We start from the raw sequence: 115,343 nt of genomic DNA on the forward strand, positions 1-115,343 counted from the left end.
CGCGCCCAGGCCGCCAACAAGCGCATCGTTCTGCCCGAAGGCAGCGAGCCGCTGACCGTGCAAGCCGCGGCGATCTGTCAGGCGCGCGGGATCGCTCGCTGCGTGTTGCTGGCGAAACCGGCAGACGTCGAAGCCGTGGCCCGCGCCCAAGGCATCGAGTTGCCGCCGGGGCTGGAAATCCTCGACCCGGACCTGATTCGCGAGCGCTACGTCGAGCCGATGGTCGCCCTGCGCAAAACCAAAAGCCTCAACGCGCCGATGGCCGAGCAGCAACTGGAAGACACCGTGGTGATCGGCACCATGATGCTGGCGCTGGATGAGGTCGACGGATTGGTGTCCGGGGTCATTCACTCCACTGCCAACACCATCCGCCCGGCCTTGCAATTGATCAAGACCGCGCCGGGCTGCACGTTGGTGTCGTCGGTGTTCTTCATGCTCTTCCCCGAGGAAGTGCTGGTCTACGGCGACTGCGTGATGAACCCGCACCCGAGCGCCAGCGAACTGGCCGAGATCGCGCTGCAAAGCGCCGACTCGGCAGCCGCTTTCGGCATCACCCCGCGCGTGGCGATGATCAGCTATTCCAGCGGTGAGTCGGCCAGCGGCGAAGAAGTCGAGAAGGTGCGCGAAGCGACGTTGCTCGCCCATGAACAACAGAACTCGCTGCTGATCGACGGCCCATTGCAATACGACGCCGCCGCCAACGAAACCGTTGCCCGGCAATTGGCGCCGAACAGCCAGGTCGCCGGTCGCGCCACCGTGTTCGTGTTCCCCGACCTGAACACCGGCAACACCACCCACAAAGCCGTGCAGCGCAGCGCCGACTGCGTCAGCCTCGGGCCGATGCTGCAAGGCCTGCGCAAACCGGTGAACGACCTGCCGCGCGGCGCGCAAGTCGATGACATCGTCTACACCATCGCGTTGACCGCGATTCAAGCTGCCAACCGACCTTTGGATCTTTAAATGCTGGATTCCCTACCCGCACCGTTGCGAGGCGTCATTGCCTCGCTGCTGTTGGCGCTGAACACGATTGCCTGCTGCACACCGCTGTTCATCGTGGCGATTTTCAAACTGCTATTGCCCTTCCCCGCCGCCCAGCGTTTTACCGATTGGCTGATGAGCCATATTCACGAAGCCTGGATCAGCAACAACAAGGCCTGGATGGACTTGCTCGGACACACGCGCTGGACACTCAGCGGCCTGGAAGGCCTGGACTATCAGCACTCGTATCTGATCACCAGCAACCACCAGAGTTGGGTCGACATCATGGTGTTGCAATACGTGCTGAACCGGAAGATTCGCCCGCTGAAGTTCTTCCTCAAACAGCAACTGATCTGGGTGCCGGTGATTGGCCTGGCGTGGTGGGCGCTCGGCTTTCCGTTCATGAAGCGCTACTCCAAGGCCTACCTGGAAAAGCACCCGGAGAAGAAAGGCAAAGACCTGGAGACCACCCGCAAGACCTGCGACAAGTTCCGCCATAACCCGGTGGGGATTTTCAACTTCGTCGAAGGCACGCGCTTCACCGAAGGCAAGCATGCCCAGCAGAAATCGCCGTTCAAGCATTTGCTCAAGCCCAAGGCTGGCGGCATTGCGTTTGTGCTGGATGCCATGGGTGAGCAGCTGGAAGCCATCGTCAACGTGACCATTCACTATCCGGCCGGCCGTCCTGGTTACTGGGATTTGCTCTGTGGGAACGTGAAGGATGTGGTGGTGCATTTTCAGGAGCTGAAGATTCCGCCGCAGTTCATCGGCAAGAACTACGACCAGGACGGCGAGTATCGCTTGCAGTTTCAGGGCTGGATCAACCAGCTATGGGAAGACAAGGATGCGCTGCTGGGGCAGATGCATCGCGAGTATCCAGCCAAGTCTTGAGGTGCCTGTACTGGCCTCTTCGCGAGCAAGCCCGCTCCCACATTGGATCTTCATGAGACACAAGTTTTGTGTACGACAGAAATCCACTGTGGGAGCGGGCTTGCTCGCGAAGGCGTTCTCCCAGACACAAAAAACCCGCCGATGATCACTCATCGGCGGGTTTTTATTAGCGGCTAACGCTTAGATCGCGCCACGCTTGCGCAGCAGATCCAGCACTTGCTTGACGCTTTCTTCCAGCGACAGCGACTGGGTATCGACCACGAGGTCGGCGTCCAGCGGCACGTCGTACGGGAAGGAATCGCCCGGGATGTTATCCCCGGCCGCCGCGTACAGGCCTTGTGGGTCACGCTCGGCACAGACTGTCGGCGAGGCCTGGACGTAGACCGTCAGCAGACGCTCCTTGCCGATCAGCTCGCGAGCCTGCTCACGACCTTCGGCACTCGGCGCAACGAAGGCTGCCAAAGTCAACAAACCGGCTTCGTTGAACTGACGCGCAACGTGCGCCGCACGACGCCAGTTCTCGGTACGCCCGGCACGATCCTGCGGCAGACCTTTGTTCAGGTCGTGACGCAGGTTCTGGCCATCGAGTACAAACACCGCGCGGCCCATATCGAACAGCTTGCGTTCAACGGCATAAGCCAGGGTGCTTTTGCCCGCGCCCGACAAGCCGCTGAACAACACGGTAGCCGGTTGCTGGCCGAAGCGCTGGGCGCGTTCTTCGGTGGCGACGTGCGCCAGTTTGCCGTGATGGGTGCTGGTGCCATGGCTCAACGGCTGAGCGATGATCATGCCGGCAGCGACGGTGCCATTGGTCAGTCGATCGATGACGATGAACGAACCGGTGGTGCGGTTGCTCGCGTAACCGTCCAGCGCAATGGCCGCGTCGAGGCTGATCTTCACCCGACCGATTTCGTTCAGGTGCAACGAACTGGCCGGACCTTCTTCCAGGGTGTTCACGTCAACGCGATTGACGATGCTGGTGATCGAACCCGGCACGTAAGTGGTGGCGCGCTTGATGTCGTATTTCTTGCCCGGCAGCATCGGCTCTTCGGCCATCCACACCAGCATGGCGTCGAAGGCATCGGTCACTTGCGGCTGATTGTCGGCGTGCACCAGCAAGTCACCGCGGGAGATGTCGATTTCGTCTTCCATGGTCAGCGTCACCGCTTGACCAGGACCGGCGTGCTCCAGTTCACCTTCGAAGGTGACGATGGACTTCACACGGCTGCTCTTGCCCGATGGCAACACCACGACTTCGTCGCCCTTGTGCACGACGCCGCTGGCCAGCGTACCGGCGAAACCACGGAAGTTCAGGTTCGGACGGTTGACGTACTGCACCGGGAAACGCAGGTCGGTGTAGTTGCGGTCGCTGGCGATCTCGACGGTTTCAAGGATTTCCATCAGCGACTGGCCGGTGTACCACGGCGAGCGCTCGGACTTGTTCACCACGTTGTCGCCCTTGAGCGCCGACATCGGCACGAAGGCCATGGTGGTCGGTTTGAACGCGATGCCTTCGGCGAACTTCAGGTAATCGGCCTTGATCGACTCGAAGACTGTTTCGTCGAAACCGTTGAGGTCCATCTTGTTGATGGCGACAACGATGTGCTTGATGCCCAGCAACGAGGCAATGAAGCTGTGGCGACGGGTCTGGGTCTGCACGCCGTAACGGGCGTCGACCAGGATGATCGCCAGGTCACAGGTGGACGCACCGGTGGCCATGTTGCGGGTGTACTGCTCATGGCCAGGGGTATCGGCGATGATGAATTTGCGCTTGGCGGTGGAGAAGTAGCGGTAAGCGACATCGATGGTGATGCCCTGCTCACGCTCGGCCTGCAGGCCGTCGACCAGCAATGCCAGGTCGATGTCATCGCCAGTGGTGCCGACTTTTTTCGAGTCGCGGGTGATGGCTTCCAGGTGATCTTCGTAGATCATCTTGGAGTCGTGCAGCAGACGCCCGATCAGGGTGCTCTTGCCGTCGTCGACGTTGCCACAGGTCAGAAAGCGCAGCATTTCCTTGCGTTCGTGCTGGCCCAGGTAGGCGAGGATGTCCTCGCTGATCAAATCAGATGCGTGCGACATGACAACCCCTTAGAAATAACCCTGACGTTTCTTTTCTTCCATCGAGCCTGCGCCATCGTGATCGATGACCCGGCCCTGGCGTTCGGAAGTTCGCGTCAGGAGCATTTCCTGAATGATGTCGGTCAGGCTGGTGGCCTCGGACTCGACCGCACCGGTCAACGGGTAGTCGCCCAGCGTACGGAAGCGGACCTTCTTCTTGACGATGCGCGCCTTGTCTTCATCGCTCAGGTGATTGAGCAGGCGTTCGTCGTCGATCATGATCCAGGTGCCGTTCATCTCGATGACGTCGCGCTCGGCGGCGAAATACAGCGGCACAATCGGGATGCCTTCGAGGTAGATGTACTGCCAGATGTCCAGTTCGGTCCAGTTCGACAACGGGAAAACACGGATCGATTCGCCCTTGTTGACCTTGCCGTTGTAGACGTTCCACAACTCTGGACGCTGGTTTTTCGGGTCCCAGCGGTGCTTGGTATCGCGGAAGGAATACACGCGCTCTTTGGCACGGGATTTCTCTTCGTCACGACGGGCACCACCGAAAGCGGCGTCGAAACCGTACTTGTCGAGGGCCTGCTTGAGGCCTTCGGTTTTCATGATATCGGTGTGCTTGGCGCTGCCGTGGGTGAGCGGGTTGATGCCCTGCGCAACACCCTCGGGATTCACGTGTACCAGCAGGTCAAGGCCGAGCTCTTCGACCATGCGGTCGCGGAACGCGTACATTTCCTTGAACTTCCACCGGGTGTCGACGTGCATCACCGGGAACGGCAGCTTGCCCGGGAAGAATGCCTTGCGCGCAAGGTGCAGCATCACGGCGGAGTCTTTACCGACGGAGTACAGCATCACCGGGTTATCGAACTCGGCGGCGACCTCGCGGATGATGTGGATGCTTTCGGCCTCCAGCTGTTTCAGATGCGTCAGTTTGTCGACCATGGCTACTCACGAAAACGATCTTATGGACGGCCAGCGGGCCGTGTTCGAGCGAGGAATCCTAGCACAGCGTCCTCTTCTAATCAGGACGCCGACTAGATCGAAAGGGTATATGAATATACCTGCCCGTTCGGGTGTACCGGGTCCTGTGGGAGTGAGCCTGCTCGCGATAGCGGTGTGTCAGTTGCATCAATGTCGAATGTGACGCAGCCATCGCGAGCAGGCTCGCTCCTACAGTGGGTATGGGTGATTCAGATAGGATTCGGGCAATCGATGAAGATGTGCTCAAGGGCAAAGCGTCGGGCCAGATAATCGCCCAACGCCTGCACGCCATAGCGCTCGGTGGCGTGATGGCCGGCGGCGATGAAACTGATGTCATTTTCCCGAGCGCTGTGGAAGGTCTGCTCGGACGCCTCGCCGCTGAGGTACAAGTCGACGCCAGCCAGCACGGCCTGATCGATGTAACCCTGGCCGCCACCGGTACACCAGCCAACGCGGCGAATCATCTCGCTGCCTTCGATCAGCAACGGTTCGCGGCCCATGGCTTCTTGTACGCGACGGGCAAAATCACGGGCCGTCACCGGTTCGTTCAATGAACCGACCAGGCCGACAACTTTGAGGTTGTCCGGATCCAATGGGCCTTCCACAGTGATATCGAGCTGACGTGCCAGCTGAACGTTATTGCCGACTTCCGGGTGCAGATCCAGCGGCAAGTGATAAGACAACAGGCTGATATCGTGCTTGAGCAGGGTTTTCAACCGACGCTGCTTCATGCCGGTGATGCACGGATTCTCGCCCTTCCAGAAATAGCCGTGATGCACCAGTATCAGGTCGGCGCGGACTTCCACAGCGGCGTCGAGCAATGCCTGGCTGGCGGTGACGCCACTGACGATGCGCATGACCTGCGGCCGGCCTTCGACCTGCAACCCATTGGGGCAGTAATCGGCAATCTTTGCACTGTTAAGGTAACGGTCGGCTTCTTCGACCAGGGTGCTCAGGGCGACGGCCATAAAAGACTCCTAAATATCCCGTTCAGAGGCACGTTTCGCCTCGTATAATGCGCGACATTATGGGCGGTCTCATACCGCCTGCAACCTCTCAGGACGTGCTTAATGCTCAAGGCGCTGCGTTTTTCCGGCTGGCCGCTGTTGGCCGGCGTGCTTATCGCTCTGTTAATCATCCAGCGTTACCCGGAGTGGGTCGGGCTCCCAAGCCTTGACGTCAATATGCAACAAGCCCCGCAAACCACCACCATGCAACAGGGTCCGGTGTCCTATGCCGACGCGGTGACCACGGCTGCGCCCTCGGTGGTCAACCTGTACACCACCAAAGTCGTCAACAAACCGAACCATCCGCTGTTCGAGGACCCACAGTTTCGCCGCTTCTTCGGCGACAACTCGCCCAAACAGAAGCGCATGGAGTCGAGCCTTGGCTCCGGCGTGATCATGAGCCCGGAAGGTTACCTGCTGACCAACAACCACGTGACCAGCGGCGCCGACCAGATTGTGGTGGCGCTCAAGGACGGGCGTGAGACCCTGGCCCGAGTGATCGGCAGCGACCCGGAAACCGACCTCGCGGTCCTGAAGATCGACTTGAAGAATCTTCCATCGATCACTGTCGGTCGTTCCGACAATATCCGCATCGGCGACGTGGCGTTGGCCATCGGCAACCCGTTCGGCGTCGGCCAGACCGTGACCATGGGCATCATCAGCGCCACCGGGCGCAATCAGCTGGGCCTGAACAACTACGAAGACTTCATCCAGACCGACGCGGCGATCAACCCCGGCAACTCCGGCGGTGCGCTGGTGGATGCCAACGGCAACCTGACTGGCATCAACACGGCGATTTTCTCCAAGTCCGGCGGTTCGCAGGGCATCGGTTTCGCCATCCCGGTGAAACTGGCCATGGAAGTGATGAAGTCGATCATCGAGCACGGCCAGGTGATTCGCGGCTGGCTCGGTATCGAAGTGCAGCCGTTGAGCCAGGAACTGGCGGAATCGTTTGGCCTGTCGGGGCGCCCGGGCATTGTGGTCGCGGGAATTTTCCGTGACGGCCCGGCACAGAAGGCCGGACTGCAACTGGGTGACGTGATCCTCAGCATCGACGGCGAACCGGCCGGCGATGGTCGTCGTTCGATGAACCAGGTCGCGCGGATCAAACCGACCGACAAGGTCACGATCCAGGTGATGCGCAACGGCAAAGAGCTCAAGCTCACCGCCGAGATCGGTCTGCGTCCGCCACCTGCTCCCATCAAGGAAAAAGAACAAGAGTAAGCCGAGAGGAGCTGCGGCCTCAGCAGCTCCATAACTGCAAAGCTGTTAACAGCAGACATTCTCATTAGGCATGTTATATTGTTTCAATATCACTATTGGAACAACATAACATGTCGTCTCGAACAATGGTTTCCCTCGCAGGCCTGGCCCTCGGTTTGCTGGGGGATCCGGTCTTCGCCGAAGAAACGCAAACCGTTGAGCTGGACGCCATCAGCGTCACCTCCGACTACGAATCCCCCACTGGCCCGGTCCAGGGTTACCGCGCCACGCGCTCCTCCAGCGCAACCAAAACCGACACCGCCCTTCGCGATATCCCGCAATCGATCAGTGTGATTCCCGTCAGCGTGCTCAAGGACCTGGGTAGCACCAGCGTCGAACGCGCGCTGGATTTTGCCGGTGGCGTGTCGAAACAGAACAACTTCGGCGGCCTGACACTCTACGAATACAGCGTGCGCGGCTTCACCACGTCGGAGTTCTACAAGGATGGTTTCAGCGCCAACCGCGGCTATCCAAGCGCCCCGGACGTGGCCAACGTCGAACGCATCGAAGTGCTCAAAGGCCCGGCCGCCAGCCTCTATGGTCGTGGCGATCCGGGCGGCACGGTGAACATCGTCACCAAAAAACCCCAGCCCGAAGCCTTCACCACACTGCAAACCAGCGCCGGCAGTTGGGATCGTTATCGCACCGCCGTGGACGTCAACACACCGCTGGATGCTGACGGCAATGTTCTGTCCCGGGTAAATCTGGCCGTCGAAGACAACCACAGCTTCCGCGATCACATCGACAGTCAGCGCGTGTTCGTTGCGCCTTCGTTCAGCTGGCAACTGAACCCGGACACCAGCCTGTTGGTGGAGAGCGAGTTCGTGCGCCACAGCTCGACCTTCGATCGCGGTATCGTCGCGCCGAACAATAAATGGAGCGGTGTCTCCCGTTCCACCTTCCTTGGTGAACCCAACGACGGCGACATCGACAACCACAACAATCTGCTGCAAGCCGCCCTCGAACATCATCTCAACGACCGCTGGAAACTACGCCTCGCCAGCCATTACAAGGAAGGCAAGCTCTGGGGCTTCGCCTCCGAAACTCGTCCCTTGAACGCCGACGGCCACACCGTCAACCGCCGCTATCGCGAGCGCGACACCAACTGGCACGACAGCATCACCCAGCTCGAACTGCGCGGTATGTTCGACATCGGCAGCTGGCAACACGAACTGCTGATCGGCAGCGAATACGAGAATTTCCGCAAGAACGAACGGGTCACAACCATTGCCGGCGGTCCTTACGCCATCGATATCTACCGGCCGATTTATGGCCAGCCGAAACCCAATGGCGCACGCTCCGGGACCGACTTCTTCGAGCACGTCGAAAGCCAGGCGTTGAACCTTCAAGACCAGATCGTCTTCACCGACAAACTGCGCGGCATGCTCGGTGCGCGCTTCGAACATTTCGAACAACGCATCGACGATCACAGCCGCAATGCGACCAGCCGCCAGCGCCACGACGCACTGACCCAACGGGCCGGGCTGCTCTACCAATTGACGCCCGAAGTGGGGTTATTCACCAACGTCTCCACCTCCTTCAAACCGAACAACGGCCTGGATGCCGCCGGCAAATCTTTCGACCCGGAAGAAGGCGTCGGTTATGAAGTCGGGCTCAAGAGCGAACTGTTCGACGACCGCTTGAGCAGCACCCTCGCCGCCTTCCATATCGAAAAGGAAAACGTCCTGGCGCTCGATCCGGCGACCGACTCCAGCCGCGCCATGGGCAAGGCTCGCAGCCAGGGTGTCGACCTGCAAGTCACCGGGCAAGTCACCGACGCGGTGCGAGTGATCGGTGCCTTCGCTTACATCGACGCCGAAGTCACCCAAGGCGACAAGGTGATTCCCACCGGCAGCCGAATTCTCGGTGTGGCCAAACGCAGCGGCAGTGTGCTGGGCGTTTATGAATTTCAGAATGGTCATTTGCGCGGCTCGGACCTTGGCGCAGCGTTCACCTATGTCGGTGATCGGTCGGGCGAAGCCGGCAGCGATTTCGAACTGCCGGCCTACCACACCGTCGACCTGCTGGCCCATTACAAGGCCAGCGAAAACGTCACCGTGGGCCTGAACCTGAACAACCTTTTCGACGAAAAATACTTCGAGCGCTCTTACAGCAACTACTGGGTCAACCCCGGCGAGCCGCGCAATTTCACCGTCAGCCTGACACTCAATCTGTAAAAGGAAATCACCATGCAAAACCTCAAACCCCTGGCGCTGCTTGGACTGCTGTTCGCCACTGAAGTCTCGGCCCATGGCCTGTGGACCGAAGAACGTCGCGGCAACATTGAAGTCATCTACGGCCACGGCGCCGAAGATAACGCCTTCAAGGCGCAGAAAATCAGTGGCGCGTGGGCTTATGACGTCGCCGGAAAAATGATCCCGGTGAGCGTGCAACGGCTGGCCGACCACGCCCGCCTGCAGCCGTTGAAACCGCCGGCGGTGATGGCCGTGGCGCTGGACAATGGCATGTGGTCGCAGACGCCGGATAAAAAATGGATCAACGAAGGACGCAGCAAAGTACCGGGGGCCATTGAGTCGACCCAGACCTTCAAGTACAGCCTGGCGATCTACCAGCCGGGGGCGAAACTGCCGAAGCTTGATCAGATGAAACTGCTGATTCTGCCGGAGGTTGATCCGTTGACTGTCGGGCCGGGTAAATCGTTACCGGTTCGAGTGCTATTGGATGGTAAGCCGGCGGCGGGCGTGAAGTTGGTAGGCGACTATCGTAGCGCGCCGAATACCTTGAGCACCGAGACCGACGCAGAGGGCCGGGCGCAAGTATTGGTGCGTAATGAAGGGTTGAATGTGATTTCGGCGCAGATGGAGATTTCGCTGAAGGACAACCCGGATGTGGCCACGCGTGGGCTGTTCACGTCGCTGACCTTCCTCGGCGAAGCGCATCACGAGTAACCCCCACACCTTTGTGGGAGCGAGCCTGCTCGCGATAGCGGCATTGCATTCAACATCAATGCTGAATGTTATGGCCTCATCGCGAGCAGGCTCGCTCCTACAGGATCGGGGAAGTCTTACAGGTAGCCGAGGCCGTCGATCAGCGCCTGATTCTGTTCTGGCGTACCGATGGAAATCCGCAGGAACTGGGCAATCCGTTCCTGCTTGAAGTGCCGAACGATCACCCCTTGCTCACGCAACTTCGCCGCCAGCCCTGCCGCATCGTGTTTCGGATGACGGGCGAAGATGAAGTTCGCCGCCGACGGCAACACTTCAAAGCCTTTCGCTTGCAGTTGCGCAACGACCTTTTCACGATGCTCGATGACCAACCGGCAGGTCTTGTCGAAGTACTCGCGATCTTCGAACGCTGCGGCTGCACCGACATTTGCCAGACGATCCAGCGGATAGGAGTTGAAGCTGTTCTTGATCCGCTCCAGCGCCTCGATCAGGTCCGGGTGCCCCACCGCCAGCCCCACCCTCAGGCCGGCCAGCGAACGGGACTTGGACAGGGTCTGGGTCACCAGCAGGTTTGGATAACGATCCACCAGACTGATCGCCGTCTCACCACCGAAATCGATGTAAGCCTCATCCACCACGACTACTGAATCCGGGCTCGCCTTGAGGATTTGCTCAACAGCGTCCAGCGCCAACAGGCAGCCCGTCGGTGCGTTCGGATTCGGGAAGATGATCCCGCCGTTCGGCTTGGCATAGTCCACCGGGTTGATCTGGAACTGCTCGTCCAGCGGCACCGCGTCGAAGGCAATGCCGTACAACCCGCAGTAAACCGGATAGAAGCTGTAGCTGATGTCCGGGAACAGCACTGGATGATCGTGTTGCAGCAAGCCGTGGAAAATGTGCGCCAGTACTTCGTCGGAACCGTTGCCGAGAAATACCTGATTGCTCTGCACGCCGTAATAACTGGCCACCGCGTTTTTCAGCAGATCGCTGTTCGGGTCCGGGTACAGACGCAAGTTGTCATTCAGTTCGGTCTGCATCGCCGCCAAGGCTTTTGGCGATGGACCGTACGGGTTTTCGTTGGTGTTGAGCTTCACCAGTTTCGCCAGTTTCGGCTGCTCGCCCGGCACGTAAGGCACCAGATTCTTGACGAAGGGACTCCAGAATTTACTCATGCTTAGCTGTCCTTCTTATCGTCAACGATGCGGTATTCGGCACTGCGCGCGTGAGCGGTCAACGACTCGCCACGGGCCAGCACGGAAGCGGTTTTGCCCAGTTCCGACGCACCCTGCTCGGAGCAGAAGATGATCGACGAACGCTTCTGGAAGTCGTACACACCCAGCGGCGAGGAGAATCGCGCGGTGCCGGAGGTCGGCAGCACGTGGTTGGGGCCGGCGCAGTAGTCGCCCAAGGCCTCGGAGGTGTGACGACCCATGAAGATCGCACCCGCGTGGCGAATCTTCGGCAGCCAGGCCTGCGGATCTGCAACGGACAACTCAAGGTGTTCCGGTGCGATGCGGTTGGCCACTTCCATGGCCTGGTCCATGTCGCGGACCTTGATCAGCGCACCACGGCCATTGATCGACGTCTCAATGATCTCGGCGCGTTCCATGGTCGGTAGCAGTTTGGCGATGCTGGCGGCGACCTTGTCGAGGAACTCGGCGTCCGGGCTGACCAGGATCGCCTGGGCGTCTTCGTCGTGCTCGGCCTGGGAGAACAGGTCCATGGCGATCCAGTCCGGATCCGTCTGGCCGTCGCAGACCACGAGGATTTCGGAGGGGCCGGCGATCATGTCGATGCCGACCTGACCGAACACGTGGCGCTTGGCGGTGGCAACATAGATGTTGCCCGGACCGACCACCTTGTCGACCTTCGGCACACTTTCGGTGCCGTAAGCCAGCGCGGCGACCGCTTGGGCGCCGCCGATGGTGAACACGCGGTCGACGCCGGCGATGCAAGCGGCGGCCAGCACCAGCTCGTTGATTTCGCCACGCGGCGTCGGCACTACCATGACCACTTCGGTCACGCCGGCCACCTTGGCCGGAATCGCGTTCATCAGTACCGAGGACGGGTACGACGCCTTGCCGCCGGGTACGTACAGACCGGCGCGATCCAGCGGCGTGACCTTCTGGCCGAGCACGGTGCCGTCGGCTTCGGTGTAGGTCCAGGAATCCTGCTTCTGTTTCTCGTGGTAGCTGCGTACTCGGGACGCGGCTTTTTCCAGCGCTTCACGCTGCGGCACGGTGATTCGGGTCAGGGCCAGTTCCAGGCGCTCACGAGGCAGGATCAGGTCCGCCATGGACGCGACCTGCAGGCCGTCGAACTTCTGGGTGAACTCCACCAGCGCCGCATCGCCACGCTCACGCACGGCCTTGATGATGTCCAGCACCCGCTGATTGACCGAGTCGTCAGACACACTTTCCCAGCTCAGCAGATGATCCAGATGATGTGCAAAATCCGGGTCAGCAGCGTTGAGTCGGCGAATTGCAGTCGGTGCGGTCATAGCGAGAGCCTCATAGGAATGGCAAAAAACTCAGGTACCCGAAGCTACCATCGATCCGCTTGGGCACCTGAGAATTCTGGCTATGAGGCGGATAGACGGGCGCGACTTAACGTCGCGCAGGTAAATCAGCCGCGGTGTCGAGACTCCACTGCCTTGCGCAGGGTGTCGATCAACGCCTGGATACGGGCATGCTGCATTTTCATCGAAGCTTTGTTCACGATCAGCCGGGAGCTGATGTCGGCAATGAAATCCTGGGGTTCCAGGCCATTGGCGCGCAGGGTGTTGCCGGTGTCGACCACGTCGATGATCTTGTCTGCCAGACCGATCAGCGGCGCCAGTTCCATCGAGCCATAGAGCTTGATGATGTCGACCTGACGGCCCTGTTCGGCGTAGTAGCGCTTGGCAACGTTGACGAATTTGGTCGCCACACGCAGGCGGCCCTTGGGCTCGACATCACCGACACGGCCGGCGGTCATCAGCTTGCAGAGGGCAATTCGCAGGTCCAACGGCTCGTACAAACCCTGGCCGCCATACTCCATCAGCACATCTTTACCGGCGACGCCCAGGTCAGCGGCACCATGTTCGACGTAAGTCGGCACATCGGTGGCGCGCACGATCAGCAGACGTACATCGGCCTGGGTCGTGGGGATGATCAGCTTGCGGCTCTTGTCCGGATTCTCGGTCGGCACGATGCCCGCTTCAGCCAGAAGCGGCAGGGTGTCGTCAAGGATGCGGCCCTTGGACAGTGCGATGGTCAACATGGGAAACGTCAATCCTTATCAAGGTACTCATGCCCGGTCGCAAATGGCGCCGGACACACATCGAGCCGGAAACGGCTCGACTTGAAACGAATTCAACGGGCGCGTCCCTGCGCCCATGCAGCAGAAACTAGCCCGGTACGCGGCGGATCTTGGCGCCGAGCATCTGCAGTTTCTCTTCGATGCACTCGTAACCACGGTCGATGTGGTAGATGCGGTCGATCAAGGTGTCACCTTCAGCGATCAATGCCGAGATCACCAGGCTGGCCGAAGCGCGCAGGTCGGTGGCCATGACTGGCGCGCCCTTGAGCTTTTCGATGCCGGTAACGATGGCAGTGTTGCCTTCGACCTGGATGTGAGCGCCCATGCGATGCAGTTCGTAAACGTGCATGAAGCGGTTTTCGAAGATCGTCTCGATCACAGCGCCAGTGCCTTCGGCAATGGCGTTGAGGGAGATGAACTGCGCCTGCATGTCGGTCGGGAACGCCGGGTACGGAGCGGTACGCACGTTAACGGCTTTTGGCCGCTTGCCGTGCATGTTCAGCTCGATCCAGTCTTCGCCGCAGGTGATTTCGGCACCCGATTCCTTGAGTTTCTCAAGCACGGCTTCGAGGATGGTCGGATCGGTGTCCTTGACCTTCACACGACCGCCAGTCACAGCAGCTGCGACCAGGTAGGTGCCGGTCTCGATACGGTCAGGCATCACCTTGTAAGTGGTCGGGTGCAGACGCTCGACGCCATCGATGGTGATGGTGTCGGTGCCGGCGCCAGTGATCTTGGCGCCCATGGCGATCAGGAAGTTCGCCAGGTCGATGACTTCAGGCTCGCGAGCGGCGTTTGCCAGAACGCTGCGGCCCTTGGCCAGAGCGGCCGCCATCATGATGTTTTCGGTACCGGTCACACTGACGGTGTCGAAGAAGAAGTGCGCACCGCGCAGGCCACCTTCAGGCGCCTTGGCCTTGATGTAGCCGCCTTCGACGTCGATGACCGCGCCCATGGCTTCAAGGCCACGAATGTGCAGGTCAACCGGACGCGAACCAATGGCGCAACCGCCAGGCAGTGCGACTTCGGCTTCACCGAAACGTGCAACCATCGGGCCCAACACCAAAATCGACGCACGCATGGTTTTCACCAGTTCGTACGGGGCGATCAGGGTCTTGATGGTTCGCGGGTCGATTTCGACGCTGAGTTTCTCGTCGATCACCGGCTCGATGCCCATACGACCGAACAGCTCGATCATGGTGGTGATGTCGTGCAGGTGCGGCAGGTTGGCAACAGTCACCGGGCCATCGCACAGCAAGGTTGCAGCCAGGATCGGCAGGGCAGAGTTCTTTGCCCCGGAGATGCGGATTTCGCCATCAAGACGAACGCCACCGGTAATTATCAATTTATCCATAAGAATCTCGACGCCCTTGGGCTCAGGTGCGCTCGGCCCAGGCCGCGCTGCTGAAAAATTTCATAGTGACCGCATGGATGCTGCCATCGGTGATCCATGGGTTCAAATGGGCATAGATCTGCTGCTGACGCTTCACCGGGCTCAACGCCGCCAGTTCATCGCTAATCACGTTCAGCTGAAAGTTGCAGCCTTCGCCTTCAACTTCCACCTTGGTATCCGGCAGCTTTCCTTCAAGGAAGCTCTTCACTTCTACGGCCTGCATGCTCAACCTCAATCGGCGCCCTGTGCGCGCGGGTCGGACATCATACAAAAAAGCCCCGCGCCTGCGAACCCCGCGAAGCAGGACTCTGACGGGGGGCTTCTTTATAGATGTGGTTAGGGATGCGCCAACAGCTCGGTCAATTCACTGACCTGAGCGATTTCACGCATGTCTTCTGGCATCCCGCGGATGCTCAGCGCCTTGCCGGCCGCCTCTGCATCACGCATGAAGCACAGCAGCAGCGACAAGCCGACACTGCTGGACTTCAACACTGCCGAGCAATCGACCACCAGTGCAGCGGCTTTGCTGGATTTGATCAGCGCCTGCCCCTGCTTGCGCAAACCGGGGCCAGTGCGGTAATCCAGCATGCCGCTGAGCGCCAGCTCACCGGATTCGCTCATGCGAATCGCCGACACACTCATTGAGCTTGCGTCTCGGGTGTTTGCTTCTGGCTGGCTTCCTTGGCTTTGGCGACTTCCCCGGCCCAACCATTGATGGTCTTGTCCAGATCGTTGCCATTGCGCTGCATCGCATCAGCGAACTGATCACGGAACAGCTTGCCGATGTTGATACCGTTGATGATCACGTTGCGCAACTTCCACTCGCCATTGATCTTTTCGAGTGTGTAGGACACAGGATAGATCGCGCCGTTGGTGCCCTTGACCGTCATGGCAACACTTGTACGGTTTCCCGACTCATCCTTGGCAGGATCGACGACGATCCCCTGATTGTTGTACTCAAGCAAAGCGTTGCCATAGAACTGGAACAGACCCTTTTTGAAGTTTTCTTCAAAGGTCTTCATTTGCGCAGGCGTGGCTTTGCGCGAATATTTGACCGTCATGATGCTCTTGGAAATGCCCTCGGCATCCACAACAGGTCCGACGATGGTGTTCAGCGCCGCATAGAAGTCTTGCGGGTCTTGCTTGTACTTCTCTTTATTGGCCGACAGATCGGCAAGTAGCCGATTAGTGGTGTCCTGCACGATATCGTGCGCTGAGGGCGCTGCCACGGCGTTAGCCATCAACGGCAGGGCCGCGAGTAATACCAACAGGCCACGTCGCAAGGTAGAGATCATTCAAAGGCTCCTCATTTGGCGTCTTTACTAACGGTATTGAGCAGAAATTTACCGATCAGGTCTTCGAGTACCAGCGACGACTGTGTGTCGTGGATGGTTGAGCCATCCTTGAGCAAGCCTTCTTCGCCGCCCACGCTGAGACCAATATACTTCTCGCCCAACAGGCCAGCGGTCAGGATAGATGCAGTGGAATCAGTCGGCAGGTTATCTACGCGTTTTTCCAGCTGCATGGTCACTCGACCAGTGAAACTGTCGCGGTCCAGATCGATCGCCGTGACCTTGCCGATGGTCACACCGGCCATGGTCACTTTAGCTCTGACAGTCAAACCGGCGATATTGTCGAAATACGCATAAAGTTTATAAGTGTCGGTGGTTGCGCTCGGGGACAGGCCACTTACCCGCAGCGCCAGCAACAGCAAAGCCAGGATGCCAGCCAGCAAGAAAAGGCCGACACCGATTTCCAGGGTGCGGTTTTGCATCAGAAATCTCCAAACATCAAGGCGGTCAGAATAAAGTCCAGGCCGAGTACAGCCAAAGAGGCATACACCACGGTCTTGGTAGTGGCACGACTGATCCCCTCGGAAGTGGGCTCGCAGTCATAGCCTTGGAATACGGCAATCCAGGTCACGACAAAGGCGAAAACGATGCTTTTGATGATGCCGTTGAGCACATCGTCAGCAAAGGTCACGCTGTTCTGCATGTTGGACCAGTAGGAACCTTCATAGACCCCCAGCCAGTCGACGGCCACCCACGAACCACCCCAGATGCCCACCACGCTGAAGATCATCGCCAGCACCGGCAGGGAAATGAAGCCGGCCCACAGGCGCGGGGCAATGATGTACTTGAGCGGGTCGACACCAATCATTTCCAGACTGGACAACTGCTCGGTGGACTTCATGTTGCCGATTTCGGCAGTCAAAGCCGAACCGGCGCGCCCGGCGAACAGCAATGCCGTGACCACAGGCCCCAGTTCGCGCAACAGCGTCAGCGCAACCATCTGGCCGACCGCCTGCTCCGAACCATAGCTGGACAGAATATTGAAGCCTTGCAGCGCCAGCACCATGCCGATGAATACCCCGGAGACCACAATGATCACCAGGGACATTACGCCCACCGAATGCAGTTGCTTGATCAGCAAGCCAAAACCGCCGCCAATGCCGCCACGGCCAAGCAAGGCATGAAACAGGAATATCGCCGAACGGCCGAACACTCCCAGCACGTCAATGCCTGAGTGGCCGAACCGGCGAACCCGTTCTATCAGTGAAATCTTGCGCATCAACGCTTCCCCAGAAGATCTGCGCGGTAATCCGTCGCTGGAAAGTGATAGGCGACCGGACCGTCAGGCTCGCCTGTCATGAATTGACGGATGCGTGGCTCCTGCGAGTTCATCAGTTCCTCGGGAGTGCCCTGCCCCAATACCTGGCCTTCGCCGACGACATAGATGTAATCAGCGATGCTCGCGGTCTCGGCCAGGTCGTGGGAGACCACGATACTGGTGATGCCCAGCGCATCGTTGAGCAGGCGGATCAGGCGCACCAGCACACCCATGGCGATGGGGTCCTGGCCGACAAAGGGCTCGTCATACATGAGGATTTGCGGATCGAGGGCAATCGCCCGGGCCAGAGCGACACGACGCTTCATGCCGCCGGACAACTCGTCAGGCATCAGGTCGATGGCGCCACGCAAACCCACGGCCTGCAATTTGAGCAGGACGATGTCCCGGATCATTTCTTCCGGCAACTCGGTATGAACGCGTAGCGGAAAGGCGACGTTCTCGAACACATCGAGATCGGTGAACAGTGCACCACTCTGAAACAGCACGCCCATGTGCTTTCGCGCATCGAACAGGTCACTGCGAGACAGTTTCGGCAGGTTCTGCCCATTGACCCAGACTTCGCCTTTGGTAGGCCGCAACTGTGCGCCCATCAGCCGCAGCAGCGTAGTCTTGCCACACCCGGAAGGGCCCATGATGCCGGTGACCTTGCCGCGCGGGATACGTATATCGACGTTATTGAAAATGCTGCGCGTTCCGCGCTTGAAGGTCAGTCCCTTCAGCTCGACCGCGTAGGCTTTATCGGCACTCATCTAAACTCCTTGCGATGCAGCCTCTCACTCGGACGCCTGGCTTTCTGGCGAAAGCACATACCTCCCGGGCAGGCCGAACTGGCGGCGAACTATATCACTGCAAAGGCCAAGCGCCCAAGGCCCAAGCCGGGCCATGTTGTGCAACATGACGGGGTAAAAGCTTCTATTTAGGCGTATTCGGTAACAGGGAATGACAAAGCGCGACGAACTTGCGTGAGGGTTTCGATCATTACCGTTATAATCGCCGCCTTTTCATCAGGCTATACGATTTCTGACATGAGCCAATCCAGCGACCTGATTCAATCAGCACAACGCACCGTCCGCCTCGAACTGGAAGCCGTACAAGGCTTGTTACCCCGTATCGACGCAGATTTCGTACGCGCTTGCGAGATGATTCTGGCCAGCAAAGGGCGCGTGGTCGTGGTCGGCATGGGCAAATCGGGGCACATCGGCAACAAGATCGCCGCCACCCTGGCCAGCACCGGCACCACGGCCTTTTTCGTGCACCCGGCCGAAGCCAGCCACGGCGACATGGGCATGATCACCCGCGACGACATCATCCTGGCCCTGTCGAACTCCGGCTCTACCAATGAAATCGTCACCCTGCTGCCGCTGATCAAACGCCTGGGCATTCAATTGATCAGCATGACCGGCAATCCTGATTCACCGCTGGCGAAGGCTGCCGAGGTCAACCTTAACGTGCATGTCGAGCACGAAGCCTGCCCGCTCAACCTGGCACCGACCTCGTCGACCACTGCCGCGCTGGTCATGGGCGACGCCCTGGCCGTTGCGCTGCTGGAAGCCCGAGGTTTTACCGCCGAAGATTTCGCCTTTTCCCACCCCGGCGGCGCGCTTGGCCGACGCCTGCTGCTGAAAGTGGAAACCGTCATGCACGCCGGCGCAGAACTGCCCCAGGTGCAACGTGGCACGCTACTCAAGGACGCCTTGATGGAAATGACCCGCAAGGGCCTGGGCATGACCGCGATCGTGGAGGCCGACGGCAAACTGGCCGGGATCTTCACCGACGGCGACTTGCGCCGCACCCTTGACCGGACCATCGACATCCACCATACGACCATCGACGAAGTCATGACCGTCCACGGCAAGACCGCCCGGGCCGACATGCTCGCGGCCGAGGCTCTGAAAATCATGGAAGACCATCGAATCAACGCGCTGGTAGTGGTGGACAAGGAGGACCGTCCGATCGGCGCCTTCAACCTGTCCGATCTGCTGCGCGCAGGAGTAATGTGATGAGCACCGACCTGCTGCAACGCGGCAAGAACATCAAACTGGCGGTTTTTGACGTCGATGGCGTACTGACCGACGGACGCCTGTACTTCCTCGAAGACGGCAGCGAATTCAAGACGTTCAACACCCTCGACGGCCAAGGCATCAAGATGTTGATGGCAGCCGGCGTGCAGACCGCTATCATCAGCGGCCGCAAGACCCCGGTGGTCGAGCGACGCGCGAAGAACCTCGGTATTCCACACGTGTACCAGGGGCGCGAAGACAAACTGGTGGTGCTGGACGAGCTTCTTGCCCAACTCAACCTAAGCTATGAGCAAGTCGCCTATCTTGGTGACGACCTGCCGGACCTGCCGGTGATTCGCCGCGTCGGCCTGGGCATGGCGGTGGCAAGCGCTGCCAGTTTCGTCCGTGAACATGCCCACGGCATCACCCAGGCCCGCGGTGGCGAGGGTGCCGCTCGCGAATTCTGCGAATTGATCCTGCGCGCGCAGGGCCGCCTCGATGCGGCAAACGCCGCGTACCTGTGAGCCAACTATGCTGAGCAAAAAGATCCGCAAATTCCTGGTGTTCGGTTGCATCGCAGCGATATTCGCCGCGGTCGGCTACTGGAACATCAGCCCGGAACGCTTCCTCGACAAGCCGGTGGCAAAGATCGATGAAACCGCGATCGACTATTACGCGATCAACGCCCACAGCGTGCAATATCTGCCGGACGGCAAACTGCAATACGAAATGACGTCCGACAAGGTTGAACACCTGAAAGCCACCGAAGTGACGCTGTTGACCAATCCCGACCTGAACATGTTCCGCGGCACCGAGTTCCCGTGGCATGTGCAGAGCGAGCACGGCGAAGTGAACCCCGACGGCACCCAGGTCGAACTGATTGACTCGGTGCGCATCACGCGCTTCGACGAGAAAAACCGCAAGACCCTGATTACCACCACCCGCATGACAGTGTTCCCGCAGCAGCAATATGCGCAGACCGAGCAACCCGTTAGAATCGACGGCGCTGGTGGTGTGTCGACTGGCAAGGGAATGAAAGCGTATTTGAAAGAAAGCAGGATACACCTGCTATCGAACGTAAGAGGACAGTATGAGGCTCGTTAAAACCCTCCCTATTTTGCTCGGTCTGAGCGCAGCACTGGGAAGCGTGAGCGCCTGGGCTCTGCCGAACGATCAAGAGCAGCCTATCCGCATCCAGGCCGACGATGCCCAGCTGGACGACAAGAATGGTGTTGCCACCTATAAAGGTGACGTGATCATTACCCAGGGCTCGATGATCGTTAAAGGCAATACTGTGACCATCACCCGCACTCCGGCCGGCGACATCGACGTGGTGACATCGGTGGGCAATCTGGCCTACTTCGAGCAGATGCAGACGGCTGGCGACACCAAGCCGGTTCAGGGCTACGGAGTGACCATCCAGTACCACGCCTCGCAAAACCGCGTCGTATTGATCGATCGCGCCAAAGTCATCGACAAGGACAACAACGTCACCCAAGGCGAGAAAATCGTCTACGACACGGTGAAAAAGCTTGCCAGCGCCGGTCGCGCGACGGGCAACAAGGTTACCGAGTCGCGTCCGCGCATCGACATGGTGATCCAGCCGAAGAAGAAAACCGACGAGCAAAAGGCCCAGTAATGGCAACTCTGAAAGCTCAGCATCTGGCCAAGAGCTACAAGAGCCGCCAGGTCGTGCGTGACGTCAGCCTGTCGATCGACAGCGGTCAGATCGTTGGCCTGCTGGGTCCCAACGGCGCCGGCAAGACCACCTGTTTTTACATGATTGTCGGCCTGGTACAGGCCGATCAGGGCCGCGTACTGATTGACGACCTGGATGTCAGCCACCAGCCTATGCACGGTCGTGCGAAGGCCGGCATCGGCTATCTTCCGCAAGAAGCATCGATCTTCCGCAAACTCTCGGTAGCCGACAACATCATGGCGATCCTCGAGACCCGCAAGGAACTCGACAAGGCCGGTCGTCGCCAGGAGCTGGAAAGCCTGCTGCAGGAATTCCACATCAGCCACATCCGCGACAACCTCGGGATGAGCCTGTCCGGCGGTGAACGCCGCCGCGTGGAGATCGCCCGGGCACTGGCTACCAACCCGAAATTCATCCTCCTCGACGAACCGTTCGCCGGCGTGGACCCGATTTCGGTGGGCGACATCAAGCAGATCATCTATCACCTCAAGGCCAAGGGCATTGGTGTGCTGATCACTGACCACAACGTCCGTGAAACCCTGGATATCTGCGAAACCGCCTACATCGTCAACGATGGCCAGCTGATCGCCGAAGGTGACTCTGCCACCATTCTGGCCAACGACCTGGTCAAGGAAGTGTATCTGGGCCATGAGTTCCGCCTGTAAGCACCAAGGTGTCTGGCTGGTTGCTCGGGCGCTTGCCTCAATAAAAAATCAACATTTTTTTATTGTTACAGCGCTCTAGGCAAACGCTGCAGTTTCGGGCATATAATTTGCTTATGTTTGGCGCTTCGGCGCCCTGTAGTGGATGGCGCATGTGCGCCGGCGAATAAGGTGTTAAGCCCCTGCCATGAAACCATCGCTAGTCTTGAGAATGGGCCAGCAGCTGACGATGACACCGCAGCTGCAACAGGCCATCCGCCTGCTCCAATTGTCGACCCTGGACCTGCAACAGGAAATCCAGGAGGCCCTGGAGTCCAATCCGATGCTCGAACGCCAGGAAGAAGGCGACGACTTCGATAACGCCGACCCCTTGGCCGACAAAGCCGAACAGCTACCCAACGCCGATGTTTCGGAACCCTCCTACCAGGAAACCGCCCCGACGGTTGATAACCTCGAGGAAGGCGACTGGAACGAGCGCATCCCCAACGAACTGCCCGTCGATACCGCATGGGAAGACGTCTACCAGACCAGCGCCAGTAGCCTGCCGAGCAACGATGACGACGAGTGGGACTTCACCACCCGGACATCGGCCGGCGAAAGCCTGCAAAGCCACCTGCTATGGCAACTGAACCTGGCCCCGATGTCCGACACCGATCGCCTGATCGCCGTGACCCTGATCGATTGCATCAACAATCAGGGCTACCTGGACGAAACCCTCGAGGAGATTCTCGAAGCCTTCGACCCGGAACTGGACATCGAACTGGACGAAATCGAAGCCGTCCTGCACCGCATCCAGCAATTCGAACCTGCCGGTATCGGCGCCCGTAACCTGGGCGAATGCCTGCTGCTGCAATTGCGCCAATTGCCCGCCAAGACACCTTGGCTGGTCGAGGCCAAACGCCTGGTCACCGACTACATCGACCTGCTCGGCAGTCGCGATTACAGCCAGCTGATGCGTCGCATGAAGCTCAAGGAAGACGAACTGCGCCAGGTGATTGAACTGGTGCAGAGCCTCAACCCGCGCCCAGGCTCGCAAATCGAGTCCAGCGAAGCCGAATACGTCGTTCCCGACGTGATCGTACGCAAGGACAACGAGCGCTGGCTGGTGGAGCTGAACCAGGAATCCGTGCCACGACTGCGGGTCAACGCCCAATACGCCGGCTTCGTGCGCCGCGCCGACACCAGCGCCGACAACACCTTCATGCGCAATCAGTTGCAAGAGGCCCGCTGGTTCATCAAGAGCCTGCAAAGCCGCAACGAAACCCTGATGAAAGTGGCCACGCAAATCGTCGAGCATCAGCGCGGTTTTCTTGAATACGGCGACGAAGCCATGAAACCGCTGGTCCTGCATGACATTGCCGAAGCGGTAGGGATGCACGAGTCGACGATTTCACGGGTAACCACGCAAAAATTCATGCATACCCCTCGGGGCATATATGAACTGAAATACTTTTTTTCCAGCCACGTCAGCACCTCCGAGGGCGGTGAATGCTCGTCCACGGCGATCCGCGCGATCATCAAAAAACTGGTTGCCGCGGAAAATCAGAAAAAGCCGTTGAGTGACAGCAAGATCGCTGGTTTACTGGAGGCACAAGGCATTCAGGTGGCTCGCCGCACCGTCGCCAAGTACCGCGAATCCCTCGGGATCGCGCCTTCGAGCGAACGCAAGCGGTTGATGTAGAGCCACGCCACAGCGTTCCAGTGGCAGGTATTTCTGCCTGCCGCTTTATGCACTGGCAACGAAGGAGAAGCTGTATGCAAGTCAACATCAGTGGACACCAACTGGAAGTGACCGAACCTCTTCGCACCTACATCGGCGAAAAACTCGAACGATTAGAGAGGCATTTCGACAAGATCACCAACGTGCAGGTCACGATGACGGTCGAAAAGCTCAAGCAGAAAATCGAAGCCACACTGCATATTCCCGGCAATGAAGTGGTCGCAAACGCGGAGCATACCGATATGTACGCGGCGATCGACGCACTGACCGACAAGCTGGATAAACAACTCAAAAAGCATAAGGAAAAGACCCAAAGCCTCCTCCAGGGCGCGACCGGTCGTTAACACTCCCTACCCATGATCCGACTTGAAAGCATCCTGACCCCCGGCCGTTCCCTCGTGAACGTGCCGGGCGGCAGTAAAAAGAAAGCCCTCGAGCAAATTGCCAACCTTATCCATAAAGAAGTACCGGATCTGGAGATGCAAGATGTCTTCGAGGCTCTGATTGCCCGTGAAAAACTCGGCTCAACCGGCTTTGGCAACGGCATTGCCATTCCCCACTGCCGCCTGAAGGGCTGTACCTCGCCCATCAGCGCCCTGATGCACCTTGATGCACCCATCGATTTCGACGCCATCGACGGCGCCCCGGTTGACCTGCTGTTCGTTCTGCTGGTCCCGGAAGCCGCTACCGATGCGCACCTGGAGTTGCTGCGCCAGATCGCCAGCATGCTCGACCGCAAGGAAGTGCGCGAAAAGCTGCGCAGCGCCCCGAGCAATGAAGCCTTGTATCAGGTTGTCCTGGACGAGCAAAACGGTCATTAATCATGCGCTTGATCATCGTCAGTGGCCGTTCCGGCTCAGGTAAAAGTACCGCACTCGATGTTCTCGAGGACAACGGCTTCTACTGCATCGACAACCTGCCCGCCGGCCTGCTGCCGGAACTGGCCGAACGTGCGCTGATCCATACTGAGCTGGCGCAACCGCTGGTGGCCGTATCGATCGATGCGCGCAACTTGCCGAGTCACTTGTCGCGTTTTCCCGAACTGCTGGAAGAAGTGCGCAGCCGGCATATCCAGTGTGATGTGCTTTATCTGGACGCCGACGAAGAAACCTTGCTCAAGCGTTTCTCGGAAACCCGCCGTCGTCACCCGCTGAGCAACTCCAATCGTTCGCTGGCCGAGGCCATCAACGATGAGACCGCCCTGCTCGGGCCGATTGCCGATCTCGCCGATCTCAAGGTAAACACCACCAACCTGAACCTGTATCAACTGCGAGATACCATCAAGCTGCGCCTGTTGAACCAGCCGGAATCCGGTACGGCGTTCCTGGTGGAATCTTTCGGCTTCAAGCGTGGAATGCCGGTGGACGCTGATCTGGTGTTCGACGTGCGCTGCCTGCCGAACCCTTACTGGAAGCCAGAGTTACGCGATCAATCGGGTCTCGACCAACCGGTTGCCGATTACCTGGCGGCACAGCCGGACGTCGAAGAGATGTTCCAGGACATCTCCACCTACTTGTTAAAGTGGCTACCCCGCTTTGCCGCCAGCAACCGCGCTTATGTCACCATTGCCATTGGCTGCACCGGCGGCCATCACCGCTCCGTCTACCTGACCGAACGTCTGGGCCAGGCCCTGCAAAAATCCCTGAAGAACGTCCAGGTTCGCCACCGCGACCTCAGCTAAAGGATTCACACCGCGATGCCTGCTCTGGAAATTGAAATCATCAACAAGCTGGGCCTGCATGCCCGCGCTTCTGCAAAATTCGTTGGCGTCGCCGGTGAGTTCAAGGATTGCACGATCAGAGTAGGACGCACGCCGGAATCCACGGTCGACGGAAAAAGCATCATGGCAATGATGATGCTCGCTGCGGGCAAGGGCACCAGAATCCACCTGAGCACCGAAGGCGAACAGGCTGATGAGGCGCTGCAGGCATTGGTGAATTTGATCAATGACTACTTCGGCGAAGGCGAATAACACCTCGCCCTGTAGCAGCCGGCGAAGCCTGCTGCTACATATCCGCGCTAAGCCAACGCCGTATCCATCACCATCATCAAGCAAAACCCGATCAGCAACCCGAGACTTGCAAGCTTGTCGTGACCATTGCGGCGCGACTCGGGAATGACTTCATGGGTGACCACCAGCAACATTGCCCCGGCCGCCAGCGCCAACCCCAAGGGCAACAACAATTCGGCCAGGCTCACCAGCCAGGCGCACAACAACGCAAAGACCGGCTCGACCAGACCTGACGCAGCTCCGATCAGGAACGCCTTGACCCGCGACATCCCTGCCCCGGCCAGTACCAACGCGATCACCAGACCTTCCGGCACATCCTGCAAGGCGATGCCCATGGCCAGGCTATCGGCATCGGGCATGCCCCCTCCCGCCGACACACCGACCGCCATGCCTTCGGGGATGTTGTGGGCAATGATCGCAAACACAAACAACCAGATTCGCGGCGGGATGACCGGTCGTTCCAGCGTGCCTACGAGCATTTCCGGCGATGCACCCGACACCTTGCGATCCACCAGGAACAATCCAAACGCCCCCAGCATGATGCCGAAACTGATCAGTCCGCTGGCCGCCCAAGGCGTCAGCCCCAGGCTTTCAGCGGCAGAGATCCCCGGAACGATCAACGAAAACGCTGTCGCTGCGAGCATCACCCCGGCCCCAAAGCCGAGCAGCATATCGCTGAGCACTTGAGGCATCCGTCGAATGACCAGCACGGGCACCGCGCCCAAGGCAGTGCCCAAGGCGCAGATCGCCCCGCCTTGCAGCGCGCGCAGCAGTTTCGGCTCAAGGTCCAGCCACGCCAGGCCTTGAGCCACCAACAACGTCACGCCTGCCAGCAGTAACAGCGATCCGAACGCGTAACGAAACATTCGTCCACTACCGATCGCCAGTGTTTCAGTGCTCATAGCCAGCCCTGGATTGCTTTTGCAGAAGTCTTAAACCAGTGCAGCCTGATAGCGCGCAGTGACTTCAGGCCAATTGATCACGTTGTAGAACGCGTTGATGTATTCCGGGCGACGGTTCTGGTATTGCAGGTAATACGCGTGCTCCCAGACATCCAGGCCGAGGATGGGCGTATTGCCGTTCATCAATGGACTGTCCTGATTGCCGCTGCTTTCAACGACCAGCGTCTTTTGCGGCGTCACACTGAGCCACGCCCAGCCGCTGCCAAAACGAGTCAGCGCGGCTTTGGTGAAGGCTTCCTTGAAACTGCTCAAGCCGCCCAGTTGCTCGTCGATCGCCGCCGCCAGTGAGCCTTCGGGCTGGCCGCCGCCGTTGGGCGCCATTACTTTCCAGAACAGCGAATGGTTCGCGTGCCCGCCGCCCTGATTAATCACCGCCGCGCGCAGCTTCTCCGGCAGCTGCTGGACCGCAGACACCAGTTTCTCCACCGGCCATTCGGCAAACTCGGTGCCTTCAACCGCAGCGTTGAGGTTGTTGATGTAGGTCTGGTGGTGCCTGGTGTAGTGGATTTCCATGGTCTGCGCATCGATGTGCGGTTCCAGGGCATCGTAGGCGTAGGGCAAGGCAGGCAAGGTAAAAGCCATTTCAATGAACTCCGTGATGTAGGGGCGCAGGCGAGGCGGCATCGATGTGCAGCAGTCGATGCGTACGCGGGTATTCGCCGTGTTCGCTGATGAAATTCAGCAGCTCGACGTAGGTTTTGCTGCTCTGGCGCAACGCTGCTTCACGCAGGGCGGGCGCCAGTCGTGGGTCCTGCATGGTCTGCAACAATCGCTGATGGATGGCGCACAGGTACTCGGCGCTCTCCTCCGGCTGGTTCAGACGCAAATGCAGGTCCGCCAGGTTGTGGTGGGAAATCACGCAGGCTGCCACCGCTTCGTCGGCATCCGCCCAGCGCTCGAACAACACCTGGGCCAGGGCCAATGCTTGCAAGTAAGCCTCGCGGGCATCGACCAGTTCGCCCAGCATGAAACAACGATTAGCCCTTTCGATCGTGCGTTTCCAGTGCTCCATGGTGAGCCTCCAAAGCGGTAGCGGTGATTACACGCCGCCTGCGGTGAGCTTCTCTGGATTGAGTAACTCTTCCAGTTGGCTGCGCGTCAGGTCGGTGTGTTCCAGAGCGACATCGATCACCGGCCGGCCTTGTTGATAGGCCTTCTTGGCGATCTCCGCGGCTTTTTGGTAACCAATGATCGGGTTGAGTGCGGTGACCAAAATCGGGTTACGCGACAACGCTTCCTTGAGCCTGGCTTCGTTGACCTTGAAGCTGGCGATGGCTTTTTCACCCAGCAAATGGCTGGAGTTGGCCAGCAACTCGATGCTGCTCAGCAGGTTCTGGGCGATGATCGGCAGCATCACGTTCAGCTCGAAATTGCCCGATTGACCGGCGATGGTGATAACCGTGTCGTTACCGATGACCTGTGCGGCGACCATGGCGGTCGCTTCCGGGATCACCGGGTTGACCTTGCCAGGCATGATCGAAGAACCCGGCTGCAAGGCTTCGAGCTCGATTTCACCAAGACCGGCCAACGGGCCGGAGTTCATCCAGCGCAGGTCGTTGGCGATTTTCATCAGCGAAACGGCCGTGGCCTTGAGCTGGCCGGAAACACTGACCGCCGTGTCCTGAGAGCCGATCAGCGCAAACAGATCCTCACCCGGTTTGAATTGCACCTGGGTCAGCTTGCTCAGTTGCTCACTGAAACGCGCTGCGAATTGTGGGTGAGCGTTGATCCCGGTGCCGACCGCCGTGCCGCCCTGAGCCAGGGATTGCAGACTCGGCAGCAGATCGTTCAGATGACCGATGTTGGCCTTGAGCTGCTGCGCCCAACCGTTGAGCACCTGGCTCATGCGCACCGGCATGGCGTCCATCAGGTGAGTGCGGCCGGTTTTGACGTGGTGATGAACCTCATCGGCCTTGCGCTCGATCACCTGAACCAGACCCACCAGTGCCGGCAACAATTGCTCATGCAAAGCCAACGCGGCACTGACGTGGATGGTGGTTGGGATGATGTCGTTGCTGCTTTGGCCGCAATTCACGTGATCGTTGGGGTTCACCGGCTCACCGAGCAGGCGGCTGGCCAGGGTGGCGATCACTTCGTTGGCGTTCATGTTCGAACTGGTGCCGGAACCGGTCTGGAAAATATCCACCGGGAAGTGCTGCATGAAGTCGTCCTGAAGCAGGCCCAGTGCCGCATCGACGATGGCTTTGCCTTGGGACTCGCTGATTTGCTTGAGCTCGACGTTGGCCCGGGCAGCGGCGGCTTTCGCCAGGATCAGCGCGCGAATGAACTGCACGGGCATCGGTTTGCCGCTGATGGGAAAGTTATCCACCGCACGTTGGGTTTGCGCGCCATAGAGGGCGTCCACCGGGACTTGAAGCTCGCCCATGCTGTCGCGCTCAATACGTGTCTTGGTCATCAGAAAATCCTTGCACCAGTTCTATGAGAGGAATCGAGGGGTGCAACTCGCAGGTCGCCAGTTGCCAGGTGTAGCTCTGCCAGCGCTTGAGGCGGCATTTGCACAGAGACAGGCGTTCGAGTTCGCGCAATGGGCGCCAGGCCTGATCCAGGCAGTAGGTTCGCCAGTGCCAAGGCAGCGCGACATCGGCGGCGGTGTCGAGCAACAGACGGAAAGAAGTTTCGGCGATGGTCCAGGACGAGGTTGCCGTGCAGCAGGCGAGATACCGACCTTCGGCCAGGTAATGTTCGATCAGGCGAGGCTCGTCAGGGTCCATCGCGCAACGGATCTGGCGACTCATCCAGCGCCAGCTTTCGAGGTAAGGCTGCTCGTGCAAGGCAGAACTCATGATCCGGGCTCATTCGATAATGAGATTTATTATTAGATGATAATGAGAACCAAAACAAGAGTAGCAAAACGCTCAGTGCTTATTGTGGGAGCGGGCTTGCTCGCGAAAGCGGTTTACCATCCAACAAAAATGTTGGATGTGAAGTCCCCTTCGCGAGCAAGCCCGCTCCCACAGGGGATCGTGCAGCAACAATAAAAAAGGCGCGCCACCCATGGGTGGCGCGCCTTTTTGTGTAACGGCTAAGCGTTAGCTTCCGGCTACCGTCATCCGCTCGATCAACACCGACCCGGTGCGAATGTTGCTGCGCAACTCCAGGTCATTACCGACCGCAACGATCTGCTTGAACATGTCACGCATGTTGCCGGCGATGGTCACTTCCTGGACCGCAAACTGGATTTCGCCGTTCTCGACCCAGTAACCCGCCGCGCCACGGGAGTAATCGCCAGTAACCATGTTCAGGCCCTGGCCCATCAATTCAGTCACCAGCAGGCCGCGTCCCATGCGGCGCAGCAAGGCTGCCTGGTCTTCGTCGCCATGGGTGACGAACAGGTTGTGCACGCCGCCAGCGTTGGCGGTGCTCGGCATTCCAAGCTTACGGCCGGAGTACGTGCCGAGAATGTAGGAAACCAACTCGCCTTTTTCGACGAACGGCTTGGCGTAAGTGGCCAGCCCATCACCATCGAATGCAGAACTGCCCATGGCTCGCATCAGGTGCGGACGCTCATCGATGGTCAGCCATTCCGGGAACAGTTTCTGCCCCAGCGTCCCTTCAAGGAATGAGGATTTGCGATACAGACTGCCGCCGGAAATCGCCGAGAGGAAACTGCCGAACAAGCCACCGGCCAACTCCGCGGAAAACAGCACCGGCACTTCGCAGGTCGGAACCGGACGTGCGCCCAGACGGCTCGCCGCCCGTTGCGCGGCACGCTGGCCGATGCTCTCTGGAGAGGCCAGCAAATTGCCCTGACGGTTCACGTCGTACCAGTAATCGCGCTGCATCTGGCCGTCGGCCTCGGCGATCATTACGCAGCTCAGGCTGTGCCGGGTCGACGCGTAACCGCCAATAAAACCGTGGCTGTTGCCGTAGACACGGCAGCCCTGATGGGTGCTGAGGGTGGTGCCGTCGGCGTTCTTGATCCGGCTGTCGGTGGCAAACGCCGCCGCTTCACAGGCCAGCGCCTGCTCGATGGCTTGTTCCGGAGTGATGTCCCATTGGTGGAACAGGTCGAAATCCTGCAGATCCTTGGCCATCAGGGCGGCGTCTGCCAGGCCCGAAGCTTCATCTTCCGACGTGTGCCTGGCGATGGCCAGGGCGGCGGCGACGGTTTCGCGAATCGCCTCCGGACCGCTGGCGGACGTGCTGGCCGAGCCTTTGCGCTGACCGACGTACAAGGTGATGCCAAAGCCCTGATCGCGGTTGAATTCGACGGTTTCGACTTCACGCTGACGCACGGAGGTGGAAAGGCCCTGCTCCAGGGACACCGCCACTTCACAGGCACTGGCGCCCTGGCGCTTGGCTTCAGCGATGATCTGCTCGACTTGTTCTTGCAGTGCCGGCAACGCTTGTGGGCCGACGCTTTCAACTGCACTCATGCTGTTCTCCACTCAAATTCTGCTTTCGGCTGGGGCCTTCGAGCGACCGGGCCGGACAAGCGGCCCCCGACTGGTTATCATGGCGGCGTTTCTTTGCGGACGGCCACCATGGTTGATTCTTACGACGACTCCCTCGATACGGGAGAAAAAAGCAAATCCCAGGTTAAACGCGAGCTTCATGCTCTGGTTGACCTCGGCGAGCGCCTTACAACGCTCAAGCCTGACTTGCTGGCAAAACTGCCGTTGACCGACGCTATGCGCCGGGCACTGGCTGATGCGCCCAAGCACACCGCGAATATCGCGCGTAAACGGCACCTTATGTTCATCGGCAAACTGATGCGCGATCAGGACACTGACGCCATTCTGACGCTGCTCGATCAACTCGATGCCTCCACTCGGCAGTACAACGAACGTTTCCATGGCCTGGAACGCTGGCGCGATCGCTTGATCGCGGGCGACGATGCGGTCCTGGAGAAGTTCGTGGTCGACTTCCCGGAGGCTGATCGTCAACAATTGCGCTCCCTGATCCGTCAGGCCCAGCACGAACTGGCGACCAACAAGCCACCGGCATCGAGCCGTAAAATCTTCAAGTACATCCGTGAGCTGGACGAGACTCAACGCGGTCTGCGTTAAGTCCCTTCTCGGGTGAGCCGCCAAGCGGTTCACCCAAAGCTCCATCCCTCAAGATCCTGTGCCACCCACAGTGATCGCATCGATTTTCAGCGTTGGCTGGCCGACACCCACCGGCACCGACTGCCCATCCTTGCCACACGTCCCCACGCCGCTGTCCAGCGCCAGATCGTTACCGACCATCGACACCTTGCTCATGGCTTCCGGGCCGTTACCGATCAATGTCGCGCCCTTGACCGGGGCCGTGATCTTGCCGTCTTCGATTAGGTACGCCTCGCTGGTGGAGAACACGAATTTGCCGCTGGTGATGTCCACCTGCCCGCCGCCGAGGTTGGCGCAATAGATGCCGCGTTTCACCGAGGCGATGATTTCTGCCGGGTCGCTTTCGCCCGCCAGCATGTAGGTGTTGGTCATGCGCGGCATTGGCAGGTGTGCGTAGGATTCGCGACGACCGTTGCCGGTACGGGCTACACCCATCAGGCGGGCGTTGAGTTTGTCCTGCATATAGCCTTTGAGTACGCCGTTTTCGATCAACGTCGTGCACTCGGTCGGGGTGCCTTCATCATCGACGCTCAGGGAACCGCGACGACCGGCCAGCGTGCCATCATCGACGATGGTGCAGAGCTTGGACGCAACCATCTCGCCCATGCGCCCGCTGTAGGCCGAACTGCCCTTGCGGTTGAAATCGCCTTCCAGACCATGGCCGACCGCTTCGTGCAGCAGCACGCCGGACCAGCCCGAACCCAATACCACCGGCAACGTACCGGCCGGCGCAGGGATGGCTTCCAGATTCACCAACGCCTGACGCAGCGCTTCGCGGGCATAGCTCATGGCGCGGTCATCGCTGAGGAAATAACGGTAATCGGTACGACCGCCACCGCCATGACCGCCGCGCTCACGGCGACCGTTCTGCTCGACGATCACGCTGACGTTAAAACGTACCAGCGGCCGTACATCGGCAGCCAGGCCGCCGTCGGTCGAGGCCACTAGGATTCGTTCCCAGACGCCGGCCATGCTCACGGTGACTTGCTGGATACGCGGGTCGAGGGCGCGAGTCGCCACATCGATACGCTTGAGCAGTTCGACCTTCTCGGCACGGCTCATCACTTCCAGTGGATTGTCCGGCCCGTACAACTGGGCGACATCCTGAGTGGTGAAGGCTTGCACCGCGCCGTTCTGTCCGGCGCGGGAGATCGAACGTGCAGCACGGGCCGCGGCGCCGAGGGCTTCGAGGGTAATGGCATTGCTGTAGGCAAAACCGGTTTTTTCACCCGATTGCGCACGCACACCGACACCTTGGTCGAGATTGAAGCTGCCTTCCTTGACGATCCCGTCTTCCAGCGCCCACGACTCGGAAATCTGCCCCTGGAAATACAGGTCGGCCGCATCGATGCCCGGGCCGGCCAGATCGCCAAGCACACCTTGCAGGCTCTCGATGGTTACGCCGCCGGGCGCCAGGAGGTGTTCACTGACTGAGGACAACAACTCGCTCATATGCTTTACGCCTTAAATTCATCGTTCTGAGGCAGGTCGCCGGGCGCCCTGCGAGAAAAAGCGCCGGTGACTGGACACCGGCATCCGCGCCCTGATGGACGCCTGTTCGCTGCTATCGCGTTCGGCCAGCAGCACGGCCTCGCCTTGATCCTGTTGCGCCAGCACACGTCCCCACGGGTCGATAATCGCGGCATGACCAAAGGTTTCTCGTGGCCCCGGATGCGTCCCACCCTGGGCGGCCGCGAGCACATAACATTGGGTTTCGATGGCCCGCGCGCGAATCAGTATTTCCCAATGCGCTGCGCCGGTCACCGCGGTAAAGGCCGACGGCGCGGTAATCAACTCTGCACCGGCGGCGCGTAATTCGCTGTACAGCTCCGGGAAGCGCAGGTCGTAACACACCGTCAGCCCGACTCGACCGACGGGCGTGTCCGCCACGACTACCCCGCTGCCATAAGCATAGTCATCGGATTCGCGATAACGCCCGCGATTGTCCGCCACATCGACATCGAAAAGGTGCACTTTGTCATACCGTGCAACGGTTTCGCCGTGATCATCCACCAGCAGCGAGCAGGCATGCACTTTGGCCGTCGGCTGATCCACCGGCGGCAACGGCAATGTGCCGGCCACTATCCATAACTTGAGGTCGCGGGCGGTCTGTTTCAACCATGGCAGGATCGGGCCTTCGCCCAACGCCTCGGCGCGGCCGATGTCGGCAATGTCGCGACGGCCCATGGCGGCGAAATTTTCCGGAAGCACAGCCAGCTGCGCACCACCGGCTGCCGCTTGCTCGAGCAGCCGACGGGCCTGGGCCAGATTGGCCAGCACATCGCTCTGGCTGACCATTTGAATCACCGCTACAGACATGGCCTTATCCTGATCTGGAATCAACGCATACAGAGGACTTACGGCCATGCTACTCCATCGGCCTGAGGCGTGGCGTTGTCAAAAAGGCTTGTCGAAGGTGATCTTCGGCTCTTTCCACGGCCCCTTGACGGTGTATTGGACGCTGGCGAAACGCGCCACACGGTCACCGATCAGCTTATCGATCAGGAACAGCGCACCGCCAATAGCTGGCGCGCCGACGATCAGGGCGGCAATCGGCAGGTTGTTGGTCACAGGCAACGTCACCAGCAACTTGGCATCGATCTGGTCACCCACCAGGTTCAAAGTGCCGTTGAGTTCAACATTACTCGACGGACCGGTCATCTGGATCGGCTCCTTGGTCACGTAAACGCCGTTGGTCGCGACGAGCAGGCCTTTGACCCGGTCATAACTCAAGCCTTTGCCGAACAGATCGGAGAAGTCCAGACGCAGCCGGCGACCAATGGAGTTGAAGTTCAGCAGGCCAAATACCCGCAAGGCCTGGGCGCTGCCCTCGACTTCAACGAACTGGCCTTTATTGAGCGACGCATCAAGGGTGCCGGAGAACCGCTTGCTGGCCAGCCAGGCCGGAGAACCTGGCCAGCGACCATCGACATCCATATGAAATTCTTCACTGGTGACACTTGGCGCATAGCCCCAGCCCTTCAACACATCGGCGAGATTCTTGCCGCTGATCCGGCCCTTGTACCAACTGCTGCTGGAACCGGGCACACCTTCCCAACCGCCGCTGCCCTGCAGGAGAATGCCCTTGAGGCCCAGATCCAGCGTGTTAAGCGCAATGCCCTTGGCGGTCGGACGGACTTTCAGATACCACGCTCCGACGAGGTCCTTGCCCTGGAACAGCTGATTGATGGTGATATCCAGTGCCGGGATCTTCGTCGGATCCACCGAGGCCAGTGGATCCGGCGAGTTTTCGTCGGCCAGGACCGTGGGGTCTGGTGCCGGCAAACGCACGTATTGCAGATTGATCGCAATTGGCGCCGCTTTCGCATCGGGGATGCTGGCACTGCCCTTGACCTGCTGACTGTCAAGTTGCAAGGCCCACGCGGCAGGTTTGCGGCTCAACTGCACCGACGCCTGATCGAGCGTGGTGCCGACACCGCTGAGTTTGCCGACCTTGAAGTCCGCGCTGCTCAGCAACTGCTTGGCGTTGCCGCCCGGATCCTGGCCGGCGTATTTATCGACCAGGTCCTTCCAGGGGCGGACATCCAGTTCCGACAGCACACCGCGCACTCGCAAGCCTTTGGCGCCGGGTAGCACGGCGTTGCCGCCCCCCAGGAACAACTCGCCGCGCCCATCGGCAAAATTGCCGGGCGGTGCCGCAAACGTAAAGTTAGCCAGATCACCGTAGTTGACCCAGTAGCGCCGCTCCGCCCCCTGCAAGGTCATTCGGAATGTGGTGTCGCGGCCGACATCGGCCGTCATGCCGAAAGGCGCCGGCAAATCGACTGCTACCCCCTTCAGGTTGGAGCTGACCATCAATTGACTGTCGGCCCCGTCAAGGTTCAGTTGCAGCTGATAAGGGATCACACCGGACACTGGCAACGGCTGAGTAACACTCAGCCACTCAGTCAGTTTCTTGACCTCGACCTGCCCCGAGCCGACGACGCGAGTCTTGAGGTTGCCGGGGGTGCCCTCGGCGAAAATCTGTGCGCTAACCGGTTTATCAAAGGCTCGCGCGGTGATGTTTTGCCCGCTCAAACCCTTGGTGCTGTCGAAACGGAAATCGCCCTTGAGCTGAGTCAGCTCCAGGGTTGGCTCAGCCATTTTCAGGCGAGCCTTGGCGGTCTTGAAGTCGACGAGGATCTTTGGCTGTTCGCCTTTGACCAATGGAATGTCCAGTTTCAGTTTGCCTCGCAGATCGCCCTCGCCTTCCCAGCCGGCAAAGGTGGCGGCGGTGCCGATCGGCGCTTCCTGGAGAATCTTCAAGCCATCGCCCAACCCGCCGGCAAATCCGCCATCGAGGAACAGATGGACGCTTTGCCCCGCTGGCACATGGGGAATATTGACGTAAATGTCGCTGACCTGGGTATTGAGTAACTGACCCTGGCTGGCCAGGATCCGCACACCGCTGTCTTCAACAAACACGTCACCCGTGACGTTGCTGACATGTGGCCAGCCTGGCTGGAAGGCCAGTTCGGCATCGTGAACCTTGAAGAACAGGCTGATGCTGCGGGCTGTGTCGGCGGCCCCATGGTTCAGCGAACCCTGGTACTGGAAGAAGCCTTCGTCCACCGCACCTTTGAGAATCGCCGTACGCAGCCATTCGTCCAGCCCGGGGCTGAGCATTGTCGGCAAGTACTTGGCGGTGTAACGACCGTCGCCGTCCACCAGACCGACCCGCAGGTCCATGTAGTCTTCCTGGGTGTGGTCGAAATGCAGGCGGATCAGGAAGTCGCCAGCAATCTTGCCCTCCTCGCCCAGCACCTTCAGGTATGGCGCGATCAAGGTGAAGGCTTCTTTATCGAGTTTCCAGGTCAGACGGGCATTGGCCTGAATGTACTGCCATGGTTTGGCAAAGATCGGGTCCAGGTGCAGGGAAAAGTCCTTGCTGTCCATACGCAGTTCACCACTGCCCAGATCACCGCTGATGCTGCCACTGACATTTCGCGCCGCCGGAGCGCCGTGGTAGGCATCGAAGCCGACCCGATCCAGGTTGGCGGCAAAGCTGAATTTGCTGTCGTCGGTGGCATTGGGTCGGAAGTCGATCAGCACATTACGCAGGCCACCGGTCACTTTGAGTCGCTCGACGGCCGTAGCAACGCCTTCGGGCAGCGGTCCCAAAGCATTCAATATCGGGGTGATCGGGGTGAGGTCGAGGCGGTCGGCTTGCAGGTGCCAAAGCTCTTCAGACTTTTCTGTGGCCTTGGTCTGTTTGAGTTGCAGATGCGATTCCCAACGGGTCTCGCCAAGGTTCATGGCCAGCGAATCCAGGGTGATCAGTGCGCCTTCGGAACTGCGCTGGAAATAGCCGTTGAGCGCCAGGTTGTTGATCTGGATCGGCTTGCGCTCGGCGTACGCGCCCTTGAGTTGCGGCGCGTTCAAGCGAATCGCCGCACTCTGCAGGGCGCCCTTGTTCCAGTTCACCCAAAGCTCGCCGCCGGCCTTGAACTCGGAAAAATTCCATTGTTGGGTCAAGCGCTCAGGCAACCATTTCGACCAGTCGCTTTGCGGCAGGCTCAAATAGGCTTCAGCCTCGCCGTCTTTCCATTCGCTGGCGCGCAGACGGGTACGCAGGCTGATGGCCACCGGTTGCCCGTCAGGCAAGGTCAAACGGGCGTCGAGTCGCTGGCGCGAGACACCGGTTTTCAGATTCAGTCCGACGTAAGTCAGGGTCAGCGGCTGCTCTTGCAGTGGCTGCAAAGTGACTTGGCTATCGAGTACCGACAGTTGCTGAACCATCTGCATGCGATTGAGCAATTGCTCAGGATCCAGCGGCTGATCCTGTTGCACCGGTAAACCTTCCAGCGCCCAATGGCCGTCCTCGCCTTCCTTGAGGCTGATCTTCAGGCCGCTGAGTTCCAGATGAGCGACGCGCACTTCACGAGCCATCAGACTGGCCCACAGATCCGGCACCACGCGCACCTGATCCAGACGCAGGGCATTGGCACCCTCGCCGACCATCACGTCGTGAGCCAGCATGATCGGAGCAAAACCGCTCCAGCTACCTTCCAGCTCGCCGATGTTCAGCGGCATGCCCAAGGCCGCGCTGGCTTTGGCTTCGACTTCGGCACGGTACTCGGCCACCAGCGGGGTCAGCTCTCGGCCGAGGCTGACATATAACGCCAACGACACCAGAACCAACGCACACAGCCCCAGCCCCCAGCGGGTCAGTGCGGCTAAAATGCGTGTCAGACGCTCCATGTCAGTTGGCTCCCATGGCAAAAAAACTGCAAAAAGCTGAGGCCAGCCGTTCTGTCAGGGTTGAAAGACAGCGATTCAGAGCAGCACCACGTCGTATTGTTCCTGGGAATACATGGTTTCCACCTGGAACCGGATAGTGCGCCCGATAAAACCTTCGAGTTCGGCGACATTGCCCGATTCTTCATCGAGCAAACGGTCGACCACTTTCTGGTTTGCCAATACACGATAGCCTTCCGCCTGATAGGCGCGAGCTTCTCGGAGGATTTCGCGGAAAATCTCGTAGCAAACGGTTTCCGGCGTCTTCAGCTTGCCGCGTCCCTGACAGCTGCTGCACGGTTCGCACAGTACTTGTTCAAGACTTTCGCGGGTGCGCTTGCGAGTCATCTGCACCAAGCCCAACTCGGTGATGCCGATGATGTTGGTCTTGGCGTGATCACGCTCCAGTTGCTTCTCGAGGGTGCGCAGCACCTGACGCTGGTGTTCTTCATCTTCCATGTCGATGAAATCGATGATGATGATCCCGCCCAGGTTGCGCAGGCGCAGCTGGCGAGCAATGGCGGTCGCAGCTTCGAGGTTGGTCTTGAAGATGGTTTCTTCGAGATTGCGATGACCGACGAACGCCCCGGTGTTGACGTCGATGGTGCTCATGGCTTCCGCCGGATCGACCACCAGGTAACCGCCGGACTTCAGCGGGACTTTGCGCTCCAGGGCCTTCTGGATTTCGTCTTCGACGCCGTACAGGTCGAAGATCGGCCGCTCGCCCGGGTAATGCTCAAGACGATCGGCGATTTCCGGCATCAGCTCGGCGACGAACTGTGTGGTTTTCTGGAAGGTTTCCCGGGAGTCGATCCGGATCTTCTCGATCTTCGGGCTCACCAGGTCGCGCAGGGTGCGCAGCGCCAGGCCGAGGTCTTCGTAGATCACACTTGGCGCGCCGATGGTTTTGATCTGCTCGTTGATCTGATCCCAGAGACGACGCAGGTAACGAATGTCCATGAGGATTTCATCTGCACCGGCACCTTCGGCAGCGGTACGCAGGATGAAACCACCGACTTCTTGAATACCTTCTGTGGCCACGCAATCGGTGACCACTTGTTTGAGACGTTCGCGCTCGGCTTCGTCTTCGATCTTCAACGAAATGCCAACGTGTGCGGTGCGCGGCATGTACACCAGATAACGCGATGGAATCGACAACTGAGTCGTCAGGCGTGCGCCTTTTGAGCCGATCGGGTCCTTGGTGACTTGCACCACCAGGCTCTGGCCTTCGTGAACCAGAGCGCTGATGCTCTCGACCGCCGGGCCTTCGCGCAGGGAGATTTCCGAGGCATGAATGAAAGCGGCGCGGTCCAGGCCGATGTCGACGAAGGCCGCCTGCATGCCCGGCAATACCCGCACGACCTTGCCTTTATAGATGTTGCCGACGATCCCGCGCTTTTGCGTGCGCTCGACGTGGACCTCTTGCAGAACACCGTTTTCAACCACCGCCACGCGCGATTCCATCGGCGTGATGTTGATCAGGATCTCTTCACTCATGGCAGGGTCTCGTTCAGGCATGTTCACGATAATGGCCGCATCTTGTCAGTACGACGCTCAACGCGCGTTAAGGGTTTGCCAACAGGGTATGCCGAAATGGCCGAGCAGCTCAGCGGTTTCGCACAGCGGTAACCCGACCACCGCCGAGTAACTGCCATTGAGGCCGGCAACAAACACCGCGCCGAGCCCTTGAATGCCGTAGCCGCCGGCCTTGTCCTGCGGCTCGCCGCTGGCCCAGTAGGCCACCGCTTCGGCGCGACTGATGCTACGAAAGCGCACCAGACTGCGCACCACCCGAGACTCGCAACGCTCACCGTCGAGTACCGCAATCGCCGTCAGGACTTCATGTTCACACCCGGACAACATCATAAGCATGGCGCACGCCTCGGCTTCGTCCACCGGTTTGCCGAGAATTTTCCCGTCCAGCACCACAGCGGTATCGGCGCCCAGCACACAAGAATCTGCGTCGGACACGAGCGCGCCGCGTCCGGCCTCGGCCTTGCCGCGCGCCAGGCGCTCGACATAGGCCGACGGGGTCTCATTTTCCAAAGGGGTTTCATCGATGTCCGCACTGACGGCGGAGAACGGCACGCCGATCTGCGTAAGCAGCTCACGTCGACGCGGTGAGCCTGAGGCAAGGTAAAGCTGTTTCATCCAGACATCTCCCTGTCGAGGTGCGGGCAAATGCCTGACCGAATTAATTGATTTTGTAGCGTCGAAGCAAACCGCGCAAACCGTAGCTGATCCAGGGCCAGAGCAATGCGCTGACCAGTGCCGGCAAGACCAGCGCCAGCGTCGGCTGACGATTGCCGGTCAGGGCGCTGAGCCACAGTTGAACAAGCTGCGCGAGGCCGAAGATCACCAGGATCACCAGGCTCTGTTGCCACATCGGGAACATGCGCAGGCGCTGTTGCAGCGCCAGCACCAGGTACGTGATCAGCGTCAGGATCAACGCGTTCTGGCCCAGCAGCGTGCCATAAAGCACGTCTTCGGCCAGGCCCAGGCACCACGCGGTGACCATCCCGACTTTCTGCGGCATGGCCAACGCCCAGAATGCCAGCAGCAAGGCCAGCCACAGTGGACGGAGGATTTCCATGAATTGCGGCAGCGGCGAAACGCTGAGCAGCAGGCCTATGGCGAATGTCAGCCAGACTATCCAGCCGTTTCGGGAGGCAGTAGCACCAACCATTATTCTCGTCCCCCAGTGGTAGCCGGCGCAGAAACAGGCGGTTTGGCAGCAGGCCTCACAGCAGCGGCTGGCGTGGCCGGCGGTTTAGCCGCCGCAGGTTGCGCCGCGGGCGGCTTGCTGGCAGCAGGTTTCACAGCGACAGGATGAGTTGCCGCAGGTTTGGGCGGGGTTGTGGCAGCAGGGGCAGCCGTCGGCGCCACAGGAGTCACGGGCGCAGCAACAGCAGCCGGGACGATGGCAGGTTTCGGTATGGTCGCTGGAATGATCGGGCCACCACCGTGCCGGTCCAAGGCTTCTTGAGCCTGGGCAGCTTCGTTGGCGCGCTCTTCGGCTGTGCGGCCGTCGGTGAACACCAGCAACAGATAACGGCTGCGGTTCAAGGCCGCGGTCGGCACGGCGCGCACGATTGCGAACGGCTGACCGGAATCGTGAATCACTTCCTTGACCGTCGCCACCGGGTAACCCGCCGGAAACCGCTGACCCAGACCGGAGCTGACCAGCAGATCGCCTTCCTTGATATCGGCGGTATCGGCCACGTGACGCAGCTCCAGGCGTTCCGGGTTGCCGGTGCCGCTGGCAATCGCCCGCAGACCGTTGCGGTTCACCTGCACCGGAATGCTGTGAGTGGTGTCAGTCAGCAACAGCACACGAGAGGTGTATGGCATCAACTCGACCACCTGGCCCATCAGGCCACGGGCATCGAGCACCGGCTGACCGAGGACCACACCGTCGCGCTCACCTTTGTTGATGATGATGCGGTGGGTGAAGGGGTTGGGGTCCATGCCGATCAGTTCGGCCACTTCGACCTTCTCGTTGACCAGCGCGGAGGAGTTGAGCAACTCGCGCAGCCGAACGTTCTGCTCGGTGAGGGCGGCAAGCTTTTGCATGCGGCCCTGCAACAGCAGGTTTTCGGTTTTGAGTTTTTCGTTTTCGGCGACGAGCTCGGTCCGGCTGCCAAATTGGCTGGCCACACCCTGCCATAGCCGCTGCGGCAGGTCAGTGATCCAGTAAGACTGCATCAGTGCCAGCGACATTTGGCTACGCACTGGCTTGAGCAGTGTGAAGCGGGCATCGACCACCATCAGTGCGACCGATAGCACGACCAGCACCAACAAGCGCACGCCCAGTGAAGGCCCTTTGGTGAAAAGCGGTTTAATAAGCCGCTCCTCCCAGGCAAATGTTCTCTTTATTCATACGGCATCAAACCGGCCTGGATGCAGACTGACAGAAGATAAACGCCAACAGGCAGCACTGCAAAGTGCTGCCTGCGCGCCAACAGCATAGAGGCGATCCGGCGACTTATTCGCTGGAAAGCAGATCCATGGTGTGTTTATCCATCATTTCCAACGCACGGCCACCGCCGCGAGCAACGCAGGTCAGCGGGTCTTCGGCAACGATCACCGGCAGACCGGTTTCCTGGGCGAGCAACTTGTCGAGGTCACGCAGCAAGGCGCCACCACCGGTCAGTACCAGACCACGCTCGGCGATATCGGAAGCCAGTTCCGGAGGCGATTGCTCCAGCGCACTTTTCACGGCCTGAACGATGGTGGCCAGGGACTCTTGCAGAGCTTCCAGCACTTCATTGGAGTTCAGGGTGAAAGCGCGTGGAACGCCTTCGGCCAGGTTACGGCCGCGAACGTCGACTTCGCGAACTTCGCCGCCCGGATAGGCAGTACCGATTTCCTGTTTGATGCGCTCGGCAGTGGATTCGCCGATCAGGCTGCCGTAGTTGCGACGCACGTAAGTGATGATCGCTTCGTCGAAGCGGTCGCCGCCAACCCGTACGGATTCAGCGTAAACCACACCGTTCAGGGAGATCAGTGCGATTTCAGTGGTACCGCCACCGATATCGACAACCATCGAACCGCGAGCTTCTTCAACCGGAAGGCCGGCACCGATCGCAGCCGCCATTGGCTCTTCGATCAGGAACACTTCACGGGCACCGGCACCGAGGGCCGACTCACGGATGGCACGACGCTCAACCTGGGTGGACTTGCATGGAACGCAGATCAGCACACGAGGGCTAGGCTGCAGGAAACTGTTTTCGTGAACCTTGTTGATAAAGTACTGCAGCATCTTTTCGCAAACGCTGAAGTCGGCGATCACGCCATCCTTCATCGGACGAATGGCAGCAATGTTGCCCGGCGTACGGCCGAGCATGCGCTTGGCCTCGGTGCCGACAGCAACGACACTTTTCTGGTTACCGTGTGTCCGAATAGCCACAACCGATGGCTCATTCAGAACGATTCCGCGCTCGCGCACGTAAATAAGGGTGTTGGCAGTGCCCAGGTCAATGGAAAGATCGCTGGAAAACATGCCACGCAGTTTCTTGAACATGGGGAAAGGACCCTAGGCAACGCGTGGGTAAAAAAGTGCGGCAAACTCTAACAACGACAGGGATTTTGGGCAAGGCGCCAATATGTTAAATTGGCCGCTTTTCTGTGCACCAACCCCCACAATCGCGGCCTTATGACCGTAGAAATGCGGTAGTGTTCCGACAATCTAACACACGGATAGCATCCGTTCTGTTTTCCTTCCACTGGAGAATCCCATGACGCTTGAACGCTCCGACGTGGAAAAAATCGCTCATTTGGCCTGTCTTGGCCTAGATGATGCCGATCTTCCACACATCACTTCGGCCCTGAACAGCATTCTGGGGCTGGTCGACGAAATGCAGGCGGTCAATACCGACGGTATCGAGCCGCTCGCCCACCCACTGGAAGCCAGCCAGCGCCTGCGTGCAGACGTCGTGACCGAGACCAATCATCGCGAGGCTTATCAGTCCATCGCACCAGCGGTCGAAAACGGCCTGTACCTGGTTCCGAAAGTCATCGACTAAAGGGAAAGAGCCTGCAATGCATCAATTGACTCTGGCCGAGATCGCCCGCGGTCTCGCCGATAAAAAGTTTTCTTCCGAAGAGCTGACCAAAACCCTGCTGGCGCGTATCGCCCAGCTCGATCCGCAGCTCAACAGTTTCATCAGCCTCACCGAAGACCTGGCGCTCCAGCAGGCGAAAGCCGCTGATGCACGCCGGGCCAATGGTGAGAGCGGTGCCCTGCTCGGTGCGCCGATTGCCCACAAAGACCTGTTCTGCACCCAGGGCATCCGCACCAGCTGCGGCTCGAAGATGCTCGACAACTTCAAAGCACCGTACGACGCCACTGTCGTTGCCAAGTTGGCCGCCGCGGGTGCCGTGACGCTGGGCAAGACCAACATGGACGAATTCGCCATGGGTTCGGCCAACGAGTCGAGCTACTACGGCGCAGTGAAAAACCCGTGGAACCTGGAACACGTGCCCGGCGGTTCGTCCGGTGGCTCGGCCGCGGCCGTGGCCGCTCGCCTGTTGCCGGCCGCCACGGCGACCGACACCGGCGGCTCGATCCGCCAGCCCGCCGCGTTTACCAACCTGACCGGTCTGAAACCGACATACGGTCGCGTTTCGCGCTGGGGCATGATCGCCTACGCGTCCAGTCTCGATCAGGGCGGCCCGTTGGCACGCACGGCCGAAGACTGCGCGATCCTGCTGCAAGGCATGGCCGGTTTCGACCCGCAAGACTCCACCAGCATCGATGAGCCCGTGCCGGATTACAGCGCCGGCCTCAACGGTTCGCTGCAAGGCCTGCGCATCGGCGTTCCTAAAGAGTATTTCAGCGCAGGACTCGACCCGCGCATTGCCGACCTGGTCATGGCCAGTGTCGAAGAGCTGAAAAAGCTCGGTGCCGTGGTCAAGGAAATCAGCCTGCCGAACATGCAACACGCGATCCCTGCGTACTACGTGATCGCCCCGGCGGAAGCATCTTCCAACCTGTCGCGTTTCGACGGTGTGCGTTTCGGTTATCGCTGCGAAGACCCGAAAAATCTGGAAGACCTGTACAAGCGTTCCCGTGGCGAAGGTTTCGGCCCGGAAGTGCAGCGCCGGATCATGGTCGGCGCCTACGCGTTGTCCGCTGGCTACTACGATGCTTACTACCTGAAGGCGCAGAAGATTCGCCGCCTGGTGAAGAACGACTTCATGGCGGCCTTCAACGAGGTCGACATCATCCTCGGCCCAACCACGCCAAACCCGGCCTGGAAGCTTGGCGCCAAAAGCAGCGACCCGGTTGCTGCGTACCTGGAAGACGTCTACACCATCACCGCCAACCTCGCCGGCCTGCCGGGCTTGTCCATGCCAGCCGGTTTTGTCGATGGTCTGCCGGTCGGCGTGCAATTGCTCGCCCCGTACTTCCAGGAAGGCCGTTTGCTCAACGTTGCGCACCAGTATCAGTTGAACACTGACTGGCACACCCGCACCCCAACCGGCTTCTGAGGAGAAACACATGCAATGGGAAGTCGTGATCGGGCTGGAGATTCATACCCAGCTCACTACCCGGTCGAAAATCTTTTCCGGTAGCTCCACCACCTTCGGTTCCGAGCCGAACACCCAGGCCAGCCTGGTTGACCTCGGCATGCCCGGCGTATTGCCGGTGCTGAACCAGGAAGCGGTGCGCATGGCGGTGATGTTCGGTCTGGCGATCGATGCCGAGATCGGCCAGCACAACGTGTTCGCCCGTAAAAACTATTTCTACCCGGACCTGCCCAAGGGCTACCAGATCAGCCAGATGGAATTGCCGATCGTTGGCAAAGGCCACCTGGACATCGCAATGGAAGACGGCACGGTCAAGCGTGTCGGCATCACCCGTGCGCACCTGGAAGAAGACGCCGGTAAAAGCCTGCACGAAGAATTCAGCGGCGCCACCGGCATCGACCTGAACCGTGCCGGCACGCCGCTGCTGGAAATCGTCTCCGAGCCGGACATGCGCAGCGCCAAGGAAGCCGTGGCTTACGTCAAGGCGGTCCACGCGCTGGTCCGTTACCTGGGCATCTGCGACGGCAACATGGCCGAAGGCTCGCTGCGCTGCGACTGCAACGTGTCGATCCGCCCGAAAGGCCAGGTTGAGTTCGGCACGCGCTGCGAGATCAAGAACGTCAACTCGTTCCGCTTCATCGAGAAGGCGATCAACACCGAAGTGCAACGTCAGATCGAGTTGATCGAAGACGGCGGCCGGGTGATCCAGCAGACTCGCCTGTACGATCCGAACAAGGACGAGACCCGTCCGATGCGCAGCAAAGAGGAAGCCAACGACTACCGTTACTTCCCCGATCCGGACCTGCTGCCTGTGGTCATCGAGAACTCGTTCCTCGACGACGTGCGCGCCACCCTGCCGGAATTGCCACCACAGAAACGCGAGCGCTTCCAGGCGCAGTTCGGTCTGTCGGTCTACGACGCCAGCGTCCTGGCCACCAGCCGCGAGCAAGCCGATTACTTCGAGAAAGTCGCGAGCATCGGCGGCGACGCCAAACTGGCGGCCAACTGGGTGATGGTTGAACTGGGCAGCCTGTTGAACAAACAGGGCCTGGACATCGACCAGTCGCCGGTCTCGGCCGAACAACTGGGCGGCATGCTGCTGCGCATCACCGACAACACCATCTCCGGCAAAATCGCCAAAGTGGTGTTTGAGGCCATGGCCAACGGCGAAGGCAGCGCGGACGAGATCATCGAAAAGCGCGGCTTGAAGCAAGTGACCGACACCGGCGCGATCTCGGCGGTGCTGGACGAGATGCTCGCGGCCAACGCCGAACAGGTTGAACAATACCGCGCGGCAGACGAAGCCAAACGCGGCAAGATGTTCGGCTTCTTCGTCGGCCAGGCCATGAAAGCGTCCAAAGGCAAGGCCAACCCGCAACAGGTCAACGAACTGCTGAAAAGCAAGCTCGAAGGCTGATGAGCATGGAGCCAGTTTTAAAGCCTGGCTCTATTCCCTGTGGGAGCGAGCCTGCTCGCGATGACGGCGGCACATCCATCATTGATGTGACTGACAGTCCGCCATCGCGAGCAGGCTCGCTCCCACATTTGTTTTTGGGAGCCTTCCAAATGAAGCGTCTGCTCAGTGCCTGCGCCCTGCTCTCTCTGCTGGCCGGTTGCGCCAGCACGGATATTGTTGATCCACACGGCTACGACAAGACCGGCGTAGCTTCGTATTACGGCGCCAAACACCATGGCAAACGCACCGCCAGCGGCGAGCGTTTCAACCAGCACGGCCTGACCGCCGCTCATCGCCAGTTGCCGTTCGGCACCCGGGTGAAGATTACCAACCTCAATAACGACAGATCCTGCGTGGTGCGCGTCAACGACCGAGGGCCATACTCACGTGGGCGCCTGATCGATGTTTCACGCGAAGCGGCCGAACAGTTGGGCATGCTGCGCAGTGGCACCGCGAAGGTTCGCGTGCAAGCCCTCGACGACTGATAGACGGAGCGCTGACCATTTTCGGACTTGCCGATATACCCCTGATCAGCGTGATTGAATTGCTCAGCGGCCTGCTATTGCTGATCGCCGGCGCCGAGCTGATGGTGCGCGCCGCTGTGCGCCTGGCCGCACGTTTGCATGTACGACCGCTGATTATCGGCCTGACCATCGTCGCTCTCGGCAGCAGCGCACCGCAGATGGCGGTCAGCCTGCAAGCCACCCTGGCGCAGAACGCCGACATTGCCGTCGGCAGCGTGATCGGCAGCAGCATCTTCAACATCCTCGTCACCCTCGGGCTCTCGGCGCTGATCATCCCGCTGCGGGTTTCACGGCAGCTGGTGCGCCTGGATATTCCGCTGATGATCGGCGCCAGTCTTTTGGTGTTCGTCTTGGCGTGGAACGAAGAACTGACCCGCGCCGATGGCGTGATGCTGCTGGCGGCGATGGCGCTGTATCTAGGCCTGTTGCTGCGCCAGTCGCGGCACTCGACCCGCCCGCAATCGACCCGCCACGAAGTCCCGCAAGCACCATGGATCAGCAGTCTGCTGATGATCGTCGCGGGATTGGCGATGCTGGTCTATGCCGGGCACTTGCTGCTGGGCGCGGCGGTTTCGGTCGCGACTGATCTGGGGTTGTCGGAACGGATCATCGGCCTGACCATCGTCGCTGTCAGCACCTCCCTGCCCGAACTGGCGACCTCGTTGATCGCCGCCTTGCGTGGTGAGCGCGACATCGCCGTGGGCAACGTGATCGGCAGCAACCTGTTCAACCTCTTGGGCGTGCTCGGGCTTACCGCCTTGATCGCGCCGTCGCCGCTGTCGGTATCGCCCAACGCCCTGGATTTCGACTTGCCGGTGATGCTCGGCGTCGCGGTGTTGTGCCTGCCGGTGTTCTATTCCGGTTATCGGGTGACTCGCGCCGAAGGATTGCTGTTCTTGGGTTTGTACCTGGCCTATGGGCTGCACGTGGTGTCGTTCACCACCGGCATGCCGCTGGCCGGCAAGCTTGAACACCTGATGCTGTTTTTCGTCCTGCCGGCGCTGGGGGCGTTTTTGCTGTTCACCTCGCTGCGCGCCTGGCGTCGCCAACACCACAAGAGGGAATTGCCATGAGCACTGATAAAAAGCCTGGGATTGAAGTCCGACGCCAAGTGATGGGCGACGCCTTCGTCGACCGCGCCTTGGGCAACGCCACCGAGTTCACCCAGCCGCTGCAGGATTTCGTCAACGAGCACGCCTGGGGCGGGGTCTGGAACCGTGAAGGTCTGCCGTTGAAAACCCGCAGCCTGATCACCCTCGCCGCGCTGACCGCGTTGAAGTGCCCGCAGGAATTGAAAGGCCACGTGCGCGGCGCGCTGAACAATGGCTGCACGGTGGAAGAGATTCGCGAAGCGTTGCTGCATTGTGCGGTGTATGCCGGTGTGCCGGCGGCGATCGATGCGTTTCGCGCGGCGCAGGAAGTGATTGATAGCTACCAGAAGCCGGAGTAATCGGCTGGCGTTTGTGGTGTTGGAAAAATTGCTATCGCGAGCAGGCTCACTCCCACATTGGGAATGCATTCCCCTGTGGGAGTGAGCCTGCTCGCGATGAGGCCCTGAAGAACACCGCAAATCCCGGGGCTAAATCCACCCACCCCACTGCAACAAAAAGATCCCGATGTTGGTGGTGACCGCCGCCATCAACGTGGTGATTACGATGATCGCTGCCGCCAGTTCATGATTGCCATCGGCCTGACGGGCCATGACAAAACTGGCCGCGGCGGTCGGGCTGCCGAAGTACAAGAACAGAATCCCCAGCTCCGCCCCCCGAAAGCCCCACAGCCACGCCCCCAGCGTCGCCAGAATCGGCAGGCCGATCATCTTCACCAAGCTTGAGCTCAGCGCCATGTTGCCGCTTTTGCGCAGCGCTGCCAGCGACAGCGTGCCGCCGATGCAGATCAACGCCAACGGCAAGGTGGTTTGCGCCAGGTACTGGCCGGACTTTTCCAGCCATCCCGGCAAACCGATTTCGAAATAGGCAAACGGCGCCGCGGCAAACACGCTGATGATCAGCGGATTGACCATCACGCTTTTGCAGATACTCCACGGGTCGGACTTGATTACCGGACTGTAAACCGCCAGCACAATGGTCGAAAGCGTGTTGTAAAACAGGATCACCAACGCCGCAAGAATCGCCCCGAGGGAAATCCCGTAGTCACCGTACATGCTCGCCGCCAACGCGAGCCCGATGACCCCGTTGTTACCGCGAAACGCGCCTTGGGTGTAGATGCCTCGGTCTTCGCGGGGGCACTTCCAGATCGCCCAGCCCCAGGCAATCGCAAAACACAGCAGCGTCGCGATCGAGAAATAGATCAGCAGCGCCGGTTGCAGCGCGGCGTGCAGGTCGGCATGCAGGATGCCCAGAAACAGCAACGCCGGCATGGTGACGTTAAACACCAGGGCCGACGCAGTGTGGATGAAGTTGTCGTTGATCCAGTCGATGCGCTTGAGCAACACCCCCAGAAACAGCATGGCAAACACCGGCGCGGTGATGTTCAGGGTTTCGAGGAAGATAGCCAGCATGCCGGGGGTAACCTTGGGTGAGCGTCGTTAGGGGGCTAATGATAAGCCAGCAAGTCCCCCGGCGTCTGGTAGACCGTCTTCGCGAGCAAGCCCGCTCCCACATGGGATCTTCTTTGTTGCACAAATTGCGTGAACACTAAAGATCACTGTGGGAGCGGGCTTGCTCGCGAAACAGGCGACGCGGTCTCAGGTGATCGGCGCAGGGTTGAACAAGGTGATGTCGTTGTGCAGCTTATGCTGCTCCGCCCACGTCTGTTTCTTGCCGCTGGCCACATCCAGGTAGTAGTGGAACAACTCCCAGCCCAGGTCCTCAATCGAGGCCCGCCCGGTGGCAATCCGCCCGGCATCGATGTCGATCAGGTCTGGCCAACGCTGCGCCAGCTCGGTGCGGGTCGACACCTTCACCACCGGCGCCATCGCCAAACCATACGGCGTGCCACGCCCGGTGGTGAACACGTGCAGGTTCATCCCCGCCGCCAATTGCAACGTCCCGCAGACAAAATCACTGGCCGGGGTCGCGCAGAAAATCAGCCCTTTGCGCTTGAACCGCTCGCCTGGGCCCAGCACCCCGTTGATCGCGCTGCTGCCGGATTTGACGATCGAGCCCAGAGACTTCTCGACAATGTTCGACAACCCGCCCTTCTTGTTCCCCGGCGTGGTGTTGGCACTGCGGTCCGCTTCGCCCTTGGCCAGGTAACGGTCGTACCAGTCCATCTCGCGCACCAGTTCCTTGGCGACTTCCTCGGTTTCGGCGCGGGACGTCAGCAAGTAAATCGCGTCGCGAACCTCGGTGACTTCGGAAAACATCACCGTCGCACCGGCCCGCAACAACAGGTCCGAGGCATAACCCAACGCCGGGTTGGCGGTGATCCCGGAAAACGCATCGCTGCCGCCACACTGCATGCCGAGGATCAGCTCGGACGCCGGCACGGTTTCCCGGCGACGTTGATCGAGCTTCTTCAAACGGGTCTCGGCCAGCGCCATGATCTGCTCGATCATCTCGGTGAAACCGTGACTCGAATCCTGCAAGCGGTACAGCCACGGATCGCTCAAATCCACCGAGCTGTCGTTCTCGTGCATCACCTGCCCGGCCTGCAATTTCTCGCAGCCCAGGCTGATGACCAAGGCTTCGCCACCCAGGTTCGGGTTACGCGCCAGGTTGCGCACGGTACGGATCGGGATGTACGCGTCAGTCGCGGTAATCGCCACGCCACAACCGTAACTGTGGGTCAGCGCGACCACGTCATCGACGTGCGGATACTTGGGCAGCAACTCGTCCTTGATGCGCTTGACCGCATGGTCCAGCACCCCGGTGACGCACTGAACCGTGGTGGTGATCCCGAGAATATTGCGCGTGCCGACCGTGCCGTCGGCATTGCGATAACCCTCGAACGTGAAGCCTTCCAGCGGTGCCTGCGCCGCCGGGACTTCGGTGGACAGCGGCAAGCTGTCCAGCGGTGGCGCGGTGGGCATGCGCAGTTGATCTTCCTTGACCCAGCTGCCGCGCGGAATCGGCTGCAAGGCGTAGCCGATGGTCTGCCCGTAACGAATCACCTGGCCACCTTCGGGAATGTCTTCCAGGGTGACCTTATGGCTCTGTGGCACGAAATCCACGGTGACCAGGCCGTCCGGAAATTCGGTGCCGGCCAGCACGCCTTGGTCATTGACCACGATCACGACGTTGTCCCGCTCGTGCAGGCGGATGTAGCGCGGCGAGTCGGAATGTTCAATCAACTGCATGACGCCGCTCCTCAGGAATGCGCTTCAGATAATTTGCTGTTGGTTTCAGGACCGCTGACGGGCGGCTCTTTCAACACCACACGTTTGATCGGACCGACGATTACCAGGTAGCTGAACACCGCGACCAGCGCGTTGCAACCGACAAACACCAGCGCCCATTTGAACGAACCGGTGGAGCTGATGATGTAGCCGATGACAATCGGGGTGGTGATCGAAGCGATGTTGCCGAAGGTGTTGAACAGGCCACCGCTGAGACCGGCGATCTGTTTTGGCGAGGTGTCAGAGACCACGGCCCAACCCAGCGCACCCACGCCTTTGCCAAAGAATGCCAGGGCCATGAAGCCGACGACCATCCATTCAACGTCAACGTAGTTGCAGGCCACGATGCTGCTGGAGACCAGCAAGCCAGCAATGATCGGCGCCTTGCGGGCGAAGGTCAGTGAATGACCTTTGCGCAGCAGGTAGTCGGAAATCACCCCGCCGAGCACACCACCGATGAAGCCGCAGATCGCCGGCAACGAGGCAATGAAACCGGCCTTGAGGATGGTCATGCCGCGTTCTTGCACCAGGTACACCGGGAACCAGGTCAGGAAGAAGTAGGTGATGCCGTTGATGCAGTACTGGCCCAGATACACGCCAAGCATCATGCGGTTGGTCAGCAACTGGCGGATGTAGTCCCACTTCGGACCGTCGCCTTTTTTGCCTTTGCCTTTGTCCTGGTCCATGTCGACCATGCCGCCGTTGTCGGCGATGTGCTTGAACTCGGCGTCGTTGATCATCGGGTGCTGGCGCGGGCTGTAGATCACCTTCAGCCAGATCCCCGAGAAGATGATGCCGATCACGCCCATGACGATGAACACGTGCTGCCAGCCGAAGCTATAGACGATCCAGCCCATCAGCGGCGCAAACAACACGGTGGCGAAGTACTGCGCCGAGTTGAAAATCGCCGACGCCGTACCGCGTTCAGCGGTCGGGAACCAGGCCGCCACAATGCGTGCATTACCGGGGAAGGATGGCGCTTCGGCCAGGCCCACCAGGAAGCGCAGCATAAACAGCGCAACCACCGCCGTGGACATGCCGAACTCACCGACATAGCCCTGCAGCACGGTGAACAGCGACCAGGTGAAGATGCTGAGCGCGTAGATTTTTTTCGAGCCGAAACGGTCCAGCAACCAGCCACCGGGAATTTGCCCGGCCACGTAGGCCCAACCGAATGCAGAGAAGATGTAACCGAGGGTGACCGCGTCGATGCCGAGGTCTTTTTGCAGGCTGGAGCCTGCGATGGCGATGGTAGCCCGGTCGGCGTAGTTGATCGTGGTCACCAGAAAAAGCATGAGCAAAATCAAATAGCGGACGTGGGTCGGCTTGGTCGCTTGCATGTAGATGTACTCCCACTGATTATTTTTATGCGCGGGTGAATCTTTGGTTTTTCTGTGGGAGCGAGCCTGCTCGCGATAGTGGTCAACGATGACGCGGGGGCATCAGGTTTACCGCCGCGACCTCAAGACCATCGCGAGCAGGCTCGCTCCTACAAGGGTGTTGCGTTACGAACCGATATAAGAGGTCTTCACCACGGTGTAGAACTCTTGCGCGTAGCGACCTTGCTCACGTGATCCATAGGATGAACCTTTCCGCCCACCGAATGGAACGTGGTAATCCACGCCCGCCGTCGGCAGGTTGACCATCACCATCCCGGCCTGGGAGTGGCGCTTGAAGTGGTTGGCGTACTTCAACGACGTGGTGGCGATGCCCGCCGACAGACCGAACTCGGTGTCGTTGGCCATGGCCAGCGCAGCCTCGTAATCCGCTACGCGAACCACGTTGGCCACCGGGCCGAAGATCTCTTCGCGGCTGATACGCATCGCCGCTGTGCTGTCGGCAAACAGGGTTGGCGCAAGGTAGTAGCCTTCGGTGTCGCAGGTCACCAGACCACCGCCGCTGACCAGACGCGCACCCTCGGACTGGCCGATGTCGATGTACTTCAGGTCTTGTTCAAGCTGCGCTTGCGAGACGACCGGACCGATGTCGGTGCCGGTTTTCAACGCGTGACCGACCTTGATCGACTTCATGCGCTCGGCCACGGCTTCAACGAATTTGTCGTGAATCCCGGCGGTGACAATGAAGCGGCTCGAAGCAGTGCAACGCTGGCCGGTGGAGTAGAACGCGCTCTGTACTGACAGCTCGACCGCTTGCTTGAGATCGGCGTCGTCGAGAATGATCTGCGGGTTCTTGCCGCCCATTTCCAACTGAACCTTGGCCTGGCGCGACACGCAGCTGACCGCGATCTGACGACCGACGCCCACGGAACCGGTGAAGCTGATGCCGTCGACTTTCGGGCTCTGCACCAGCGCATCGCCCACCACACGACCGCTGCCCATCATCAGGTTGAACACGCCGGCCGGGAAGCCTGCACGGGAGATGATTTCGGCCAGCGCCCAGGCGCAACCCGGCACCAGATCGGCCGGTTTCAGCACGACGCAGTTGCCATAAGCCAGCGCCGGCGCGATTTTCCACGCAGGGATCGCGATCGGGAAGTTCCACGGCGTGATCAGACCGACCACACCCAGCGCTTCGCGAGTCACTTCGACGTTCACACCCGGACGCACCGACGGCAGATAGTCGCCGGACAGGCGCAGGCATTCGCCGGCGAAGAACTTGAAGATGTTGCCGGCGCGGGTCACCTCGCCGATGGCTTCAGGCAGTGTCTTGCCCTCTTCCCGGGCCAGCAAGGTGCCGAGCTCTTCGCGACGGGCGAGGATTTCGCTGCCGACTTTATCCAGCGAATCGTGACGAGCCTGAATGCCCGACGTGGACCAGGCCGGGAACGCGGCGCGAGCGGCGTCGATGGCGGCGTGAACCTGAGTCAGATCAGCCTTGGCGTATTCACCGATGGTGTCGGTCAATTCGGAGGGGTTGATGTTGTTGCAGTATTCGCTACCCGCAACCCATTCACCGTTGATGTAGTTATCAAAACGCTTTGCATTTGCCACGAGATGTTCTCCTCACGCAAAAGGCCGCTGAATACTCAGCGGCCTTGTTAATCGGGTGTGTTACTGCGCACCTTGCTTGTCGATCAGCGCAGCCAGAGCTTCGTACTCTTCTGGCAGCAGATCGGTCAGCGGTGCACGCACAGGACCTGCGTCATAGCCGACAATTTTTGCCCCGGCCTTGACGATGCTCACCGCGTAGCCGGCTTTGCGGTTACGGATGTCCAGGTATGGCAGGAAGAAGTCGTCGATGATCTTGCCGACGGTGGCGTGATCTTCGCGGGCGATGGCGTGGTAGAAATCCATCGCGGTTTTCGGGATGAAGTTGAACACCGCCGAGGAGTAAACCGGTACGCCCAGTGCCTTGTAGGCTGCGGCGTAGACTTCGGCGGTCGGCAAACCGCCCAGGTAGCTGAAGCGATCACCGAGGCGGCGACGGATCGACACCATCAACTCGATATCGCCCAGGCCATCCTTGTAGCCGATCAGGTTCGGGCAGCGCTCGGCCAGACGTTCCAGCAACGGCGCGGTCAGGCGGCAGACGTTACGGTTGTAAACCACCACGCCGATTTTCACCGATTTGCACACGGCTTCAACGTGGGCGGCAACGCCGTCCTGGCTTGCTTCGGTCAGGTAGTGCGGCAGCAGCAGCAGGCCTTTGGCGCCCAGACGCTCGGCTTCCTGTGCGTATTCGATGGCTTGACGAGTCGAACCGCCAACGCCGGCCAGAATCGGCACGCTGGTTTCGCAGGTGTCGACGGCGGTCTTGATGATTTCCGAATATTCGCTGGCCGCCAGAGAGAAGAACTCACCGGTGCCGCCCGCGGCGAACAATGCCGAGGCGCCGTATGGGGCCAGCCATTCGAGACGTTTGATGTAGCCCGCGCGATGGAAGTCGCCCTGAGCATTGAAATCGGTAACCGGGAAAGACAGCAGACCGGAAGAGAGGATGGACTTCAGTTCTTGTGGATTCATTATTCGAACACCCTGGATAGCGACGTATGTGTGTGAGAAACCGTTCAGCCTTCGCCGAAGTTGTAGGTCATCGTACAACTTAAATAATTACCGTCAACTGCATTTCATCGCCAACCACAAAATTTGAGTCGGAAAGGTATTTTCTTGACGTAGGAAATTTCTCACCTATGATCCAGATGACTGTATATGCATACAGTCATATTTTGATCGTACCGACGACATATCAAGGAGATAGAAATGTCAGGTCTACACGCACAACAGAAAGGAAAACCGAAACAGGTCATTGCCGAACTGGATGATCTTTTTACCGAACATGGCATCTCTCTCATCGGGGATAACCAGCACCTGGTCTTGCAGATTGCTGATCATCACAACTCTGCGCCTGCCCTTCCCGCACCTCTGCCCACAGCCTCCGGCAATGCCCTGAAAGGCAGGCCACAGCTAAGGTTCGAGGGTGGCGAACACACCGCCATCGGCGACAGTACGCTGCTGCGTTTCATCAAGGACGCACCGGCGATCCCCGCTTCGCAGGTGGAACTGCATCTACCCAATGGGCTGGCGCTGACCTATGGCCAGGTCATTGCGCTGGGGGGTGATTTCTATGGCATTCCCGATCAACCGATCAGCGAAGGCGCGACGGCCGCCGACCGAATCCAGCGCTTTTCTAACGCCTTTAACTCGCTGGCCGTGCTGCCGGCTTCTAACGCTGAGGCCAAGTTGATCCTCGCCGTGATGCAAAAGGAAATCGCCGCGATCAAGCAAGCGATCAAAGACGGAAAACAACCCCACGAGGCCTATGACGCCCTCGGTGATACGTTGTCGGAAGAGTGGAACAAGATTACCGGCGGCGGCAGTTTCGTCTCGGCGCTGTTCCCGTTGGGGCGTTATCTGAAACTGGCCGCCAACAATGCTGACCACTTTGCCGAATGGGCATTGGCGGCCTACATCGCCGGGCACACCGCAGCGGTGCAACAAGCGGTGCGGGCCCACGCCAGCGGCGATGAAAAGCAGCTGGAACTGGCCTATGCGATGAACGCTTTTGCCGATCACTACCTGACCGACCTCTTTTCCGCCGGCCACCTGCGCGTGCCGCGCAAACAATTGGCGGCGGTGGTCACACCGAGCGATCTGGGTTCGTTGATCACGCGATTCATGCACGACGAAGACAGCAAATTCGGCCTCAACGTGCGCAATGGCAACGGCGATCAATGGCGTGCGTATGGGGACAAGCGCTACTTCGACGCGATCGACAGCGCCAATCGCGCCCAGGTGAATCAGGCGGTGCAGCTGTCTGCGGATGAAGTGTTCGCGGCTTATCTCAGCGGAATCGCTCCGTCGGCCACCCATTTCGGCGCCTTGAAAAAGCTGCCTGATCTGCAAGCCGTACTGGACCTGGCGTCCAACTTCTCGCCGCTGTTCAGGGTCGAGGGCAACAAGGTGCTGCGACGCAAGGACGTCAACAACCTGAACGACACCGCCACCGTGGATGACTGGTGGGGCTGGAGCACTTACTTGCTGCTCAAGGATTACCAACCCACTGGCAACGTTGCCTGATAAGGAGATCGATGATGACTATCAAATTGAAACTGGAACTGGCTTCGGGGCAATCGCTGAAGGGAGCGCCGTTGGAGTTGTTGGCCAAGGGAATGCCGATTGCTCGGGCGGTGGTGGATGAGCATGGGCATGTGGTGTTCGATGCCAAGGCTGGGGTGGCTGGATTGGCGGTGAGGGTGGACCGTTCGATCCTGCGTTCAGTCTGTTAATTCAGCATCAAGGCTGACGGCCCTGTCGCGAGCAGGCTAGCTCCCACATTTGATCGTGTGTGCACTGTAGATCCCCTGTGGGAGCCTGCTCCGGGCGGCGTTCCGACGAGGCATTTTTCGGGCGCAGCGGAAGGTGTAGAGAGACACTGACCGTTCATCGAAACTGGTATTTCTTACAGTTTTGAGTAATCGCTGAAAGACGCTAAATCGGTTACTCCATTACTGCTCGGGTGAACGTCCATGAGAACAAAACACCGCTTTACATTTCCGGCCGAAACTAATGATGTCGCTCTAGAGATGCCCATGGAGTTTGACCTCCATGTGAACGTCGGAGACTTCGTTGAATTTGAAATGATTCCCGGAAAGGATTGGGTGATCACCCGCAAAAAATTCAAAGTGTTGATTGATAACACAGTCGAGTACGTCGACTACGCAACGGCCCCGGCGTGATATCTGAAAACACCTGCCCCCGCAGTTCCTGAGCCCTGCTGCGGCACTTGCGAGGAAGGCGTGGTGCGTCGATGGGTTTTCCATGATGAACGTCTTTCTCGAAAGTTGCGGCTGAAACCGCAAAAGGCTCAACACAGTTGCACGATCACCGTCGGCGAACATCAGTCCCTGTGGGAGCGAGCCTGCTCGCGATGGCAATCTATCAGCCAACAAATTACTCAGCCCATTTCACCCACCACTCGTCGGCACTGTCATTTGTGACAGTAGCCAAAAGACTGTCGCTGCGGCCTAAATGTTTTCGGGGTCAACAGACCGGCTCCGCCAACGCAGCGCTGCATTCGCGCCTATTCAAACGGTTTGATAAAACGTTAAAAGGATTTTTGATCATGACAGCACAACAGAAAGCCCTCGCAGCACCGGCACTTAAAGAAGCCGTCGAAGGAGTGCTCTACGTTCATAACCTGATTGACGCGGCACATGGTGAGGTGGGGCCATATCCGTATGCAGCAGCAGGCGACAAGGTTGAATTCACTGTACAAACTTCAACCGACAATACTTGGGTCTACTCGATCATAGTGACGCCAGGCTCGGTGGGAAAACCCATCACCTTCGCTATTCCAAAAGAAACTTTTGCGAAGGGTTTGGTTCCAGACGCCACTGCTAAACTGCGATACAGCGTAACCACTGACTCTGGTAATCCGGCTGTCTCTGTTGATCTCGTTGTTCAACTGAAACCATAAACCGCAATCAGCGCTGCGCCTCTGCCTCTTCATGAGCATGGCGCAGCCGCTCGCGACTATTCGTCAGATGCAACCGCATCGCCGCCCGCGCCGCATCCGAATCCTGACGCGCAATCGCATCGTAAATTTCTTCGTGCTCACGACTCAGGCGATTCATGTAGTGCTGCTGGTCGTCATGGGCCAGGCGTGCCGAGTTCAGGCGTGTACGCGGAATGATGCTGGTACCCAGGTGGGTCATGATGTCGGTGAAGTAGCGGTTGCCCGTCGCCAGGGCGATTTGCAGGTGGAACTGGAAGTCGGACGCCACGGCATCGCTGGCATGGGAAACACTTTCATTCAACGCATCCAGCGCAGCTCGCATCAAGGCCAGCTGCTCGGGGCTGCGGCGCTGTGCGGCGAGGCCCGCGGATTCCACTTCAAGGCTGATGCGCAGTTCCAGAATCGCCAGCACATCCCGCAGCGTGACCACGGTCGCCGGGTCGATACGGAAACCGCTCGGGCTTGGGGTATCGAGCACGAAAGTGCCGATGCCGTGGCGGGTTTCAACCTGGCCGGCCGCCTGCAAACGGGAAATCGCTTCGCGCACCACGGTGCGGCTGACGCCATGGGCATCCATGATCGCCGACTCGGTGGGCAATTTGTCGCCACGCTTGAGGTGACCGTCGCGGATCTGCTCGGACAGCACCGTCACCAGCTCCTGAGCGAGGCTGCGGCGCTTGCGAGGGAGGCGGGGTGCGTCGATCGGCTTTTCCATGGTGAACGTCTTTCTCGAAAGTTGCGGCTGAAACCGCATCATAGCTCAACGCGGTTGTACGATCACCGTCGGGGTGAACACCATTCCCCTTGTGGGAGCGGGCTTGCTCGCGAAGGCGGGGTGTCGGACACCATCAATGCTAGATGTCAGACCGCTTTCGTCGGAACGCCGCCCGGACCAAGCCCGCTCCCACAGGGTTGTTGGTATTCAGGCGGTCACGGTCTGGTCCACCAAATGGCCATTCTCGATACGCACATGGCGTGGATGGAAGCGCTTCAGGCTGCTGCGGTGCCCGACGCTGACGATGCTCAATCCCGGAATCTCATCGATCAAGGTCTGATACAGCGACGCTTCGTCCTCCTCGTCCATCGCCGAGGTCGCTTCGTCCATGTACAGCCATTGCGGCGCGTAAAGCAGCGCACGAGCGAAGGCCAGACGTTGCTGCTCACCCGGCGACAACATGCGCTGCCAGTGATTGGCTTCGTCCAGACGGGCAACGAGGTGCGGCAAACGGCACGCCTCCAGCACATGAACGTAGCGTTCCTGCGGATACGTATCGCCAGCCTGTGGATAACTCAACGCCTCGCGCAGCGTGCCAATCGGCAGATACGGTTTTTGCGGCAGGAACAGATAACGCCCCGTCGGCAGACGAATGCTGCCATGGCCAGCCGGCCACAGATGCCCCATCGCCCGCAGCAAGGTCGACTTGCCGCTGCCGGAACGGCCACTGAGCATGACCCGCTCGCCCTCCTCCACGGTCATCTCGGCGTTGGTCAGCAGGTGACGACCATCCGCCAGATCGAGGCCGAGGTTGTGCACCTTCAAAGCCGAGCCCGAATTCTGCACATCAATCGTCGGTGCGCGATTTTCGTTGTCAGTCATGGCCTGGCGGAAACTCAGCAGACGATCACAGGTAGCCCGCCATTCGGCGAGGTCCTGGTACGCCGTAATGAACCAGCTGAAGTTGTCCTGGACGTTAGCGAACGCCGAGTTGATTTGCATCAGCTCACCCAGCTCGATCTTGCCAGCGAAGTAACGCGGTGAGGCGACGATGAACGGGAAGATGACGGCAATCTGCTCATAACCGGAAGTAAAGAAGGTCAGACGCTTGGACACCTTCATGATGTCCCAGAAGTTGTGCCAGACCATTCCAAAACGGCTGCTCAAGCGACGATTTTCATTCGGCTCGCCGTTGTACAGCGCAATGCTTTCGGCATTCTCGCGAACCCGCACCATCGAGAAACGCAGGTCGGCTTCGAAGCGTTGCTGGTTATTGTTGAGGCCGATCAGGCGACGGCCAATCAAATGCGCCAGCCAACTGGCGACGGCGGCGTAGACCAGCGCGCACCAGAACATGTAACCGGGAATCGTGAAACCAAATACTTCGATACTGCCGGACACGCCCCACAGAATGATCGAGAACGAGACGAGGCTGACGATGTTGCGGATCAAACCAAGGCCCAGGAGCAAGGTGTTGGTGGTGAATTTATTGAGGTCTTCGGAAATGCGCTGGTCCGGGTTATCGGTGTAACCGCCCTGCTCCAGCTGGTAGTAATTCTTGTTGTCGAGCCAGCGGGTGAAGTGCTTCTCGGTGAGCCAGGCCCGCCAGCGGATGGTGAGCATCTGGGTCAGGTAGAGCCGATACACCGCGCCAAGAACCGCCACCGCCGCAATGCCGCAGAAATACAGGATCAACTGCCAGAACGCAGCATCGTCCTTCCTTTGCAGGGCATTGTAAAAATCCTTGTACCAGCTGTTGACCCACACCGAAATCGCCACGCTGAACAACGACAGCGCGATCACGGCGATCAGCAACGTCCAGGCCTTGCCCTTCTCTTCGCTGCGCCAGTAAGGCGTAGTCATTGCCCAGACTTTGCGAAAAAACTGCCCGCGCACAGCATCGTTGACCGCGGAATATTCAGCGTTCTGATTCATGGATAAGGCTCGTTAGATAAAAGAACACGCACAAACCGATCATAGATGAATGACCGTAGCTGTAATCCAGTGTGACAACAATTGTTCAGCCCCGGTTCAGTGACGAACCCGATCGTGGCAGTGCCGGAGCTAACAGACGCTTCCCTTCAGCGAACCGTCTACCGCTAGTCAGAACTGTCACATTTGACAGTAGCCGCGATGTATCGGATTGCATTCAATGCGCTCACACCGCCAGTGCCGCAATTAGTGGGTGTCAGGGCAACAACGCGCTGAAAATCAATGAATGAAAGGAGTTATTCGAATGAACAATGAAACCAAGGCTGCTATCGGAACCCCGATTGCCAAAGATGCAAAACGTGAAGGAGCGTTTTACGTCAGCACATTAGGCGAATGGACAGAAATTAGTACACCACAATCGGTATGGCCAGTCGGTGCCAACGTTATATTCAAAGCTACGATTCTAAAAGCTGACCCTCCGGCTAGTTGGGAATCTTCTCCTGTGCTCCCCTCTGCACATACAAGTGCCCAGATGTCCGTAGAAAAATATTTGAAGCCCCACCTACATAGAGAAATCGAATTCCAGTACTACGTGCTAGATCTGGGAACAGAAACCCCCTCTCATACCTTGAAAGTCCGTATTTTGCCGTAAAAGCTATATGAGATTAAAAAGCGACACTCAATCGAGTGTCACTTTTTTGCCTTAACCTCAACCAAAATTAGCTCAACGACGCACCGGCCTTTTCTGCAACTTGCGCTGCAGCGTGCGGCGGTGCATGCCCAGGGCCCGGGCAGTGGCGGAGATGTTGCCTTCGTGTTCGGTCAGCACGCGCTGGATGTGTTCCCACTGCAGGCGATCCACCGACATCGGGTTTTCCGGTACCAGTGTGTCGAGGTCGGCATGTTCGGAGAGCAGCGCGGCCAGCACGTCATCGGCGTCCGCCGGTTTGCACAGGTAATTGCAGGCGCCGCGCTTGATCGCCTCGACGGCGGTGGCGATGCTCGAGTAACCGGTGAGGATCACCACGCGCATTTCCGGGTCCAGCTCAAGCAGCTTGGGCAACAGCACCAGGCCGGAATCGCCGTCCATTTTCAGGTCCAGCGCGGCGTAGTCCGGCAGGTCGGCCTGAGCGATGGTCAGGCCTTCTTCGGCGGAACCGGCGGTGCTGACGCGAAAGCCGCGGCGGGCCATGGCACGGGCCATCACCCGGGTAAAAGTTGCGTCGTCGTCTACCAGCAGCAAATGCGGCAGTTCTTCGCCTTCGCCTTCGACTTGGATCTCGTCACTCATGTTCGTCTCCTCGGGCGACACGGGGCAGGCGCAGCTCGGTGAGCGTGCCGCCTTCCTCATGACTGTAGAGTTTCACTGAGCCGCCGGCGCGTGTCACGCTGGCCTTGCTCAAAAACAGGCCCAGGCCAAAACCTTTGCCCTTGGTGGTAAAAAACGGCTTGCCGATCTGCTCGGCGATAGCCAGCGGCACACCGGCACCGTGGTCGCGGATGCTGATGGTCAGGTCTTCGGCATTCCAGTCCAGCGTCACTTGCAGCCCTTCGGGGCAAGCGTCGGCGGCATTGTTGAGCAAATTCAGCAGCGCCTGGGTCAGGTCCGGCGGCGGCGCCATGCGCGGCACGGGGCCTTGGCCCAGGCGCTGGAAGCGATAACTGGCTTCCGGGCGCATCAGGTGCCAGCGGTTCAGGGCTTCGTCGAGCCAATCGGTGACGTCCTGCATCTCCACGGCCAATCGACGATTGGCTTCGGCGGCGCGCACCAATTGCTGCAAGGTTTCCTTGCAGAGTTTGACCTGATCCTGGAGCACGCTCAGGTCCTCCTGCAACATCGGGTCGTGATGGTCCTGGCGCATTTCCTTGAGCAATACACTCATGGTCGCCAGCGGCGTGCCCAGCTCATGGGCGGCACCCGCTGCCTGGGTCGCGACGGCCAGCAGTTGTTGATCGCGCAGGCCTTCCTCGCGACGAATGGCGCGCAATTCTTCCTGACGACGCAGCTCTTCAGCCATGCGTGCGGCGAAGAAAGTGATGACCGCCGCCGCCAGGGCAAAGCTCAGCCACATCCCGTAAACCTGCAGGTTTTCCCGAGCGATCGGGAAGGTTTGCAGCGGATAGAAGCGCGCCAGCAGCAGGGTGTACATCGTCAACGCGATGCCGGACAGAATCACCGAATAACGCCACGGCAACGTCACCGCGGCGATGGTCAGCGGCACCAGGTAATAAGAGACGAAGGGATTGGTCGAGCCGCCGGAGAAGTACAGCAAGGCACTGTGGATAAACAGGTCGCAGGCCAGTTGCACGGCGTATTCGAGTTCGGTAACCGGCCATGAGGTGCGCAGGCGAATGGCCGTGAATGCACACAGCAGCATCGAACAGCCGAGGGTCGCAGCCAGTTGGAACCAGGGCAGCGGCAGCAAGTCGAGCCAGTAGGCCAGGCCCACGGAACCCGCCTGAGCGGCCAACACCAATGTGCGGATGAACGTCAGCCGCCAAAGGTTCTGGCGAGTTGCGGAAGTGATTTGAACGGGGGCGAGCATGAGCTCTCCTGATGAGCGCTCCAGGCGGATCGCACGGAGTATAACCAAGCACGGGGGCTGGCAGGCAAAAGTGCGGCAAACGGCCACATGGCAGAAAGGATTGTGGCGTCTATAAGACCGCTATCGCGAGCAGGCTCGCTCCCACATTGAAATGCCTTCCCCTGTGGGAGCGAGCCTGCTCGCGATTGACCGCGCAGCGGTCATCTTCGATCTGTATAGAAGTTGTAACTGTGCGAACCGGATCATAAAAGCTAGAGTCTGATGGTTTCACGCAGGCCCGGACATTACCCCTGCGCATCGCCCAAGGAGCTTTCATGCACACATTCCGCCGCAGCGCCGCCCTTCTTGCCCTTAGCGCTGGCACTCTCGCCATCCTGCCAGCTCTCGCCGCCGACGAGCTGCACTACAACCAGATCGCCCTGCGCGCCGAAGTCAGCCAGGAAGTGGCCCGCGACCTGATGATCGTGACCCTCTACACCGAAGAGCAAAACACCGACCCGGCCAAACTCGCCGCCGACGTCAGCACCACCATGAACAAAGCACTGGCCCAGGCCAAGCAGGTCAAAGACATCACCCTGCGCCAGGGCAGCCGCAACAGCTACCCGATCTACGACACCAAGGGTCAGAAAATCACCGGTTGGCGCGAACGCGCCGAACTGCGCCTGGAAAGCTCCGACTTCGCTGCGCTGTCGAAGCTGACCGGCGAACTCCTTACCGACTTGAAAATGGGCGGCATGGACTTCGCCATCGCTAACCCAACCCGCAAGGCCAGCGAAGATGCGCTGCTTAAAGAAGCCGTGACGGCCTTCAAGGCCCGTGCGCAATTGGCAACCGACGCGTTGGGCGGCAGCGGTTACAAAATCGTCAACCTGAACCTGAACAGCAACGGTTATCCACAACCGTACATGCGTGGGCCGATGATGATGAAAGCGGCGAGCATGGATTCGGCACCGGTGACGCCTGAGGTTGAGGCGGGCACCAGCCAGGTCAGCATGACGGCGGATGGTTCGATTGAAGTGTTGATGCCTTGATTCGATAACCCGTAAACAGAAACGGCGATCACTGAAGTGATCGCCGTTTTTTTGTCCCAGACCAAAACCCACGTAGTCCCCCTGTAGGCGTTTGCTCAAGGCTTAAAGGCGGAACGCGGAGCGTCCCCGGCGGCATTCCCACGCGGAGCGTGGGAACGATCAATTGGGGGCAGCAGAAAGAGATTGGTCGGCTGTCAGGACGCCATCGCGAGCAGGCTCGCTCCCACAGGAGATCGCGTACGCCTTTCGCTCCTGACCACTCAACAGGCCGAGCGTTAGCTCCCCGCAGCTCTTGATCTTGATCCACCCGCCCCTTCACGCCGAGCCTAAGCGAGGGGCCGGACGCTGGGGCGAGACTTTTTGGTTACTTTTGAGGCGTTTGTCAAAAGTGACTCGCCGTAAGGGCAAAACCGTAAGTGGCCGTTACCGCAGAAATGGATATGTACACCAGAAAGAAACTGGTCGCAGCAGCAAAGGTTGCACCCCCGGTACTGCCAACCCCCCCAGGCAGCCCCCACCAAATCCAAAAAAAGCCAGGCATCACCTACAGATGTCCACTGACAAACAGTAACGCAACAATCTGCCCCCAAAGACACAACAACCCTTTAAACAACAAATACCTGGCCACCAAACCAGAACTCAATCTCATTCACGCTCGCCCTCCCCATCCCCCCCTCAATGATGGGTATAAATAAGTAACACCGCGCTCCAATCGAGTGCGCAAGACGCCCCGATCGCCCCGCCGAGGTGCGCCATATGCACCGTAAAAAACCTGCGCAAACGGTCAAATGCGCGTGAATTTATACAAATGCGACATTAAGGTACGTTCGTGCCACTGTTTAAGGCCCGTGGCCGCTCTGGATCTTGCATTGGGTATGGCCCCTGCATAAGTATCCGCAGGCACGACTCACGAGGTCGTCCTCTAATTCCAAAAATGACAACAAATCATGAGGCCACCATGCTTAAACACGCGGTCATTCCGTTTTTAGTCGGCGCAAGCTTATTAGCCAGCGCACCTTTCGCCCAAGCGGCGACTAACCTGGTGTTTTGCTCCGAAGGGAGCCCGGCCGGTTTTGATCCTGGTCAGTACACCACCGGAACCGACTTCGACGCCTCTGCAGAAACCATGTTCAACCGTCTGACTCAGTTCGAGCGCGGCGGCACCGCCGTTATTCCTGGTCTGGCGACCAAATGGGACATCTCCGATGATGGCCTGACTTACACCTTCCACCTGCGTGAAGGCGTCAAGTTCCACACCACCCCGTATTTCAAGCCGACTCGTGAGTTCAACGCCGACGACGTGCTGTTCACCTTTAATCGCATGATTAACAAGGATGATCCGTTCCGTAAGGCGTACCCAACCGAATTCCCGTACTTCACCGACATGGGGATGGACACCAACATCGCCAAGATCGATAAAGTCGACGACAAAACTGTCAAGTTCACCCTGAAGGAAGTCGACGCCGCGTTCATCCAGAACATGGCCATGAGTTTCGCGTCCGTCCAGTCCGCCGAATATGCCGCCCAACTGCTGAAAGAAGGCAAAGCCGCCGACATCAACCAGAAACCGGTTGGCACTGGCCCGTTCGTGTTCAAGAGCTACCAGAAAGACTCCAACATCCGCTACACCGGGAACAAGGACTACTGGCAGCCTGACGACGTCAAGATCGACAACCTGATCTTCGCCATTACCACCGACCCCTCGGTACGCATCCAGAAGCTGAAGAAGAACGAGTGCCAGATCACTCTGTTCCCACGTCCAGCCGACCTGAAAGCACTGAAGGAAGACAAAACCCTGAAGGTGCCTGATCAGGCTGGTTTCAACCTGGGTTACATCGCCTACAACGTGATGCCAGTGCTCAAGGGCCGCACCGACGCCAACCCGCTGGCCGAGCTGAAGGTTCGTCAGGCGCTGGACATGGCAGTGAACAAGCAGCAGATCATCGACTCGGTTTACCAGGGTGCAGGTCAACTGGCGGTCAACGCCATGCCACCGACCCAGTGGTCCTACGACACCACCATCAAGGATGCCAAGTACGATCCTGAGAAAGCCAAGGAACTGCTCAAGGAAGCGGGCGTCAAGGAAGGTACCCAGATCACTCTGTGGGCCATGCCGGTTCAGCGTCCGTACAACCCGAACGCTAAATTGATGGCTGAAATGCTGCAATCCGACTGGGCGAAGATCGGCCTCAAGGTCAACATCGTCAGCTACGAATGGGGCGAGTACATCAAGCGTTCCAAGGGCGGTGAGAACCAGGCGATGCTGATCGGCTGGAGCGGCGACAATGGTGATCCGGACAACTGGCTGAACGTGCTGTTCGGCTGCGATTCGCTGCAAGGCAACAACTTCTCCAAGTGGTGCGACAAGAAGTTCGACGGCATCGTGAAAGAAGCCAAGCGCACGACCGATCAGTCCAAGCGCACCGAACTGTACAAACAGGCGCAACACGTCCTCAAAGATGCCGTTCCAATGACACCTATCGCTCACTCGACGGTGTTCCAACCCATGCGCGACAACGTGCAGGACTTCAAGATCAGCCCGTTTGGCTTGAACTCCTTCTACGGCGTCAGCATCAGCAAATAAGGATTTGCAACGGCGACGTTTTTGACGTCGCCGTTGTTTTATCTGCCGAGAAAGTAGGAAACAACCTACATCCAGTTCCGCTGAGTATTACAGCAGCGGAGTCGGACGCGTCGCCATTTCCTACGAGTCTTTAGGACTCTACGCATTTACTGCCAGACCCGCGGCTCATACCGTCGGGCTCTGACCAGTTCATGCGTGGCCTCTCGGTTATTGCTGGATGTCATGGCTTGAGATCAGTGATACCTCCACCTCCCTGGACGAGGCGGCGGACCATTGAAAACACTTAGAGAAAGAGAAAAGGGAGCGTCATGCGCCATACCTTGGTTTTATCCGCATTGCTGGGCACCGGCCTGCTGGCCGTCACTTCCATCAGCCAGGCCGCCAATAACAGCCTGGTGTTCTGCTCCGAAGGCAGCCCCGCTGGCTTCGACACTGCGCAGTACACGACCGCGACCGATAACGACGCCGCCGAACCGTTGTACAACCGACTGGCAGAGTTCGAAAAAGGCGCCACCAACGTCGTACCTGGCCTGGCCACCCGCTGGGATATTTCCGAGGACGGCCTCAAGTACACTTTTCACCTGCGCGAAGGGGTGAAGTTTCATACAACCAAATACTTCACGCCGACCCGTGATTTCAACGCCGACGACGTGCTGTTCACGTTCAATCGCATGCTCGATCCGCAGCAACCTTTCCGTAAGGCTTATCCGACCGAGTTCCCGTATTTCAACGGAATGAGCCTGAACAAGAACATCGCCAAGGTCGAGAAGACCGGGCCGCTGACCGTGGTCATGACGCTCAACAGTGTGGACGCCGCGTTCATCCAGAACATCGCCATGAGCTTCGCCGCCATCCTGTCCGCCGAATACGCCGACAAACTGCTGGCCGACGGCAAGCCGAGCGACATCAACCAGAAGCCGATCGGCACCGGGCCGTTCGTGTTCAAGAGCTACCAGAAAGATTCCAACATCCGTTACACCGGCAACAAGCAGTACTGGGACCCGAGCCGGGTCAAACTCGAAAACCTGATTTTCGCCATCAACACCGACGCCTCGGTGCGGGTGCAGAAGCTCAAGGCCAACGAGTGCCAGATCACCCTGCACCCGCGCCCTGCCGACGTGACTGCGCTGAAGAACGACCCGGCACTCAAGCTCATCGAGAAGCCCGGTTTCAACCTCGGTTACATCGCCTACAACGTGCGCCACAAACCTTTCGACCAGCTCGAAGTGCGCCAGGCGCTGGACATGGCGGTGAACAAGCAAGGGATTCTCAACGCCGTCTATCAAGGTGCCGGTCAACTGGCGGTCAACGCCATGCCACCAACCCAATGGTCCTACGACGAGACCATTAAAGACGCCGCCTACAACCCGGAAAAAGCCAAGGAACTGCTCAAGGCTGCCGGCGTGAAGGAAGGCACGGAAATCACTTTATGGGCGATGCCCGTTCAGCGCCCTTACAACCCGAACGCCAAATTGATGGCCGAAATGCTCCAGGCTGACTGGGCGAAGATCGGTCTCAAAGTGAAGATCGTCAGCTACGAATGGGGCGAGTACATCAAGCGCACCAAGAATGGCGAGCACGACGTCAGCCTGATCGGCTGGACCGGTGACAACGGGGACCCGGACAACTGGCTCGGCACGCTTTACAGCTGCGACGCCATTGGCGGCAACAACTACTCCATGTGGTGTGATCCGGCTTACGACAAGCTGATCAAGCAGGCCAAGGTCGTCACCGACCGCGACCAGCGCACCGTGCTCTACAAACAGGCGCAACAGTACCTCAAGCAGCAGGTGCCGATTACGCCAGTCGCCCACTCGACGGTCAACCAGCCGTTGAGCGCCAAAATCGACGGATTCAAGGTGAGTCCGTTCGGTCGTAACGTGTTCTCGGGCGTCAGCATAGAAAAATAACCGATTAGCCAGAAACGCTGGGGGCGGATTCCGCCCTCACGCAAGCGTATTGCCGTAATTCGTCAATCCGGCCTACAGCAAACGTTTGCGACGCCTTGAATGAGTTCCAAACCAAATAGCCGGATCACCAAAAAAGACCGGCATTAAAAAAAAGAAAGAAAGGAGCTTCACCCCATGAAACTGAGCAGCACCGCGTTACTGGCCTTGGCCATCAGCAGCGTAACCGCTACGGCGTACGCAGAAACCCAGAGCCAGGCGTTCACCCCGGTTACCGTGAAAGAGAAAAGTGCCCAGAGTGAAGCCACTGGCTTTGTTGAAGGCCAATCGATCACCGGGAGCACGCGTAACTGGTATGCGAACGAGCAACTGAAGCGTGGTAGCAAGTTCAGCTACAACAAAAACGGTGCATTGGTCGACACCGACCGCCGCATCAACTGGGTCCAGGGCACAATCGTCAAGTACAACTCGGGCTTTACACAAGGCACTGTCGGTTTCAACACCGAAGTCGCGGCTTACAATGCCATCGCCCTGGATCGTGATCGCGAAGACTTGGCCTCGCGTTTCGGTGGTGTACCGGGTGACCGTGCAAAGCCTGGCTACAACCGTACTCTGACTAAAGAAGGTGGCGACGCCGTTGGCCAGTGGAGCAAACTGGGTCTGGCCAACGTCAAGGCCCGTTTCTCCAACACCACCCTGACCGCCGGTCGTCAGAACTTCAGCAGCCCGCAAGTGGACGTCATCGGTAACCGTCCACTGCCTTCGAGCTTCCAGGGTGTTTCCCTGCACAGCGAAGAGCTGGAAAACCTGACTTTTGACTTGGCCACCTTCGACCGCAACTCTCCACGAACTGAACAAAGCCAGCGTAAATTTCGCTCCGAATACGCTGACGAAATCATTGAAATCGATCACGTGAACACCGCTGGTATCACCTACCAGCCATTCGCCAGCCTGACCACTAGCCTGTGGGGCACCCAGGCCGAAGACATGTGGAACCAGTACTACTTCGGCGCCAGCCATGTATTGGGTGACAGCTCGGTACTGAGCCTGACCACCGGCCTGAACTACTACAAAACCGTCGACGAAGGCAAAGCCGTACTGGGCGAAATCGACAACGACACCTACTCCCTGTCGCTCGGCCTGACTCACCAGGCCCACAGCCTGACCTTCTCCTACCAGGAAGTGAACGGTAACGAGTACTTCGACTACCTGCACGAAACCAACGGCATCTACCTGGCCAACTCCCTGCTGTCGGACTTCAACGGCCCGAACGAGAAGTCCTTCCAGATCGCCTACGGCCTGAACATGGCTGAATACGGCGTACCAGGCTTGAAATTCAACATTTACCAGGCTCGCGGCTGGGGCATCGACGGCACTCACAACAAAGGCGGCGCTTACGCCAGCGTGCAGACGATGGATGGCGAACACCATTACGAGTACGGCATCGGTAGTTCGTACGCCATTCAAAGTGGCCCACTCAAGGCCACTACTGTGCGTGCGACCTACACCGCTCACCGCGCCAGCGAAAACCAGTCTGATGGCAGCATCAACGAGTTCCGTCTCGTGACCACCATCCCGTTCAACATTCTGTAAATGCACCTGCCGAACGGCTGATTCAGTGACGAATCGGCCGTTCGGCTTTGTCCTTTTAACCGATTGCAGAGGGTTCTTTGATGAAAATGCTTCCCCTACGTGCGGCCATCGCAGCCGCGTTGCTGAGTGTCGCCGTTGGCGTCTCGGCCAAACCCCTGGTGGTCTGCACCGAAGCCAGTCCGGAAGGCTTCGACATGGTCCAGTACACGACTGCAGTCACCGCCGATGCGGTGGCCGAAACCATCTTCAATCGTCTGGCGGACTTCAAGCCCGGCACCACAGAAGTGATTCCGGCACTGGCCGATTCCTGGGACATCAGTGAAGACGGTCTGACCTACACGTTCCACCTGCGCAAAGGCGTCAAGTTCCACACCACCGACTACTTCAAGCCGACCCGCGACATGAATGCCGACGACGTGGTCTGGAGCTTCCAGCGTCAGCTGGACCCGAATCACCCGTGGCACAAACTGTCGAGCGTGGGCTTCCCGTACTTTGAAAGCATGGGCTTCAAGGAACTGCTCAAAAGTGTCGAGAAGATCGACGACAACACGGTCACCTTCACCCTGACCCGCCGCGAAGCGCCGTTCCTGGCCGACATCGCCATGGCCTTCTCCTCGATCTACTCTGCCGAATATGCTGACCAACTGCTCAAGGCCAACAAGACCGGCGACCTGAACAACAAGCCTGTCGGCACCGGCCCGTTCGTTTTCCAGCGTTACGCCAAGGACGCTCAAGTCCGCTTCAAGGCCAACGCGGACTACTTCCGTGGCAAGCCACCGGCTGATTCGCTGATCCTGGCCATCGCCACCGACAACAACGTGCGCCTGCAAAAACTGAAAGCCAACGAATGTCAGATTGCGCTGTATCCCAAGCCAGATGACATTCCGAGCATCAAGAAAGACGCCAAACTGAGTGTCGATGAACTGAACGCGATGACCGTCTCGTACATCGCCATGAACACCTCGCACAAATACATGAGCGATGTGCGCGTACGCAAAGCCATCGACATCGCCTTCGACAAGGCCGCCTACGTCAACGCGCTGTTCGGCAAAGGCAATGCGACCGTGGCGGTCAATCCGTACCCGGACACCTTGCTGGGCTACAACCACGACCTGAAGAACCCGCCGCGTGATCTGGACAAGGCCCGCGCCTTGCTCAAGGAAGCCGGCGTGCCGGATGGCACTACGTTTACCCTGTTCACCCGTAACGGCGGCGGTCCAACCAACCCGAACCCGATGCTCGGCGCACAAATGATGCAGGCCGACCTGGCCAAGGTCGGGATCAAGATTGATATTCGCGTCATGGAGTGGGGCGAAATGCTCAAGCGCGCCAAAAATGGCGAACATGACATGGTGTCTGCCGGATGGGCGGGTGATAACGGCGACCCGGATAACTTCCTGACGCCTATGCTCAGTTGCGAGGCCGCCAAAAACGGCGAAAACTACGCACGCTGGTGTAACGAGAAGTTCCAGGCGCTGATCGATGAAGCCAGGGCTAAAGTTAACCCGGCCGAACGCGCAGCGCTCTATGAGCAAGCCCAGGTGATTTTCAATCAGGACCAGCCATGGATCAGCATGGCGCACACCCGTATGTTCACCGCAATGCGTAACAACGTAGAGGGCTATCACATTAGCCCGCTCACCACTAATAACTTCGCCACCACCCAGGTGAAGTAGGTAAGAAAACTCCCGGCGCCCCTGATCCCAGGGGCGCCAGGCACGCCTAACCGGCTGATGAGGTACACCACACGATGTTTAGTTTTATTGCCCGCCGACTGGGGTTATTGATCCCCACGTTCTTCGGCATCACCTTGCTGACTTTCGCGTTGATTCGCATGATTCCAGGCGACCCCGTGGAAGTGATGATGGGCGAACGTCGGGTCGACCCCGAAATGCATGCCCAGGCAATGGAACGCCTTGGTCTGAACAAACCGCTGTATGCCCAATACCTGGACTACATCGGCAAGTTGGCCCACGGCGACCTTGGCGAATCCCTGCGTACTCGCGAAAGCGTCTGGACCGAGTTCAGCTCTCTATTCCCCGCGACCCTGGAACTGTCCATGGCCGCGCTGTTGTTCGCCGGCATCCTGGGCCTTCTGGCCGGGGTGATTGCGGCACTCAAGCGAGGATCCCTTTTCGACCATGGGGTGATGGGCATCTCCCTGGCGGGATACTCGATGCCGATCTTCTGGTGGGGCCTGATCCTGATCATGTTCTTCTCGGTATCCCTTGGCTGGACCCCGGTTTCCGGGCGGATCGACCTGCTCTACGACATCGAGCCGCGCACCGGTTTCATGCTGATCGATACGCTGCTGGCCGATGACGTCGGGGCGTTCTTCGATGCCCTGCATCACCTGATCCTGCCGGCCATCGTGCTCGGCACCATCCCGCTGGCGGTGATCGCGCGGATGACCCGTTCTTCGATGCTCGAAGTGCTGCGTGAAGACTACATCCGTACCGCCCGCGCCAAAGGCCTGTCGCCATCGCGTGTGGTATTCGTTCACGGTTTGCGTAACGCGCTGATTCCGGTGCTGACCGTGGTCGGCCTGCAAGTCGGCACTCTGCTGGCCGGTGCGGTCCTGACCGAAACCATTTTCTCCTGGCCCGGCATCGGCAAATGGCTGATCGAAGCCATTGGCGCACGGGATTATCCCGTGGTGCAAAACGGCATCCTGTTAATCGCCTGCCTGGTGATTGTGGTCAACTTCGTGGTGGACATCCTCTACGGCTTTGCCAACCCACGCATCCGTCATCAGCGCTGAGATCAAGACCATGACCACTCTCACTACACCGGTAGCAGTCGATCAAAGCCTGCTGTATCCGTCGCCCTACAAAGAATTCTGGCACGCGTTCTCCAGGAACAAAGGCGCCGTCGCCGGCCTGATGTTCATGCTGCTGGTGATCTTCTGCGCGATCTTCGCGCCGTGGGTTGCACCGCATGACCCGAGCGAGCAATACCGCGACTTCCTGCTGACCCCGCCGTCCTGGCTGGAAGGCGGGCAAATCCAGTTCCTGCTCGGCACCGACGAACTGGGTCGCGACCTGCTGTCGCGGCTGATCAACGGTTCGCGCCTGTCCCTGCTGATCGGCTTGTCGTCGGTGGTGATGTCGCTGATTCCGGGCATCCTCTTGGGTCTGTTCGCCGGGTTCTTCCCGCGCTTGCTCGGCCCGACCATCATGCGTCTGATGGACATCATGCTGGCCCTGCCGTCCCTGCTGCTGGCCGTGGCGATTGTCGCCATCCTCGGCCCTGGCCTGATCAACACCATTATTGCCATCGCCGTGGTTTCGTTGCCGTCCTATGTTCGCTTGACCCGCGCCGCGGTGATGGGCGAATTGAACCGCGACTACGTAACCGCCGCGCGCCTGGCCGGTGCCGGTCTGCCACGCCTGATGTTCGTCACCGTGCTGCCCAACTGCATGGCGCCGCTGATCGTTCAGGCTACCTTGAGTTTCTCCTCGGCGATTCTCGATGCCGCGGCACTGGGCTTCCTCGGCCTTGGCGTACAACCGCCAACCCCTGAGTGGGGCACCATGCTGGCTTCGGCTCGCGACTACATCGAACGCGCCTGGTGGGTCGTCAGTCTGCCTGGTTTGACCATTTTGCTCAGCGTGCTGGCAATCAACTTGATGGGCGACGGCCTGCGCGATGCGCTGGACCCGAAACTCAAGAACGCCGCCTGAGGAGATTCAAATGTCACTGTTAGAAATCAAGAATCTCAACGTTCGCTTCGGCGACGCCAACGCCGTTCCGGTGGTCGACGGCCTCGACATTACCGTGGACAAGGGCGAAGTGCTGGCCATCGTTGGCGAATCGGGTTCCGGCAAGTCCGTGACCATGATGGCGCTGATGGGCCTGATCGAACATCCGGGGATCGTCACCGCCGACGCCCTGAATTTCGACGGCAAGAACATGCTTAAGCTGAGCAACCGTCAGCGCCGGCAAATCGTCGGCAAAGACCTGGCCATGGTGTTCCAGGACCCGATGACCGCGCTGAACCCGAGCTACACCGTCGGTTTCCAGATCGAAGAAGTGCTGCGCCTGCACCTGAAAATGTCCCGCAAGGACGCCCGCAAGCGCGCCATCGAACTGCTGGAAAAAGTGGAGATCCCAGGCGCCGCCAGCCGTATGGATGCTTACCCGCATCAACTGTCCGGCGGTATGAGCCAGCGTGTTGCCATCGCCATGGCGATTGCCGGCGAACCGAAACTGCTGATTGCCGACGAGCCGACCACCGCGCTGGACGTAACGATTCAGGCGCAGATCATGGACCTGCTGCTGGCGTTGCAGAAAGAACAGAACATGGGCCTGGTGCTGATCACCCACGACCTCGCGGTCGTGGCCGAAACCGCTCAGCGCGTGTGCGTGATGTACGCCGGCCAAGCGGTCGAAGTGGGTCAGGTGCCTCAGCTGTTCGACATTCCGGCGCACCCGTACAGCGAAGCGCTGCTCAAGGCGATTCCGGAACACAGCCTGGGCGCCACCCGCCTGGCGACGTTGCCGGGCATCGTTCCCGGTCGTTATGACCGCCCGCAAGGTTGCCTGCTGTCGCCGCGTTGCCCGTACGTGCAGGACAACTGCCGCCAGCAACGTCCAACCCTTGACCCGAAAAGCAACAGCCTCGCCCGCTGCTTCTACCCGCTGAATCAGGAGGTGGCGTAATGGCCGTCGTACTTACCGCCCGCGACCTGACCCGTCACTACGAAGTGTCCCGTGGCCTGTTCAAAGGCCATGCAACCGTACGCGCCTTGAACGGTGTGTCGTTTGAGCTGGAAGCCGGCAAGACCCTCGCTGTCGTCGGCGAATCGGGCTGTGGCAAATCCACCCTCGCCCGCGCCCTGACGCTGATCGAAGAGCCATCCTCCGGCTCCTTGAAAATCGCCGGGCAGGAAGTCGCCGGCGCTGACAAGGCTCAACGCAAACAACTGCGCAAAGACGTGCAGATGGTGTTCCAGAGCCCGTACGCGTCGCTGAACCCACGGCAAAAGGTCGGTGACCAACTGGCCGAGCCATTGCTGATCAACACCAACCTGAGCGCCGCCGAACGTCGCGAGAAAGTGCAGGCGATGATGAAGCAGGTGGGCTTGCGACCTGAGCACTACCAGCGTTATCCGCACATGTTCTCCGGCGGTCAGCGCCAGCGGATCGCCCTGGCCCGCGCGATGATGCTGCAACCCAAAGTGCTGGTCGCGGATGAACCGACCTCGGCGCTGGACGTGTCCATTCAGGCACAGGTGCTGAACCTGTTCATGGACTTGCAGCAAGAGTTCAACACCGCCTACGTGTTCATCTCCCACAACCTGGCGGTGGTGCAGCACGTCGCCGATGACGTGATGGTGATGTACCTCGGTCGCCCGGTGGAAATGGGCCCGAAGAACGACATCTACGAGCGTCCTCTGCACCCGTACACCCAGGCGCTGCTGTCGGCCACCCCGACCATTCACCCGGACCCGAACAAGCCGAAAATCAAGATCGTCGGCGAGTTGCCTAATCCGTTGAACCCGCCGTCCGGCTGTGCTTTCCACAAGCGCTGCCCGTACGCGACCGAGCGTTGCAGCACTGAAGAGCCGGCCCTGCGCCTGCTCGATGGCCGTCAGGTGGCTTGCCACTACGCCGAGCAGTTTGTGGTCTGACCTGCAAAAAAATGCTCTGGAGGGTGAGTCCAGAGCATTGCTTGTGTTCAACAGCCGTTCTAGTCGGATAGCACGTCTGTCCGGCGAGAGGGGTTTTATATGTTTTATAGGAGGTCGACCACCCTAAGGTGAAAGCCTCAACTTCAGCACCTCTCACGTCAACCAATCCGTTCACTGTACCAAGCAGCCCCCAAACTACCACCCAACCACCTTGAACGTGACATCAACCTTATACTGGCGCTGATTTCCAACATGAGTGACAAAACTAAGCTCGCCCTCTAAAGTAGTGACACTCTCAAAATTCAACAACCTCAACTCTCCCGACTCCGCAAAAAAATATTGCTCGTCAGGCCAGCGAGAATACGAACATCCTTTCCAATTATCACCACCTACTGTGTAGGTTCCGGAAGGAGGGTCGTTCTCAAGAAAATGCATGTTAATTTCGTAACCGTTCCCATCTCCCTCAGGGTCGGCACCCGATATAGCTACTCTGGGATAATCCCCAGTAAATCGATAAAAAATACCAGACGTCACCTCATACTTTATGCCAGTGATAAGATTTGTGATTTCGCCTGCCAGTGTTCCGCTACTCTTGCTTGAATTATCCTTGACGCCAGACAAAATATGACTTCTCAGCTTGTCCTGTGATGACATGATGTTGCTCCTGCATAATTAGTGAATACTGCACATGGGCAAATACCTGACCGCTCACTGATAAAACACTAAAAACACAGGAACGTAACCTGTAAAAAATGACAGTTAATTAGTTGATTTTGCTATATGAATCCTAAACTTTATATTCTTATATAAGTAACCGTATCTGCTCGCCGTCTTGCACACTCTACTTTGTTTGCACTTGAGCGTGACTAATATCAAGAACAGAAAATGACCGACATGGGCGAAGCAATCGTCAAGATGCCACTGCGCTAGTTGAAACGATGCACATGGGAGCAGAACTGTCATTGAAGCAACTGCGGATAGGCCCGAAAAGTCTAGTTCAATAGTTATCAGCCATAAAAAAGGGCAGATTCATCACAGCTTCATCCTTTCTATTACCGCCGGACCTTAATGATGCTCACGGGTCACGCATACGCCGAGCATTTCCTCGACGGCGCGGCATAAAAATGTGGGAGCGGATTTGCTCCGGGCGGCGTTCCGGACGAAGGCGTTATGCCAGTCATCTTTAAAATCGACTGACAGACCGCTTTCGCGAGCAAGTCGAATCGCCACACCGCCGTTCCCACAGGGACTTGTCGGCTGCGCGTCAGTCGGGTAGCAGGGGTTTTCTTTTGTCTATCACTCAAGCCCCTTCAGCCTCATCGCTGTCCGGCTCGTCAGTGGTCGAGTCATCATCGTCCGCGCTGCCACCCTGCCCCTGATCCCCCGGCTCGGATTCGGACTTGGCGAGCATCAACTCACCCTGCCCGGCCTGCCCACTCGAAGCCTGGGCATCGTGTTCCTCGCACTCGGCCCAGACCGCCGAACTGCCGAGGGCCAGCATTACCAATACTTTCAACATCAATACAACGCGTAGCAATCTGTTCATAGCCGAATCCATCCATTTACAGGTGAAACCGCGGTGCCTCTCTGGCGCTGAGTCAAATCTAGTTCCGATTGATTCCGTGGACGCTAACTAATGGACGGAATACCCGTTGCCGGGGAGATTGGTTGTGAATAACGCCTATAACCAGATCAGCTAAGTGCAGCAGGCTCGCCGCGTAATGCTGGACGAACCTTTGGCGCCCCTGACAAGCGGGTCGCTTGATAAATCAGCGGTATGGACAGGACCGCCAGAGCCGCACTGGCCAGCCAGACGCTATGCCCACCGAAATGACCATAGAGCTGCCCTCCAAGCGCAGGCGAAAGCAGCGCACTCGCACTCCAGCACATGAAGAAAAGACCGAAGTAATGCCCGCTTTTCCCACCTTGCGCATGCTGCATGACCAGCACGTTCAGGGGCGGCATGAACAGAGCTTCGCCCAGAGTCCAGATCACCGTCGACAGGCAGACATAAAGCACCCCGGAACCCAAGGGCAACATCCCGAGCCCGCAGGCCAATAACAGGCTCCCCGCCACCAGTTGCCGACGTACGCCCCATTGCTCACTCCAATGTGATAACGGTATTTGCAGCAGCACCACCAGCATCGCATTGAGTGCAAATTGCCACCCAATGACCTCGGTGCTCAACCGGTAATACTCGAGTAAATAGTTGCCCAACATGCTGTAGACCGGGTCAAAGGCCAGGCCGAGCACCACAGCAGCCGCCAACAACCACAGGAACGGTTTGTTTCGATACGGTACGCATGAACCTGAAGCAATTTCAGGCACCTCATCCGGTATCAAGACCGGTCGATGAAACGTCGTCCGGACAAACCACAAAAAAGCCACTAGCGTCAGGGCCGCACTGACAAAAAACACCCAGCGAAAATCAGTCTGCGCCAGGATCCCACCCACCACTCCGGCGACAGCCATACCCAGGTTTCTGGCTACACGACTCAATGACTGCGCACGAGCACGCTGCGCAACCTGGCAATACTCCATGATCAACCGCTGATGAAGGGTACGAATCGCCCCATCGAGTACACCGCTGAACAGCAATAACCCAGCCAGCAAAGGCACGTCAGTCACCAGCCCCAGCAAGACCAAAACCCATACTGAGACAAAAAACAACGCGGCGGTGAGGCGCGCCGTGGAGAAATGATCACTCAATAGTCCGCCGACCATTGAGCCAATCAGCAAACCGGCACCGTATCCGGACAACAACCAGCCAACGGTTTCAATCGCGAGCCCCAGTTCCTGGCGCAGGTACAACGCCATGAACAGCTTGACCATGGTGCTCAAGCGATTGATGAACAACAGCGCCGCCAGCACCCAGGCCATTACGCAGAAATAGCCGTCCAGCCGCAGCAGGTGAGTAAGCCGACTGGTCATTCCATTGATCCCTTGTGCTCCTTTTCCGTGGAAAATCGCTGTTTGCGAAAGGTCCTCCGAACACTAGACCCCAACAATTGCGTTGTCACGGGTAAAAACCCTGGTCACGAAAAAACAGAGGCAAGCTACAAAGTCAGGAAAAAAGACCTACAGAAAAACCTCACACCGATCACCTGGAGCTGACAAAAAATCAAAAAAAACCCGCAGCTTTCGCCACGGGCTTTCGGGTGCGCCACACATCCTGTAGGAGCAAAGCTTGCTCGCGATGGCAATCTCAAAACCGCCATCGCCAGCAAGGGCTAGACGCCCCCTGCTCCTACAAATTAATGATGCTCACGCGTCGCACGGAATTTCACATCCGGCCAGCGCTCTTCCATCAACGCCAGGTTGACCCGCGTCGGAGCCAGGTAGGTCAGGTGACCACCGCCGTCGATGGCAAGGTTTTCCACAGCCTTGACGCTGAACTCTTCGAGCTTCTTCTTATCGTCGCAATCGATCCAGCGCGCGGAATACACAGTGATCGGCTCGTAAGAGCACTCGACCTTGTATTCCTCTTTCAAGCGGCTGGCGACCACATCGAACTGCAGCACACCGACGGCGCCGAGGATGATGTCGTTGCTGCGCGTCGGGAAGAACACCTGAGTGGCGCCCTCTTCTGCCAATTGCTGCAGGCCCTGACGCAGTTGCTTGGATTTCAGCGGATCACGCAGGCGCACGCGACGGAACAGTTCCGGGGCGAAGTGCGGGATACCGGTGAAGCCCAGAACTTCGCCTTCGGTGAAGGTGTCGCCGATCTGGATGGTGCCGTGGTTGTGCAAACCGATGATGTCGCCGGCAAACGCTTCTTCCAGTTGCTCACGCTCGGAGGAGAAGAAGGTCAGCGCATCGCCGATCCGCACGTCTTTGCCGGTGCGCACGTGGCGCATCTTCATGCCTTTTTCGTACTTGCCGGAGCAGATCCGCATGAAGGCGATACGGTCGCGGTGTTTCGGGTCCATGTTCGCCTGGATCTTGAACACGAAGCCGGCGAATTTTTCTTCGACTGGCTCAACAGTTCGCTCGTTGGCGACACGGGCCAGCGGTTTCGGCGCCCAGTTGACCACGGCGTCGAGCACGTGATCGACACCGAAGTTGCCCAATGCAGTCCCGAAGAACACCGGGGTCAGTTGGCCGTCGAGGAATTCCTGTTGATTGAATTCGTGACAGGCGCCCTGCACCAGTTCCAGCTGATCGACGAAGCGATCGTACTCGTCGCCCAAGTGCGCGCGAGCCTCATCGGAGTCGAGCTTTTCGATGATTTTCACATCGGTGCGCTCGTGGCCGTGCCCGGCGGTGTACACGATGATGTAGTCGTCGGCAAGGTGATAGACGCCCTTGAAGTCGCGGTAGCAACCGATCGGCCAGGTGATCGGCGCGGCCTTGATCTTCAGGACCGCTTCGATTTCGTCGAGCAGTTCGATCGGGTCGCGGATGTCACGGTCGAGTTTGTTGATGAAGCTGACGATCGGCGTGTCACGCAGACGGCAGACGTCCATCAGCGCGATGGTCCGTGGCTCTACACCCTTACCGCCATCGAGGACCATCAATGCCGAGTCAACCGCTGTCAGGGTGCGGTAGGTATCTTCGGAGAAGTCTTCGTGGCCCGGGGTGTCGAGCAGGTTGATCATGTGGTCGCGATACGGGAACTGCATGACCGACGTGGTAATGGAAATACCCCGTTGTTTTTCCATTTCCATCCAGTCGGAGGTGGCATGGCGGTCGGATTTTCGAGATTTCACCGTGCCCGCAATCGCAATCGCCTTGCCCATCAGCAAGAGCTTCTCGGTGATGGTGGTTTTACCGGCATCGGGGTGGGAAATAATGGCGAAAGTGCGGCGTTTCGCGACTTCGGCGGCCTGTTTGGTCATGGGAAATCGCCTGGCAGGTGATTCAAAAAAGGGCGGCGAGTATAGCGCAAACCGACCTCTACGGACCACCGTTCGCCCTGTCGCCAATGGCGAGCGATGGGCCGGAAGGGAGATCATGGGTGGCTAATTGCTGCTAATTATGGAACCTTTTAAAAGGTGCAGACGTCCACTCCCCTGTTACGGCACTCGTATCAGGGGCTGAAAAATCAGCAAGTTGGCCTGACGAGGCTGCGCTTATGGCTCGATCTCATGCGGTTTTATCAGCATGAAGAGCTGCTTCTCGCGAACGTTGTTTTCCCGGCAGCCAGGAATGGCATTGCCACACGGGACTGCGTTCGCCGACAAAGAAAAAAGGAGTCCGCCTGTGGCTATTCGCTATGGCAAGGGGCTGATAGGAGGTGCGGTTGTCGTCGCCCTCCTGGCCCTGCTGGTCCACTGGATTGGCATCAACACGATCGAACAGTACCGCGACGATTTGTTGTTTTACCTGCAAGCCCATTTGATTCTCGTCCTCGCTTCCATGCTGGCCGCCCTTGTTGTGGGCATACCCGCCGGTATCTTTCTCAGCCGCCCGACCATGGTGGGCCGCGCTGAACGCTTCATGCAGATCTTCAACATCGGCAACACCGTGCCGCCTCTCGCCGTACTGGCCATCGCCCTGGGCATTCTCGGCATCGGCAGCGGCCCTGCGATTTTCGCCCTGTTCCTCGCCTCGCTGTTGCCGATTGTGCGCAACACCTATGAAGGCTTGAAAAACGTTCAGGGTTCGCTCAAGGAAGCAGCCGTCGGTATCGGCATGACACCGACTCAGGTGCTATGGCGGGTCGAACTGCCGAACGCCGTGCCGATCATCATCGGTGGCGTGCGTGTGGCGCTGGCGATCAACGTCGGTACCGCACCGCTGGCGTTCCTGATTGGCGCCAACAGTCTGGGCAGCCTGATTTTCCCTGGCATCGCCCTGAATAATCAGCCGCAACTGCTGCTCGGCGCGGCCTGCACCGCCCTGCTGGCCTTGCTGCTCGACGGTTTGGTGACACTCGCCAGCCGCCTCTGGCTCGAACGCGGCTTGCGCCCGTCTTAAGCCTCGGCAAAGGAATCCACATGAAAAAAACAAGCTTAATACTAGGCTGCATCCTGCTGTTCGCAGGGTTTGCCCAAGCCGCTGAAAAACCGGTGATCCGCATCGGCGCCCGGGTGTTCACCGAACAAACCCTGCTGGCGGAAATCACCTCCCAGTACCTGCGCACCAAGGGTTACGACACCCAGGTGACTGGCGGTCTGGGCAGCAACCTGGCCCGCAGCGCCCACGAAAGTGGTCAGCTGGATCTGATGTGGGAATACACCGGCGTGTCGCTGGTGGCTTACAACCATGTCACCGACAAGCTCGACAGCGCTCAGTCCTACGCCAAGGTGAAAGAACTCGACGCGAAAAAAGGCCTGGTCTGGCTCACCCCGTCGAAGTTCAGCAACACCTACGCCCTGGCCCTGCCGGAAAACACCGCGAAGGCTTACCCGCAGATCAACACCATCAGCGAGCTGAACACAGTGCTGCAGGCTGAGGCGAAGACCAACCACCTCGTCGCCCTGGACACCGAGTTCGCCAACCGTTCCGACGGTCTGGACGGCATGGTCGACCTCTATGGCATGAACCTGACCCGCAAAAGCATCCGCCAAATGGATGCCGGGCTGGTCTACACCGCCCTGCGCAACGGTCAGGTGTTTGCCGGTCTGGTCTACACCACGGACGGTCGCTTGAACGCCTTCAAGCTGAAACTGCTGGAAGACGATAAGCATTACTTCCCGGACTACACCGCTGCGCCGGTAGTGCGTCAGGTCTACCTCGACGCCCACCCGAAACTCGCCGAAGAGCTCAAGCCGCTGGCCGAACTGTTCGACGACGCCACCATGCGTCAGCTCAACGCGCGGGTCGATGTCGATCACGAAAGCCCTTCATCCGTTGCTGCAGATTTCCTGCGCCAACATCCATTGAACTAAGGAGGAAAAGACATGGAATTTCTTAACGCCTTTTCCCATCTCGACTGGCCGCAGGTTTTGCAACTGACCGGACAGCACATCACCCTGGTCGGCATTGCCGTGACCCTGGCGATCTTGGTCGGCGTGCCGCTGGGCATCCTGATGACCCGCTTCCCGACACTGGCCGGCCCGTTGCAAGCCAGCGCCACGGTGTTGCTGACCGTGCCATCGATTGCCCTGTTCGGCCTGCTGCTGCCGTTCTACTCGAAATTCGGCCAGGGCCTGGGCCCGATGCCGGCGATCACCGCAGTGTTTCTGTACTCGCTGCTGCCGATCATGCGTAACACCTATTTGGCCCTGACCGGCGTCGAACCGGGTATTCGCGAAGCCGCCCGCGGCATCGGCATGACCTTCGGCCAGCGCCTGCGCATGGTCGAACTGCCGATTGCGGTGCCGGTGATCCTCGCCGGTGTGCGCACCGCCGTGGTCATGAACATCGGTGTGATGACCATCGCCGCGACCATCGGCGCCGGTGGCCTCGGTGTACTTATCCTCGCTTCAATCAGCCGCAGCGACATGTCGATGCTGATCGTCGGCGCCGTGCTGGTCAGTCTCCTGGCCATCTTCGCCGACCTGCTTCTGCAATGGCTGCAACGCACGCTGACTCCAAAAGGACTGCTCAAATGATCGAACTTCAAAACCTCAGCAAGACATTCCAAAGCAACGGCAAAGATGTGAAAGCCGTGGACTCGGTAAGCCTGACCGTCAATGAAGGCGAAATCTGTGTGTTCCTCGGGCCATCGGGCTGCGGCAAAAGCACCACGCTGAAGATGATCAACCGCTTGATCAAGCCGACCTCCGGCAAGATCCTGATTAACGGCGAAGACACCACTGACCTCGACGCCGTGACCCTGCGTCGCAACATCGGTTATGTGATCCAGCAGATAGGTCTGTTCCCGAACATGACCATCGAGGAAAACATCACCATCGTTCCGCGCCTGCTGGGCTGGGACAAACAGAAATGCCACGACCGCGCCCGCGAGTTGATGAGCATGATCAAGCTCGAACCCAAGCAGTACCTGAATCGCTACCCGCGTGAATTGTCCGGTGGCCAGCAGCAGCGGATCGGCGTGATTCGTGCCTTGGCAGCGGATGCGCCGCTGTTGTTGATGGACGAACCGTTCGGCGCGGTCGACCCGATCAACCGCGAGATGATCCAGAACGAATTCTTCGAAATGCAGCGTGCGCTGAACAAGACCGTGATCATGGTCAGCCACGACATCGATGAAGCGATCAAGCTGGGCGACAAGATCGCAATCTTCCGCGCCGGCAAGCTGTTGCAGATCGATCACCCGGATACGCTGCTGGCGCATCCTGCTGATGACTTTGTCAGTAACTTCGTCGGCCAGGACAGCACCCTCAAGCGCCTGTTGCTGGTGAAAGCCGAAGACGCGGCGGACAACGCGCCGTCGGTGAGCCCGGAAACGCCAGTGGCTGAAGCCCTGGAGTTAATGGACGAACTTGACCGTCGCTATGTGGTGGTCACTTGCGCCGACAATAAAGCATTGGGCTACGTGCGCCGTCGCGACCTGCACCGTCAGACCGGTACTTGCGCGCAGTACTTGCGCGAATTCAACGCCACCGCCGCGTTCGACGAACATTTGCGCATCCTGCTGTCGCGCATGTACGAGTTCAACCGCTCGTGGCTGCCGGTGATGGACGCCGAGCGGGTGTTCCTCGGGGAAGTGACTCAGGAATCGATTGCCGAGTACTTGAGCTCCGGTAAATCCCGTGGTGGCAAGACCAGCATTGTTTCGCCGGCCGAGACTGCGGTGGCCTGATCTGTCTGAGGTACTAGTGCTTTTGTGGCGAGGGAGCTTGCTCCCTCGCCACAAGGGCCATCCAATCCCCCTCAAATATCCCTCCTACGGGAACATCACACTGTCATGCAGGTCGGTTACATCAGTAGCTGTCCGGGACCGCACGACGGAAGCGTGCAAAAACGCGACATTTTTTGTTGATCTCAAGCCCCTCACGCCCTAAAGTTCGCGCCGAACGTCCATGCTGGAAACGATCCATCCGGCTCAAGTACTGACGACGAGACAGCAAGGCCAAGGGAAAGCACCGCTTCCCATGGCCTTTTTGCTTTCGGCGACATGCCTTGGGAAGTAGGCGAACCAAAGTGGGGATACGGAGGACGTTCATTTGCGCCCATTTATTTTTTTGTTTGCCCAGTAGGAGTTCCAAGCATGTCGATCAACGTCGAAGACTATTTCGCGCGCGATACCTTCAACAAAATGAAGGCTTTTGCCGACAAACAAGAAACCCCGTTCGTGGTGATCGACACCGCGATGATCAGCCAGGCCTATGACGACCTGCGCGCCGGTTTCGAATTCGCCAAGGTCTACTACGCAGTCAAGGCCAACCCGGCCGTTGAAATCATCGACCTGCTCAAAGAGAAAGGCTCGAACTTCGACATCGCTTCGATCTACGAGCTCGACAAAGTGATGAACCAGGGCGTCGGCCCGGATCGCATCAGCTACGGCAACACCATCAAGAAATCCAAAGACATCCGCTACTTCTACGAGAAGGGCGTGCGTCTGTATGCCACCGACTCCGAAGCCGACCTGCGCAACATCGCCAAGGCTGCACCGGGTTCGAAAGTCTATGTGCGCATCCTCACCGAAGGCTCGACCACCGCTGACTGGCCTCTGTCGCGCAAATTCGGCTGCCAGACCGACATGGCCATGGACCTGCTGATCCTCGCTCGCGACCTGGGCCTGGTGCCTTACGGCATCTCGTTCCACGTCGGTTCGCAACAGCGCGACATCAGCGTCTGGGACGCCGCGATCGCCAAGGTCAAAGTGATCTTCGAGCGTTTGAAAGAAGAAGACGGCATCGTTCTCAAGCTGATCAACATGGGCGGTGGCTTCCCGGCCAACTACATCACCCGCACCAACAGCCTGGAAACCTACGCCGAAGAAATCATCCGTTTCCTCAAGGAAGACTTCGGTGACGACCTGCCGGAAATCATCCTGGAGCCGGGCCGTTCGTTGATCGCCAACGCCGGTATCCTGGTCAGCGAAGTGGTGCTGGTCGCGCGTAAATCCCGTACCGCGGTAGAGCGATGGGTGTACACGGATGTGGGCAAATTCTCCGGCCTGATCGAAACCATGGACGAAGCCATCAAGTTCCCGATCTGGACCGAGAAGAAAGGCGAGATGGAAGAAGTGGTCATCGCCGGCCCGACCTGCGACAGCGCCGACATCATGTACGAGAACTACAAGTACGGCTTGCCGCTGAACCTGGCGATCGGTGATCGTTTGTACTGGTTGTCGACCGGCGCGTACACCACCAGCTACAGCGCCGTTGAGTTCAATGGCTTCCCGCCGCTGAAGTCGTTTTACGTGTAAGCGCCTGACGAAAAAAAAGAATGCCCATGCTTCAACAGCATGGGCATTTTTTATGGGTTGAGTTTACGGGAAATCAGTATTAAATCTTCAGACATGTCTCTGACTTCAGAGAGACCTACTTCGGCAATACTGAATAACCCGTGACAGCGATCCACTGAGGAGCGAGGATGATTCGCTTGTAACTGACGTCGTGCGTGCTCAATCAACTGTACAAGTCGATAGCAAAAGTCGTTCAGATTGTCCACAGCGCTGGCAGTATTTCTTCTCATGCTCCGCAAGTTACTCAGATGAGTCCGAGCATATTCCACACGCTGCTCATGGGAATAACTTCCCCCAGGATTGTATTGCATACCTGGCAAGCCGATTCGCCCCAAAGTGTAGTACGCTTCTATTTTGGAAATAGGCCCATCACAACTACACAAATCAATACTCAAGGATTCAATAAATCGGACAAAAATGCTGTGCAATGTTCCGCCGACTGTATTCACAGCCTGTTTGAATTGGGCTATTCCAGCCGCACATTGAGAAAGCCGTCGGTCCAACTCTCGCAGCAAACTAATCACATCGGCAGCCGGCACGACACTCCACGGAAGAGACTTGAAAATACTGAAGCGTGCGGGATCAATACTGCTAACCAACGTCCGTCCATTTATCAGTTTTGTCGTGTCTCGAAACTCGTCGATAAATCCCTGTGCATCCGCCAAAGCCTTGGCGCACGATTGACCCAAAGAAGGAACGGCCACCTTTAAAGATTGCCATGCCAAATCGTTAGTCCTAGCCGCTTGCGCGAGCATGACGGCATTTGGCGGTGTAATCATACGGTGCCCTTGCCGCTGGAATGACTCGGAAAAACGCTGAATCTCCGTCAGTGTTGCCGGCAGACTGCTTAAGAAACTGATATAACTCTTCAATGCTATGAAGTTTTTCTCGTCTAACAAATAACCGTGCATTTGCAAGCACCTTAGTAATTTCAATGATACCGACGGAGTTGTCCTCCGGCATCATTAATTCATACAAATAGAATCTAGATCTGTTCGGGTAAAAATTATTTGAGGGGAATAGATAACGGCTTGAGAAACTCAATAAACTTATCGGCCTCTGCAAAAAACGTATCAACTGGCACTACTGTAGACCCATGACCAATGCTAGAACCAAACAGTGCAAAAGCATCGACAGCCGGCTCGTAGTGAGTCTTGTAAACGCCGCAGTGCGCATCAATGTTATGGATCGCACCAATAAGCTTGATTTTACCCTCACACTGTATGACCAGTTTTACTTGCTCTGCAATGGAAACCCGCAAGACATCGATTTTCTCACGCAGCAATTTACTTTGCGCCAGCAGAAACAAAAAGGAAACATCCCTCACAATACCTTCAATTGTTTTCTTCAGTTGATCGATTGCCATCATGACGAGCTCAATTTCCGGCATGGTCATGTTGATAGACTTAAGTTTATCGATCGTCAAATTAACATCATTGCCAATGAGCTCAATGCCTTTGCTTTCGATCAGCTTGATAGCTTTATCTACGTTGTTTTGAATCTCCTGCAACTCGCTCATCTGCAACATGAAGTCAGATTCCCGAGCCTTGGCATATTTTATATCTTCTTCGAGCTTTACGCCAAATCCGATTGTTTGCGTCTTATCAAAGAAAACATCGATATTATTTAGAGAACGCTGAATATTATCCTGTGCTTTTTTTTACATCATCTGCGGTATCTGTCAGTAGCTTCATACGATCAGCATTGATAGATTCAATGGCGTCTTCATTGCCGCGAGCGATTTCCCTCGCTAGCGTTTTATCGAGCAAGGTCATTTCATCAAAAGTGTCGTTGAGCACGCGCAAGGCTGAATCAGAAGAACCTTGCAACTTCCGAGAAGCATCGAACACGTTGTCCACTCGCAGCGCGAATCGGCTAACGAGATCAGGGAGATAGTCAAATTGCTCGGACAACGCAACCGCACGAGCGCTGTCCGCTCGCATCAGTTTTCTGGCGGATGACATCGCGTCAAGATCCAACGACGGATAGATTGAAAAAACCATGCTCCGCGTTGCCATACGCGAGCTTACGGCTTCGCCTTGATACTCCCTGTCTGCTTCCGCAAAGACTCGGGCCAATTCACCGGCACGCTCTTCAATTTTTACCCACGATGCAACGACTAGCTGAAACTTAACCATGAATTCATACAACTTCAGCGCATCAGTGATGGCTCCTACATTAGTAGCAGATTTTTTGACATAGTCGGCAATTACATTCCAGTTGTAACGTAAGTTATTCGTCGCCACCTCAGCATCGAGCGCTGCCACTTTGCAGTTCTGCAAATCATGCTCAACTCGCTTCAACGATCCAAGGGTTACGTTTTTGCTATTCAAGCTTTGAATATCCTGCTCCTGAAGTTTATTCAGTTGTTTTCTTTCCGCTCGGATATTTTCGGCCTCTACGCCCAGATAGATTGCCATCCCGAGACCAAAAAAATTCATCTTCGCTGCAGCCCCCAGCGATTTCTCCACCAACGCCTTGTACTCAAGATTCATTCGCTCGATATCGGCTGCACGGTCAGTGATTCGCTTGTTAAGCGCATCAATCTCCCCAGGGTATTTATTGTTACTTATAAACTCCAGACGACGGCCGATTGCCGGGATCACGTCTTGTTCAAGAGTATTGCCGAAGGTATCAAGTTTCGTTTTTATCTCGCTGGTTGCCTTCAGATATTGACCAATATCACCAGTAATGGTGTGAAGTACAGACTGTAGATTAAGCACGGTATCAGGATCCAACTTAATACCAGGAAACACCCCTTCCCATTCATATTCGACTTGCTTTAGATCTTCATACGTCTTGATCTTATACTTCTTTATCAGATCGGTGGCTTCGTCGCTGTCATAGAAGCGCTCCATCTGACGACCCCAGATACGCATCACAGCACCAAACATTTCAAGATCGGTAGAAGTCATCATAATTTTCTCACGTAGATCGCTCCATGTTTCTGCGTGAGCACGAATCATCTGAAAAGTGCTTAAAAAATCATTAGGCCTTAGACCTGTACCACCATCTTCTCCAACCCCATAGCGTAGGTAATCAGTAACAGTGGGGAGCGTAGTCGGAAAACTAAACGCGATTGATACGTATTTTTTTATACTGATGATTTCGTTTTTTGTCAGCACAAGACCGGTACTGCGCACTACGTTATCCGAGTCTGCAACCGAAGACACTAGCAACAGCCTCGGAACTTCAGCCGCAAACTCTGCCAGCTGTTCATAACCCGCACCCTCCAGTGCCTCTTCCCACAACCATTATTCATAATTCATTCCATTGAGTAGTATTTCGCACCCAGCTTCATTGCCGAGACGGGATCATTAATGCCTAACTTCGCCAGGCAGAACCTAGACTAGATGCACCGCTGCCAAACTGTCAAAAAAAATACAAATCCATGTATTAAAAAACAATAACAACATCCCCTTACAACACTTCATAAAAATGCAAGAAGCCTTGTCGCTTTCACTTCAAGAGCAATCGATCAACAATAAAAGACCAAAACTACCGGTCATTACTCAGACCCGCTACTTCATGCTGTTAGTTTTTCAGCTTGCTGTAGATAAGCTTCCCCAAGGGAGGACATTCCTGCTTCATACAAGATTTTCGCCGCCGTGTGCAGGAAGTTGCAGTGCCCCGAATACATGGCTTCATGCAACCAAGCCAATCCGCTATCCAACTGCCCTCGTTCTGTCAGGCAAGTGCCGTAACTGAACTGCCCACGAAAATCACCGCCCAGCGCCGAACGTCGATACCAATCAAACGCCGCCACAGGATCAGCAGGACAATAATGGCCTTGCTCCAGATATCGTCCCAGCAAGTTCATCGATTTCGCATGGCCCAGTTCCGCCGCCCGGCGATACAGACTCAGCGCTTGCTCCTGATCTTCGATGACACCCCGCCCGGTCGCCAGCAGATTTGCATAGTTGTACATCGCCCAATCCAGCCCTGCTTCGGCAGCCTGGCGATAATGCCCCGCAGCAACCGAAGCATTGGCCACGCAACCCCAACCATGCTCATGACAACGACCCAGCATGTTGCGCGCCATCAAGTGCCCGCCTTGGGCGGCGATCTCGAACCAGCGCAAGGCCAGCGGTTGATCCTGCTCGATGCCCTGCCCATCCAGCAGAATCTGCCCGAGCAAGGCCTGGGCGTCGAGTACACCTTCGCGGGCGGCGATCAGAATCGCCTGCGCAGCGCGCGCCGGGCTTTCCTCGAGCATGGCTTTGAGACGATCACCGTCGAGCACTTCCTCGCGGCGCAGTTGATAACTCATACCTCGACCCAGCGACGCAACAGGTTGTGATACGTGCCGGTGAGGCGAATCAGCGAAGGGTGGTCGGGCATGTCTTGGGTCAGTTGCTGGATCGCCCCATCCATCTCGAACAGCAAGGCACGCTGGCTGTCTTCGCGGATCAGGCTTTGGGTCCAGAAGAACGAAGCGTAGCGAGTGCCGCGTGTCACGGCGTTGACTTTGTGCAGGCTGGTGCCGGGGTACAGAACCATGTCGCCGGCCGGCAACTTCACCCGTTGGGTGCCGTAGGTGTCCTGGATTTCCAGTTCGCCGCCGTCGTAGTCGTCCGGTTCGCTGAAGAACAGGGTGGCCGACAAATCGGTGCGCACCCGCTCGATGCTGCCCTTGGGCTGGCGCACGGCGTTGTCGATGTGAAAGTCAAAACTGCCGCCCGCCGTGTAACAGTTCAGCAACGGAGGAAAGACCTTGTGCGGTAACGCGGCTGACATGAACAGCGGATTTTTCCACAGCCGTTCCAGCATCGCCGCGCCGACTTCCTTGGCCAGCGGATGACCTTCCGGCAGTTGCAGATTGTGCTTGGCCTTGGCCGACTGGTAGCCGGCGGTGATCTTGCCGTCAGCCCAATCCGCCTGCTCCAGAGCCTCGCGGATGCGCTGCACTTCTTCTTTCGCGAACACGCCGGGAATGTGCAGCAGCATGGGATGACACCTGAAGGCAAAGGGGTGCCAATGGTATTGATTCTTATTGCCCGTGTAAAACACCGCGACGAACGAGACAGCAAAAACCGTAAGGGTAAATTGTAAAGAATGTAAATTTGTCGCGAATAGTAACGTTTCGCAATTGATACAAATAACTGTTTACCCTATATTCCGCGGCCTCAAATCCTTGGGGAGGGGAATTCTCATGTCACGCCAACAATCACAATTACCGGTCAGTTCACCGCGTTTGCTCGCGTCTGCAATTGGCGTGGCGATCACTGCCGGCTCTGCGGGCCATATGGCTTTCGCGGCTGAAAAGACTGACGAAAAAGCACCGGGCAACGTGATTTCCCTGGGCGCTACCGCTATCAACGGTGAAGCCCAGGACGAGACCTCCTACAAGACCGATACCTCGGCCAACAAGAAATACACCGCGCCGCTGCGTGAAACGCCGAAAACCGTCACCGTGATTCCGCAACAAGTGATTCGCGACACGGGCGCCACCAGTTTGGTCGATGCGCTGCGTACCACACCGGGTATCACCTTCGGTGCCGGTGAAGGCGGCAACCCGGCCGGCGATCGCCCGATCATTCGCGGCTTCAACGCAGAAAGCGATGTGTTCATCGACGGCATGCGCGACCCGGCCTCCCAGAGCCGTGAGATCTTCAACGTAGAATCGATCGAAGTCAGCAAGGGCCCGGGATCAGCCTTCACCGGCGCCGGTTCCACCGGTGGCAGCCTGAACCTGGTGAGCAAGACCGCCAAACTCGGTAATGCCTACAACGGCGGCTTCACCTGGGGCTCGGACCAGACCAAGCGCACCACCCTCGACCTGAACCAGCAGATGACCGACACCTCGGCCTTTCGTCTGAACCTGATGAAACACGAAGCCAACGTCGCCGGCCGTGATGCCGTGGACGTCAGCCGTTGGGGCGTAGCACCGTCCTTCGCGTTCGGCCTGGGGACCGACACCCGCCTGACCGTCGGTTACTACCACGTCGAAACCGACGACATGCCCGACTACGGCCTGCCGTTGTCCTTGAGCCCCAACCGCAGCAAGTACAACGTCGATAAACCTGTGCATGTCGATCGTGACAACTTCTACGGCCTCACCGGTCGCGACTATCGCCAGACCAGCAATGATAGCGGCACCATCGAGATCGAACACGATCTGAACGATAACCTGACCGTGTCGAACAGCTTCCGCATGTCCCGTTCCACGCTCGATTACATCGTCACCAACCCGGACGACAGCAAGGGCAACGCGGCACTCGGCAGCGTGTATCGCGGCGCGAAAAGTCGTAACTCGACGTCCAGCGGCTGGATCAACCAGACCGACCTGAGTGCAAAATTCAACACCGGCGCCATCGAGCACAGTCTGGTGACCGGCCTTGAGTTTTCCTATCAGGACACCCACAACCGCCCGTACATCCTGACCTCGACCGCCAGCGGCACCCGCTGCAACCGTGCCCTGTTCAACTCCGGCGACTGCACCAGCCTGCAGAACCCGACGCCAGGGGATCACTGGAACGGCTCGATCACCGACAGCGCCGCGTTCACCGACACCGACACCAAAACCGCTGCGGCCTACGTGTTCGACACGCTGAAGTTCAACGAACAATGGTCCCTGAACCTGGGCCTGCGTTACGACAACTATCAGGTCAAATCCAGCGGCCACGCCAACGCCAGCAGCACCGTGCCAGCGAACGATTTCTCCCGTGAAAACACCAGCGACCTGGTCAACTACCAGATCGGCGTGGTCTACAACCCGTTGCCTAACGGCAGCATCTACGCGGCCTACTCCACCTCCAGCAACCCGTCCGGTGAAACCAGCGGCAACGGGGGCCTGGAACTGGCGGCGAACAACAGTGATCTGGACCCGGAAAAGAACCGCAACTACGAGATCGGTACCAAGTGGGACTTCTTTGGTGACGACCTGTCGCTGACCGCCGCACTGTTCCGCACCGAGAAAACCAATGCGCGGATGAACGATCCGGATGGCGCCACCACGCAAGTGCTGGACGGCGAGCAGCGGGTAAATGGCGTGGAGCTGAGCTACAGCGGCAAACTGACCCGTAACTGGAGAGTCTTCGGCGGCTACACCTACATGGAAAGCGAAGTGGTCAAAACCACCCTCGCTGCCGATGAAGGCAACCACATGCCAAGCACTCCACGGAACAACTTCACGTTCTGGTCGACCTATGACCTGGTGCCGGACAAGTTGACCGTCGGCGCCGGTGCCACGTTCGTCGACTCGCAGTTCGGCAACATCGCCAACTCGGTGGAGATCCCGTCCTACTGGCGCTACGACGCAATGGCCAGCTATGCGCTGACCAAGAACGTCGACCTGCAACTCAACGTGCAGAACCTGACCGACGAGCGTTACTTCGACCAGATACTGCAGACCCACTACGCCCACGTGGCGGCGGGTCGCACTGCCCTGCTGAGCGCCAACTTCCACTTCTGATCCTGTGGGAGCGAGCCTGCTCGCGATGACGCCGGCACATTCAACATTGATGTTGGCTGACACACCGTCATCGCGAGCAAGCTGTGCTCCTACATGCGTGCGGATGGAAGCTGAAATCAGGGAAGGCCCCGTTCATCCAGGTGAACGGGGCTTTTGTGCGCAAGAAAGAATCTTTCTCGACAACCCACGGCATAATGCGCGCCGTGATCATATTTTCGAACGAACAAGGCGAGTGACGTGTTGAAGAAAACCCTGTTCCAGTTGCACTGGTTTTTCGGCATCAGCGCCGGACTGGTCCTGGCCCTGATGGGCATCACCGGGGCGACGGTATCGTTTCAGGATGAAATCCTGCGCGCGCTGAACCCTTCTGTGTTGCAGGTCGAAAAGCAGGTCGCTGGCGTCCTGCCGCCCGCCGAACTGGTGGAAAAAATCGAAGGCGCCTCGGGCAAGAAAGTCTCGATGCTCTGGGTCGAGACCGACAGCGGCAACGCCGCGCGCGTGATCTTTACCCCGCCACCGGGCGAACGACGTGGGCAGATGCGCTACTTCGACCCGTACACCGCCGAGTTCATGGGCGACGCCACTGGCCAGGATTTCTTCGGCCTGATGCTGCAACTGCACCGCTTCCTCGCCATGGGCGATACCGGTCGGCAAATCACCGGCGCATGCACGCTGATTCTCGTGTTCTTCTGCCTGTCCGGTCTGTACCTGCGCTGGCCGCGTCAGTGGAAAAGCTGGCGTGCCTGGCTGACCCTCGACTGGAAGAAAAAAGGCCGCAGCTTCAACTGGGATCTGCACTCGGTGGCCGGTACCTGGTGCCTGGTGTTTTACCTCCTGGCCGCACTCACCGGTTTGTCCTGGTCCTATGAGTGGTACAACAAGGGTCTGACCCGACTGCTTTCCGACTCGCCGCAGAACGAGCGCGCCCGCAGCGGTCGCGGTCCTGCGCCAAGCGGCCCGGCGCCTACCGCCGATTACGCCGCGATGTGGAGCAGCATCTACAGCGCTGCCGGCCCGGCACTAAGCGCCTACAACATCCGCATGCCGCCCGTGGCCGGAAAACCCGCCACCGTGTTCTACCTGTTGAACACCTCGCCCCACGATCGCGCGCTGAACCAGATCACGCTGGACCCGGCGACCGGTATCGTCGCGCGGCATGATCGCTACAGTGACAAGAGCCTCAAGGCGCAACTGCTGACCAGCATTTACGCGCTGCACGTCGGCAGTTATTTCGGAATCATCGGGCGGATCATCCTGACGATCAGCTCGCTGACGATGCCGCTGTTTTTCATCACGGGCTGGTTGTTGTACCTCGATCGCCGGCGCAAGAAAAAACAGATCAAGGATGCCCGCAACGGCCTCGCGCAACCGGGTAGCGACACGCCGGCATGGCTGATCGGCTTCGCCAGCCAGAGCGGCTTTGCCGAGCAACTGGCGTGGCAGACCGCCGGGCAATTGCAGGCTGCGGGCCTGCCGGTGAAGGTTCAGCCGCTGGCGGACGTCAGCGAGCAAGACTTGCGTGATTCCAGCAATGCGTTGTTCGTCGTCAGCACCTTCGGCGACGGTGAAGCGCCGGACAGCGCCCGGGGGTTCGAGCGCAAAGTGCTGCGGCGGACATTGAGCCTGGAAAGCCTGAACTACGCCGTCCTCGGTCTCGGTGATCGGCAGTATCAGCACTTCTGCGGTTTCGCCCGACGCTTGCACACCTGGCTGGGCGAGCACGGCGGCAAGACCCTGTTCGCGCCGGTGGAGGTCGACAGCGGCGACCCTTACGCCTTGCGTCACTGGCAGCAGCAACTGGGCTTGCTGACCGGACAGGCCCCCGTGGACACCTGGCAAGCGCCAAGCTATGACAACTGGAACCTGACCCGCCGTGATTTGCTCAACCCTGACAGCAGCGGTTCGGGCGTTTATCTTCTCGGCCTCACTGCACCCAGCACCAGCAGCTGGCTGGCCGGTGACCTGGTGGAAGTGTTGCCGCGCAATTGTCCGTGGGCGATCGAACACTTCCTCGATGGCCTGGGCATTGACGGTCGCGCCACGGTTGCGCTCGACGGCTTGTCGCAATCGCTGGAACAAGCCCTCGCCAGTCGACAACTGCCCGAAAACAGGGCTCACCTGGTCGGCCTGCATGCGCAGGCGCTGGTGGACGCGCTGGTGCCCCTGGCCATGCGCGAATATTCCATCGCCTCGATCGCCGCCGATGGCATCCTCGAACTGATCGTGCGCCAGGAACTGCATCCTGACGGCAGCCTGGGTGTCGGCTCCGGCTGGCTGACCGAACACGCCCCGGTGGGCGGCACCATCAGCCTGCGCGTACGGCGCAACAGCGGTTTCCACCTGCCGGTCGAACCGGTGCCGATGATCCTGCTGGGCAACGGCACCGGCCTGGCCGGGCTGCGCAGTTTGCTCAAGGCGCGGATCGCCGATGGCCAGCAACGTCATTGGCTGTTGTTCGGCGAACGCAATCGCGAGCATGACTATCTGTGTCGCGATGAGCTTGAGGAGTGGTTGATTTCGGGGGATCTGGAGCGGCTGGACCTGGCGTTCTCGCGGGATCAGGCCGAGAAGATCTACGTGCAGGATCGACTGCGCGAGTCGGCGGGCGAGTTGAAAAAATGGCTGGCCGAGGGTGCGGTGATCTACATCTGCGGCAGCCTGCAAGGGATGGCTTCAGGCGTGGATCACGTACTCAACGAAATACTCGGAATTGCAGAGGTCGACCGGTTGATCGAGCAAGGTCGCTACCGCCGCGACGTCTACTGATCCACCATGCCTGATCGTTCCCACGCTCTGCGTGGGAATGCCTCAACGGACGCTCCGCGTTCGGCTCTGGATGGGACGCGGAGCGTCTCGGGCTGCATTCCCACGCAGAGCGTGGGAACGATCATGCGCTGATATCTCAGACCGGTTGTAACCGTTGTTCAAACACCCCAACCCCATCCAAATCCCGCAACACCACGCTCATCTCCCCCGTCTGCCCATCAATATTCACCTCACCAAAAAACTGAAACCCGGCAAACGGCGAGGTGTTCTGTGCCGGTGGTGCTTTCTCGAACACCACCTGCGGACCAAAGGTCTTATCCAGCGAATCAGGCCCGAAACTCCCCGCATTCAAAGGCCCGGCGACAAACTCCCAGAACGGTTCGAAATCCTGAAATGCCGCTCGATCCGGGTGGTAATGGTGCGCGGCGCAGTAATGCACATCCGCCGTCAGCCAGACAAAATTGCGCACCTGCTGCGCCCTCAGAAAACCGAGCAATTCGGCGATTTCCATTTCACGCCCCTGGGCCGGTCCCGGCTCGCCATTGGCCACAGCTTCCCAACGCGTCACGCCAGGGATGACTTCACCGTCCGGTACGCCGAGGCCAATCGGCATATCAGCAGCGATGACTTTCCACTGGGCCTTGGAGGCCTTCAACTCACGTTTGAGCCAGTCCAGTTGTTCACGACCCAGGAACGGTTTGGCGGCGCCCAGATTGTCGTCATTGGCCCCGCGATAACTGCGCATGTCGAGCACGAACACATCGAGCAACGGACCGTAACCGAGCTTGCGATAAATCCGCCCACCGCCATCGGCGCTCTGCAACCGCATCGGTGCATATTCGAGCCAGGCCTGACGCGCGCGACCGACCAGGCTGTGGATATCTTTACTCTTGTAGCGCTCATCCAGTTGCTTGCCCGGCGACCAGTTGTTGACCACTTCATGGTCGTCCCACTGCCAGATCTGCGGAACCTCGGCATTGAAGCGGCGGATGTTTTCGTCCATCAGGTTGTAGCGGTAATTGCCGCGATAATCGTCGAGGGTTTCGGCGACTTTGCTCTTGGCTTCAGAGGTGATGTTGCGCCACACGCGGCCGCTCTCTGTGGTGAGCTGCGCAGGTATCGGACCGTCGGCGTAGATGGTGTCGCCGCTGTGGATAAAGAAGTCTGGCAGGCGCAAACGCATGGCTTCGTAGATGCGCATGCCGCCGATGTCCGGGTTAATGCCGAAGCCCTGGCCGGCGGTGTCGCCGCTCCAGACGAAACGGAGGTCGCGACGGGTTTGCGGCACGCTGCGCAGATGGCCGAACCACGGTTCGCTGGCGACGCCGCTCTGGGCGTCTTCGAAGTGCACGCGGTAGAAAATCGCCTGGCCCGCGGGCAGGCCGGTGAGTTCGACACGGGCCGTGAAATCGGTATCGGACACGGCCAACGGCGAGACAAAACGACGGGGATTGCTGAACAGGCTGCGGGTGTCCCATTCCACCACCATGCGCGCAGGGCGATCGCAGCGGCTCCAGATCATCGCCCGGTCACCCAGCACGTCGCCGGACTGCACGCCATCGGTGAGTTGCGGCCGATCCTTGACCGAGGCAATGACGGCCGGCGCCAGGCCCGGCAACAACAGCCCGGCACCCACGGCTTGTATGACACGACGGCGGCCGAGGTCGAATTCGCTCATGGTGCTCTCCCTGAAAAAGGAAAACTAAAGCATGGCTGGATGACTCAGGCATGACACAGAAATCAGCCAACACCACAAATCCCTTGTGGGAGCGGGCTTGCTCGCGAAAGCGGTGCAACAGTCACTATTTTCGTTGAATGTTAAACCCTGTGGGAGCATGGCTTGCCCGCGATGAAGAATAACGCGGTCATGCTGACTCGCCACCAAAGCCCCTGCAATACCATGAAATAGGAAATTTCAGCGCCGCTTTTAGGAAACGTCCTAACGCCAATACCCGAGCGCCCTGGATAAGTTCGAGGCTGCTCCGGACACACGCGAAAAAGGACGCCTATGGCACGCGACAAGGACATCCCGCAAGTCTGGGAACACAGCACTGGTGGCGGCGGCTCGGGCATTGGATACCGTTACCTGCGAGACATGACCCCAACTGAGTTAGCCGAGCGTGAGGCGAGGCAAAAGACCTACGACGACATGCTCGCCCGGCAACAGGTTTATGAAGATCGCATTTTCAAAGAAGTCGAACAGAGCAAACAGTTCGCCACACGAGGCTGCGTATTCGCCAAAAACTGCAACCTCCCCGACGGCGTCATCAATCACGACAACCCCGCCGGGTTTGTCCCCGTCGAGAAACTGGCTGACTACGGGTTGTGGGCCGTGCTTGGCACCGGCGCATCGATTACCGCCGAAGGTGCACCGCTCAAATGGGCAGCCGGCTCAGCAACGGGCAACATCTTGGCGCAACGTCTTAGCGGTTCGCTCGCCCTTGCCTTGACTGGTTCGGCGGTGACGGCGGGTGCCGCGACAGGAACCGTGGCGCTACTGATGCCGAACACCCTTTCGCCCGACAGTGCTTTCTACAAAAACGAGCAATACGCGCTGTTGGAGAAGGGACGAACTCGCGTCCGTGTGAACGTGAAGACGTTGCCCGACGGTTCCGTCAGCGCTTGCGGTTTCTACACTGGAGGGAAGAAGGACTGGGAATTCGTCCCGGTCATCAAGGCCAAACAGGAAGGTGAAAAGTTCGTCGCCGACCTCGGCAACGGCATTGGCCTGATCTGGACGCCCGCGGCAGATCCTGACGACGCCCCGAAGATCCCTGCCCTGGAAGGCGCCCCGCCGCTGCCGACGAACTGGGTGTACCCGCCCACCGAACAGGCCGACAAGATCCTGGTAAACCCGGAGCATCCGCCCGAGTATCAGGATGCGATCGTCTGGTTTCCTGCGGATGCCGGGCTTGAGCCGATTTACATCGTGCTCAACGCCCGGTATGAGCCGGGTGGCGTTACGGGGGTGGGTGAGGATGTGTCAGGGATTTGGCTTGCTGGGGCTGGCACCGGGCTAGGTGCCCCCATTCCAACGCGGATTGCGGATCAGTTAAGAGGACAAACGTTTAGAGACTTCGACGCTTTCAGGGCCGCGTTTTGGACCGCCGTTGGAAATGATCCCGAACTACTCAGCCAGTTCAAACCGACTAACAGAGGCAAGCTCTTGAATGGCAAAGCACCATTTGCCCAAAGGCCGGAACACAACGGAGAAAACGCTCGCTACGAAATACATCATATTGAGCACATCAAGAATGGAGGTGCAGTTTATGACGTGGACAATCTCTCAGTAGTTACACCGAAGTGGCACGTCGAAATTCACCGGGAGGACAGGCAATGACCATAAAAAGCAGTGTTTCAGATTACACAGAAGAAGAATTCATTGGGATGCTTCAACGCATCCTGGGGAACGATGAAAGCGAAGAGGAAGAGAACAAGCTTGTGCATCACTTCAACACCATATGTGGGCATCCAGCAGGCTCTGATTTGATCTTCTACCCGGAAGACGATGCTGATGATTCGGCAGAAAGCATCACACGCAAGATCAAGGAATGGCGTGCAGCTCAGGGCTTGCCGGGATTCAAAGAAAAATGAAGCATGGCGACGTTACCGGGACATGACACAGAAATCTGCCAACACAGCAGACCCCTTGTGGGAGCGGCGGTGCGGCGATCCGACTTGCTCGCGAAATCGGTCTAACAGCCAACATAATTGCTGAATGTAAGTCCGTCATCGCGAGCAAGCTCGCTCCCACAGGGTTCGGTGTCAGGCGCTGACTGGCTCTATTGCCAGTTCAACGACTTCCGGCCGCTTGACCACCGCATACACCACCGCCGTCAGCAAACTCCCGGCCACGATCGCCAGCAAATACAGCAGCGCATGGTTGATCGCATTCGGGATCGCCAGTACGAACAACCCGCCGTGCGGCGCCATCAGTTTGCAGCCGAAATACATCGACAACGCACCGGTCAGCGCACCACCGGCGATGCTCGCCGGGATCACCCGCAGCGGGTCTTTCGCGGCAAACGGAATCGCGCCTTCGGAGATGAAGCACAGCCCCAACACCAACGCCGCTTTACCGGCTTCGCGTTCGGTCTGGGCAAACTTGCGTCGCGCAATAAACGTGGCGATGCCGAGCCCAATCGGCGGCACCATGCCCGCCGCCATGGTCGCGGCCATCGGTGCATAACTTTGCGACGCCAGCAGCCCCACCGAGAACGCATACGCGGCTTTGTTGATCGGCCCGCCAAGGTCGACGCACATCATCGATCCCAACAACACACCGAGCAGAATCGCATTGGTGGTGCCCATGCTGTCGAGGAAGTGCGTGAGGCCTTCGAGCATCCCGGCCACCGGTTTGCCGACCACGTAGATCATCACCAGACCGGTGAACAGACTCGCCAGCAACGGGATGATCAGGATCGGTTTGAGCGCCTCAAGACTTTGCGGCAAGCGCGCATAACGGTTGATCGCCTGCGCCGCGTAACCGGCGATGAAACCGGCAATGATCCCGCCGATAAAACCGGCGCCCAGGGTGCTTGCCAGCATGCCGCCAATCATCCCCGGCGCCAGGCCCGGACGGTCGGCGATCGAGTAGGCGATGTACCCCGCCAGCAGCGGCACCATCAACTTGAACGCCGTCTCGCCGCCGATCTGCATCAGCGCCGCCGCGAGGGTACCTTCCTCCTTGAATGCGGTGATGCCGAACACGAACGACAAGGCGATCATCAAACCGCCTGCCACCACCATCGGCAGCATGAACGACACGCCGGTCAGCAGGTGTTTGTAGACGCCGGTTTTCTCTTTCTTGGCCGGGCCTTTGGCACCGCTTGCAGCGGTTTCCTGCGTGCCTTCGGCCAGCGCTTTATTCAGCGTCGCTTCGGCTTGTTTGAGGGCGATGCCGGTGCCGCAACGGTAAATCTTCTTGCCGGCAAAACGCTCGGTGGCGACTTCGATATCGCAGGCCAGCAGCACCACGTCCGCATCGGCAATTGCCGCGGAGCTCAACGGATTGCGCGCACCGACCGAGCCCTGGGTTTCCACTTGCAGGTCGTAGCCCAGACGCTTGGCCGCTTGCTGCAAGGCTTCAGCGGCCATGAAGGTGTGAGCGACGCCGGTCGGGCACGCGGTAATCGCGACCAGACGCGGAACGTTTTTCACGACGGCAGCAGGTTCGGCCACGGCTTCGGGAGCGACGTAAACCTGAGCCTCTTCAGCACCGCGACGCAGCACCGCTTCAACATCTTGCAGGGCTTGCGCCGGGGTACTCTGGAACACCCGCTTGCCGACGAATCGCGACATATCCACCGGTGTGCTGGTCACCAGCAATACCCACTCGGCCGCCTCGATCGTGGCCGCCGACAATTGGCGTTCAGGGTGCGCGGCATCGTTGACTTCGACGCTGGTGCTCCAGCCCTGACGCTGGGCCGCCGCGTCGAGCAAGCGGGCGCACAGCACACTGGTAACCATGCCGTTCGGGCAGGCCGTAACAATGGCTAACTTCATGACAAACCCTCTTATTGTTCTGTCAGGGGGCGCACGCGCACACCCTGTTCGAGCCGCGCCAACTGCGTGGCGTCGCCAATACCGAAACCGATCTGGGTGACCGCCATCGCGGCAATCGCCGTGGCGGTGCGCAACGTCTGCTCAGGCGTATCGGCGCTGAGCAAACCGTGGAGCATGCCGGCCAGTAACGAATCGCCCGCGCCCACGGTGCTGACGACACTGACCTTGGGCGGCGTGGCATGCATGGCCGAGCCGATACTGAACCAGTTCACGCCATCGGCACCGTCGGAGATCACCACGTGCTCGATGCCTTGAGCATGCAAGCGGCTCGCGGCTTCAGCCTGTGCCGCGACCGAAACCATCTCGCAGCCCATCACGTCGGCCAGCTCTTCGGTGTTCGGTTTTATCAACCACGGAGCGGCATTGAGCGCGGCCCGCAAGGCTTCGCCACTGCTGTCCAGCGCCACGTTCAGACCGAGATTTTTCAAACGCACAATCAACGCCTGCAACCACTGCGCACTGATGCCTTGGGGCAAGCTGCCGGCAACGACGACCGCGTCATGATCGGGTGCAATCTGATCAAGTCGATCAAGCAATGCCTGCTGCGCGGCTTCACTCACCAAGGGGCCGGGACCGTTGATGTCGGTGATGCGCCCATCGCTTTCCGCCAGTTTGATATTGCTGCGCGTCTCACCCGGAACACGGATGAACGCGTCGACAAAGCCGCGTTTGGCGAACAGGGTTTCGAACGCTTGAAGGTTGTCCTCCCCGAGGAAACCGCTGACCGTGAGCTGATGCCCGAGGTCCGCCAGCACCTGTGCCACGTTCACGCCTTTACCGGCGGCATGCGTGTGCATCTCGTCGCTACGGTTGACTTGGCCGGGGGTAAGCAGCGGCAACTGGACCGTGAGGTCCAGCGCCGGGTTGAGGGTCAAGGTCAGGATCTTGGCCATTTACAGGGCCTCCACTAGTGCGCGCACTTCATTGGCGCTGCCCACGGCCAGGGCCTGTTGGGCAAGAATTTGAGTCTGGGCCAGGCTGAGCTCGCGAACCCGCGCCTTGACCTCGGCGATGCTGCGACCCGACACGCTGAGTTCGTCCACGCCTAGGCCGACCAGCACTGGCACCGCCAGCGGATCGGCCGCCAACTCGCCGCACACGCCGACCCACTTGCCGTGGGCATGGGCCGCGCGCACGGTGATGTCGATCAGTTGCAGCACCGCCGGGTGCAAGCCGTCAGCCTGGGCCGACAAGGTCGGATGACCACGGTCGATGGCCAGGGTGTATTGGGTCAGGTCATTGGTGCCGACGCTGAAGAAGTCGACCTCTTTGGCCAGCACCGGCGCCAGCAATGCAGCCGACGGCACTTCAATCATGATCCCCAGTTGCAGGTCGGCAACCGGAATTTCCAGACGCAGACGTTCGGTCATGTCCCGGGCCTGACGCCATTCGTCGACGCTGCCGACCATGGGGAACATGATCCGCAGTGGACGGTTGTCCGCCGCACGCAGCAACGCGCGCAATTGCGCTTCCATGATCTGCGGACGTTGCAGGGTCAGGCGAATACCGCGCACGCCGAGGAACGGGTTTTCTTCTTTGGCGATCGGCCAATACGGCAGCGGTTTGTCACCGCCAACGTCGAGGGTGCGCACCACCAGCGGCCGACCGGCCAGGCCATCGAGGACGCGACGGTATTCGACTTCCTGGGTGGCCTCGTCCGGCGCTTGCGAGTGGGCCATGAAAATCAATTCGGTGCGCAGCAGGCCAATGCCTTCGGCACCCTGCTCCACCGCGCTGGTCACGCCCGCGCTTTCGCCAATGTTGGCGAACACTTCGACCGCATGACCGTCAGTGGTCAGTGCCGGTTGATGACGTTGTTCGGCGGCCGCTTTCAAACGTTGCTCGCGGGTGTCGCGCTCTTCGGTGGCGCGCTGCAAGGTCGCCGCGTCGGCGTCCACGTGCAGGCGACCGCGTTGACCATCAATCAGTAACGGCGTGCCCGGCGCCAGCAGCAACACGGCCGGGCCGGCGCCGACCAGCGCCGGAATACCGAGGGCTCGGGCGACAATCGCACTGTGCGCGGTAGCACCGCCACGGGCGGTGAGGATGCCGGCGACACGGGCCGGATCAAGGCGGGCGACATCGGACGGGCCGACTTCATCCATCACCAGAATGTACGGTTGCTCAGGTTCGCTCGGGGTTTCGACGCCACTGAGTTGCGCGAGCACTCGACGGCCGATATCACGCAAGTCGGCGGCGCGTTCGGCGAGCAAGGCGTCCTGCAGCGATTCCTGTTGTTTGGCCGCTGCTTCAATCACCGCCATCCACGCCGCTTCAGCGCTTTCGCCCTGCTTGAGACGGGTGTCGACTTCATCGGTCAATTCCGGGTCGTCGAGCATTTCCTGGTGAGTGATGAAAATCTCGCGAATGGCCTTGGATTTGCTGCGTTCGATCAGGCCTTCGATGTCGCGACGTACGTCCGCCAACGCCTGCTGGAGACGCTCGCGCTCAATCGCAGCAGACTCGCCGCGCAGCGGGTAATCAATGGTTTGCAGCACTTGAATGTGCGCCGGGCCGATGGCGATGCCCGGTGCGGCGGCGATGGCCTGGATCAGGCTGCCGGAGGCTGGCGCGAGGATTACCTCGGCTATATCGGCGATCACTTCGCGCTGCTGGCTGACGGCTGGCAACGGCTCGACTTCTTCACCGAGGCCTTCTTCGATGGCGGCCAGCAAGGCTGGCAAGGCATCGGCGGCGATGCTCGGCTCGGCAACAAATTCCAGCACCTGACCGCGACGGGCGCCGAGGCTGAGCAGTTTGCTCAAGCTCTTCACCGACACCGCGCTATCCTGGCCATCGACGATGCGTACGCGGATTTCACCTTCAAAGCTTTTCGCCAGTTGCGCGAGGATCTTCGCCGGACGCGCGTGCAAGCCGTGGGCGTTGGCCAGGGCGATGCGAGCGCTCGGCCAATCGGCTGGCAGTTCACCGCCCAGGACTTCAAGGACTTTACGGCTGCTGGTGGCGCGGCCCAGTTCGTGGCCGCGACCTTCGATCAGCAACGCACACAGGCGTTCGAGCAAGGCTTGGTGGGCTTCACCGAGGCTGGCCAGGCAGAACAGACCGCTGAGCGGCTGACCAAGGTAACGCATCGGTTTGTCCGGCGTGACGAAGGCCAGGCCCGGACGCTTGACCGTTTGCTCGCTGTGCAACCACCACAAGCCATCGCCCAGCGGCAACGCATCGACCTGCTGCAACACGGCGGAGAAACCGTTGCTTACACAATCGGCCTGACGCAGCAAACGTGCACCGCGCCAGACCAGCTCTTCGAAGTCGTCGGCGGACACACCGAGGCCGATCATCTGGGCATCCAGCGCCAGTTCTTGCGGCGCGCCTTGCAGCAGTTTCAACAAGGCTTCGGCGGAACTGGCGCGGCGTAGCGCCTGGCCCAGGTCGGTTTCGCCGAGGGCGCGGGTCAGCAGTTGCAGCAAGCGCAGGTGTTCATCGGATTTGGCCGCAATACCGATCGCCAGGTAGACGATCTGACCGTCGCCCCAGTCCACGCCTTCAGGGAACTGCATCAGCCGCACGCCGGTGGAAAACACCAGATCGCGGGTTTCCGGCGTACCGTGAGGGATGGCAATACCTTGACCGAGAAAGGTCGAGCCCTGGGCCTCGCGCGCCTGCAACCCGGCGAGGTAACCCTCGGCCACCAGACCATCGGTGACCAGATGCTGCGCCAGCAGGTGCAACGCTGCGGACTTATCCACAGCCGATTGGCCCATGGATATCTGCTCTATAGTGAGCTCGAGCATGCTTTCTCCTTTTTGGCGTCTTGTGACGCCAGGTATTGTTTTGAATGATTCAGCTTAGGCTCTTGGTCATCACTTTTGGCGGTTTCGCGGCAGAACCGGCAAAGAAGCCCATAACGTAGAAAATACGCTTGCTGAAACGTTTAATCTAGAATGATTGGCACGTTACTCGATTATGTCTCATCCTTGAAGTCCAATTGTCGGATGCGTCGCGACGATGGTCGTCTGCCTTAATCGGGTAGGATTGGCGAAAATGTCGAGGCAAGCTCGAAAAAACAAGGAAAAACCGGGTTGAAACTCAGTGATATCGCCCAGTTGGCCGGTGTGTCCGTAACCACCGCCAGCTACGTCATCAATGGCAAGGCAGAACAACAACGTATCAGCAGTGCCACCGTCGAACGCGTACGCGCGGTCGTTGAAGAACATGGCTTTACGCCCAATCCGCAGGCCGCCGGGTTGCGCAGTCGGCACACCCGCACCTTGGGTTTCATTCTGCCGGACCTGGAAAACCCCAGTTACGCGCGCATCGCCAAACTGCTGGAACAAGGCGCCCGGGCTCGCGGCTATCAGCTGCTGATCGCCAGTTCCGACGATGCGCCGGACAGCGAACGACAATTGCTCAAACTGTTCCGGGCCCGGCGCTGCGATGCATTGATCGTTGCCAGTTGCCTGCCGGCCGGCGATGACAGCTACCGCCAGTTGCAGGCCAAGGGCATTCCGATCATCGCGATCGACCGGGTCATGGAACCTGAGCATTTCTGCTCGGTGATCAGTGATGACCGCGAGGCCAGCCTGCAACTGACCCGCAGTCTACTGGCCCCGTTGCCCAAGCAGATCGCACTGATTGGCGCACGCCCCGAACTGAGCATCAGCCAGGAGCGGGCGGCCGGTTTCAAAGGAGCGTTGAACGGGTTCAAAGGCGAGGTGCTGATCGAGCACGGCGAGTCGTTCAGCCGTGAGTGCGGCAAACAGTTGATGGAAGAACTGCTACAGCGTCTGGGCCATTTGCCGGATGCGCTGGTGACCACGTCCTACGTGCTGCTTCAGGGCGTATTCGATGCCTTGCACGACTTCCCGCTCAAAACCCGCCCGTTGCGCCTCGGCACCTTCGGCGACACGCAGTTGCTGGATTTCCTGCCGCTGCCGGTCAACGCCATGGCCCAGCAACATCAGCTCATCGCCGACAAGGCGCTGGAACTGGCCCTGGCCGCCATCGAGCAATCGGATTACCAACCCGGCGTGCAGGCCATCGCGCGGACCTTCAAGCAGCGTATTCGCCAGGACTGAACCGTGGAGCTGATCGACAGCCACACTCATCTGGACTTTCCGGACTTCGACGAGGATCGCGCGGCGGTGTTGGCCGAGAGCCGCGCCCTCGGAGTGCGGCGGATGGTGGTGCTGGGGGTTTATCAGGGCAATTGGCAGCGGGTCTGGGACCTGGTGCAAAGCGATCCCGACCTGTATGCGGCGTTCGGTTTGCATCCGGTGTATCTGGATGATCATCGCCCTGAAGACTTACACGAACTGGGTGGTTGGCTGACCCGGTTGGCGGGTCATCGGCAGTTGTGCGCGGTGGGCGAGATCGGTCTGGATTACTTTATCGAAACCCTGGACCGTGAACGCCAACAGGTACTGTTCGATGCGCAGCTGCAACTGGCGGCGGACTTCAATCTTCCCGCGCTGATTCATGTGCGACGCAGCCACGCGGCGGTGATTGCCACGCTCAAGCGGTTTCGCTTGAAACGCGCGGGGATCATTCATGCCTTCGCCGGCAGCAAGGAAGAGGCCCGCGAGTACATCAAGCTTGGTTTCAAACTGGGTCTGGGTGGTGCCGCGACTTGGCCTCAGGCCTTGCGCATGCATCGTGTGCTGGCCGAACTGCCGCTTGAATCAGTGGTCCTGGAAACCGACTCGCCGGACATGGCGCCCGCCATGTTCCCCGGTCAACGGAATAGTCCGGCTCATCTGCCGGCGATCTGTACGGCACTGGCCGGGATCATGGCGATCACGCCTGAACAACTGGCTGTCGCCAGCACTGCAAATGCCTGTGAACTGTTCAACTGGCGTTAGTCACCGATCGTTCCCACGCTCTGCGTGGTAACGCCTCCTGTGACGCTCTGCGTCACGACTTTTGGGACGCGGAGCGTCCCGGGCTGCATTCCCACGCAGAGCGTGGGAACGATCCTGCTTAAACCCGGAACGCACTGATCAGCTGTTTCAATTCCACCACCTGAGCCGACAATGCGCGACTGGCATCCTCGGTCTGGTGTGCGCCTTCGGCAGTACGCTCACCGGCGCGGTTGATTTCGACAATATTCTGGTCGATGTCATGAGCCACGGCGGTCTGCTGCTCTACCGCGGCGGCGATCTGCTGGTTCTGATCGACGATCATGCCGACCGCACCGAGGATGTTTTCCAGCGCTTGCTGAACCTTTTCCGACTGCCCCACCGTGCCGTTGGCCATCTGATGACTGGTCCCCATCGCCTTCACCGCCGCGCCGACTCCGCTGTGCAGCTTGGCGATCATCTGCTCGATTTCCTCGGTCGATTGCTGGGTGCGCTTGGCCAGGGTCCGGACCTCATCCGCCACCACCGCAAAACCACGACCCTGCTCACCAGCCCGAGCGGCTTCGATGGCCGCGTTGAGCGCCAATAGATTGGTCTGTTCGGCGATGCTCTTGATCACCTCCAGCACGCGGCTGATGGACTGGCTATCGCTGGCCAGTTGATTGATCACCAGCACCGACTGGTCGATCTCGCTGGCCAGTGCCGCGATGCTGCCCTGCTGGGACTCCACCAGCCCACGCCCGCTGATGGTCTCATCGTTGACGCTATGAGCGCTGCTGACCGCTGCCGCGGCACTGCGTGCAACCTCCAGGGAGGTGGCGGACATCTGGTTCATGGCCGTGGCGACCTGCTCGATCTGCGTGCGCTGCCCCGCCACCGCCTGGTTGCTCTGGGCAGAAACGTTCTCCACCTGCCCGGCCTGGCGCTCGACCTCACTGACGGTCTGGCCAACTCGCTCGATCAGGTCATGGATTTTCTTCACGGTGCCGTTGAACACCTCGCCCAGCTCGCCCAGTTCATCGCGGCTGTTGGCGCTGAAGGTCACCGTCATGTCGCCGGCCGCGACTTTGTCCATCACCGCGCCAAGACGCTTGAGGGTGGTGCGGGTCGAGGCGTAGAAGCCGCCGTAAAGGTAAAAAATCAGCACAAACACCACCGACAAGGCCACGGTCTGCAAGACCATGTGAGTGCGGTTCTGCTCCAGTCGCTGTTGCAACTGGGTGCCGAGAAACTTCAGGGTGGCTTCATTGAGTTGGTAGGTCTGGTCCATCAGGCCCGTGACCTGATCGTAAAAGCCCTGCCACGGCGCATCCAGCGTGTCGGCCATCACTACCTGTTCTTCGAACAGTTCACTGGCCTTTTTCAGCGATGCCTTGCTGTTTTCGGCCTGAGCCGCCAGGGTTTCGCGTGCCGCTTTGCTGGAGCCCAGCGCGTCCTGCAACTTCAGGGCATATTCGGCCTGCAGTTTTTCGATCTGCGCCAGTAACTCATCAAAACGGGTACTCGATGCCGAGTTGAGAAACCCCTGCCCCAGCGAAAAAGAGCCCATCGCCCGGCCTTCGCCGAGAATCTGGGTGATCGGTGGCGTGACATTGGTAATGAGTTCGCTGAGCTGGCGCATGTCGCTCTGGGTGTCGCGGCTGAGGCCGGCCTGACTGGCGATGACCTGGCTGAAAATTTGGGCGTTGCCGAGCAACTTGCCGATCATCGCACTTTTGCTTTGCAGGGAGCTTTCCGCTTGCTGGGCCTTGAACGCGGCGATCATCTCATCGCGCTTGCCATCGAAAACCGTGATCTGCTCGGGGTCCGTGGTCATCGCCGTCAGCCCTTGCAAACGGGTCAGGACATTTTGTCCCAGGGTACTGATCTGCGACTCGACATTGCCGGCCTTGCCGGACTGACCAAGGGTGACGTTGATCTGCACCAGGTTGTTCAGGGTTTCCAGATCGCGCCGCAACGTCAGGCTGCTGCCCAACAGGTCAAGGCTCTGCAGCTCGACCCGGGTGCCCTGGAATTCTCGATAAGAATCGCGCACCAGATAGAAGTTGGTCACCAGCATCGGCACAAGGAACAGCACGCTGATCAGGCTGAACTTCATGCCAAAGCTCAGGCGGTTCATCAGCGCGACGGCGGGATAGAGCAAGCTCTTCACTATGAAGTCTCCCTTCGATTTCTTATTTTTATTGGCAGGCGCAGGTCGAGAGCAGATAGCCACTATTCGGCGCTGTCTCTGTATAGCTTAAATCGGCGGGATGTTTTGTAACTTAAGGTTAACGGCGAGATGCACACTTAGGACGATAGATACCCCTGTGGCGAGGGGGCTTGCCCCCGTTCGGCTGCGAAGCAGTCGCAGAACCTGATTGCACAGTTTGACTGGAAAAATGCTAGGGGCCGCTTCGCGACCCAACGGGGGCAAGCCCCCTCACCACAACGGAGTCCACTCCAGAACTAAGCAAGAACGGTCCACAGCGCGAAACCGGCGTACCAGAGCACTGCCGCGCGCAGCAGCAGTTCCCAGATCCGGTCGAGGCTGTTGATGCCGTCAGGCCCGACCATTGGCGCCGGAATTTCACCGGCCACCAAGCCGACCTTCTCGATCAATTGGGCGGCGCTGATGTTCCAATTCAGCAGCTCGTTCAACATTACCCGGCCGACTGCGACAAAGTTGCCGACCAACGCAAAACTCGCCGCCAACAGACGCACCGGCACCCAGTCGAACGCATGACGCAGTTTTGCGGCGCGCTCGAACACGGCCGGGGTCTGCCCATGTTCTTCGGCCAGGGCCAGCAGTCGATAGCTCAGGGCTGCGACCGGTCCCAGCAGGAAGTACCAGAAAATCACCGCGAAAAAGCTCTGATAAGCCTCCCACAGCAAATGCCCTTCGACCCGTTCCAGCAATTGTTCGCCGCTATCGGCGCAGATACCCACATCACGGTCCGCTACATGAGCGGCCGCTTGCAGGTCTTCCCGGCGCCAGGCATCGCGAAACGGCCCCAGACCGGCCAGCAGATCACCCCGGCCCAGACTGTAAATCACCACCAGCAGGTGCACCGGCAACGCCAGCAGACCGTAAGCCACCGGGTCCAGAACCAGTAGCAGCAAACCCAGCAATGCCACTGGCAACAACACCAGTATCACCAGGATCAGCCACGGACTTTTCGCCAGACGCGGACTGACCTCAAGCTTGTTCAGCTCGCGAACCCATCCACCATCGCGCTGAATCCGATGACGCAGGGCCGAGAATTTCTCGATCCAGACCGCCAACAGCAACACCAGAAAACTCATTGTTGTTCCTCTTTTGCCAGGGCGGCGCGATAGCGTGCCCAGTCGAATGCAGGCCCGGGATCGGTTTTACGCCCCGGTGCAATGTCGCTATGCCCGCAAATGCGCTCTGCGGTGATGGCCGTGAACGTGCTTTGCAGCTGCCGGGTCAGGGTCGTCAACGCTTGATACTGGGCATCGGTGAACGGCAGATCATCCGTGCCTTCAAGTTCAATGCCCACGGAAAAATCGTTACAGGTTTCCCGTCCTTCGAAACTCGAGACGCCGGCATGCCAGGCACGCTCAAGACAAGAGACAAACTGAGTGACGGTGCCGTCACGTTCGATCAGAAAGTGCGCAGATACACGCAGGTCGGCGATCCCTTCAAAGTAGGGATGTTCCGTGACATCCAGACGATTCTGGAAAAACGCCTGCACCTTGCCGGTGGCGAATTGCGCAGGCGGCAGGCTGATGTTGTGGATCACCAGCAGGGAAATTTCGTCCGAGGGGCGCGCATTGAAGTTGGGCGAGGGGCAAATATCTACGCCCTGACACCAACCGCTCGCGGGGTCCAACTGCATACAGGTTCCTTCAACGACGACTGTGTAGGCGCCCAGTATGCCGCGATAGAACCTCCGGGCGCGATCACTTGCCGTGATTGAGGCGCCGCAGGTTGCCGATCACCGACTCCAGCGCCCGGTCGAACAGCAAAGTGTCGTCCAGTGCGCGCACCGCGCCACGGCGGAATTCAAGCGCCAGGCCGGTGCGGCTGCGTTCCAGCACTTTCATCCCGGTGCGGTTGACGAAAATGTATTTGCCGGTGGCTTCAATGATCGCCGCCAGTTTGCAGCGAAGGGTGTTTTCCTCGTCTTCCTGAAACTCGACCCAGCCCCCCAACCGCAGTTGATCGACCTGAAGCAGGCCGGCATCATCTTCCGGCAAGCGCACTGACGCCGTATCGACCGGCCCTTCGTCGGCGGTTCGCAGGACGACTTCCTGCTGCACTTCGACCATCACCGGCGTATCGACAGACTGTGCAAGCTTTGGCCCTGGACGTTCGAACAGCTGAACGTGCAAGGCTTCCAGCTCACTGAAAAATTCGCTGGTGGCGAACGGATCGAAGGCCGAACGGCTCAGCCCGTCGCGCAACGACTTGAGCAAGCCAGGCACCAGCGCCAACAAGCGCTGGCTCGCATCGGGCTCATCATGACGCTGCACGCTCCAGATCAATTGCTCCATGGTCTGCACATCGGCGTGCCACTCGGCCGCCTGATCGCCGTGCTTGAGGCACGTCAGCAGCAACACCTGGCTCCACGCTTCCTGGACAAATGCCACCACCCGCTGCGGCAATACTTTGCCCAACAAGGCCTGATTCAGCACCTGTTCGACGCGCTGGCGGGCCAGTTCAGTCCTGGCGCGGCCTTCTTCGGCGTCGCGAGTGCGTTGCTCGAGCAGCTCACTGCGACGGCGTTCATCGCTGGTGAAGGCGAGAAAATCCGCGAGCATTTCGGAGAAGACCGCCGGATCATCGACAAAATCGTTGAGCAACCGTTGCACCACCTGCTCGATGCGCAGATACAGACTGCCGCGCTCATGGTCATCGCACTCCCCCCAGCCCATGGCGGCGGTGGCGATTTCATTGAGCAGGCGTCGGGCCGGGTGACTGCTGCGGCTGAAGAAGCTCTTGTCGAGCACCGCCACTTTCAGCATCGGTATCTGCAAACGGCCGATCAACGCCTTGAGCGAATCCGGCAGGTTGCGGTCATCGAGGATGCATTCGAAAAGCATGGCGATCAGGTTGATCACGTCTTCGTCGGCCACCCCGACCACGCGTGACTTGCCACTTTTAACACTGACCCGGGTTAGCAGCTCTTCGAGCTGGTTTCGCAGATCGAAGTCGTCCTGGGCTTCCGGCGCCGGCACGTATTGCTGCAGGTGCGAGAGCAGGCGCATCAGGTCACGGGTGGTAATCGGCTGTGTCTGGGCGCTGGCTTCAAGAGTGGGCGCGACACTGCCACGCACGTGAAGCAGCAACTCCTGCAACGCCGCGAAAACTTCCTGCACGCTGTCGTCGGTCGGCGGGCCACTGGCGCGAGTGTTGGCGTGAGCCGGCTCAGTATCAATGCCGGCCGCCGCACACTCCTTGACCCGGCGCGCAGGTGCAGGCTTGAGCTCAGGCAGAATACCGGTGGCGAGCAGCAACTGATTGGCTTCGGCGTAAAGCTGATTGGCATCCCTGAGCACATAGCGGTCGAACAGTTTGAGGATGATCAGCTTGACCTTGATCTCCACCCCCAGGTTGCGCCCGGCCTGCAAAAAGTACTCGCAGAGCATCGCCGGCCCCATGGGATTGTGCTGGTCGAGCAGCTCCCGGCCCAACAGTGCGCTAAAACGGGCGGTCAATTGGCCCAGGGTGAAACCGTCGCGGCTCAGCACTTTGCTGACCATCGCCTCCACTGCCACGCTGCGCTCCACGTCGTCATCGGGCAGTGCCACCGAGGCATCGAAGGCCAACGACTGGGGCAAGGCAGATTGAGTGCTGTCGTACTGGGTGAGACAGACAAATGCCTCGAAGAATTGTTCGAGAAAGCCGCGTTCGATGTTTTTGCGCTTGAGGCGCAAGTCGCGCATGGCTTCGAAGAACAGGTTCTGTTCGACGTCATCGCGGGCCCGGTCGGCCATTTCGAACAGCGTGTCGTCGGCGTTATCGAACAGTTCCTGCAAACCATGCCTGAGCTGTTGAGCGGCTTTGTCGCGAACCTGAAGCAGAATCACAGGCAGGCGGGCGAGCGGCGAGTGAGTCGCCTGGTCGGTAGCGACCTTGTGCAAAGGCACTACATTCCCGTCGTTGTGCATTCAGCCTCCTGAAACGGTGAGTCTTCGAAGTCGTCGATCCGAATCAAAGTCAAAGCCATGACGTCAAAAGCAAGGCGGATTATCTTGCAAAAGATGTCTCCTCTACCAGCAGACTCTGCGTTTCCTTTTGAAATAGACGCTCGTGGCAGCCGCTGACTTAGTACCGATTGCTCAGGCGAATCGACCAAATGCAGGTTTCAGAGCGATTGGAACGCCTCTGATGCCTTGGGTTGCCCAGCACCATGGCCCTATAATCGGGCCACTTTGTTTGTGGAGTCCGTTATGCCGAATCTACGTCTCGCCGATTTGACCGCCGAAATCGAAGCCAACGTGCGCCGTGCGTTGCTCGAAGACATCGGCAGCGGCGACATCACCGCACAGCTGATCCCGGCCGAACGCCTGGCCAAAGCCACGATCATCACCCGCGACGCTGCCGTCATCTGCGGCACAGCCTGGGTTGATGCCGTGTTTCGGCAGCTGGACCCACGTGTTGCGGTGCACTGGCAGGTGCGTGATGGCGAGCGGGTGAAACCCAATCAGGCGCTGTTCCACCTGGAGGGCCCGGCGCGTTCGCTATTGACGGGCGAACGCAGTGCACTGAACTTCCTGCAGTTGCTGTCTGGCGTGGCCACACGCGCGCAGTACCTGGCGGATTACGTTGCCGAGACTCAAGTGAAGTTGCTCGACACCCGCAAAACCTTGCCGGGGCTGCGTCTGGCGCAGAAATACGCCGTGACCTGCGGCGGGTGCCACAACCACCGCATCGGCCTGTACGACGCCTTCCTGATCAAGGAAAACCATATTGCCGCCTGCGGTGGCATCCCGGAGGCCATCAAGGCCGCGCACAAGATTGCCCCGGGCAAACCGGTGGAGATCGAAGTGGAAAGCCTGGAAGAGCTGAAGGAAGCCCTGGCGGCTGGTGCCGACATCATCATGCTCGATGAACTGAGTCTGGATGACATGCGCGAAGCCGTGCGTCTGAACGCAGGCCAGGCGAAACTGGAGGCCAGCGGCGGTATCAACGAAAGCACGCTGCTACCGATCGCCGAAACCGGGGTGGATTACATCTCGATTGGTGCGATGACCAAGGATGTGAAAGCTGTCGATCTGTCGATGCGCCTGAGCCTTTGATAACGCCTGTGTGAATGAAAAACGCCAGCCTCGTGAGGCTGGCGTTTTTGTCAGACCACCAGATTATTCATCTCGCAGTACTCTTCCCACTCGACACCCAACACCTCGGCAGCCTCCTTGTGCAGAACAAGGCGCGCAGCCTCGAACTCTTCAGGGGTTGAGGTGTACTTGAGCGTCAGCTCCCACGGCTGCAAGCCCTGGGACTCTGCCTCATCCTCGAACGCCCACTGGATCTGGTCTTTCTGATCGTCAGCGGGCAAGTCCTTGATCTCTTCGGCTAGCTGAGGCGACTCCGCCAAATACTTCTCCAGCGCTTTTTCGTGTC

Annotated in this window: 102 protein-coding genes (2 of these 102 running past the window's edge); 48 read left to right on the forward strand and 54 right to left on the reverse strand. The window is 58.9% G+C overall.

Features of this window, described 5'->3' with window-relative positions; translation table 11 throughout:
- Both pta and PFAS1_RS06770 read left to right on the forward strand, forming a co-directional pair.
- Positions 1-960, forward strand: the 3' end of a protein-coding gene (pta, locus tag PFAS1_RS06765) for a phosphate acetyltransferase (RefSeq protein ID WP_008150719.1). 1,140 nt of this gene lie to the left of the window's left edge; 960 of the gene's 2,100 nt are visible here — the last part of the coding sequence; the start codon falls outside the window, past its left edge; its stop codon occupies positions 958-960.
- Positions 961-1,869: an acyltransferase gene (locus PFAS1_RS06770; RefSeq protein WP_076028630.1), complete on the forward strand. Its 909-nt coding sequence runs from the start codon at positions 961-963 to the stop codon at positions 1,867-1,869. It abuts the gene before it with no gap.
- A gap of 180 nt (positions 1,870-2,049) precedes the next feature.
- Here PFAS1_RS06770 and cysN read toward each other — a convergent pair whose 3' ends face one another.
- From cysN to PFAS1_RS06790, 3 genes are all read right to left on the reverse strand, one after another.
- On the reverse strand, positions 2,050-3,948 hold the full coding sequence (gene cysN / locus PFAS1_RS06775) for a sulfate adenylyltransferase subunit CysN (protein WP_076028631.1): 1,899 nt from the start codon (positions 3,946-3,948) through the stop codon (positions 2,050-2,052).
- 9 nt (positions 3,949-3,957) lie between these two features.
- The gene (gene cysD / locus PFAS1_RS06780; RefSeq protein WP_030128620.1) at positions 3,958-4,875 is read right to left on the reverse strand and encodes a sulfate adenylyltransferase subunit CysD; all 918 of its coding nucleotides are present in this window, start codon (positions 4,873-4,875) and stop codon (positions 3,958-3,960) included.
- Positions 4,876-5,123: 248 nt separating this feature from the next.
- Positions 5,124-5,882, reverse strand: coding sequence for a Nif3-like dinuclear metal center hexameric protein (locus tag PFAS1_RS06790; RefSeq protein WP_076028633.1), 759 nt, complete (start codon positions 5,880-5,882; stop codon positions 5,124-5,126).
- A 102-nt stretch (positions 5,883-5,984) separates the two neighbouring features.
- Between PFAS1_RS06790 and algW the strand changes: the two genes are divergently transcribed.
- The 3 genes from algW (at position 5,985) to PFAS1_RS06805 (ending at position 10,093) form a co-directional block, all read left to right on the forward strand.
- On the forward strand, positions 5,985-7,145 hold the full coding sequence (gene algW, locus PFAS1_RS06795) for a Do family serine endopeptidase AlgW (RefSeq protein ID WP_074873802.1): 1,161 nt from the start codon (positions 5,985-5,987) through the stop codon (positions 7,143-7,145).
- Between the two features lie 110 nt (positions 7,146-7,255).
- Positions 7,256-9,361 carry a TonB-dependent siderophore receptor gene (locus PFAS1_RS06800; RefSeq protein WP_076028634.1) on the forward strand — a complete coding sequence of 702 codons (2,106 nt, stop codon included), beginning with the start codon at positions 7,256-7,258 and terminating at the stop codon, positions 9,359-9,361.
- A 12-nt stretch (positions 9,362-9,373) separates the two neighbouring features.
- The gene (locus tag PFAS1_RS06805; RefSeq protein ID WP_074873800.1) at positions 9,374-10,093 is read left to right on the forward strand and encodes a DUF4198 domain-containing protein; all 720 of its coding nucleotides are present in this window, start codon (positions 9,374-9,376) and stop codon (positions 10,091-10,093) included.
- A 116-nt stretch (positions 10,094-10,209) separates the two neighbouring features.
- Here the strand turns inward: PFAS1_RS06805 and hisC are convergent, their stop codons facing one another.
- The 10 genes from hisC to PFAS1_RS06855 all read right to left on the reverse strand — a co-directional run bounded on the left by hisC (position 10,210) and on the right by PFAS1_RS06855 (position 18,163).
- The gene (gene hisC, locus PFAS1_RS06810; protein WP_076028635.1) at positions 10,210-11,262 is read right to left on the reverse strand and encodes a histidinol-phosphate transaminase; all 1,053 of its coding nucleotides are present in this window, start codon (positions 11,260-11,262) and stop codon (positions 10,210-10,212) included.
- 2 nt (positions 11,263-11,264) lie between these two features.
- Positions 11,265-12,590, reverse strand: coding sequence for a histidinol dehydrogenase (hisD, locus tag PFAS1_RS06815; RefSeq protein ID WP_074873798.1), 1,326 nt, complete (start codon positions 12,588-12,590; stop codon positions 11,265-11,267).
- A 125-nt stretch (positions 12,591-12,715) separates the two neighbouring features.
- Positions 12,716-13,351, reverse strand: coding sequence for an ATP phosphoribosyltransferase (hisG, locus tag PFAS1_RS06820; protein ID WP_007901570.1), 636 nt, complete (start codon positions 13,349-13,351; stop codon positions 12,716-12,718).
- Positions 13,352-13,478: 127 nt separating this feature from the next.
- Complete coding sequence (gene murA, locus PFAS1_RS06825) at positions 13,479-14,744, reverse strand: UDP-N-acetylglucosamine 1-carboxyvinyltransferase (protein WP_046052892.1); 1,266 nt, start codon at positions 14,742-14,744, stop codon at positions 13,479-13,481.
- Positions 14,745-14,766: 22 nt separating this feature from the next.
- Positions 14,767-15,006 carry a BolA family protein gene (locus PFAS1_RS06830; RefSeq protein ID WP_076028636.1) on the reverse strand — a complete coding sequence of 80 codons (240 nt, stop codon included), beginning with the start codon at positions 15,004-15,006 and terminating at the stop codon, positions 14,767-14,769.
- A 113-nt stretch (positions 15,007-15,119) separates the two neighbouring features.
- Positions 15,120-15,425 carry an STAS domain-containing protein gene (locus tag PFAS1_RS06835; protein ID WP_076028637.1) on the reverse strand — a complete coding sequence of 102 codons (306 nt, stop codon included), beginning with the start codon at positions 15,423-15,425 and terminating at the stop codon, positions 15,120-15,122.
- Positions 15,422-16,078 carry an MlaC/ttg2D family ABC transporter substrate-binding protein gene (locus tag PFAS1_RS06840; protein ID WP_076028638.1) on the reverse strand — a complete coding sequence of 219 codons (657 nt, stop codon included), beginning with the start codon at positions 16,076-16,078 and terminating at the stop codon, positions 15,422-15,424. The genes PFAS1_RS06835 and PFAS1_RS06840 overlap by 4 nt, the downstream gene beginning before the upstream one ends.
- Before the next feature lie 11 nt (positions 16,079-16,089).
- Positions 16,090-16,557 carry an outer membrane lipid asymmetry maintenance protein MlaD gene (gene mlaD, locus PFAS1_RS06845; RefSeq protein ID WP_008150743.1) on the reverse strand — a complete coding sequence of 156 codons (468 nt, stop codon included), beginning with the start codon at positions 16,555-16,557 and terminating at the stop codon, positions 16,090-16,092.
- The gene (mlaE, locus tag PFAS1_RS06850; protein WP_008150745.1) at positions 16,557-17,354 is read right to left on the reverse strand and encodes a lipid asymmetry maintenance ABC transporter permease subunit MlaE; all 798 of its coding nucleotides are present in this window, start codon (positions 17,352-17,354) and stop codon (positions 16,557-16,559) included. The genes mlaD and mlaE overlap by 1 nt, the downstream gene beginning before the upstream one ends.
- Positions 17,354-18,163, reverse strand: a complete 810-nt coding sequence (locus PFAS1_RS06855; RefSeq protein ID WP_046045860.1) for an ATP-binding cassette domain-containing protein — start codon at positions 18,161-18,163, stop codon at positions 17,354-17,356. The genes mlaE and PFAS1_RS06855 overlap by 1 nt, the downstream gene beginning before the upstream one ends.
- Positions 18,164-18,439: 276 nt before the next feature.
- Between PFAS1_RS06855 and PFAS1_RS06860 the strand changes: the two genes are divergently transcribed.
- From PFAS1_RS06860 to PFAS1_RS06905, 10 genes are all read left to right on the forward strand, one after another.
- Positions 18,440-19,414, forward strand: coding sequence for a KpsF/GutQ family sugar-phosphate isomerase (locus PFAS1_RS06860; RefSeq protein WP_074873795.1), 975 nt, complete (start codon positions 18,440-18,442; stop codon positions 19,412-19,414).
- Complete coding sequence (locus PFAS1_RS06865; protein ID WP_076028639.1) at positions 19,414-19,938, forward strand: KdsC family phosphatase; 525 nt, start codon at positions 19,414-19,416, stop codon at positions 19,936-19,938. The genes PFAS1_RS06860 and PFAS1_RS06865 overlap by 1 nt, the downstream gene beginning before the upstream one ends.
- A gap of 7 nt (positions 19,939-19,945) precedes the next feature.
- Positions 19,946-20,518 (forward strand): LPS export ABC transporter periplasmic protein LptC, encoded by a 573-nt coding sequence (gene lptC / locus PFAS1_RS06870; RefSeq protein WP_046052887.1) that lies wholly within the window; start codon positions 19,946-19,948, stop codon positions 20,516-20,518.
- Positions 20,505-21,053 carry a lipopolysaccharide transport periplasmic protein LptA gene (gene lptA / locus PFAS1_RS06875; protein WP_046052886.1) on the forward strand — a complete coding sequence of 183 codons (549 nt, stop codon included), beginning with the start codon at positions 20,505-20,507 and terminating at the stop codon, positions 21,051-21,053. Before lptC ends, lptA begins: the two co-directional genes overlap by 14 nt.
- Entirely contained in the window at positions 21,053-21,778 is a 726-nt protein-coding gene (gene lptB, locus PFAS1_RS06880; protein WP_008150757.1) for an LPS export ABC transporter ATP-binding protein, read from the forward strand. The genes lptA and lptB overlap by 1 nt, the downstream gene beginning before the upstream one ends.
- A 184-nt stretch (positions 21,779-21,962) precedes the next feature.
- Positions 21,963-23,456: an RNA polymerase factor sigma-54 gene (locus PFAS1_RS06885; protein WP_076028640.1), complete on the forward strand. Its 1,494-nt coding sequence runs from the start codon at positions 21,963-21,965 to the stop codon at positions 23,454-23,456.
- A 74-nt stretch (positions 23,457-23,530) separates the two neighbouring features.
- A complete protein-coding gene (gene hpf, locus PFAS1_RS06890) occupies positions 23,531-23,839 on the forward strand; it encodes a ribosome hibernation-promoting factor, HPF/YfiA family (protein ID WP_007941242.1) in 309 nt (102 codons plus the stop codon).
- A 12-nt stretch (positions 23,840-23,851) separates the two neighbouring features.
- Positions 23,852-24,316, forward strand: coding sequence for a PTS IIA-like nitrogen regulatory protein PtsN (ptsN, locus tag PFAS1_RS06895; protein ID WP_056742951.1), 465 nt, complete (start codon positions 23,852-23,854; stop codon positions 24,314-24,316).
- A 2-nt stretch (positions 24,317-24,318) separates the two neighbouring features.
- The gene (gene rapZ, locus PFAS1_RS06900; protein ID WP_076028641.1) at positions 24,319-25,176 is read left to right on the forward strand and encodes an RNase adapter RapZ; all 858 of its coding nucleotides are present in this window, start codon (positions 24,319-24,321) and stop codon (positions 25,174-25,176) included.
- A gap of 15 nt (positions 25,177-25,191) precedes the next feature.
- A complete protein-coding gene (locus tag PFAS1_RS06905; protein ID WP_076028642.1) occupies positions 25,192-25,467 on the forward strand; it encodes an HPr family phosphocarrier protein in 276 nt (91 codons plus the stop codon).
- Between the two features lie 47 nt (positions 25,468-25,514).
- On the opposite strand, the gene PFAS1_RS06910 is transcribed toward PFAS1_RS06905, so the two are convergent.
- The 6 genes from PFAS1_RS06910 to pmbA form a co-directional block, all read right to left on the reverse strand.
- A complete protein-coding gene (locus PFAS1_RS06910) occupies positions 25,515-26,408 on the reverse strand; it encodes a ZIP family metal transporter (RefSeq protein WP_076028643.1) in 894 nt (297 codons plus the stop codon).
- Positions 26,409-26,438: 30 nt separating this feature from the next.
- Positions 26,439-27,050, reverse strand: a complete 612-nt coding sequence (locus PFAS1_RS06915; protein WP_076028644.1) for a superoxide dismutase — start codon at positions 27,048-27,050, stop codon at positions 26,439-26,441.
- Between the two features lies 1 nt (position 27,051).
- Positions 27,052-27,480 (reverse strand): hypothetical protein, encoded by a 429-nt coding sequence (locus tag PFAS1_RS06920; RefSeq protein WP_008148865.1) that lies wholly within the window; start codon positions 27,478-27,480, stop codon positions 27,052-27,054.
- 27 nt (positions 27,481-27,507) lie between these two features.
- Positions 27,508-28,884: a class II fumarate hydratase gene (locus PFAS1_RS06925; RefSeq protein ID WP_074873787.1), complete on the reverse strand. Its 1,377-nt coding sequence runs from the start codon at positions 28,882-28,884 to the stop codon at positions 27,508-27,510.
- Positions 28,865-29,272 (reverse strand): FagA protein, encoded by a 408-nt coding sequence (locus tag PFAS1_RS06930; protein ID WP_076028645.1) that lies wholly within the window; start codon positions 29,270-29,272, stop codon positions 28,865-28,867. Before PFAS1_RS06930 ends, PFAS1_RS06925 begins: the two co-directional genes overlap by 20 nt.
- Before the next feature lie 246 nt (positions 29,273-29,518).
- The gene (gene pmbA, locus PFAS1_RS06935) at positions 29,519-30,865 is read right to left on the reverse strand and encodes a metalloprotease PmbA (protein WP_076028646.1); all 1,347 of its coding nucleotides are present in this window, start codon (positions 30,863-30,865) and stop codon (positions 29,519-29,521) included.
- A gap of 108 nt (positions 30,866-30,973) precedes the next feature.
- Between pmbA and yjgA the strand changes: the two genes are divergently transcribed.
- Positions 30,974-31,498: a ribosome biogenesis factor YjgA gene (gene yjgA / locus PFAS1_RS06940; RefSeq protein ID WP_074873785.1), complete on the forward strand. Its 525-nt coding sequence runs from the start codon at positions 30,974-30,976 to the stop codon at positions 31,496-31,498.
- A 48-nt stretch (positions 31,499-31,546) separates the two neighbouring features.
- Here yjgA and tldD read toward each other — a convergent pair whose 3' ends face one another.
- The 8 genes from tldD to mreB all read right to left on the reverse strand — a co-directional run bounded on the left by tldD (position 31,547) and on the right by mreB (position 42,797).
- Positions 31,547-32,989 (reverse strand): metalloprotease TldD, encoded by a 1,443-nt coding sequence (gene tldD, locus PFAS1_RS06945; RefSeq protein WP_076028647.1) that lies wholly within the window; start codon positions 32,987-32,989, stop codon positions 31,547-31,549.
- A gap of 18 nt (positions 32,990-33,007) precedes the next feature.
- On the reverse strand, positions 33,008-33,856 hold the full coding sequence (locus tag PFAS1_RS06950; RefSeq protein WP_076031502.1) for a carbon-nitrogen hydrolase family protein: 849 nt from the start codon (positions 33,854-33,856) through the stop codon (positions 33,008-33,010).
- 78 nt (positions 33,857-33,934) lie between these two features.
- Positions 33,935-37,738: a YhdP family protein gene (locus PFAS1_RS06955; protein ID WP_076028648.1), complete on the reverse strand. Its 3,804-nt coding sequence runs from the start codon at positions 37,736-37,738 to the stop codon at positions 33,935-33,937.
- Between the two features lie 75 nt (positions 37,739-37,813).
- Positions 37,814-39,271 (reverse strand): ribonuclease G, encoded by a 1,458-nt coding sequence (rng, locus tag PFAS1_RS06960; protein WP_076028649.1) that lies wholly within the window; start codon positions 39,269-39,271, stop codon positions 37,814-37,816.
- Positions 39,272-39,328: 57 nt separating this feature from the next.
- Positions 39,329-39,925 (reverse strand): Maf family protein, encoded by a 597-nt coding sequence (locus PFAS1_RS06965; protein ID WP_076028650.1) that lies wholly within the window; start codon positions 39,923-39,925, stop codon positions 39,329-39,331.
- Between the two features lie 43 nt (positions 39,926-39,968).
- Positions 39,969-40,460, reverse strand: a complete 492-nt coding sequence (mreD, locus tag PFAS1_RS06970; RefSeq protein WP_074873774.1) for a rod shape-determining protein MreD — start codon at positions 40,458-40,460, stop codon at positions 39,969-39,971.
- The gene (gene mreC, locus PFAS1_RS06975) at positions 40,460-41,581 is read right to left on the reverse strand and encodes a rod shape-determining protein MreC (protein WP_232252212.1); all 1,122 of its coding nucleotides are present in this window, start codon (positions 41,579-41,581) and stop codon (positions 40,460-40,462) included. Before mreC ends, mreD begins: the two co-directional genes overlap by 1 nt.
- Positions 41,582-41,759: 178 nt before the next feature.
- A complete protein-coding gene (mreB, locus tag PFAS1_RS06980) occupies positions 41,760-42,797 on the reverse strand; it encodes a rod shape-determining protein MreB (protein ID WP_002555108.1) in 1,038 nt (345 codons plus the stop codon).
- 214 nt (positions 42,798-43,011) lie between these two features.
- On the opposite strand from mreB, the gene gatC reads away from it, so the two are divergent.
- The 6 genes from gatC (at position 43,012) to PFAS1_RS07010 (ending at position 48,236) form a co-directional block, all read left to right on the forward strand.
- Positions 43,012-43,299, forward strand: coding sequence for an Asp-tRNA(Asn)/Glu-tRNA(Gln) amidotransferase subunit GatC (gene gatC, locus PFAS1_RS06985; protein ID WP_074873770.1), 288 nt, complete (start codon positions 43,012-43,014; stop codon positions 43,297-43,299).
- 16 nt (positions 43,300-43,315) lie between these two features.
- Positions 43,316-44,767: an Asp-tRNA(Asn)/Glu-tRNA(Gln) amidotransferase subunit GatA gene (gene gatA, locus PFAS1_RS06990; RefSeq protein WP_074873769.1), complete on the forward strand. Its 1,452-nt coding sequence runs from the start codon at positions 43,316-43,318 to the stop codon at positions 44,765-44,767.
- A 10-nt stretch (positions 44,768-44,777) separates the two neighbouring features.
- Positions 44,778-46,223 (forward strand): Asp-tRNA(Asn)/Glu-tRNA(Gln) amidotransferase subunit GatB, encoded by a 1,446-nt coding sequence (gene gatB, locus PFAS1_RS06995; protein ID WP_076028652.1) that lies wholly within the window; start codon positions 44,778-44,780, stop codon positions 46,221-46,223.
- A 149-nt stretch (positions 46,224-46,372) separates the two neighbouring features.
- Positions 46,373-46,747, forward strand: coding sequence for a septal ring lytic transglycosylase RlpA family protein (locus tag PFAS1_RS07000; protein ID WP_038978953.1), 375 nt, complete (start codon positions 46,373-46,375; stop codon positions 46,745-46,747).
- A gap of 50 nt (positions 46,748-46,797) precedes the next feature.
- Positions 46,798-47,859 (forward strand): calcium/sodium antiporter, encoded by a 1,062-nt coding sequence (locus PFAS1_RS07005; protein WP_074873767.1) that lies wholly within the window; start codon positions 46,798-46,800, stop codon positions 47,857-47,859.
- On the forward strand, positions 47,856-48,236 hold the full coding sequence (locus PFAS1_RS07010) for a carboxymuconolactone decarboxylase family protein (RefSeq protein ID WP_074873766.1): 381 nt from the start codon (positions 47,856-47,858) through the stop codon (positions 48,234-48,236). The genes PFAS1_RS07005 and PFAS1_RS07010 overlap by 4 nt, the downstream gene beginning before the upstream one ends.
- A gap of 129 nt (positions 48,237-48,365) precedes the next feature.
- Here PFAS1_RS07010 and PFAS1_RS07015 read toward each other — a convergent pair whose 3' ends face one another.
- From PFAS1_RS07015 to kdgD, 5 genes are all read right to left on the reverse strand, one after another.
- Positions 48,366-49,307: an AEC family transporter gene (locus tag PFAS1_RS07015; RefSeq protein WP_076028653.1), complete on the reverse strand. Its 942-nt coding sequence runs from the start codon at positions 49,305-49,307 to the stop codon at positions 48,366-48,368.
- A 186-nt stretch (positions 49,308-49,493) separates the two neighbouring features.
- The gene (gene garD, locus PFAS1_RS07020; protein WP_076028654.1) at positions 49,494-51,047 is read right to left on the reverse strand and encodes a galactarate dehydratase; all 1,554 of its coding nucleotides are present in this window, start codon (positions 51,045-51,047) and stop codon (positions 49,494-49,496) included.
- A gap of 11 nt (positions 51,048-51,058) precedes the next feature.
- Complete coding sequence (locus PFAS1_RS07025; protein WP_076028655.1) at positions 51,059-52,426, reverse strand: MFS transporter; 1,368 nt, start codon at positions 52,424-52,426, stop codon at positions 51,059-51,061.
- A gap of 165 nt (positions 52,427-52,591) precedes the next feature.
- Positions 52,592-54,037 carry an aldehyde dehydrogenase family protein gene (locus PFAS1_RS07030; RefSeq protein WP_076028656.1) on the reverse strand — a complete coding sequence of 482 codons (1,446 nt, stop codon included), beginning with the start codon at positions 54,035-54,037 and terminating at the stop codon, positions 52,592-52,594.
- A gap of 60 nt (positions 54,038-54,097) precedes the next feature.
- Positions 54,098-55,009 (reverse strand): 5-dehydro-4-deoxyglucarate dehydratase, encoded by a 912-nt coding sequence (kdgD, locus tag PFAS1_RS07035; protein ID WP_008148911.1) that lies wholly within the window; start codon positions 55,007-55,009, stop codon positions 54,098-54,100.
- A gap of 237 nt (positions 55,010-55,246) precedes the next feature.
- On the opposite strand from kdgD, the gene PFAS1_RS07040 reads away from it, so the two are divergent.
- The 4 genes from PFAS1_RS07040 to PFAS1_RS29865 all read left to right on the forward strand — a co-directional run bounded on the left by PFAS1_RS07040 (position 55,247) and on the right by PFAS1_RS29865 (position 57,962).
- The gene (locus PFAS1_RS07040; protein WP_076028657.1) at positions 55,247-56,563 is read left to right on the forward strand and encodes a phospholipase; all 1,317 of its coding nucleotides are present in this window, start codon (positions 55,247-55,249) and stop codon (positions 56,561-56,563) included.
- 14 nt (positions 56,564-56,577) lie between these two features.
- Positions 56,578-56,772, forward strand: coding sequence for a hypothetical protein (locus tag PFAS1_RS07045; RefSeq protein ID WP_076028658.1), 195 nt, complete (start codon positions 56,578-56,580; stop codon positions 56,770-56,772).
- A gap of 240 nt (positions 56,773-57,012) precedes the next feature.
- Positions 57,013-57,222 carry a hypothetical protein gene (locus tag PFAS1_RS07050; RefSeq protein WP_076028659.1) on the forward strand — a complete coding sequence of 70 codons (210 nt, stop codon included), beginning with the start codon at positions 57,013-57,015 and terminating at the stop codon, positions 57,220-57,222.
- Positions 57,223-57,413: 191 nt separating this feature from the next.
- Positions 57,414-57,962: a hypothetical protein gene (locus tag PFAS1_RS29865; RefSeq protein ID WP_232252213.1), complete on the forward strand. Its 549-nt coding sequence runs from the start codon at positions 57,414-57,416 to the stop codon at positions 57,960-57,962.
- A gap of 7 nt (positions 57,963-57,969) precedes the next feature.
- Here PFAS1_RS29865 and PFAS1_RS07060 read toward each other — a convergent pair whose 3' ends face one another.
- Positions 57,970-58,716 carry a FadR/GntR family transcriptional regulator gene (locus PFAS1_RS07060; RefSeq protein WP_198044957.1) on the reverse strand — a complete coding sequence of 249 codons (747 nt, stop codon included), beginning with the start codon at positions 58,714-58,716 and terminating at the stop codon, positions 57,970-57,972.
- A gap of 207 nt (positions 58,717-58,923) precedes the next feature.
- Positions 58,924-60,651, reverse strand: a complete 1,728-nt coding sequence (locus PFAS1_RS07065; RefSeq protein WP_076028662.1) for an ABC transporter ATP-binding protein/permease — start codon at positions 60,649-60,651, stop codon at positions 58,924-58,926.
- Between the two features lie 301 nt (positions 60,652-60,952).
- Between PFAS1_RS07065 and PFAS1_RS29420 the strand changes: the two genes are divergently transcribed.
- Complete coding sequence (locus PFAS1_RS29420; RefSeq protein ID WP_156886701.1) at positions 60,953-61,300, forward strand: hypothetical protein; 348 nt, start codon at positions 60,953-60,955, stop codon at positions 61,298-61,300.
- Positions 61,301-61,372: 72 nt separating this feature from the next.
- Here the strand turns inward: PFAS1_RS29420 and PFAS1_RS07070 are convergent, their stop codons facing one another.
- Together PFAS1_RS07070 and PFAS1_RS07075 are read right to left on the reverse strand one after the other, a co-directional pair.
- A complete protein-coding gene (locus PFAS1_RS07070) occupies positions 61,373-61,939 on the reverse strand; it encodes a response regulator transcription factor (RefSeq protein ID WP_008148925.1) in 567 nt (188 codons plus the stop codon).
- Entirely contained in the window at positions 61,932-63,194 is a 1,263-nt protein-coding gene (locus PFAS1_RS07075; RefSeq protein WP_074873750.1) for an ATP-binding protein, read from the reverse strand. The genes PFAS1_RS07070 and PFAS1_RS07075 overlap by 8 nt, the downstream gene beginning before the upstream one ends.
- Before the next feature lie 314 nt (positions 63,195-63,508).
- Here PFAS1_RS07075 and PFAS1_RS07080 point away from each other — a divergent pair, with 314 nt between their 5' ends.
- From PFAS1_RS07080 to PFAS1_RS07120, 9 genes are all read left to right on the forward strand, one after another.
- Complete coding sequence (locus tag PFAS1_RS07080; protein WP_076028663.1) at positions 63,509-64,225, forward strand: SIMPL domain-containing protein; 717 nt, start codon at positions 63,509-63,511, stop codon at positions 64,223-64,225.
- A 958-nt stretch (positions 64,226-65,183) separates the two neighbouring features.
- Entirely contained in the window at positions 65,184-66,809 is a 1,626-nt protein-coding gene (locus PFAS1_RS07085; protein ID WP_076028664.1) for an ABC transporter substrate-binding protein, read from the forward strand.
- 308 nt (positions 66,810-67,117) lie between these two features.
- The gene (locus PFAS1_RS07090; protein WP_076028665.1) at positions 67,118-68,719 is read left to right on the forward strand and encodes an ABC transporter substrate-binding protein; all 1,602 of its coding nucleotides are present in this window, start codon (positions 67,118-67,120) and stop codon (positions 68,717-68,719) included.
- A 174-nt stretch (positions 68,720-68,893) separates the two neighbouring features.
- Positions 68,894-70,309: an OprD family porin gene (locus PFAS1_RS07095; RefSeq protein WP_074873744.1), complete on the forward strand. Its 1,416-nt coding sequence runs from the start codon at positions 68,894-68,896 to the stop codon at positions 70,307-70,309.
- A gap of 80 nt (positions 70,310-70,389) precedes the next feature.
- Positions 70,390-71,985: an ABC transporter substrate-binding protein gene (locus PFAS1_RS07100; RefSeq protein WP_074873743.1), complete on the forward strand. Its 1,596-nt coding sequence runs from the start codon at positions 70,390-70,392 to the stop codon at positions 71,983-71,985.
- Positions 71,986-72,059: 74 nt separating this feature from the next.
- The gene (locus PFAS1_RS07105) at positions 72,060-73,070 is read left to right on the forward strand and encodes an ABC transporter permease subunit (protein ID WP_076028666.1); all 1,011 of its coding nucleotides are present in this window, start codon (positions 72,060-72,062) and stop codon (positions 73,068-73,070) included.
- A gap of 10 nt (positions 73,071-73,080) precedes the next feature.
- Positions 73,081-73,992, forward strand: coding sequence for an ABC transporter permease subunit (locus PFAS1_RS07110; RefSeq protein ID WP_074873742.1), 912 nt, complete (start codon positions 73,081-73,083; stop codon positions 73,990-73,992).
- A 10-nt stretch (positions 73,993-74,002) separates the two neighbouring features.
- Positions 74,003-74,971, forward strand: coding sequence for an ABC transporter ATP-binding protein (locus tag PFAS1_RS07115; RefSeq protein WP_076028667.1), 969 nt, complete (start codon positions 74,003-74,005; stop codon positions 74,969-74,971).
- A complete protein-coding gene (locus PFAS1_RS07120; protein ID WP_076028668.1) occupies positions 74,971-75,942 on the forward strand; it encodes a peptide ABC transporter ATP-binding protein in 972 nt (323 codons plus the stop codon). Before PFAS1_RS07115 ends, PFAS1_RS07120 begins: the two co-directional genes overlap by 1 nt.
- Before the next feature lie 195 nt (positions 75,943-76,137).
- Here the strand turns inward: PFAS1_RS07120 and PFAS1_RS07125 are convergent, their stop codons facing one another.
- From PFAS1_RS07125 to PFAS1_RS07140, 4 genes are all read right to left on the reverse strand, one after another.
- Positions 76,138-76,596 (reverse strand): hypothetical protein, encoded by a 459-nt coding sequence (locus tag PFAS1_RS07125; protein ID WP_076028669.1) that lies wholly within the window; start codon positions 76,594-76,596, stop codon positions 76,138-76,140.
- A 646-nt stretch (positions 76,597-77,242) separates the two neighbouring features.
- Positions 77,243-77,488 (reverse strand): hypothetical protein, encoded by a 246-nt coding sequence (locus PFAS1_RS07130; protein ID WP_076028670.1) that lies wholly within the window; start codon positions 77,486-77,488, stop codon positions 77,243-77,245.
- A gap of 146 nt (positions 77,489-77,634) precedes the next feature.
- Entirely contained in the window at positions 77,635-78,873 is a 1,239-nt protein-coding gene (locus PFAS1_RS07135) for an MFS transporter (protein WP_076028671.1), read from the reverse strand.
- A 323-nt stretch (positions 78,874-79,196) separates the two neighbouring features.
- Positions 79,197-80,780: a peptide chain release factor 3 gene (locus PFAS1_RS07140; RefSeq protein ID WP_074873726.1), complete on the reverse strand. Its 1,584-nt coding sequence runs from the start codon at positions 80,778-80,780 to the stop codon at positions 79,197-79,199.
- 364 nt (positions 80,781-81,144) lie between these two features.
- Here PFAS1_RS07140 and PFAS1_RS07145 point away from each other — a divergent pair, with 364 nt between their 5' ends.
- The 5 genes from PFAS1_RS07145 (at position 81,145) to PFAS1_RS07165 (ending at position 86,167) form a co-directional block, all read left to right on the forward strand.
- A complete protein-coding gene (locus PFAS1_RS07145) occupies positions 81,145-81,861 on the forward strand; it encodes an ABC transporter permease (RefSeq protein WP_074873724.1) in 717 nt (238 codons plus the stop codon).
- A gap of 20 nt (positions 81,862-81,881) precedes the next feature.
- On the forward strand, positions 81,882-82,775 hold the full coding sequence (locus tag PFAS1_RS07150) for a glycine betaine ABC transporter substrate-binding protein (RefSeq protein WP_076028672.1): 894 nt from the start codon (positions 81,882-81,884) through the stop codon (positions 82,773-82,775).
- Positions 82,776-82,787: 12 nt separating this feature from the next.
- The gene (locus tag PFAS1_RS07155; RefSeq protein WP_076028673.1) at positions 82,788-83,441 is read left to right on the forward strand and encodes an ABC transporter permease; all 654 of its coding nucleotides are present in this window, start codon (positions 82,788-82,790) and stop codon (positions 83,439-83,441) included.
- A complete protein-coding gene (locus PFAS1_RS07160; protein ID WP_008148962.1) occupies positions 83,438-84,595 on the forward strand; it encodes an osmoprotectant ABC transporter ATP-binding protein OsmV in 1,158 nt (385 codons plus the stop codon). Before PFAS1_RS07155 ends, PFAS1_RS07160 begins: the two co-directional genes overlap by 4 nt.
- 408 nt (positions 84,596-85,003) lie before the next feature.
- Positions 85,004-86,167: a type III PLP-dependent enzyme gene (locus PFAS1_RS07165; RefSeq protein ID WP_076028674.1), complete on the forward strand. Its 1,164-nt coding sequence runs from the start codon at positions 85,004-85,006 to the stop codon at positions 86,165-86,167.
- 50 nt (positions 86,168-86,217) lie between these two features.
- On the opposite strand, the gene PFAS1_RS07170 is transcribed toward PFAS1_RS07165, so the two are convergent.
- The 5 genes from PFAS1_RS07170 to PFAS1_RS07190 form a co-directional block, all read right to left on the reverse strand.
- On the reverse strand, positions 86,218-87,117 hold the full coding sequence (locus PFAS1_RS07170) for a hypothetical protein (protein ID WP_076028675.1): 900 nt from the start codon (positions 87,115-87,117) through the stop codon (positions 86,218-86,220).
- A gap of 95 nt (positions 87,118-87,212) precedes the next feature.
- A complete protein-coding gene (locus PFAS1_RS07175) occupies positions 87,213-87,848 on the reverse strand; it encodes an alpha-xenorhabdolysin family binary toxin subunit B (RefSeq protein WP_156886702.1) in 636 nt (211 codons plus the stop codon).
- Position 87,849: 1 nt separating this feature from the next.
- The gene (locus PFAS1_RS07180; RefSeq protein WP_076028677.1) at positions 87,850-89,457 is read right to left on the reverse strand and encodes an alpha-xenorhabdolysin family binary toxin subunit A; all 1,608 of its coding nucleotides are present in this window, start codon (positions 89,455-89,457) and stop codon (positions 87,850-87,852) included.
- A 275-nt stretch (positions 89,458-89,732) separates the two neighbouring features.
- A complete protein-coding gene (locus PFAS1_RS07185; RefSeq protein WP_076028678.1) occupies positions 89,733-90,476 on the reverse strand; it encodes a tetratricopeptide repeat protein in 744 nt (247 codons plus the stop codon).
- Positions 90,473-91,153: a Fe2+-dependent dioxygenase gene (locus tag PFAS1_RS07190; protein WP_076028679.1), complete on the reverse strand. Its 681-nt coding sequence runs from the start codon at positions 91,151-91,153 to the stop codon at positions 90,473-90,475. Before PFAS1_RS07190 ends, PFAS1_RS07185 begins: the two co-directional genes overlap by 4 nt.
- A gap of 205 nt (positions 91,154-91,358) precedes the next feature.
- On the opposite strand from PFAS1_RS07190, the gene PFAS1_RS07195 reads away from it, so the two are divergent.
- Both PFAS1_RS07195 and PFAS1_RS07200 read left to right on the forward strand, forming a co-directional pair.
- The gene (locus PFAS1_RS07195; RefSeq protein WP_076028680.1) at positions 91,359-93,620 is read left to right on the forward strand and encodes a TonB-dependent receptor; all 2,262 of its coding nucleotides are present in this window, start codon (positions 91,359-91,361) and stop codon (positions 93,618-93,620) included.
- A 237-nt stretch (positions 93,621-93,857) separates the two neighbouring features.
- Positions 93,858-96,386 carry a PepSY domain-containing protein gene (locus PFAS1_RS07200; protein WP_076028681.1) on the forward strand — a complete coding sequence of 843 codons (2,529 nt, stop codon included), beginning with the start codon at positions 93,858-93,860 and terminating at the stop codon, positions 96,384-96,386.
- A 136-nt stretch (positions 96,387-96,522) separates the two neighbouring features.
- Here the strand turns inward: PFAS1_RS07200 and PFAS1_RS07205 are convergent, their stop codons facing one another.
- Positions 96,523-98,064 (reverse strand): alkaline phosphatase D family protein, encoded by a 1,542-nt coding sequence (locus PFAS1_RS07205; protein WP_076028682.1) that lies wholly within the window; start codon positions 98,062-98,064, stop codon positions 96,523-96,525.
- A gap of 330 nt (positions 98,065-98,394) precedes the next feature.
- On the opposite strand from PFAS1_RS07205, the gene PFAS1_RS07210 reads away from it, so the two are divergent.
- Positions 98,395-99,726, forward strand: a complete 1,332-nt coding sequence (locus tag PFAS1_RS07210; RefSeq protein ID WP_076028683.1) for an S-type pyocin domain-containing protein — start codon at positions 98,395-98,397, stop codon at positions 99,724-99,726.
- The gene (locus PFAS1_RS07215; protein ID WP_076028684.1) at positions 99,723-99,980 is read left to right on the forward strand and encodes a bacteriocin immunity protein; all 258 of its coding nucleotides are present in this window, start codon (positions 99,723-99,725) and stop codon (positions 99,978-99,980) included. The genes PFAS1_RS07210 and PFAS1_RS07215 overlap by 4 nt, the downstream gene beginning before the upstream one ends.
- 171 nt (positions 99,981-100,151) lie before the next feature.
- Here the strand turns inward: PFAS1_RS07215 and PFAS1_RS07220 are convergent, their stop codons facing one another.
- From PFAS1_RS07220 to ptsP, 3 genes are read right to left on the reverse strand one after another with little or no spacing between them, the layout of a single operon-like run.
- A complete protein-coding gene (locus PFAS1_RS07220; protein ID WP_076028685.1) occupies positions 100,152-101,891 on the reverse strand; it encodes a PTS fructose-like transporter subunit IIB in 1,740 nt (579 codons plus the stop codon).
- Between the two features lie 11 nt (positions 101,892-101,902).
- Positions 101,903-102,844: a 1-phosphofructokinase gene (pfkB, locus tag PFAS1_RS07225; RefSeq protein WP_076028686.1), complete on the reverse strand. Its 942-nt coding sequence runs from the start codon at positions 102,842-102,844 to the stop codon at positions 101,903-101,905.
- Positions 102,845-105,706, reverse strand: a complete 2,862-nt coding sequence (gene ptsP, locus PFAS1_RS07230; protein ID WP_074873696.1) for a phosphoenolpyruvate--protein phosphotransferase — start codon at positions 105,704-105,706, stop codon at positions 102,845-102,847.
- Between the two features lie 288 nt (positions 105,707-105,994).
- On the opposite strand from ptsP, the gene cra reads away from it, so the two are divergent.
- Together cra and PFAS1_RS07240 are read left to right on the forward strand one after the other, a co-directional pair.
- Positions 105,995-106,990, forward strand: coding sequence for a catabolite repressor/activator (gene cra / locus PFAS1_RS07235; RefSeq protein WP_074873694.1), 996 nt, complete (start codon positions 105,995-105,997; stop codon positions 106,988-106,990).
- 3 nt (positions 106,991-106,993) lie between these two features.
- Positions 106,994-107,773, forward strand: coding sequence for a TatD family hydrolase (locus tag PFAS1_RS07240; protein WP_076028687.1), 780 nt, complete (start codon positions 106,994-106,996; stop codon positions 107,771-107,773).
- Positions 107,774-107,891: 118 nt separating this feature from the next.
- Here PFAS1_RS07240 and PFAS1_RS07245 read toward each other — a convergent pair whose 3' ends face one another.
- The 4 genes from PFAS1_RS07245 to PFAS1_RS07260 all read right to left on the reverse strand — a co-directional run bounded on the left by PFAS1_RS07245 (position 107,892) and on the right by PFAS1_RS07260 (position 113,887).
- Positions 107,892-109,922, reverse strand: a complete 2,031-nt coding sequence (locus tag PFAS1_RS07245) for a methyl-accepting chemotaxis protein (protein ID WP_076028688.1) — start codon at positions 109,920-109,922, stop codon at positions 107,892-107,894.
- Positions 109,923-110,218: 296 nt separating this feature from the next.
- Positions 110,219-111,055 (reverse strand): regulatory signaling modulator protein AmpE, encoded by an 837-nt coding sequence (gene ampE, locus PFAS1_RS07250; protein WP_076028689.1) that lies wholly within the window; start codon positions 111,053-111,055, stop codon positions 110,219-110,221.
- Positions 111,052-111,612 carry a 1,6-anhydro-N-acetylmuramyl-L-alanine amidase AmpD gene (gene ampD, locus PFAS1_RS07255; protein WP_074873686.1) on the reverse strand — a complete coding sequence of 187 codons (561 nt, stop codon included), beginning with the start codon at positions 111,610-111,612 and terminating at the stop codon, positions 111,052-111,054. The genes ampE and ampD overlap by 4 nt, the downstream gene beginning before the upstream one ends.
- Positions 111,613-111,676: 64 nt before the next feature.
- A complete protein-coding gene (locus PFAS1_RS07260; protein WP_076028690.1) occupies positions 111,677-113,887 on the reverse strand; it encodes a DUF1631 domain-containing protein in 2,211 nt (736 codons plus the stop codon).
- 282 nt (positions 113,888-114,169) lie between these two features.
- Between PFAS1_RS07260 and nadC the strand changes: the two genes are divergently transcribed.
- Positions 114,170-115,018 (forward strand): carboxylating nicotinate-nucleotide diphosphorylase, encoded by an 849-nt coding sequence (gene nadC / locus PFAS1_RS07265; RefSeq protein ID WP_074873682.1) that lies wholly within the window; start codon positions 114,170-114,172, stop codon positions 115,016-115,018.
- Between the two features lie 50 nt (positions 115,019-115,068).
- Here nadC and PFAS1_RS07270 read toward each other — a convergent pair whose 3' ends face one another.
- Positions 115,069-115,343, reverse strand: partial view of a DUF6388 family protein gene (locus PFAS1_RS07270; protein WP_074873679.1) — the 3' portion only. It continues 31 nt past the right edge of the window; only the last 275 of its 306 coding nucleotides appear in the window; its start codon lies off the right edge, out of view; the stop codon is at positions 115,069-115,071.

It is taken from the genome of Pseudomonas frederiksbergensis (genome assembly GCF_001952935.1).
GTDB classification, from domain to species: Bacteria; Pseudomonadota; Gammaproteobacteria; order Pseudomonadales; family Pseudomonadaceae; genus Aquipseudomonas; species Aquipseudomonas frederiksbergensis.

Excerpts from the sequence above, each read along its gene's own strand:
- PFAS1_RS06770 (WP_076028630.1), top strand. The coding sequence starts at position 961 with ATGCTGGATTCCCTACCCGCACCGTTGCGAGGCGTCATTGCCTCGCTG.
- cysN (WP_076028631.1), bottom strand. The coding sequence starts at position 3,948 with ATGTCGCACGCATCTGATTTGATCAGCGAGGACATCCTCGCCTACCTG.
- cysD (WP_030128620.1), bottom strand. The coding sequence starts at position 4,875 with ATGGTCGACAAACTGACGCATCTGAAACAGCTGGAGGCCGAAAGCATC.
- PFAS1_RS06790 (WP_076028633.1), bottom strand. The coding sequence starts at position 5,882 with ATGGCCGTCGCCCTGAGCACCCTGGTCGAAGAAGCCGACCGTTACCTT.
- algW (WP_074873802.1), top strand. The coding sequence starts at position 5,985 with ATGCTCAAGGCGCTGCGTTTTTCCGGCTGGCCGCTGTTGGCCGGCGTG.
- PFAS1_RS06800 (WP_076028634.1), top strand. The coding sequence starts at position 7,256 with ATGTCGTCTCGAACAATGGTTTCCCTCGCAGGCCTGGCCCTCGGTTTG.
- PFAS1_RS06805 (WP_074873800.1), top strand. The coding sequence starts at position 9,374 with ATGCAAAACCTCAAACCCCTGGCGCTGCTTGGACTGCTGTTCGCCACT.
- hisC (WP_076028635.1), bottom strand. The coding sequence starts at position 11,262 with ATGAGTAAATTCTGGAGTCCCTTCGTCAAGAATCTGGTGCCTTACGTG.
- hisD (WP_074873798.1), bottom strand. The coding sequence starts at position 12,590 with ATGACCGCACCGACTGCAATTCGCCGACTCAACGCTGCTGACCCGGAT.
- hisG (WP_007901570.1), bottom strand. The coding sequence starts at position 13,351 with ATGTTGACCATCGCACTGTCCAAGGGCCGCATCCTTGACGACACCCTG.
- murA (WP_046052892.1), bottom strand. The coding sequence starts at position 14,744 with ATGGATAAATTGATAATTACCGGTGGCGTTCGTCTTGATGGCGAAATC.
- PFAS1_RS06830 (WP_076028636.1), bottom strand. The coding sequence starts at position 15,006 with ATGCAGGCCGTAGAAGTGAAGAGCTTCCTTGAAGGAAAGCTGCCGGAT.
- PFAS1_RS06835 (WP_076028637.1), bottom strand. The coding sequence starts at position 15,425 with ATGAGTGTGTCGGCGATTCGCATGAGCGAATCCGGTGAGCTGGCGCTC.
- PFAS1_RS06840 (WP_076028638.1), bottom strand. The coding sequence starts at position 16,078 with ATGATCTCTACCTTGCGACGTGGCCTGTTGGTATTACTCGCGGCCCTG.
- mlaD (WP_008150743.1), bottom strand. The coding sequence starts at position 16,557 with ATGCAAAACCGCACCCTGGAAATCGGTGTCGGCCTTTTCTTGCTGGCT.
- mlaE (WP_008150745.1), bottom strand. The coding sequence starts at position 17,354 with ATGCGCAAGATTTCACTGATAGAACGGGTTCGCCGGTTCGGCCACTCA.
- PFAS1_RS06855 (WP_046045860.1), bottom strand. The coding sequence starts at position 18,163 with ATGAGTGCCGATAAAGCCTACGCGGTCGAGCTGAAGGGACTGACCTTC.
- PFAS1_RS06860 (WP_074873795.1), top strand. The coding sequence starts at position 18,440 with ATGAGCCAATCCAGCGACCTGATTCAATCAGCACAACGCACCGTCCGC.
- PFAS1_RS06865 (WP_076028639.1), top strand. The coding sequence starts at position 19,414 with ATGAGCACCGACCTGCTGCAACGCGGCAAGAACATCAAACTGGCGGTT.
- lptC (WP_046052887.1), top strand. The coding sequence starts at position 19,946 with ATGCTGAGCAAAAAGATCCGCAAATTCCTGGTGTTCGGTTGCATCGCA.
- lptA (WP_046052886.1), top strand. The coding sequence starts at position 20,505 with ATGAGGCTCGTTAAAACCCTCCCTATTTTGCTCGGTCTGAGCGCAGCA.
- lptB (WP_008150757.1), top strand. The coding sequence starts at position 21,053 with ATGGCAACTCTGAAAGCTCAGCATCTGGCCAAGAGCTACAAGAGCCGC.
- PFAS1_RS06885 (WP_076028640.1), top strand. The coding sequence starts at position 21,963 with ATGAAACCATCGCTAGTCTTGAGAATGGGCCAGCAGCTGACGATGACA.
- hpf (WP_007941242.1), top strand. The coding sequence starts at position 23,531 with ATGCAAGTCAACATCAGTGGACACCAACTGGAAGTGACCGAACCTCTT.
- ptsN (WP_056742951.1), top strand. The coding sequence starts at position 23,852 with ATGATCCGACTTGAAAGCATCCTGACCCCCGGCCGTTCCCTCGTGAAC.
- rapZ (WP_076028641.1), top strand. The coding sequence starts at position 24,319 with ATGCGCTTGATCATCGTCAGTGGCCGTTCCGGCTCAGGTAAAAGTACC.
- PFAS1_RS06905 (WP_076028642.1), top strand. The coding sequence starts at position 25,192 with ATGCCTGCTCTGGAAATTGAAATCATCAACAAGCTGGGCCTGCATGCC.
- PFAS1_RS06910 (WP_076028643.1), bottom strand. The coding sequence starts at position 26,408 with ATGAGCACTGAAACACTGGCGATCGGTAGTGGACGAATGTTTCGTTAC.
- PFAS1_RS06915 (WP_076028644.1), bottom strand. The coding sequence starts at position 27,050 with ATGGCTTTTACCTTGCCTGCCTTGCCCTACGCCTACGATGCCCTGGAA.
- PFAS1_RS06920 (WP_008148865.1), bottom strand. The coding sequence starts at position 27,480 with ATGGAGCACTGGAAACGCACGATCGAAAGGGCTAATCGTTGTTTCATG.
- PFAS1_RS06925 (WP_074873787.1), bottom strand. The coding sequence starts at position 28,884 with ATGACCAAGACACGTATTGAGCGCGACAGCATGGGCGAGCTTCAAGTC.
- PFAS1_RS06930 (WP_076028645.1), bottom strand. The coding sequence starts at position 29,272 with ATGAGTTCTGCCTTGCACGAGCAGCCTTACCTCGAAAGCTGGCGCTGG.
- pmbA (WP_076028646.1), bottom strand. The coding sequence starts at position 30,865 with ATGAGTGCAGTTGAAAGCGTCGGCCCACAAGCGTTGCCGGCACTGCAA.
- yjgA (WP_074873785.1), top strand. The coding sequence starts at position 30,974 with ATGGTTGATTCTTACGACGACTCCCTCGATACGGGAGAAAAAAGCAAA.
- tldD (WP_076028647.1), bottom strand. The coding sequence starts at position 32,989 with ATGAGCGAGTTGTTGTCCTCAGTCAGTGAACACCTCCTGGCGCCCGGC.
- PFAS1_RS06950 (WP_076031502.1), bottom strand. The coding sequence starts at position 33,856 with ATGTCTGTAGCGGTGATTCAAATGGTCAGCCAGAGCGATGTGCTGGCC.
- PFAS1_RS06955 (WP_076028648.1), bottom strand. The coding sequence starts at position 37,738 with ATGGAGCGTCTGACACGCATTTTAGCCGCACTGACCCGCTGGGGGCTG.
- rng (WP_076028649.1), bottom strand. The coding sequence starts at position 39,271 with ATGAGTGAAGAGATCCTGATCAACATCACGCCGATGGAATCGCGCGTG.
- PFAS1_RS06965 (WP_076028650.1), bottom strand. The coding sequence starts at position 39,925 with ATGAAACAGCTTTACCTTGCCTCAGGCTCACCGCGTCGACGTGAGCTG.
- mreD (WP_074873774.1), bottom strand. The coding sequence starts at position 40,460 with ATGGTTGGTGCTACTGCCTCCCGAAACGGCTGGATAGTCTGGCTGACA.
- mreB (WP_002555108.1), bottom strand. The coding sequence starts at position 42,797 with ATGTTCAAGAAACTGCGTGGCATGTTTTCCAGCGATCTTTCCATTGAC.
- gatC (WP_074873770.1), top strand. The coding sequence starts at position 43,012 with ATGACGCTTGAACGCTCCGACGTGGAAAAAATCGCTCATTTGGCCTGT.
- gatA (WP_074873769.1), top strand. The coding sequence starts at position 43,316 with ATGCATCAATTGACTCTGGCCGAGATCGCCCGCGGTCTCGCCGATAAA.
- gatB (WP_076028652.1), top strand. The coding sequence starts at position 44,778 with ATGCAATGGGAAGTCGTGATCGGGCTGGAGATTCATACCCAGCTCACT.
- PFAS1_RS07000 (WP_038978953.1), top strand. The coding sequence starts at position 46,373 with ATGAAGCGTCTGCTCAGTGCCTGCGCCCTGCTCTCTCTGCTGGCCGGT.
- PFAS1_RS07010 (WP_074873766.1), top strand. The coding sequence starts at position 47,856 with ATGAGCACTGATAAAAAGCCTGGGATTGAAGTCCGACGCCAAGTGATG.
- PFAS1_RS07015 (WP_076028653.1), bottom strand. The coding sequence starts at position 49,307 with ATGCTGGCTATCTTCCTCGAAACCCTGAACATCACCGCGCCGGTGTTT.
- garD (WP_076028654.1), bottom strand. The coding sequence starts at position 51,047 with ATGCAGTTGATTGAACATTCCGACTCGCCGCGCTACATCCGCCTGCAC.
- PFAS1_RS07025 (WP_076028655.1), bottom strand. The coding sequence starts at position 52,426 with ATGCAAGCGACCAAGCCGACCCACGTCCGCTATTTGATTTTGCTCATG.
- kdgD (WP_008148911.1), bottom strand. The coding sequence starts at position 55,009 with ATGAATCCACAAGAACTGAAGTCCATCCTCTCTTCCGGTCTGCTGTCT.
- PFAS1_RS07040 (WP_076028657.1), top strand. The coding sequence starts at position 55,247 with ATGTCAGGTCTACACGCACAACAGAAAGGAAAACCGAAACAGGTCATT.
- PFAS1_RS07045 (WP_076028658.1), top strand. The coding sequence starts at position 56,578 with ATGACTATCAAATTGAAACTGGAACTGGCTTCGGGGCAATCGCTGAAG.
- PFAS1_RS07050 (WP_076028659.1), top strand. The coding sequence starts at position 57,013 with ATGAGAACAAAACACCGCTTTACATTTCCGGCCGAAACTAATGATGTC.
- PFAS1_RS29865 (WP_232252213.1), top strand. The coding sequence starts at position 57,414 with ATGGCAATCTATCAGCCAACAAATTACTCAGCCCATTTCACCCACCAC.
- PFAS1_RS07060 (WP_198044957.1), bottom strand. The coding sequence starts at position 58,716 with ATGGAAAAGCCGATCGACGCACCCCGCCTCCCTCGCAAGCGCCGCAGC.
- PFAS1_RS07065 (WP_076028662.1), bottom strand. The coding sequence starts at position 60,651 with ATGAATCAGAACGCTGAATATTCCGCGGTCAACGATGCTGTGCGCGGG.
- PFAS1_RS29420 (WP_156886701.1), top strand. The coding sequence starts at position 60,953 with ATGAACAATGAAACCAAGGCTGCTATCGGAACCCCGATTGCCAAAGAT.
- PFAS1_RS07070 (WP_008148925.1), bottom strand. The coding sequence starts at position 61,939 with ATGAGTGACGAGATCCAAGTCGAAGGCGAAGGCGAAGAACTGCCGCAT.
- PFAS1_RS07075 (WP_074873750.1), bottom strand. The coding sequence starts at position 63,194 with ATGCTCGCCCCCGTTCAAATCACTTCCGCAACTCGCCAGAACCTTTGG.
- PFAS1_RS07080 (WP_076028663.1), top strand. The coding sequence starts at position 63,509 with ATGCACACATTCCGCCGCAGCGCCGCCCTTCTTGCCCTTAGCGCTGGC.
- PFAS1_RS07085 (WP_076028664.1), top strand. The coding sequence starts at position 65,184 with ATGCTTAAACACGCGGTCATTCCGTTTTTAGTCGGCGCAAGCTTATTA.
- PFAS1_RS07090 (WP_076028665.1), top strand. The coding sequence starts at position 67,118 with ATGCGCCATACCTTGGTTTTATCCGCATTGCTGGGCACCGGCCTGCTG.
- PFAS1_RS07095 (WP_074873744.1), top strand. The coding sequence starts at position 68,894 with ATGAAACTGAGCAGCACCGCGTTACTGGCCTTGGCCATCAGCAGCGTA.
- PFAS1_RS07100 (WP_074873743.1), top strand. The coding sequence starts at position 70,390 with ATGAAAATGCTTCCCCTACGTGCGGCCATCGCAGCCGCGTTGCTGAGT.
- PFAS1_RS07105 (WP_076028666.1), top strand. The coding sequence starts at position 72,060 with ATGTTTAGTTTTATTGCCCGCCGACTGGGGTTATTGATCCCCACGTTC.
- PFAS1_RS07110 (WP_074873742.1), top strand. The coding sequence starts at position 73,081 with ATGACCACTCTCACTACACCGGTAGCAGTCGATCAAAGCCTGCTGTAT.
- PFAS1_RS07115 (WP_076028667.1), top strand. The coding sequence starts at position 74,003 with ATGTCACTGTTAGAAATCAAGAATCTCAACGTTCGCTTCGGCGACGCC.
- PFAS1_RS07120 (WP_076028668.1), top strand. The coding sequence starts at position 74,971 with ATGGCCGTCGTACTTACCGCCCGCGACCTGACCCGTCACTACGAAGTG.
- PFAS1_RS07125 (WP_076028669.1), bottom strand. The coding sequence starts at position 76,596 with ATGTCATCACAGGACAAGCTGAGAAGTCATATTTTGTCTGGCGTCAAG.
- PFAS1_RS07130 (WP_076028670.1), bottom strand. The coding sequence starts at position 77,488 with ATGAACAGATTGCTACGCGTTGTATTGATGTTGAAAGTATTGGTAATG.
- PFAS1_RS07135 (WP_076028671.1), bottom strand. The coding sequence starts at position 78,873 with ATGACCAGTCGGCTTACTCACCTGCTGCGGCTGGACGGCTATTTCTGC.
- PFAS1_RS07140 (WP_074873726.1), bottom strand. The coding sequence starts at position 80,780 with ATGACCAAACAGGCCGCCGAAGTCGCGAAACGCCGCACTTTCGCCATT.
- PFAS1_RS07150 (WP_076028672.1), top strand. The coding sequence starts at position 81,882 with ATGAAAAAAACAAGCTTAATACTAGGCTGCATCCTGCTGTTCGCAGGG.
- PFAS1_RS07155 (WP_076028673.1), top strand. The coding sequence starts at position 82,788 with ATGGAATTTCTTAACGCCTTTTCCCATCTCGACTGGCCGCAGGTTTTG.
- PFAS1_RS07160 (WP_008148962.1), top strand. The coding sequence starts at position 83,438 with ATGATCGAACTTCAAAACCTCAGCAAGACATTCCAAAGCAACGGCAAA.
- PFAS1_RS07165 (WP_076028674.1), top strand. The coding sequence starts at position 85,004 with ATGTCGATCAACGTCGAAGACTATTTCGCGCGCGATACCTTCAACAAA.
- PFAS1_RS07170 (WP_076028675.1), bottom strand. The coding sequence starts at position 87,117 with ATGCACGGTTATTTGTTAGACGAGAAAAACTTCATAGCATTGAAGAGT.
- PFAS1_RS07185 (WP_076028678.1), bottom strand. The coding sequence starts at position 90,476 with ATGAGTTATCAACTGCGCCGCGAGGAAGTGCTCGACGGTGATCGTCTC.
- PFAS1_RS07190 (WP_076028679.1), bottom strand. The coding sequence starts at position 91,153 with ATGCTGCTGCACATTCCCGGCGTGTTCGCGAAAGAAGAAGTGCAGCGC.
- PFAS1_RS07195 (WP_076028680.1), top strand. The coding sequence starts at position 91,359 with ATGTCACGCCAACAATCACAATTACCGGTCAGTTCACCGCGTTTGCTC.
- PFAS1_RS07205 (WP_076028682.1), bottom strand. The coding sequence starts at position 98,064 with ATGAGCGAATTCGACCTCGGCCGCCGTCGTGTCATACAAGCCGTGGGT.
- PFAS1_RS07210 (WP_076028683.1), top strand. The coding sequence starts at position 98,395 with ATGGCACGCGACAAGGACATCCCGCAAGTCTGGGAACACAGCACTGGT.
- PFAS1_RS07215 (WP_076028684.1), top strand. The coding sequence starts at position 99,723 with ATGACCATAAAAAGCAGTGTTTCAGATTACACAGAAGAAGAATTCATT.
- PFAS1_RS07220 (WP_076028685.1), bottom strand. The coding sequence starts at position 101,891 with ATGAAGTTAGCCATTGTTACGGCCTGCCCGAACGGCATGGTTACCAGT.
- pfkB (WP_076028686.1), bottom strand. The coding sequence starts at position 102,844 with ATGGCCAAGATCCTGACCTTGACCCTCAACCCGGCGCTGGACCTCACG.
- ptsP (WP_074873696.1), bottom strand. The coding sequence starts at position 105,706 with ATGCTCGAGCTCACTATAGAGCAGATATCCATGGGCCAATCGGCTGTG.
- ampE (WP_076028689.1), bottom strand. The coding sequence starts at position 111,055 with ATGAGTTTTCTGGTGTTGCTGTTGGCGGTCTGGATCGAGAAATTCTCG.
- ampD (WP_074873686.1), bottom strand. The coding sequence starts at position 111,612 with ATGCAGTTGGACCCCGCGAGCGGTTGGTGTCAGGGCGTAGATATTTGC.
- PFAS1_RS07260 (WP_076028690.1), bottom strand. The coding sequence starts at position 113,887 with ATGCACAACGACGGGAATGTAGTGCCTTTGCACAAGGTCGCTACCGAC.
- nadC (WP_074873682.1), top strand. The coding sequence starts at position 114,170 with ATGCCGAATCTACGTCTCGCCGATTTGACCGCCGAAATCGAAGCCAAC.